General features: G+C 45.1%; 114 protein-coding genes (1 of these 114 cut by a window edge). 37 read left to right on the forward strand and 77 right to left on the reverse strand.

Annotation, left to right across the window (positions count from 1 at the left end; all coding sequences use genetic code 11):
• The 6 genes from VCHENC03_RS28095 to VCHENC03_RS22625 form a co-directional block, all read right to left on the reverse strand.
• Nucleotides 1-103: the 5' end (the start) of an SEL1-like repeat protein gene (locus VCHENC03_RS28095; protein ID WP_032802039.1), read on the reverse strand. The gene continues 2,879 nt to the left of window position 1, outside the view; the window shows 103 of its 2,982 coding nt (coding positions 1-103); the start codon lies at nt 101-103; its stop codon lies beyond the left edge, outside the window.
• Between the two features lie 591 nt (nt 104-694).
• On the reverse strand, nt 695-1,189 hold the full coding sequence (locus VCHENC03_RS22645) for a YcxB family protein (RefSeq protein WP_009704512.1): 495 nt from the start codon (nt 1,187-1,189) through the stop codon (nt 695-697).
• A 224-nt stretch (nt 1,190-1,413) separates the two neighbouring features.
• Nucleotides 1,414-1,674, reverse strand: a complete 261-nt coding sequence (locus VCHENC03_RS22640) for a DUF5062 family protein (RefSeq protein ID WP_005376453.1) — start codon at nt 1,672-1,674, stop codon at nt 1,414-1,416.
• A gap of 82 nt (nt 1,675-1,756) precedes the next feature.
• A complete protein-coding gene (locus VCHENC03_RS22635; RefSeq protein WP_009704513.1) occupies nt 1,757-2,833 on the reverse strand; it encodes a threonine aldolase family protein in 1,077 nt (358 codons plus the stop codon).
• Nucleotides 2,834-2,970: 137 nt separating this feature from the next.
• Entirely contained in the window at nt 2,971-3,831 is an 861-nt protein-coding gene (locus VCHENC03_RS22630) for an immunity 49 family protein (RefSeq protein ID WP_009704514.1), read from the reverse strand.
• A 318-nt stretch (nt 3,832-4,149) separates the two neighbouring features.
• Nucleotides 4,150-5,376, reverse strand: a complete 1,227-nt coding sequence (locus tag VCHENC03_RS22625; RefSeq protein WP_009704516.1) for a DUF819 family protein — start codon at nt 5,374-5,376, stop codon at nt 4,150-4,152.
• Between the two features lie 465 nt (nt 5,377-5,841).
• On the opposite strand from VCHENC03_RS22625, the gene VCHENC03_RS27220 reads away from it, so the two are divergent.
• Complete coding sequence (locus VCHENC03_RS27220; RefSeq protein ID WP_009704518.1) at nt 5,842-6,018, forward strand: DUF6435 family protein; 177 nt, start codon at nt 5,842-5,844, stop codon at nt 6,016-6,018.
• A 290-nt stretch (nt 6,019-6,308) separates the two neighbouring features.
• Nucleotides 6,309-6,947, forward strand: a complete 639-nt coding sequence (locus tag VCHENC03_RS22620) for a hypothetical protein (protein ID WP_009704519.1) — start codon at nt 6,309-6,311, stop codon at nt 6,945-6,947.
• 153 nt (nt 6,948-7,100) lie between these two features.
• Here the strand turns inward: VCHENC03_RS22620 and VCHENC03_RS22615 are convergent, their stop codons facing one another.
• Nucleotides 7,101-7,514 carry a PaaI family thioesterase gene (locus VCHENC03_RS22615; RefSeq protein ID WP_009704520.1) on the reverse strand — a complete coding sequence of 138 codons (414 nt, stop codon included), beginning with the start codon at nt 7,512-7,514 and terminating at the stop codon, nt 7,101-7,103.
• 297 nt (nt 7,515-7,811) lie between these two features.
• Between VCHENC03_RS22615 and VCHENC03_RS22610 the strand changes: the two genes are divergently transcribed.
• On the forward strand, nt 7,812-9,572 hold the full coding sequence (locus tag VCHENC03_RS22610) for an ABC transporter ATP-binding protein/permease (RefSeq protein WP_009704521.1): 1,761 nt from the start codon (nt 7,812-7,814) through the stop codon (nt 9,570-9,572).
• A gap of 64 nt (nt 9,573-9,636) precedes the next feature.
• On the opposite strand, the gene VCHENC03_RS22605 is transcribed toward VCHENC03_RS22610, so the two are convergent.
• The 4 genes from VCHENC03_RS22605 to VCHENC03_RS22590 form a co-directional block, all read right to left on the reverse strand.
• Nucleotides 9,637-10,110, reverse strand: a complete 474-nt coding sequence (locus VCHENC03_RS22605) for an AAA family ATPase (protein ID WP_009704522.1) — start codon at nt 10,108-10,110, stop codon at nt 9,637-9,639.
• Between the two features lie 212 nt (nt 10,111-10,322).
• Nucleotides 10,323-10,781, reverse strand: a complete 459-nt coding sequence (locus tag VCHENC03_RS22600) for a hypothetical protein (RefSeq protein WP_009704523.1) — start codon at nt 10,779-10,781, stop codon at nt 10,323-10,325.
• A 112-nt stretch (nt 10,782-10,893) separates the two neighbouring features.
• A complete protein-coding gene (locus tag VCHENC03_RS22595) occupies nt 10,894-11,085 on the reverse strand; it encodes a hypothetical protein (protein WP_009704524.1) in 192 nt (63 codons plus the stop codon).
• A 198-nt stretch (nt 11,086-11,283) separates the two neighbouring features.
• On the reverse strand, nt 11,284-11,970 hold the full coding sequence (locus tag VCHENC03_RS22590) for a glutathione S-transferase (protein WP_009704525.1): 687 nt from the start codon (nt 11,968-11,970) through the stop codon (nt 11,284-11,286).
• 252 nt (nt 11,971-12,222) lie between these two features.
• Between VCHENC03_RS22590 and VCHENC03_RS22585 the strand changes: the two genes are divergently transcribed.
• The gene (locus tag VCHENC03_RS22585) at nt 12,223-12,615 is read left to right on the forward strand and encodes a hypothetical protein (protein WP_009704526.1); all 393 of its coding nucleotides are present in this window, start codon (nt 12,223-12,225) and stop codon (nt 12,613-12,615) included.
• A 17-nt stretch (nt 12,616-12,632) separates the two neighbouring features.
• On the opposite strand, the gene VCHENC03_RS22580 is transcribed toward VCHENC03_RS22585, so the two are convergent.
• Complete coding sequence (locus VCHENC03_RS22580) at nt 12,633-13,637, reverse strand: metal-dependent hydrolase (RefSeq protein WP_009704527.1); 1,005 nt, start codon at nt 13,635-13,637, stop codon at nt 12,633-12,635.
• 284 nt (nt 13,638-13,921) lie between these two features.
• Between VCHENC03_RS22580 and VCHENC03_RS22575 the strand changes: the two genes are divergently transcribed.
• A complete protein-coding gene (locus VCHENC03_RS22575; RefSeq protein ID WP_009704528.1) occupies nt 13,922-14,713 on the forward strand; it encodes a CLCA_X family protein in 792 nt (263 codons plus the stop codon).
• Nucleotides 14,714-14,827: 114 nt separating this feature from the next.
• Complete coding sequence (locus VCHENC03_RS22570) at nt 14,828-16,159, forward strand: MFS transporter (RefSeq protein ID WP_009704529.1); 1,332 nt, start codon at nt 14,828-14,830, stop codon at nt 16,157-16,159.
• Nucleotides 16,160-16,235: 76 nt separating this feature from the next.
• Here VCHENC03_RS22570 and VCHENC03_RS22565 read toward each other — a convergent pair whose 3' ends face one another.
• Nucleotides 16,236-17,540, reverse strand: a complete 1,305-nt coding sequence (locus VCHENC03_RS22565; protein WP_232310308.1) for a ferredoxin reductase family protein — start codon at nt 17,538-17,540, stop codon at nt 16,236-16,238.
• Nucleotides 17,541-17,801: 261 nt separating this feature from the next.
• Here VCHENC03_RS22565 and VCHENC03_RS22560 point away from each other — a divergent pair, with 261 nt between their 5' ends.
• Entirely contained in the window at nt 17,802-18,134 is a 333-nt protein-coding gene (locus tag VCHENC03_RS22560) for a PepSY domain-containing protein (protein WP_009704531.1), read from the forward strand.
• A gap of 104 nt (nt 18,135-18,238) precedes the next feature.
• On the opposite strand, the gene VCHENC03_RS22555 is transcribed toward VCHENC03_RS22560, so the two are convergent.
• The 4 genes from VCHENC03_RS22555 to VCHENC03_RS22545 form a co-directional block, all read right to left on the reverse strand.
• Complete coding sequence (locus VCHENC03_RS22555) at nt 18,239-18,616, reverse strand: VOC family protein (protein WP_009704532.1); 378 nt, start codon at nt 18,614-18,616, stop codon at nt 18,239-18,241.
• A gap of 185 nt (nt 18,617-18,801) precedes the next feature.
• Nucleotides 18,802-19,551: an acid phosphatase gene (locus VCHENC03_RS22550; protein ID WP_009704533.1), complete on the reverse strand. Its 750-nt coding sequence runs from the start codon at nt 19,549-19,551 to the stop codon at nt 18,802-18,804.
• Nucleotides 19,552-19,683: 132 nt separating this feature from the next.
• The gene (locus VCHENC03_RS0125335) at nt 19,684-20,013 is read right to left on the reverse strand and encodes a YceK/YidQ family lipoprotein (RefSeq protein ID WP_032802221.1); all 330 of its coding nucleotides are present in this window, start codon (nt 20,011-20,013) and stop codon (nt 19,684-19,686) included.
• A gap of 246 nt (nt 20,014-20,259) precedes the next feature.
• On the reverse strand, nt 20,260-20,736 hold the full coding sequence (locus VCHENC03_RS22545; RefSeq protein WP_009704534.1) for a YHS domain-containing (seleno)protein: 477 nt from the start codon (nt 20,734-20,736) through the stop codon (nt 20,260-20,262).
• 110 nt (nt 20,737-20,846) lie between these two features.
• On the opposite strand from VCHENC03_RS22545, the gene VCHENC03_RS22540 reads away from it, so the two are divergent.
• Nucleotides 20,847-21,686: an AraC family transcriptional regulator gene (locus VCHENC03_RS22540; protein WP_009704535.1), complete on the forward strand. Its 840-nt coding sequence runs from the start codon at nt 20,847-20,849 to the stop codon at nt 21,684-21,686.
• Here VCHENC03_RS22540 and VCHENC03_RS22535 read toward each other — a convergent pair.
• From VCHENC03_RS22535 to VCHENC03_RS22525, 3 genes are all read right to left on the reverse strand, one after another.
• The gene (locus VCHENC03_RS22535) at nt 21,673-22,023 is read right to left on the reverse strand and encodes a DUF3147 family protein (RefSeq protein WP_009704536.1); all 351 of its coding nucleotides are present in this window, start codon (nt 22,021-22,023) and stop codon (nt 21,673-21,675) included. The genes VCHENC03_RS22540 and VCHENC03_RS22535 overlap by 14 nt on opposite strands.
• 695 nt (nt 22,024-22,718) lie before the next feature.
• Nucleotides 22,719-23,348, reverse strand: coding sequence for an SGNH/GDSL hydrolase family protein (locus VCHENC03_RS22530; RefSeq protein ID WP_009704538.1), 630 nt, complete (start codon nt 23,346-23,348; stop codon nt 22,719-22,721).
• A 205-nt stretch (nt 23,349-23,553) separates the two neighbouring features.
• The gene (locus VCHENC03_RS22525) at nt 23,554-24,399 is read right to left on the reverse strand and encodes an enoyl-CoA hydratase/isomerase family protein (protein WP_009704539.1); all 846 of its coding nucleotides are present in this window, start codon (nt 24,397-24,399) and stop codon (nt 23,554-23,556) included.
• 326 nt (nt 24,400-24,725) lie between these two features.
• Between VCHENC03_RS22525 and VCHENC03_RS22520 the strand changes: the two genes are divergently transcribed.
• Entirely contained in the window at nt 24,726-25,712 is a 987-nt protein-coding gene (locus tag VCHENC03_RS22520; protein ID WP_009704540.1) for a zinc-dependent alcohol dehydrogenase family protein, read from the forward strand.
• A 114-nt stretch (nt 25,713-25,826) separates the two neighbouring features.
• On the opposite strand, the gene VCHENC03_RS22515 is transcribed toward VCHENC03_RS22520, so the two are convergent.
• Nucleotides 25,827-26,792, reverse strand: a complete 966-nt coding sequence (locus VCHENC03_RS22515) for a phytanoyl-CoA dioxygenase family protein (protein WP_009704541.1) — start codon at nt 26,790-26,792, stop codon at nt 25,827-25,829.
• Between the two features lie 166 nt (nt 26,793-26,958).
• Between VCHENC03_RS22515 and VCHENC03_RS22510 the strand changes: the two genes are divergently transcribed.
• Nucleotides 26,959-27,849, forward strand: coding sequence for a helix-turn-helix domain-containing protein (locus tag VCHENC03_RS22510; RefSeq protein ID WP_009704542.1), 891 nt, complete (start codon nt 26,959-26,961; stop codon nt 27,847-27,849).
• 90 nt (nt 27,850-27,939) lie between these two features.
• Here VCHENC03_RS22510 and VCHENC03_RS22505 read toward each other — a convergent pair whose 3' ends face one another.
• The 4 genes from VCHENC03_RS22505 to VCHENC03_RS22490 form a co-directional block, all read right to left on the reverse strand.
• Nucleotides 27,940-28,380, reverse strand: coding sequence for a YtoQ family protein (locus VCHENC03_RS22505; RefSeq protein WP_020196348.1), 441 nt, complete (start codon nt 28,378-28,380; stop codon nt 27,940-27,942).
• A 33-nt stretch (nt 28,381-28,413) separates the two neighbouring features.
• Nucleotides 28,414-29,043 (reverse strand): DUF1349 domain-containing protein, encoded by a 630-nt coding sequence (locus VCHENC03_RS22500; protein ID WP_009704544.1) that lies wholly within the window; start codon nt 29,041-29,043, stop codon nt 28,414-28,416.
• A 199-nt stretch (nt 29,044-29,242) separates the two neighbouring features.
• A complete protein-coding gene (locus tag VCHENC03_RS22495; RefSeq protein WP_009704545.1) occupies nt 29,243-29,845 on the reverse strand; it encodes an NAD(P)H-dependent oxidoreductase in 603 nt (200 codons plus the stop codon).
• A 25-nt stretch (nt 29,846-29,870) separates the two neighbouring features.
• Nucleotides 29,871-30,764 (reverse strand): haloalkane dehalogenase, encoded by an 894-nt coding sequence (locus VCHENC03_RS22490; protein WP_009704546.1) that lies wholly within the window; start codon nt 30,762-30,764, stop codon nt 29,871-29,873.
• 133 nt (nt 30,765-30,897) lie between these two features.
• Between VCHENC03_RS22490 and VCHENC03_RS22485 the strand changes: the two genes are divergently transcribed.
• From VCHENC03_RS22485 to VCHENC03_RS22475, 3 genes are all read left to right on the forward strand, one after another.
• A complete protein-coding gene (locus VCHENC03_RS22485) occupies nt 30,898-31,464 on the forward strand; it encodes a TetR/AcrR family transcriptional regulator (RefSeq protein WP_009704547.1) in 567 nt (188 codons plus the stop codon).
• Nucleotides 31,465-31,718: 254 nt separating this feature from the next.
• Entirely contained in the window at nt 31,719-32,648 is a 930-nt protein-coding gene (locus VCHENC03_RS22480) for an alpha/beta hydrolase (RefSeq protein ID WP_009704548.1), read from the forward strand.
• 85 nt (nt 32,649-32,733) lie between these two features.
• Entirely contained in the window at nt 32,734-33,651 is a 918-nt protein-coding gene (locus tag VCHENC03_RS22475) for a helix-turn-helix domain-containing protein (protein WP_032802225.1), read from the forward strand.
• A gap of 89 nt (nt 33,652-33,740) precedes the next feature.
• On the opposite strand, the gene VCHENC03_RS22470 is transcribed toward VCHENC03_RS22475, so the two are convergent.
• The gene (locus VCHENC03_RS22470; RefSeq protein WP_009704550.1) at nt 33,741-34,898 is read right to left on the reverse strand and encodes an AI-2E family transporter; all 1,158 of its coding nucleotides are present in this window, start codon (nt 34,896-34,898) and stop codon (nt 33,741-33,743) included.
• A 235-nt stretch (nt 34,899-35,133) separates the two neighbouring features.
• On the reverse strand, nt 35,134-35,763 hold the full coding sequence (locus VCHENC03_RS22465; RefSeq protein ID WP_009704551.1) for a DJ-1/PfpI family protein: 630 nt from the start codon (nt 35,761-35,763) through the stop codon (nt 35,134-35,136).
• Nucleotides 35,764-36,071: 308 nt separating this feature from the next.
• Between VCHENC03_RS22465 and VCHENC03_RS22460 the strand changes: the two genes are divergently transcribed.
• Nucleotides 36,072-36,644, forward strand: a complete 573-nt coding sequence (locus tag VCHENC03_RS22460) for a YceI family protein (protein WP_009704552.1) — start codon at nt 36,072-36,074, stop codon at nt 36,642-36,644.
• Between the two features lie 118 nt (nt 36,645-36,762).
• On the opposite strand, the gene VCHENC03_RS22455 is transcribed toward VCHENC03_RS22460, so the two are convergent.
• The 7 genes from VCHENC03_RS22455 to VCHENC03_RS22425 all read right to left on the reverse strand — a co-directional run bounded on the left by VCHENC03_RS22455 (nt 36,763) and on the right by VCHENC03_RS22425 (nt 46,414).
• Nucleotides 36,763-37,395, reverse strand: coding sequence for a cytochrome b (locus VCHENC03_RS22455; protein WP_009704553.1), 633 nt, complete (start codon nt 37,393-37,395; stop codon nt 36,763-36,765).
• Nucleotides 37,396-37,533: 138 nt separating this feature from the next.
• The gene (locus VCHENC03_RS22450; RefSeq protein ID WP_009704554.1) at nt 37,534-40,422 is read right to left on the reverse strand and encodes an Ig-like domain-containing protein; all 2,889 of its coding nucleotides are present in this window, start codon (nt 40,420-40,422) and stop codon (nt 37,534-37,536) included.
• Between the two features lie 830 nt (nt 40,423-41,252).
• A complete protein-coding gene (locus VCHENC03_RS22445) occupies nt 41,253-42,113 on the reverse strand; it encodes a nuclear transport factor 2 family protein (protein ID WP_009704555.1) in 861 nt (286 codons plus the stop codon).
• 123 nt (nt 42,114-42,236) lie between these two features.
• Nucleotides 42,237-43,115, reverse strand: coding sequence for an AraC family transcriptional regulator (locus VCHENC03_RS22440; RefSeq protein WP_009704556.1), 879 nt, complete (start codon nt 43,113-43,115; stop codon nt 42,237-42,239).
• Nucleotides 43,116-43,340: 225 nt separating this feature from the next.
• Complete coding sequence (locus VCHENC03_RS22435; RefSeq protein ID WP_009704557.1) at nt 43,341-44,660, reverse strand: peptidoglycan DD-metalloendopeptidase family protein; 1,320 nt, start codon at nt 44,658-44,660, stop codon at nt 43,341-43,343.
• Between the two features lie 226 nt (nt 44,661-44,886).
• A complete protein-coding gene (locus VCHENC03_RS22430) occupies nt 44,887-45,435 on the reverse strand; it encodes an AAA family ATPase (protein WP_009704558.1) in 549 nt (182 codons plus the stop codon).
• Between the two features lie 43 nt (nt 45,436-45,478).
• Nucleotides 45,479-46,414, reverse strand: coding sequence for a LysR family transcriptional regulator (locus VCHENC03_RS22425; RefSeq protein ID WP_009704559.1), 936 nt, complete (start codon nt 46,412-46,414; stop codon nt 45,479-45,481).
• A gap of 135 nt (nt 46,415-46,549) precedes the next feature.
• On the opposite strand from VCHENC03_RS22425, the gene VCHENC03_RS22420 reads away from it, so the two are divergent.
• From VCHENC03_RS22420 to VCHENC03_RS22410, 3 genes are all read left to right on the forward strand, one after another.
• Nucleotides 46,550-47,638: a DUF1254 domain-containing protein gene (locus VCHENC03_RS22420; protein ID WP_009704560.1), complete on the forward strand. Its 1,089-nt coding sequence runs from the start codon at nt 46,550-46,552 to the stop codon at nt 47,636-47,638.
• A gap of 710 nt (nt 47,639-48,348) precedes the next feature.
• The gene (locus VCHENC03_RS22415) at nt 48,349-49,680 is read left to right on the forward strand and encodes a cytochrome ubiquinol oxidase subunit I (RefSeq protein ID WP_009704561.1); all 1,332 of its coding nucleotides are present in this window, start codon (nt 48,349-48,351) and stop codon (nt 49,678-49,680) included.
• A 2-nt stretch (nt 49,681-49,682) separates the two neighbouring features.
• On the forward strand, nt 49,683-50,675 hold the full coding sequence (locus tag VCHENC03_RS22410; protein ID WP_009704562.1) for a cytochrome d ubiquinol oxidase subunit II: 993 nt from the start codon (nt 49,683-49,685) through the stop codon (nt 50,673-50,675).
• A gap of 74 nt (nt 50,676-50,749) precedes the next feature.
• On the opposite strand, the gene mnhG is transcribed toward VCHENC03_RS22410, so the two are convergent.
• The 8 genes from mnhG to VCHENC03_RS22380 all read right to left on the reverse strand — a co-directional run bounded on the left by mnhG (nt 50,750) and on the right by VCHENC03_RS22380 (nt 57,830).
• Complete coding sequence (mnhG, locus tag VCHENC03_RS0125345; RefSeq protein WP_032802047.1) at nt 50,750-51,049, reverse strand: monovalent cation/H(+) antiporter subunit G; 300 nt, start codon at nt 51,047-51,049, stop codon at nt 50,750-50,752.
• Nucleotides 51,049-51,309, reverse strand: coding sequence for a cation:proton antiporter (locus VCHENC03_RS22405; RefSeq protein ID WP_009699163.1), 261 nt, complete (start codon nt 51,307-51,309; stop codon nt 51,049-51,051). The genes mnhG and VCHENC03_RS22405 overlap by 1 nt, the downstream gene beginning before the upstream one ends.
• A gap of 28 nt (nt 51,310-51,337) precedes the next feature.
• Complete coding sequence (locus VCHENC03_RS22400) at nt 51,338-51,814, reverse strand: Na+/H+ antiporter subunit E (RefSeq protein ID WP_009704564.1); 477 nt, start codon at nt 51,812-51,814, stop codon at nt 51,338-51,340.
• Nucleotides 51,811-53,364, reverse strand: coding sequence for a proton-conducting transporter transmembrane domain-containing protein (locus VCHENC03_RS22395; RefSeq protein ID WP_009704565.1), 1,554 nt, complete (start codon nt 53,362-53,364; stop codon nt 51,811-51,813). Before VCHENC03_RS22395 ends, VCHENC03_RS22400 begins: the two co-directional genes overlap by 4 nt.
• The gene (locus tag VCHENC03_RS22390) at nt 53,361-53,714 is read right to left on the reverse strand and encodes a Na+/H+ antiporter subunit C (RefSeq protein ID WP_009704566.1); all 354 of its coding nucleotides are present in this window, start codon (nt 53,712-53,714) and stop codon (nt 53,361-53,363) included. Before VCHENC03_RS22390 ends, VCHENC03_RS22395 begins: the two co-directional genes overlap by 4 nt.
• Nucleotides 53,714-56,320 (reverse strand): hydrogen gas-evolving membrane-bound hydrogenase subunit E, encoded by a 2,607-nt coding sequence (gene mbhE / locus VCHENC03_RS0125350; RefSeq protein ID WP_050554364.1) that lies wholly within the window; start codon nt 56,318-56,320, stop codon nt 53,714-53,716. Before mbhE ends, VCHENC03_RS22390 begins: the two co-directional genes overlap by 1 nt.
• Nucleotides 56,321-56,619: 299 nt before the next feature.
• On the reverse strand, nt 56,620-56,811 hold the full coding sequence (locus VCHENC03_RS22385; protein WP_009699168.1) for a hypothetical protein: 192 nt from the start codon (nt 56,809-56,811) through the stop codon (nt 56,620-56,622).
• 83 nt (nt 56,812-56,894) lie between these two features.
• Nucleotides 56,895-57,830, reverse strand: coding sequence for a universal stress protein (locus tag VCHENC03_RS22380; RefSeq protein ID WP_005443034.1), 936 nt, complete (start codon nt 57,828-57,830; stop codon nt 56,895-56,897).
• A 498-nt stretch (nt 57,831-58,328) separates the two neighbouring features.
• Between VCHENC03_RS22380 and VCHENC03_RS22375 the strand changes: the two genes are divergently transcribed.
• From VCHENC03_RS22375 to VCHENC03_RS22365, 3 genes are all read left to right on the forward strand, one after another.
• On the forward strand, nt 58,329-58,892 hold the full coding sequence (locus VCHENC03_RS22375) for a carboxymuconolactone decarboxylase family protein (RefSeq protein WP_009704569.1): 564 nt from the start codon (nt 58,329-58,331) through the stop codon (nt 58,890-58,892).
• 127 nt (nt 58,893-59,019) lie between these two features.
• A complete protein-coding gene (locus tag VCHENC03_RS22370; protein WP_009704570.1) occupies nt 59,020-59,718 on the forward strand; it encodes an IclR family transcriptional regulator in 699 nt (232 codons plus the stop codon).
• 147 nt (nt 59,719-59,865) lie between these two features.
• Nucleotides 59,866-60,558, forward strand: coding sequence for an SDR family oxidoreductase (locus tag VCHENC03_RS22365; RefSeq protein WP_009704571.1), 693 nt, complete (start codon nt 59,866-59,868; stop codon nt 60,556-60,558).
• 211 nt (nt 60,559-60,769) lie between these two features.
• Here VCHENC03_RS22365 and VCHENC03_RS22360 read toward each other — a convergent pair whose 3' ends face one another.
• From VCHENC03_RS22360 to VCHENC03_RS22350, 3 genes are all read right to left on the reverse strand, one after another.
• Nucleotides 60,770-61,921, reverse strand: a complete 1,152-nt coding sequence (locus tag VCHENC03_RS22360; RefSeq protein ID WP_050554358.1) for a carbohydrate porin — start codon at nt 61,919-61,921, stop codon at nt 60,770-60,772.
• Between the two features lie 228 nt (nt 61,922-62,149).
• On the reverse strand, nt 62,150-63,400 hold the full coding sequence (locus VCHENC03_RS22355; protein WP_009704573.1) for an aromatic amino acid transporter: 1,251 nt from the start codon (nt 63,398-63,400) through the stop codon (nt 62,150-62,152).
• Nucleotides 63,401-63,709: 309 nt separating this feature from the next.
• Nucleotides 63,710-64,345 (reverse strand): LysE family translocator, encoded by a 636-nt coding sequence (locus VCHENC03_RS22350; RefSeq protein ID WP_020197331.1) that lies wholly within the window; start codon nt 64,343-64,345, stop codon nt 63,710-63,712.
• A 569-nt stretch (nt 64,346-64,914) separates the two neighbouring features.
• Between VCHENC03_RS22350 and VCHENC03_RS22345 the strand changes: the two genes are divergently transcribed.
• On the forward strand, nt 64,915-65,583 hold the full coding sequence (locus VCHENC03_RS22345; RefSeq protein ID WP_009704576.1) for a winged helix-turn-helix domain-containing protein: 669 nt from the start codon (nt 64,915-64,917) through the stop codon (nt 65,581-65,583).
• Nucleotides 65,576-66,034 (forward strand): hypothetical protein, encoded by a 459-nt coding sequence (locus VCHENC03_RS0125355; RefSeq protein ID WP_032802051.1) that lies wholly within the window; start codon nt 65,576-65,578, stop codon nt 66,032-66,034. Before VCHENC03_RS22345 ends, VCHENC03_RS0125355 begins: the two co-directional genes overlap by 8 nt.
• A 28-nt stretch (nt 66,035-66,062) precedes the next feature.
• Here VCHENC03_RS0125355 and VCHENC03_RS22340 read toward each other — a convergent pair whose 3' ends face one another.
• Both VCHENC03_RS22340 and VCHENC03_RS22335 read right to left on the reverse strand, forming a co-directional pair.
• Nucleotides 66,063-66,674, reverse strand: coding sequence for an IbrB-like domain-containing protein (locus VCHENC03_RS22340; RefSeq protein ID WP_009704578.1), 612 nt, complete (start codon nt 66,672-66,674; stop codon nt 66,063-66,065).
• 127 nt (nt 66,675-66,801) lie between these two features.
• Nucleotides 66,802-67,269 (reverse strand): hypothetical protein, encoded by a 468-nt coding sequence (locus tag VCHENC03_RS22335; protein WP_157621014.1) that lies wholly within the window; start codon nt 67,267-67,269, stop codon nt 66,802-66,804.
• 244 nt (nt 67,270-67,513) lie between these two features.
• Here VCHENC03_RS22335 and VCHENC03_RS22330 point away from each other — a divergent pair, with 244 nt between their 5' ends.
• Nucleotides 67,514-68,515, forward strand: a complete 1,002-nt coding sequence (locus tag VCHENC03_RS22330; RefSeq protein ID WP_009704580.1) for an NADH:flavin oxidoreductase — start codon at nt 67,514-67,516, stop codon at nt 68,513-68,515.
• A 133-nt stretch (nt 68,516-68,648) separates the two neighbouring features.
• Here VCHENC03_RS22330 and VCHENC03_RS22325 read toward each other — a convergent pair whose 3' ends face one another.
• Both VCHENC03_RS22325 and VCHENC03_RS22320 read right to left on the reverse strand, forming a co-directional pair.
• Nucleotides 68,649-69,209, reverse strand: coding sequence for a hypothetical protein (locus VCHENC03_RS22325; RefSeq protein WP_009704581.1), 561 nt, complete (start codon nt 69,207-69,209; stop codon nt 68,649-68,651).
• A 71-nt stretch (nt 69,210-69,280) separates the two neighbouring features.
• Complete coding sequence (locus VCHENC03_RS22320) at nt 69,281-69,625, reverse strand: hypothetical protein (RefSeq protein WP_032802054.1); 345 nt, start codon at nt 69,623-69,625, stop codon at nt 69,281-69,283.
• A 166-nt stretch (nt 69,626-69,791) separates the two neighbouring features.
• On the opposite strand from VCHENC03_RS22320, the gene VCHENC03_RS22315 reads away from it, so the two are divergent.
• Nucleotides 69,792-70,469: a response regulator transcription factor gene (locus VCHENC03_RS22315; protein ID WP_009704583.1), complete on the forward strand. Its 678-nt coding sequence runs from the start codon at nt 69,792-69,794 to the stop codon at nt 70,467-70,469.
• 14 nt (nt 70,470-70,483) lie between these two features.
• On the opposite strand, the gene VCHENC03_RS22310 is transcribed toward VCHENC03_RS22315, so the two are convergent.
• From VCHENC03_RS22310 to VCHENC03_RS22270, 9 genes are all read right to left on the reverse strand, one after another.
• Nucleotides 70,484-71,014 carry a type II secretion system protein gene (locus tag VCHENC03_RS22310; RefSeq protein ID WP_009704584.1) on the reverse strand — a complete coding sequence of 177 codons (531 nt, stop codon included), beginning with the start codon at nt 71,012-71,014 and terminating at the stop codon, nt 70,484-70,486.
• Between the two features lie 15 nt (nt 71,015-71,029).
• Nucleotides 71,030-72,301: a sensor histidine kinase gene (locus tag VCHENC03_RS22305; RefSeq protein ID WP_009704585.1), complete on the reverse strand. Its 1,272-nt coding sequence runs from the start codon at nt 72,299-72,301 to the stop codon at nt 71,030-71,032.
• A 10-nt stretch (nt 72,302-72,311) separates the two neighbouring features.
• Entirely contained in the window at nt 72,312-73,004 is a 693-nt protein-coding gene (locus VCHENC03_RS22300) for a response regulator transcription factor (RefSeq protein ID WP_009704586.1), read from the reverse strand.
• 17 nt (nt 73,005-73,021) lie between these two features.
• Nucleotides 73,022-73,564 (reverse strand): prepilin-type N-terminal cleavage/methylation domain-containing protein, encoded by a 543-nt coding sequence (locus tag VCHENC03_RS22295; RefSeq protein WP_009704587.1) that lies wholly within the window; start codon nt 73,562-73,564, stop codon nt 73,022-73,024.
• A 40-nt stretch (nt 73,565-73,604) separates the two neighbouring features.
• Nucleotides 73,605-75,302 carry a GGDEF domain-containing protein gene (locus VCHENC03_RS22290; protein WP_232310309.1) on the reverse strand — a complete coding sequence of 566 codons (1,698 nt, stop codon included), beginning with the start codon at nt 75,300-75,302 and terminating at the stop codon, nt 73,605-73,607.
• 330 nt (nt 75,303-75,632) lie between these two features.
• Entirely contained in the window at nt 75,633-76,106 is a 474-nt protein-coding gene (locus VCHENC03_RS22285; RefSeq protein WP_009704589.1) for a type II secretion system protein, read from the reverse strand.
• Between the two features lie 212 nt (nt 76,107-76,318).
• A complete protein-coding gene (locus VCHENC03_RS22280) occupies nt 76,319-77,980 on the reverse strand; it encodes a SpoIIE family protein phosphatase (RefSeq protein ID WP_009704590.1) in 1,662 nt (553 codons plus the stop codon).
• A 21-nt stretch (nt 77,981-78,001) separates the two neighbouring features.
• On the reverse strand, nt 78,002-78,262 hold the full coding sequence (locus tag VCHENC03_RS22275) for a hypothetical protein (protein WP_005443088.1): 261 nt from the start codon (nt 78,260-78,262) through the stop codon (nt 78,002-78,004).
• Nucleotides 78,263-78,516: 254 nt separating this feature from the next.
• Nucleotides 78,517-79,131: a glutathione S-transferase gene (locus VCHENC03_RS22270; RefSeq protein ID WP_009704591.1), complete on the reverse strand. Its 615-nt coding sequence runs from the start codon at nt 79,129-79,131 to the stop codon at nt 78,517-78,519.
• Nucleotides 79,132-79,415: 284 nt separating this feature from the next.
• On the opposite strand from VCHENC03_RS22270, the gene VCHENC03_RS22265 reads away from it, so the two are divergent.
• Entirely contained in the window at nt 79,416-79,991 is a 576-nt protein-coding gene (locus tag VCHENC03_RS22265) for a TetR/AcrR family transcriptional regulator (protein ID WP_005375904.1), read from the forward strand.
• 1 nt (nt 79,992) lies between these two features.
• Nucleotides 79,993-80,397: a PPC domain-containing DNA-binding protein gene (locus VCHENC03_RS22260; RefSeq protein ID WP_009704592.1), complete on the forward strand. Its 405-nt coding sequence runs from the start codon at nt 79,993-79,995 to the stop codon at nt 80,395-80,397.
• A gap of 97 nt (nt 80,398-80,494) precedes the next feature.
• On the opposite strand, the gene nirD is transcribed toward VCHENC03_RS22260, so the two are convergent.
• The 11 genes from nirD to VCHENC03_RS22205 form a co-directional block, all read right to left on the reverse strand.
• Nucleotides 80,495-80,830: a nitrite reductase small subunit NirD gene (gene nirD, locus VCHENC03_RS22255; RefSeq protein ID WP_009704593.1), complete on the reverse strand. Its 336-nt coding sequence runs from the start codon at nt 80,828-80,830 to the stop codon at nt 80,495-80,497.
• A complete protein-coding gene (nirB, locus tag VCHENC03_RS22250) occupies nt 80,831-83,350 on the reverse strand; it encodes a nitrite reductase large subunit NirB (protein WP_050554359.1) in 2,520 nt (839 codons plus the stop codon). It lies immediately after the preceding gene.
• Nucleotides 83,351-83,360: 10 nt separating this feature from the next.
• On the reverse strand, nt 83,361-84,197 hold the full coding sequence (locus tag VCHENC03_RS22245) for an ABC transporter ATP-binding protein (RefSeq protein ID WP_009704595.1): 837 nt from the start codon (nt 84,195-84,197) through the stop codon (nt 83,361-83,363).
• Between the two features lie 11 nt (nt 84,198-84,208).
• Nucleotides 84,209-85,174, reverse strand: a complete 966-nt coding sequence (locus tag VCHENC03_RS22240) for an ABC transporter permease (protein WP_009704596.1) — start codon at nt 85,172-85,174, stop codon at nt 84,209-84,211.
• A 72-nt stretch (nt 85,175-85,246) separates the two neighbouring features.
• Nucleotides 85,247-86,611, reverse strand: a complete 1,365-nt coding sequence (locus tag VCHENC03_RS22235; RefSeq protein WP_032802058.1) for a CmpA/NrtA family ABC transporter substrate-binding protein — start codon at nt 86,609-86,611, stop codon at nt 85,247-85,249.
• Nucleotides 86,612-86,876: 265 nt separating this feature from the next.
• On the reverse strand, nt 86,877-87,458 hold the full coding sequence (locus tag VCHENC03_RS22230; protein ID WP_009704598.1) for an ANTAR domain-containing response regulator: 582 nt from the start codon (nt 87,456-87,458) through the stop codon (nt 86,877-86,879).
• 73 nt (nt 87,459-87,531) lie between these two features.
• A complete protein-coding gene (locus VCHENC03_RS22225) occupies nt 87,532-88,449 on the reverse strand; it encodes a dienelactone hydrolase family protein (protein WP_009704599.1) in 918 nt (305 codons plus the stop codon).
• A gap of 229 nt (nt 88,450-88,678) precedes the next feature.
• Complete coding sequence (locus VCHENC03_RS22220) at nt 88,679-89,632, reverse strand: glycosyl transferase family protein (RefSeq protein ID WP_009704600.1); 954 nt, start codon at nt 89,630-89,632, stop codon at nt 88,679-88,681.
• Entirely contained in the window at nt 89,629-90,534 is a 906-nt protein-coding gene (gene cobA, locus VCHENC03_RS22215; RefSeq protein WP_009704601.1) for a uroporphyrinogen-III C-methyltransferase, read from the reverse strand. The genes VCHENC03_RS22220 and cobA overlap by 4 nt, the downstream gene beginning before the upstream one ends.
• A 20-nt stretch (nt 90,535-90,554) precedes the next feature.
• Nucleotides 90,555-93,218, reverse strand: coding sequence for a nitrate reductase (locus VCHENC03_RS22210; protein WP_032802060.1), 2,664 nt, complete (start codon nt 93,216-93,218; stop codon nt 90,555-90,557).
• Nucleotides 93,219-93,508: 290 nt separating this feature from the next.
• The gene (locus VCHENC03_RS22205) at nt 93,509-93,943 is read right to left on the reverse strand and encodes a GNAT family N-acetyltransferase (RefSeq protein ID WP_009704603.1); all 435 of its coding nucleotides are present in this window, start codon (nt 93,941-93,943) and stop codon (nt 93,509-93,511) included.
• Between the two features lie 362 nt (nt 93,944-94,305).
• On the opposite strand from VCHENC03_RS22205, the gene VCHENC03_RS22200 reads away from it, so the two are divergent.
• The 6 genes from VCHENC03_RS22200 (at nt 94,306) to VCHENC03_RS22175 (ending at nt 103,392) form a co-directional block, all read left to right on the forward strand.
• The gene (locus VCHENC03_RS22200; protein WP_032802061.1) at nt 94,306-96,522 is read left to right on the forward strand and encodes an EAL domain-containing protein; all 2,217 of its coding nucleotides are present in this window, start codon (nt 94,306-94,308) and stop codon (nt 96,520-96,522) included.
• Between the two features lie 220 nt (nt 96,523-96,742).
• Entirely contained in the window at nt 96,743-97,999 is a 1,257-nt protein-coding gene (locus VCHENC03_RS22195; RefSeq protein WP_005439281.1) for an aromatic amino acid transport family protein, read from the forward strand.
• Between the two features lie 639 nt (nt 98,000-98,638).
• Nucleotides 98,639-100,555, forward strand: a complete 1,917-nt coding sequence (locus tag VCHENC03_RS22190; protein WP_009704605.1) for a tetratricopeptide repeat-containing diguanylate cyclase — start codon at nt 98,639-98,641, stop codon at nt 100,553-100,555.
• A gap of 8 nt (nt 100,556-100,563) precedes the next feature.
• Nucleotides 100,564-100,899, forward strand: coding sequence for a hypothetical protein (locus VCHENC03_RS22185; protein ID WP_009704606.1), 336 nt, complete (start codon nt 100,564-100,566; stop codon nt 100,897-100,899).
• A 255-nt stretch (nt 100,900-101,154) separates the two neighbouring features.
• Nucleotides 101,155-102,933, forward strand: coding sequence for a S8 family peptidase (locus VCHENC03_RS22180; RefSeq protein ID WP_009704607.1), 1,779 nt, complete (start codon nt 101,155-101,157; stop codon nt 102,931-102,933).
• Nucleotides 102,934-102,945: 12 nt separating this feature from the next.
• Nucleotides 102,946-103,392 carry a hypothetical protein gene (locus VCHENC03_RS22175; protein WP_009704608.1) on the forward strand — a complete coding sequence of 149 codons (447 nt, stop codon included), beginning with the start codon at nt 102,946-102,948 and terminating at the stop codon, nt 103,390-103,392.
• 134 nt (nt 103,393-103,526) lie between these two features.
• Here the strand turns inward: VCHENC03_RS22175 and VCHENC03_RS22170 are convergent, their stop codons facing one another.
• The 5 genes from VCHENC03_RS22170 to VCHENC03_RS22150 all read right to left on the reverse strand — a co-directional run bounded on the left by VCHENC03_RS22170 (nt 103,527) and on the right by VCHENC03_RS22150 (nt 108,253).
• Nucleotides 103,527-103,763 carry a hypothetical protein gene (locus VCHENC03_RS22170; RefSeq protein WP_009704609.1) on the reverse strand — a complete coding sequence of 79 codons (237 nt, stop codon included), beginning with the start codon at nt 103,761-103,763 and terminating at the stop codon, nt 103,527-103,529.
• Nucleotides 103,764-103,888: 125 nt separating this feature from the next.
• Complete coding sequence (locus VCHENC03_RS22165) at nt 103,889-105,181, reverse strand: alkaline phosphatase (protein ID WP_032802064.1); 1,293 nt, start codon at nt 105,179-105,181, stop codon at nt 103,889-103,891.
• 132 nt (nt 105,182-105,313) lie between these two features.
• A complete protein-coding gene (locus VCHENC03_RS22160; RefSeq protein ID WP_009704611.1) occupies nt 105,314-106,243 on the reverse strand; it encodes an SRPBCC family protein in 930 nt (309 codons plus the stop codon).
• 128 nt (nt 106,244-106,371) lie between these two features.
• Nucleotides 106,372-107,613: a sensor histidine kinase gene (locus VCHENC03_RS22155; protein WP_009704612.1), complete on the reverse strand. Its 1,242-nt coding sequence runs from the start codon at nt 107,611-107,613 to the stop codon at nt 106,372-106,374.
• Complete coding sequence (locus VCHENC03_RS22150; protein WP_009704613.1) at nt 107,585-108,253, reverse strand: response regulator transcription factor; 669 nt, start codon at nt 108,251-108,253, stop codon at nt 107,585-107,587. Before VCHENC03_RS22150 ends, VCHENC03_RS22155 begins: the two co-directional genes overlap by 29 nt.
• 89 nt (nt 108,254-108,342) lie before the next feature.
• Here VCHENC03_RS22150 and VCHENC03_RS22145 point away from each other — a divergent pair, with 89 nt between their 5' ends.
• The 3 genes from VCHENC03_RS22145 to VCHENC03_RS22135 all read left to right on the forward strand — a co-directional run bounded on the left by VCHENC03_RS22145 (nt 108,343) and on the right by VCHENC03_RS22135 (nt 110,407).
• Complete coding sequence (locus tag VCHENC03_RS22145; RefSeq protein ID WP_009704614.1) at nt 108,343-109,533, forward strand: DUF5666 domain-containing protein; 1,191 nt, start codon at nt 108,343-108,345, stop codon at nt 109,531-109,533.
• A 124-nt stretch (nt 109,534-109,657) separates the two neighbouring features.
• Nucleotides 109,658-109,993: a hypothetical protein gene (locus VCHENC03_RS22140; RefSeq protein WP_009704615.1), complete on the forward strand. Its 336-nt coding sequence runs from the start codon at nt 109,658-109,660 to the stop codon at nt 109,991-109,993.
• Between the two features lie 117 nt (nt 109,994-110,110).
• The gene (locus VCHENC03_RS22135; protein WP_005439304.1) at nt 110,111-110,407 is read left to right on the forward strand and encodes a hypothetical protein; all 297 of its coding nucleotides are present in this window, start codon (nt 110,111-110,113) and stop codon (nt 110,405-110,407) included.
• Between the two features lie 115 nt (nt 110,408-110,522).
• On the opposite strand, the gene VCHENC03_RS22130 is transcribed toward VCHENC03_RS22135, so the two are convergent.
• Nucleotides 110,523-111,563 (reverse strand): hypothetical protein, encoded by a 1,041-nt coding sequence (locus VCHENC03_RS22130; protein ID WP_009704616.1) that lies wholly within the window; start codon nt 111,561-111,563, stop codon nt 110,523-110,525.
• A gap of 407 nt (nt 111,564-111,970) precedes the next feature.
• Between VCHENC03_RS22130 and VCHENC03_RS22125 the strand changes: the two genes are divergently transcribed.
• Together VCHENC03_RS22125 and VCHENC03_RS22120 are read left to right on the forward strand one after the other, a co-directional pair.
• Nucleotides 111,971-112,432, forward strand: coding sequence for a hypothetical protein (locus tag VCHENC03_RS22125; protein WP_032802065.1), 462 nt, complete (start codon nt 111,971-111,973; stop codon nt 112,430-112,432).
• A 92-nt stretch (nt 112,433-112,524) separates the two neighbouring features.
• Nucleotides 112,525-113,001, forward strand: coding sequence for a copper chaperone PCu(A)C (locus VCHENC03_RS22120; protein ID WP_009704618.1), 477 nt, complete (start codon nt 112,525-112,527; stop codon nt 112,999-113,001).
• 261 nt (nt 113,002-113,262) lie between these two features.
• On the opposite strand, the gene yegD is transcribed toward VCHENC03_RS22120, so the two are convergent.
• Nucleotides 113,263-114,615, reverse strand: a complete 1,353-nt coding sequence (gene yegD / locus VCHENC03_RS22115; protein ID WP_005450128.1) for a molecular chaperone — start codon at nt 114,613-114,615, stop codon at nt 113,263-113,265.
• Nucleotides 114,616-114,702: 87 nt separating this feature from the next.
• Nucleotides 114,703-115,329 carry a hypothetical protein gene (locus tag VCHENC03_RS22110; RefSeq protein WP_009696323.1) on the reverse strand — a complete coding sequence of 209 codons (627 nt, stop codon included), beginning with the start codon at nt 115,327-115,329 and terminating at the stop codon, nt 114,703-114,705.
• Nucleotides 115,330-115,343 lie beyond the last annotated feature (14 nt).

The following is a 115,343-nucleotide window of genomic DNA, read 5'->3' on the forward strand; positions in this document are numbered from 1 at the left end:
TTTGAAAATATTCACTTTTTTTTAATTCAAAGTCCGGTTCATTCAGCCCTTGAGTACATCCAGCCAAGGCAATAGAAGCTGTTAATAAGATTAAAGTCCGCATCTCTATCTCTTAATATCGTTAGTAATTATTAGTTATGAGTGGTTCGCAATTTTCAAGTAATGGATAACAAGCTGCAGTCGTCGTGATAGCAAGCAACGGGTCGGCTGTATTGCTTAGTTCGCAACCCCAATTTAAATTCAACTCGATTTGCAAACAGCTCGCTATTCTCTAACTCTCAGTAGCACTTAAAATATGAGCGCGTTAACTTTGCCAAAAGCCTCAGCTTTATACACAACAGATAAAACCACCGTAAAATTCGCCCGAAATCAAATGGGGGGAAATATAGGTCCGTCATATTCCGTCTGTACTGCACTTTATGATTTATAAAATATCACTACGAGGTGTTTTAAAACATATAAAAGGAATTATTTCAATGCTTTGAGATGTTCAACGTGACGCCCTGATAGATTTTTACACTGAGATAACCTTGGGGTTAGAAAGCTCGTATCGAGACCATATCGGCAACAAGATTATTGAACGTAATTTTTTATTTTTGAGCTAGGGGTAAAGCCAAGCTTGTCTCTCTAACATTTTCATCATGATCAAAAAAGGCGAACCATTTGGCTCGCCTCTTTTGTTAGTTGTTTTTTGTTAGCTCGCTTTTGATGCCGCGTGCTGCGCTACCATAAACGCGATGACTTCTTCGTTTAAGCAAGATTTGCTGATGTATTGGCGTTGTTTGCCAAGATGAAGGATAAAGCCCAAATCGGTTTGTTCGAGTTGGTCGATTTCATTCCAAGCGAGGCTGCGATCAACTTTGCCGCTTTTGTAGCGCACGCCCTCTGCATTCACATCAAAAACCACTTTGCTGCCACGGCTTGAGCTGATGGTTTGACGCCACAACCACCAAGTTCTTTTGAAGTAAACGCTGCACGCTTCAATCACACTCAATACGATAAAGAACCAACCGACATAACCGTTAGGTAGCAGTTCAAACTCCAATAAAACCACACCAAAGACAAGAAACAGTATCCCTTTTAGATACGCTTTTGGGAACTTCGTTGGCTGGCTAGTTTGATCATAACACTCAGCAAAGAAAGGTTTGTCGAGTATGTATTCTGTAGTGAATTCGAAATCTTTAGACATGTATGGTTACTTCAAGGCTTCTGTAAATGAGTAATCTTGGTTGCACTCTCGCAACGCATGCATTGTAGCGCTTCTCAGGATTTATCTTTAGTCCTTTTAATTCTGTTTTGTAAATCAATGATACCGCCACGCAAAAAGACCTCGGTGCACTTGCCAAGATCAAACAAGGCGAACCATTTGGCTCGCCTTGTTAATTAGTGACCTATGTGACTTCTTGAGGTTTTCTACTTTAGAGGGTCGTTGTCTGGCAATGCACTGTGTATCCATACTGCCAGTCGGTGTTTGATGCTTGCGCCGTCTAGCTTGCTTTCCGGTAGTGGCGTGATCTGTTTTGCATCAACCAAGAATAGGTAAATCGCTTTTACTCTTAGAGGTTGTGGTGACTGTGGAAGGTCAAAACCTTGTAGCTTCGCCATCTTCCCACCAATCTCTAGTGCCTTCTTAACCAGTTTGTCTTCATTGTGAAGCTTGGAGCTTTTTGACATTGATAAATCCTCTTCTTCGCTTCAATTAAGAATACATGAAGTGTCACGTATGGCGTGTTAGTAAGCTCGCATATTGATAAGTTTATGCGTTATTATTGAGTAACTGATTGAAAAATGACCTTATTTCGTCATCACCAAGATTGAGCAGGTAGTCGCCAACATACCATTCAACAATAGATTGATTTGGATGTGCCGTGACTTGTGGGTTACCAAACCAAATGCCCTTTTCCGTGGCAAACGTGTGTTGGAGTTCTTTCAACTCTTCACAGCTAAATGGCAGGATAAGGTGCAACATGTTTGCTTGAGGCTGGGTTGGTCTTACCGCCAAAGATGGGAACTCTTCAATGATCTTGTAGATCTGCTTTGTTCGTTCAAATAGAGCTGGCATTTGTGCCAACCTTTCATCAAACTGCATCGCCGCAGACACCACATAAGGTGTTCTGTGATACAGGTTGCCACCTTGGCGCTTCATCCACATTGAAGCCAGTTCAATGAACGACTTTGAGCCAAGCAGCATAGAGCCGCCCATACCGTTGATGCCTTTGTAGAGTGAAACATAGGTCGTATCAAAACCAGCGGCGATCTCGCGGTATTCTTTCTGATAGTAAGCTGCGGTTTCCCAAAGTCTTGCGCCATCCATGTGGAGATGAATGTCATTTTCGGCGCAGTACGCTTTGATTTCTTCCAGTTCTGACCATGAAGGTAGCTGACCACCAATTTCACGCATCGGGAGTTCATAAAGAACGGCTGCGATTTCATCCGGCCACGCAGTGAGATCCTCAAGCTTCCATGTTTGGTAAGGGTTCCCTACTGGCAAAATACTAAAGCGATGTTGAAGCTGATAGCCTTGTTTTTCATGCACCGGAATATGGCTAGATGCGTGCATGGCGACAATAGGATTACGCTTTTGTCTTGTGACAATTTCAAGCACTGTTGGCTGCGTCATCGTCCCTGTTACAACAAAAAGCCCCGCCTCGTAACCCAGCATATCGGCAACCTTTTGCTCGAACGCCTGAATCGTTTCTCCCTCGCCGTAGACATCATGATTCACGTTGTTTTCTTCGCACCACTTTGCCATTTTCGCAAAGTGTTCGGCCGGAGAGTCTTCTCTATTACCAGGGAGATGGGTATGACAAAGCTGTTTTAGGTGGGCACTCATTGTTCTGTCCTTTGGATCAAAGCTTCAACAATGTAACTTGTTAATACGGAGGCGTAAACTGCATTTTCGCGGTGTATTTTCTGCGTATGCCTCCGTGCTGAACCTCCGATTGGACATAGATTTAACTTAAGAGTGATTTACGCAGAACAAAGATCATGCTCACCGTAAACAAGCCATTTCGGTAAATATGCGGCTTCTGGAATCGTCCAGCCATACTTATCGTATGCTAATGCAGCAAGACCAGTCAGTTTCAAAGAAACATTTCCTTTTGGCGAATAGCGAACATCTTCATTCATGTAGAACTGGTAATGCGCCTCTAACGCATCTCTCAGTGCTTCTTGATAATGTGACTCATCGCCATCGATAATGGCAACAAACACATTCACAAAAGGAATAAACAAAGAATGTACATATGGCACCCTGGTTGATTCTAAATATTGCGGGGAGGATTTCTCCATCACAGTTTGCAATAACTCAGGTAGCGCTGATGAATTACTAAATACACCTTTAACGAACTCGACCAGCGCAACATCAAAAGGATCTTTTAAACGCACTAATGACTCATCCATGATGGTCATCAGCTCTACACAGCGCCAATCTCTCGCGGCCATTGCTAAACAGATTTCATCCAACCATGCATCCATGGTTCCTTCTGCAACAGCACGGTTACCCACTTCCGAGAAGTGTCGGTGCCCAACGGAGAATTCAACCACTTGGTCTGAATGATTGGCCAGCAAGTACACGTTATTCAGTAACTCAAGCGCCCTTTTTATGTAAGCTGGCGAAGCCTGATGTTGTCCGAATTCGGAAGCAGTGAAGAATGCATCAAGCGAATACCAAGCGTCGCTACTCATTCTTTTGAGAGGTTGCTGATAAAAAGATTGTTTATCATCCAACATTTTTTCCCAAAAGCTGTAGAAACGTTCGTCATCTTCACGAAAAATACGCAATTTTCTTTCTTCAGGTATATCTAAATAGTGATTTCTTATTGTTTCCATCAATTCCTAGCCTGTTGTGAAGCGTTATATTTTTGTACTGCAACAATGAAAACCTTCAAAGTTCAGGCTGAGAATGATGCCGATATCAATTTATAATATCAATGGTTTATCATGCAGTTATATAGAAAACGAGCCAACGCTGTTGATTCTTTCTGCGCTCAGCCTCCTTCAACTTCATTGAACTGGAAACAGACTTGAGGCACTTTCGGTGTTTGAATAGCTTTACTGCCTCATAAGGAACAATACAAAAAGTCCGGCATAGTTGCTTCTATGCCGGACTTTTCTTTAAGTATCGTTAGATTGAATCGCGAGGTTAAATTATTGACCCGCAGCCAACTGCATTAGTAGACCACTGATGTAGGCGCCGTATGTACCTAAAGCGTAACCAAGAACGGCCATTAGAATACCAACTGGTGCTAGTGCTGGGTGGAATGCTGCCGCAACAACAGGGGCAGATGCCGCACCACCAACGTTCGCTTGGCTACCTACCGCCATAAAGAACAGTGGCGCACGAATCAATTTCGCAACAGCAATCATTAATACAGCATGGATGGTTAACCAAACGATGCCGATAAAGAAGTAACCTGGGTTATCGAAGATTGCCGTGACGTCCATCTGCATACCAATTGTTGCAACAAGGATGTAGATGAAGGTTGAACCTACTTTGGATGCCCCACCGTGCTCAAGACTGCGTGTTGATTTAAAGCAAGAAGCAACAAGCGCAAATGTTGTTACCAATACGATTAGCCAGAAGAATCCCGAAGTCAGGCTGTATTTCGCCAGTTCTGGAGCGTTAGTCGAAATCCACGGCGCAATCATATCGGCAAAGTAATGTGCAAGACCGGTTAGACCAAACGCAATTGAAGCGATTTTAACGAGGTCGGTTGTTGTGGTTGGACGATCGTTTTCTTCTTGGTACTTAGAAACGGTTTCTTTTAGCTCTTCGATAGACGATGTATCCGCTTTAAGCCATGCGTCTACCTTCTTCTGACGGCCAACCATAATCAATAAGATTGCCATCCAAACGTTGGCACAAATAACGTCAACCGTAATCATTGCCGAGAACAGTTCGTCGTTCACCTCGAAGACTTCTTTCATTGCGGCTTGGTTTGCACCGCCACCGATCCAAGAACCAGCAACCGTGGTTAGGCCGCGCCATACATCACCAGAAACGAGATCCGGAGAAACTTGGTCGATAATCAGAATCGCCAGAGGACCACCGATGATAATCCCTGCCGTACCGGTCAAGAACATGATGACCGCTTTCGGGCCAAGACCAATGATTTTGCGCAGATCAGCAGAAATGATCAAAAGCACCAACGCTGCTGGCAGTAGGTAGCGGCTTGCTACGAAGTACAGTTTAGAGTTCGACGCATCAATGATACCGAAACTGTTTAGCAATGAAGGAACGAAGTAACAGAGTAAAAGACCCGGAATGATCGAATAGAATCTTTTTAGTGCGCTGTTTTGGCTGCTTTCCGTGATAAAGATAGCGCCGAGTATGACAGCGAGCATGCCCATGATTACCGCATCATTAGAAATCATTATAGTTCTTCCTTTAAGTTGAGCGTAAAAGTCTATTTTTTGAGGGGACGAACCATACCGACAACGCACCAATGTTACAAGGTGTAACAACGGAAACATTTTGAAATACTCTTACAACATCACATCCTTCATCTTTGAAGCCTTTATTTTCATGACCTGACCGTTATTTATTGTTGACTCAAAAAAGATCGCTCCTCATTTCGCCAATAATGCCCTGTAGTTCATATGTGAAATGGCGATATAAATAACAAGCAATTAGCCACATGAATTCAGATAAGTTTTTGTATGGCAAAGTGAGTCAAAATTGTCCCAAGCGCCCTCTCATCAATGAGTCGAAAACCGTCATCTTTGACGGCAGATTGAACAACAGAAAGACGTGACAAAACAATAATGCGGTGCTGATGGTTTGAACCAAAAGCAGACAAAACGCGTAATAAAGGGAGGTTCTAAGTAAAGGATTTATTTATGTTTTCTTTCTTCAAAAACAATTCAGTCAAGAAACTCAAAAAACGCCACTCAATGCTGCTTGAACAAGCGATGCAAGCCCAAAGACGAGGCGATATACGTACCTACTCTCTATTAACTGCGGAGGCGGAAGAGCTTTTCGAACAGATAAAAACGGCCCACAAACCCCAAAGTTGAGGTACTAACTGAGTTTGATGCTCGATTTAGGTCAAAGCGCTAAGCAATGAAACGATGAAGGTGAACGGTTCGGTTCACCTTTCTGTTATTGAATGGCGAAGCGACAATCTCTTTTTGCTAACGGGCGACTTCATCAACATAACCAGTGCTTACTTCCGAGCAATATCATGTTCTCGTGATGAAAGAAGAAGAAATTTCATTGGATTCGATATGTTCATATATGCTTATGCCTGTGAACTATAATCAATAAGATTCCAAACATTCTATAAATAACAACAAAGGACTGTGTTATGCCACAAACGTTAGATCAGGCTGTTCAGGTTTTAGACCGAGATTTAGAGGAGTTTTTACTTCGCTTCCCACTATCCATTACCAGCGCGGGCCAATCGAAAGGTGCTATGAGGTTTTACTTGTATAGCCATGGCGATACCGCTTTCGGGATAAATCAGGGGGTAAAGATGAAGGAGATGCGTTTCCGCCTTGGTCCAAAATCGTTAGTTAAAAACGCGAAAGCACTTCAATGTATTCATATCCCCGTTTCTCCTTTTGAACAACTTAAACCCGACTCCATTTCTAAAGTCACCCATTATGATGCTGCTGACTACTTGGTAACCACTCAATTGACCGGTTGTACCTTTGCAATCCGTAAAGCAAAAGGAGGCGGGCTTGAGTTTTTGCATGTTCAACCAAAGGGGGACTTTAACGGCATGGAAGTACAACGTGCTGTCCAGAAGGAGTTCCAAGTCTCTTTTGGTAGAGGGCCTGGCACGGACAATTCAACTTATGGTGAAAATACTCGGGTTACGGTAATGGGCGCGCGAACCAATGGCCTATGGGTCGTCTATGCTCAATATCAAGACTCGAGTGGCAGTGTGACAAAAGTAGACTGTATTTATAAAGAACCAAGCTCCGTGGCGTATGTGGATTAACTGCATCGCTGTTTAGGTTCTTTACTCACTACGCCAATAGCAAAGAATGTGAGTTGACCAAATAGGTTAACTCACTTCCCTTTCCCTTCCGTAACAACCTTTCCTTTTAAACTCTTCTCGTTGCTCACTGCTGTACTCAAAAAGTAAGCAATATTAGACCTCAACAGCCTGCTGCATAAACTTGGCTTCAGCCTTTGAGTAGCACTGCTCACCAACATAGATTTCGCTTTCTAGCAAATACATGCCTCGCTTACTCTTGATGCAATGCGCTTCCACTCGGATTGAACTATTGAGAGGGATAGGTTTGATAAAGCGCACCTCCAGCTTAGCCGTCATTGCGCAGATATCTTGGGCGAAAAGACAGTGTGTCATAGCAGTATCGTGCAGCGCACTGATGGCACCGCCTTGCATCACGCCTTGATAGCCTTGAACCTTTTCTGTCGGCACGATTTGCCCTTGCACGCCACCACTCGGCATTACCGTAAATTGAATCGTATCGTGCGCATTGAAAAATGGCTGGCAGCAGACTGCGCAATGTTGGTGGTTTTTTGGTGCGTGAATAGACATAAATACCTCTGAGTTTGAGATTGTCTGTGGAACGAAACAGAATGCGTAAAGAGAACAAAGAAAAGAAGCTTTAGACTTGGCGAGCGACTGACATGGTGAACTCCTTTATCTATTTGAGGCATTCACTTTATGCCCTGTAATTAGCATATGCCAATAACAAAAAGTGAGAAATTAGGTTCCATCGAGCTGAATGCATTGCCAGAAGGATCACTCTGTTATCGAAACTGACTCACCACTGGTTTCACGTACCAAAGTCGCTTACTATGCCAAGTACCTATAACGCTTTGTGAGCCACTCATGAGCAGTAAAAATAATAAAAATCTCGGCATTCTTCTTAAACTCAACACCTTCGTTTCACCTTATAAATGGCGCGTTGCTGCTGCCTTAGTTGCCCTTATCGCAACGGCTAGCCTAACGCTATCTGTCGGTTACGGCGTACGCATTCTTATAGACCAAGGCTTTGCTCAGCAATCGCTGCAAGAACTCACCAATGCGATTCAATTTATCGTCGGTGTGACGCTGTGTATCGCGGTGGGGACGTTCTTCCGTTTCTATCTGGTTTCTTCTGTGGGCGAACGCGTCAGCGCAGACATTCGTCTTGCAGTGTTTAACCATGTGATTACGCTGCATCCTAGTTATTTTGAGACCAATAGTAGCGGCGATATTATGTCTCGCCTCACCACAGACACGACGTTGCTGCAAAGCATTATCGGTTCGTCGTTTTCTATGGCGATGCGCAGTGCGCTTATGTGTATTGGTGCGATCATCATGTTATTCGCAACAAACTTTAAGCTCACTTTGATTGTGCTGGCTTCTGTGCCGTTCGTACTCGTTCCTATTTTGGTTTATGGAAGACGAGTACGTGCCCTATCACGCCAAAGCCAAGACACCATGGCCGACGTCGGCAGCTACGCAGGTGAAGCGATTGAGCACATCAAAACGGTTCAAAGCTTTAGCTCAGAGCAGCATGAACGCGCGGCGTTTGCTGTCGAGGTAGAAAAAGCTTATGAAGTTGGCAGACAGCGAGTAAAACAGCGCGCGATTCTGATTTCTGGCGTTATCGTAATCGTGTTCAGCGCCATTGCTGGCATGCTTTGGGTTGGCGGCAGTGATGTGATTCACGGCAAGATGTCTGCTGGCGATCTAGCGGCATTTGTGTTCTACGCCATCATGGTTGCGTCTTCTATGGCAACGATTTCCGAAGTCATGGGGGAACTACAAAGAGCCGCCGGTGCAACAGAAAGGCTGATTGAGATCCTTCAAGTGGAAAGCGACATCAGCGCACCAAGCAATCACCTTCCGATCACTGAGAACATGCCAGCGGAAGTGACGTTTGATTCAGTGAACTTCAACTACCCTTCTCGCCCCGATCAACCCGCTATCAAAGGGTTAAACCTGACCGCCGAGAAAGGTAAGGTGTTGGCTTTAGTTGGCCCTTCTGGCGCAGGTAAAACGACCTTATTCGAGCTGCTGCAACGCTTCTACGATCCACAACAAGGCCAAGTATTGTTTGGTGGAGAAGACATTCGACAGTTCGATCCGAATGATCTTCGTCGTCAAATGGCATTGGTTCCGCAGCAACCCGCTCTGTTTAGCCACGATGTATTCCACAACATTCGCTACGGCAACCCAGACGCGACTGACGAGCAAGTGATTGAAGCAGCGAAGAAAGCACACGCGCATGAGTTTATTGAGAAACTACCAGACGGTTACCATAGCTTTTTGGGTGAGCGTGGCGTGAGATTGTCTGGCGGTCAAAAACAGCGCATCGCGATTGCTCGTGCAATTCTGAAAGATCCAAAAATCCTTTTGCTTGATGAGGCCACCAGCGCGCTGGACAGTGAGAGTGAGCACCATGTTCAACAAGCACTTGAAGCATTGATGAAAGACCGCACGACTCTGATCATTGCTCACCGACTTTCAACAATCCAGTACGCCGATAAAATTGCAGTGTTAGACGGCGGCGAGTTGATTGACCTTGGCAACCACCAGTCGCTAATGCAAAGCTGCGAACTCTATCAGCGCCTTGTCGCGTTGCAATTTAAGCACCTAGAGTAACCTTCAATAAAGCCCGCTGAAACTAGCGGGCTTTGCAATTTTCTTGCAAGCGCAAAGGTTCATTTTATTGCTGAATCCAAACTACGTTTTCGCATCTAGTAGGTACCTCAAACCAAGACCAAAACAAATCCAACATTTCTGGCGACATGTGATACGAATTTCCATCTAATTTCGCGTTACGTGACAATGCTCTTTGTTGGCAAGTTTCGAAAGGTACATCGAGATAATGCACTTCACTGTCCACTTCAAGGCTCGACGCCCAATCGACAAAGGCTTCTCTATCTGTTTTGCGCCAAAAACCGAAATCAAATATGACTGGAACATCAAGAGAGAACAGCTGCAGTGCTGAGTCTTTAAATAGCGCCTGAAGCGTCGCTAAACGGCTATCGAAAACGTCACGTTCCATGTGCTCTCCATACAAAGGGAGCATCCATTCATCGATGGAGAAACGAAACGCTCTTTGCTTTTCTGCAAGCGCTTTTGAATACGTCGTCTTACCCGAACCGATAAAACCACATACAAAATAGATTTTGGCCATATTCCTCTCGTTCTCGCTCCTATGGTTCGTTTTTCATGGTGACGGCTTTCCTTATCGAGCACAACGTTAATGCATTGCATTAGTTCACAACTTGGGGGGGTCTATTGCCGTCACTTTGAGCTAAAAACACGTAACAATCATCTCGGATAAAAACGAAAAAGGCGAACCAATTGGCTCGCCTTTCATGCTGTACTTTTGATCCCGCGTAGGACTTAGCCTTCTGGGTTTTCCTTCGCGTTGATTTCCGCGTACGTGTGTAGAAGCTCTGTTAGCGTCTTCACCCATGCAAATACGTCTGTCGGTGTGTTTTGAAGCAGTTTCTCTACTTGTTCACAGTGTGTTTCAAGTGTGATGGCTTCTTCTAGACGGAATGAAATTGCGTAGAAGTGCCAAAGCACAAGACGCGTCATACGTTCGCTGTTTTGCTTCGCGTTGTCCGAATCATCAAACGCTTGCTGAATTTCACTTAGTGCGATTGCGGTCATACGTAACATCGCATCTAGGCGCGCTGACAACATGCGGTCTTCACTGTCTACTTCTTCTTGGTCGAAGGTAAACAGTTCGTTCATCACATCTTCTGGCACCATTTTACTGATCATGCGAGCACTAAACTCTTCCAGTTCATGGCGTGGCATAGTCACAAGACAATCGAATGTGTAATCACGAAGCATAAAATCACTCTACATCAGTTATTAACTTTTAGTTTGCGCATTCTAAGGGCTGTGATTTCAATTACCACTTTTTATTTGTTTGGATGTGCAGATAAGTTCTAGTAACAGCGCGTTACTCTGAGGATTTGCTTTTCTGAAAGTACTGAACCACTTTCCAGATCAGGAAGCCTGCAACACCGACAAGCAACACAGAACGAAGAAGAATGGGCGCATCGTGTTCAAGTTGGCTTGCGTGAGGGACAATACTTGCAAACAACCGACTGGTAAAAAGCAGCCCCATCACCAACATAACAATCTTGTTCATACGCGCTACCTTTTAAGTTCAAGCACTGCGCACTAAACGCAGCTTTCGAGTTGTTTGCGAAATAAGAGCCTTGGCCCTGAGTGAACGTAAAAGGATGCGCGTCGTAGGTGTGATCGTCAATGGATGAGGCAGTAAGCTAATATTGCAAAAGTGAAGATGCGCTCGATGATTCCGCCCAAATAGCCTTAAGAGCAGCGCTTAATTGCCAAAGTATTGCTCCTCCCGAGCGTCTAACCACAAGTCATAGTTTTTCATCACTTTGGAGAACTGAGGACTTTGAATATAACCATTCAGCCACGCTTTTAAGTTTGGGTAAGGGCTTTGTCTAAACCACTGTTTATCGATGCGGGCATACTTACGGATGAAAGGCAGAATAGCAATATCGACCAGGCTTTCTCGTTCTGAGAACAAAAAGGAGTGCTGCGTTAAAAGAAACTCCAGCTTGATGAGGTCTCTTTCACACTCTTTACGCAGTTCATCTGCATTATCTTCATGGTAACGCTTCGCACAGCCAAAAGCGTTCATCGCGGGTACAAAGTGCGATTCAAACTCTCCAATCACTTCGAGCATTTTAGGCAATGCTTCTGGATGACTGCTATTCAAAAGATCATCCGGGTCACACTCAGAAAGCGCCCAAACCATAATGTCCAAGCTTTCTTCAAGTATCTGTTTTTGCTGCGTAGTATCTATTGGAGAGCGGTTGGGAATCACTAATACAGGCACACTGCCCTTCGGCGATACCTCTAGCATTTCTGATGGCTTGTTATCGAGCTTGATAGAACGAATAAGCACGCATTGCTGGGCTTTGAGCAACGCAAATCTTGCACGAATCGCGTAGGGGCAATTGTGCAAAGAATAAAGAATGGGTGCCGTACCTTTCGTCATATTTAGTTCCATCAATCCGTGGCCTTTGCCTCTATCTATTACTGTCTCTCCTTACTATTTCACTGTCTAGCTATTTCAATTTCAGAGTAGCAAATTCGGTTTGCTCTATTCCATATAAAAACCATGAATCTTCATTTGAAATAGAATTGCTTTCAAAAAGAGGAAATCAATCTGGGAAAAGTTCACCGCATTTTGTGGTGCGGGCTGTGGTTAAAATTACTGTGAAATCCAGTAATACAAAGCAACAACATTATGAACAACGAAGCAAAACAACTCTTTCATTACCTCTGTAACCAATACGATGAGTTATCTAAGGACTTCGAATCTCGCCCTTTCCCTGAGTTTTCAGAAACCATTACTCACCCGTTGGGTTACTGCTTTGTCCGTTGTCCTGTGGGGAGTCAGCGCTTTTCCATTGTGTCGATCAACTTTGATCCTTCGGTACGTGGCCAAGGGGTTTTAACCGCGTTTATCAACTACGTGAGAAACAACCCGTATCACTATCAAGGTGTTGAAGTTGCCATCATTGAAAACAAGAACCTAGCGAAAAGCCTGCTGTCTCTTGGCTGGGAATACAAATCCTTGTTTAGCAAACTTTTCTTCTCCAAAAAGCCAACATTGATTAAAGACTTTCAGTGCGCTTAACTACTCTTGAGTCACACTCAGTCGCTGCCTTTCAGCATATCGATAAATGCTTGTCTTGATTCTTGCGAAGTGCCTCGATGTGTTGTGTATACCGCGTGGGTGTTTTCATCAGCAGATAGAGAAAGCTCAATGCCCCACAAGGCTTTTATCTGGTTTGGAACCATTGAGTAACGCACGTCTATAATGCGCCTTTCATCGTCCGGATCACGCGCGACAAAGCCATCGGAGAACCAACGAAATCGCTCAATATCTAAGGCCTGCTGCGATGTTGAGCTTAACCAAGGGAAGTCTTTACCGATGTCCAGTTTGGCAACTGATTCTCCAGTGTAGATTTTGGTCGCAGCTCCTACTCTTATGGCGTCTACATAGTACCGACCTTCAGTTTCGTAGATGACTTTCCAAACCAAACTATTCGCGAACGTAGGTTTGGCCTCCAAGCGCAATGGAGCATGTTGCCTTGCTTGTGCAAGCTCCCATCCTACTTCTTCTGCCCTGTCTCTTTGAATCATGCCGAACGTAATATAAGCAAAAGCCCAAACTATTGCGATTCGTGCATACCAAGGGTTACGTTTCAACAGAACAAACACAAAGCCTAATAAAACAGGAAGCGTGAAGGCAGGATCAATAACAGAAACGGTATTCCACGCATACCGCTCGTTGGTAAACGGCCACAAAAGTTGAGTGCCGTAACTGGTACACGCATCCAATAAACCGTGTGTGGCGTAGCCGAGCGCACAATACCACCAGGTTTGTGTGAACGATAAACCAAGCCTTTTAGCAAAAAGTAAATACAAAACCAAAGCGCAGAGTAAGCTGCCAATAGGAATAAACAGCAATGAATGGGTGAACTGTCGGTGATATTCCAAAAACAGCAGCGGATCACTAGAAGAGCGAATCAATATGTCCAAATCTGGTGCCATACCAGCAAGCATTCCAAGGACACCTGCCGCCACCAAGTGTTGTTTTTTGCTTACTGATAGAGACAATGACGCCCCAACCAACCCTTGCGTTAACGGGTCCACGGCGAAATCTCCCAATCATGCTTAAAAACCAGAAATGTTTGCCACATAAAATATCCGTATTTCGATGACTCGAATCCATTTGGTGGAATCACATCAAAGCTATTGAAAATCATAGCGAATAAAACGAGTGTTAGTTTTAGTGTAGATGGATTGGACAAGTTCGCGAGCCTGCGTAAAACGAGATATGACGAAATCTCCGACTCAGCCTTCTATTGCGGTATAATCTGACGTCTTATGTTTTAAGTATAAGTTTCCACTCCTTCAGCACCACTTCGAGGCATGACTTGCAGTTAACCAGTTTTAAATACAAAACGCGTAAAGGCCCTGATTATCGCCATGGCGACCAAGTGTCGTTTGTCGACATCAAAGAGACATTTGGCATCGGCGGAATTCGTATTGGTAAGTGGGTGAACAAAGAAGAAAAAGATCTCGCGGCAAACTTAATATTCGATTCTCTCGCAGACTTAGCGTACATCCTTGCGCTACCGCCTTCGGCGATTGGACTTCGTGGTAATTTGAGCCTTGCTTTTGGTACTGGTGGCCGCAAAGGGGTTCAAGCACATTACGCACCAAATCAACGTGAATTAGCCTTGGCAAAGAATGCCGGTGCAGGTGCGCTTGCTCATGAGTTTTGGCATGCGTTCGATCATTACATTGCCGAGAAAGCTTTCGACATTGGGGATCGTTCGGGGCCGCAGCGCCAAATCTTATTTGCGAGTGATTGCTGGCTGAAAAATGCCGATCATTTCCCGCACCCACTTAACGAGCGATTACTGAAGATTTTTGACGCCACATTGCTCACGCCAGACGGCCAAGATCGACATGACTATGTATCCCGAAGTGTAAAAGCAGACCAAGCGATGGGTTCAAGCTATTTTTCACAACCCACCGAGATGATGGCACGAGCATTTGAAGCCGTTGTGGAGTCTTGTTCTGGTATAGAAAACGCATACCTAGTTTCTGGCACCACAAAGGCGGATACCCTTCCTCTCTACCCAGATATCGCACACAGAAACGCGATATATGAAGCGCTTCAAGCGTACTTTCGTCCACTGGGTGACGCGTTGAGTCGTTAACTAAGGAATAGCGACTATTCAGAAAAATCTCGCGATTTCAAAGCACAAACCTTTCCCATCAATCTAAAAAAGGTTTATACATAACGTTATGTTATTCATATTGCTGAATGTTTCATGACGCTGAAAGAAATCCTCAAAATCCGTAACGTTCGCTGCTTCCTCATGTTCCGAAGCAGTTACTTTGCGCGCTTCTATTACCCCGTATTTACCCTGCTCTATTTGGATTACGGATTAACGCTGTCTCAATTCGCCATGCTCAATGTTGTTTGGGCAGCGACTATTGTACTTGCGGAAGTCCCTTCCGGCGCTTTTGCCGACACCTTGGGGCGAAAACGACTGGTGGTGCTGTCGTCCATCGTCATGTTCATCGAAATCGCAATGATCGCCTTTGTCCCTACTGGAAATCCCACTTTTGTTTTCGTTGTATTTTTGATTAACCGAGTGCTGAGCGGCTTAGCGATGGCGTTAGCAAGTGGCGCTGATGAGGCATTGGCTTACGACACATTGAAAGAACAAGGGAAGGAAGAACTGTGGCCGAGAGTGTTGCAGATTCAACTTCGTATTGCCTCTAGCGTGGGTATTGTGGTCACACTCGTAGGCGCTGCCATGTACGACGTGAACTTTATGGCCAACGTGTATCAGTTCCTTGGATTCGACAAGCCAGAAACCACACAAGACATCATGCGCATCCCTGTTTACGCGACTTTGTTTGTTGCGTTGATCGCCATCTACGCCGCATTCAGCATGAGAGAAGAGAAAAAGGTCATACCAAGTAGTGAAAGCAAGTTAGCTTCTACCATGGCCAGCATGAAGCTCACACTCAACACCGCCAAGTGGGTATTGTCTACGCCTTATGTGCTGTTCATTCTGCTCTACTACAGTTTGTTCGAGCACACTTCACGAATGTTTTTGACCATGAACAGTCAGTACTACCGTGCGATTGATATTCCAATTATCTACTTTGGTTTAATCGGCGCTGGCATTAGCCTTTTGCAGATTGTCTTAGCTGGCCAAAGCCGCCGTTTGGCAGAGAGTATGGCACCGAAGACGTTCATTTTAGTCATGGGCATCGCAACGATGGCGACCTACTATTGGATAAGCTTAGGCTGGTCAATATACGGGGTGATTCCTGCGCTGATTCTGATCTTTATTATCATGACGATGAACATTTTCATCAGCTACCACTTGAACAAGAAAACAGAATCTCATAACCGAGCGACAGTATTAAGCTTCAAAGGTTTGATGTTCAACTTGGGCTACGGCTTAATCGGTATACTCTATGCTTACTACTACAAACTGCTCTCACAAAACTATACCGAAGCGCAGATAGAACAACACATCGACTTTATCGCATCGCTGTCTTCGTTCTTCTACTATTTCACGTTCTTGTTCATCGCTATCAGCGTCTATTTCTATATCAAAGATAAAAAACAGGCGATCTTCTAAACCCTTCTGTCAGAAACGAAATAAGGCGAGCCATTTGGTTCGCCTTATTGGTTATTAGCGCGGATTTCCGTTGTATCTATCTAAACTCAAACAACTCTCGATGGAATGACTTGGCTGGTAGACCGATATTGGTGAATGCTTTCTCAAGCTTCTTACCCAGTTCGGAAGGACCACAGAACCACACACTGCTGTGCTCCACATTTGTTATGCGGCCAATGATCTCCGTGTTGGTGAAACGCCCTTCTTCACTTGTGTTTCTCATGTATAGCTTAACGCCCGATCCCTGTGCTCTGCGCTGTAATTCATCCAGAAGCACCTTGTCCTCTTCTCGATAGCTGTAGAAAAGCGTTACCGACTTTGCAGTCCCTACCGCCTCAATTGCGGTTAAAAATGGTGCGATGCCGATACCTGCTGCAAACCAAATTTGTTGCTCTGTATCATCTTGGAAATTGAAACAACCGTATGGGCCTTCTATCTGAGCCGATTGTCCAACTTTAAGCGTTTCCATTAATGAACGCGTGTAATCACCATTAGCTTTGATTAGTAATCGCACTTGGCCGTTTTCGTTATGAGCTGACGCCAAACTGAATGGATGAGGTCGTTCTTTATCGTCAAATCCGATAAATGCAAACTGACCCGGCTGATACGTAAATTGATGAGCTTCCACTTTCAGGACTACTTCAATTCCGTCTTTGATTGATTTAATACTACTAACCTTGGCGGGATAACGTTTCTTCTTACCATTCAAATCTAAAATGGTAATCAAACACCCTACCGTTGCTAACCCGCTGACCAAGAGAAGGATAGCTCCGGTAACGATTAACCATAAGCTTGCATCAAAGAACATTACCATGTGCAGCACTAAAAGCAGGTAAAGATATGGAAAGACTTTATGAGTGAGCTGAAAGACGTTGTGTTTGAACTTCTTAATCCACGCAATCAAAACAAAAGCCGCGGACAGATAGAAACCATATTCGCCAATCAACTGCGCCTGATCACCCAATGCATCAATCAACTTCCAAAACGGAAAGGTTTCATTCTTTGGCTCGATGTAGCCAAAATCCATCGCGAAATCATCGCTTAGAAATGCCCCCCAGTGAAACAGAGCTGAAAAGACTGCCGAGATCCCTAAGTATTTGTGCAGACGGTATTGCTTATCTAATCCGCCTAACCAGCGTTCCAATGGCCAATGCTTCACAGACAGAATCACGCACAACGACATCAAGATCATTGATACGATGCCACTGTAATTGACCAAATAAGTGCGTACCTGCCAAAACATTGGCCACTCTAGTGTTGGCGTGCCTATTTGCAGCACCGAGTAAGGGATTAGTAAAGCAACGAATACAATGCCAAAGTTGAGCATCAAATTTCTGTTCATACGACGACTTCAGTCCATCATGGTTTTAACTGTCGCCAAACTACCAATAGAAATGTGAAAAACTTGTAGAGCTCAAGCGTCCCGTACTTCCTGAATCGATCCCCCTTTTTTACGCCAGTCCCCGACGCGACAAAAATGTGTGCTTTTAGAACGAATGCCTTTCAAAGGGCACATTCACATTTCTTTTACGTCACCGCCTACACTATGGAGACGCCAACGAAAGAATTCTCTCTGGTGAAATGAGAGCTTAAGGAGAAACCAATGAAAAAGTTAATCTTATGTTCGGCCTTGACAGTATTTGGTGTATTGAGCCTTCCAAGTTATGCTGCGTCCGACGCGAAAATCATTAGCCAAGAAGAAGCCATTAAATCCGCACTCGGCGCTTTAGATATTGAAGTGCTTGGCATTCGCCATGACGAACCAGATACGCAATGGGATGTCTTCGTTAAGAAAGGTGACAAAGCTTATGAAGTTGAGATTGATGCTCTAACAGGAAAAGTCGTCGCGGCTGAAGAAGAAAGCCTTACAGAGATCCAAGCAGAGTTATCTGGCGACCTGTCTCATGAAGGCGTTATCGGTGATGTAGATAAGTAGTTGTCGAGCAGACATGTGAATTGGTAAGAGCCAATCAACAACATTAGCCCTATTTAAGGTGAGCATGCTCTGCTCGCTCACCTCTGCTACTTTGCTTAGAGAGCTTAATTGTTAGCAACTCGCCAAGGCGGATTCTTTCGGTTCTCTCCAGCCCAATACAGCTTTAGCTCATTACCTGATGGGTCGTTAAGCATTGCTTCCCTCCACAGATAGTCTTTGTCTGTAGGTTCTTGAACAAACTCGATGCCTTTCCTCTTTAAAGTATCGACTAACGCATCAAGATCTTCGTGTTCAAAATAGATCACGCTGTTGCTTTTTGATTCTGAATCACCGAGATAAAGTGAAAAAGTGGCATCTCCGTCAAGGCACTCAAAGCGCGCATAATTTTCTGTTTCAACAATCAAATTGAACCCTAGCTGTTGATAAAACTCGATAGATGACTTGATGTCTTTAACGGTTAACAGTACTTGATTTAGATTCATAGAAGTTCCTTTTCCGATTGGTTTCTTACCGATTTTGGTGGGTTGTTGTTTGAGGTTACGAGGATAAAACCTCAAGCTAGCTTAAGGTCAAGGAGTGATTTCAGCCGTGATTAGAAGTCTATATAGCAAGAGCTAAAAATGAAAAAGGCGGCACTGTGGCCGCCTGTATCTGTATCGATTTGTCGTTATTGGGTTAGCGCGATGTACTCTTGTTGCGCAGCTTGTAAGTCCTCAGCAAATTGTGTATCTGCCTTGAGCTTATCAAACACGATGTGCGCCACTTTTTGCCCTGCTTCTACATCACTCATCCAGTGTGCGTTACAAACGACGCGGCTGTAACCATAATCCGCCCCCCGCTCTGTCAGCGCTTTTGCATTGTTCGGCGCAATTGCTGCGGCAACGAGTGAAACCCCGTAGCCTGATGCAGTATGACCAGAAGGGTACGATCCGTCTTTAGATAGGTAGTCTTCGGCATAAGGTGTACAAGAAGGTAAGCCGTTTACCGCAAATGGACGCGCTTTGTTGTAGTGCTTTTTAGAGTCAGATGTCGCAAGACCAAAAGAAGCAATGCTGCGTCCTAAGACGGTATACATTGCTGGAGTGTCTTCCTTAGTAATCTTCACGCCCAATACATCACCATAAATCTTGGCAAAGTATTCTGGAGTAATACGCGCGTCTTGTGTCGCTTGAGCCATTCTCGCTGGGTCATCAACTGAAAAGTCGATAGCACCCACGCGCTTATCTTCGATATCTTGTTTGCTGCCTTCTGTTGGTGGCGGTGCAATCAAATCTACCGTGTGTACCGTTTCAATGTATGGTTGATAAAACTGATAGTTTCCATAGTCGATACGTTCAAGCGAATTGATGTCTGTTGGCGCAGAGAACACGTGAAATGCAGGTAAAGTTAGCGCTACGCAAATTAGAGCTTTCTTCATTTGCTTTCCCTCCAGAATTAAAGGTTTGTAGGAATATTCTTAACAACTGAATCCAATATTATCCGCACCCCTTTAGTGCTGGAAGTTATAACGATTATTCCTAAAAGTTAATAATGGAATGAAGCAAAGCAACTAAATCATACTTCCACTTGGGCAACCTTGTGACAAAACACTCCCGTAACTGGTAGTTGGAGTAAATAACATGATTAAATCAGCAGGCAGGAATACAACATCAGTAACCAATGACAAAGGCATATCAACAAAAGAAATAGGATATAAAGCGTAAGACACAGCTGAACCATCCAAGAAGCATGGCTGACGCGCAACGGACAACGCTGTACCGGAAAATGGTTTACCGTAACCCCCTCTCGCATGTGCATCCATAGATGAACATCCCACCATCAAAGAAGCCATTGCAATAACGGTGAGTACTTGAAGTTTTTTGAAAAGATTGTTTTTCATGTCTGATAGGTTCCAACTGATTGTCATTGACATAAATTATTATTCGACAACAATAATCCTACCTGCATTTATAAAACAACCTATCTAACTAATTCGATTGGGAATAAATCAATTTTCGTGACAAATGTATCGCTTCTACCTTGGGTAAATAACAACTTATAAACGTCCGCTCCCTCGAGCCAATACACAAAGGCGAACCAATTGGCTCGCCTTGAATATGTGAGGAAAGGAAAAAAACTACGTCCGTTACAGCTTATCTGCATCAACAACTTTAATCGTTGTCCAGTTGGTGTTGGCATCTTGAATAAAGCCTTGCGTATCTTCTAGCCAGCGCTTCTGTACCGATTTATCCAAGTTTAAGTACAGTTTGCCACCTTCAATCTTCCAAGCCTCTGGGTCAGTTTCAAACTTCTTGCCCATAGCAACACCAAATGCACAGTAACCACCGTATTGCGGCGCATACGCTTGAGGATCAGCTTTAAACTGGTCTCGGTTTGCAGTATTCACAAAGTGATAAATCGCATTGTTGTACGTCGCTGAATATTCGGCCTTTCCTTGAGTCGGGCCATTATCCGTGAAGTAAGCCACCGGGTCGTAACCCTTGATAGCGAGATCATTTGCATCAACGCTCATGCCTACATCCGCAGCCATCAGTGAAAAACTGGTTCCGAGTAAAGCGGTCATTAAAGTGAGTTTTCGACCAGTTGATTTAATGCGTGACATAGTAAGCTCCTTGTCTGTGTTTGTTTGCCTTGTGTGAATAAATTAGCCAACTCTTCCGGTCTATAAAGGGACAAAAGACCAAAAAAGTACGCGAATCGTTCGGAGGTAACATGGATTTGTTGTCACAGCTGATGAAGCACTTCTCAATACGCACAGGCGTTTTCTATTCTGGACACTTGTGTGGCATCTCCTCGTTCCAAGCAGAGCACCATAACCGAGGCCATTTGCATGTTTTGAATGCTGGCGAATTGATACTGACAAGCGCAAATGAGAAGGCTCAAAAGCTTACAGAGCCTTGCATCATTTATCTACCAAACAATACGCCGCATAGAATTGAAGGAAACGAAGAAACAGAATTGGTTTGCGCCAATGTGGATTATCGAGGTGGGCAGATCAACCCTCTATTGTCTGTCTTGCCGGATGTCATCGTTATCCCTTTTAACGCCGCGCCGAACCTAACACCGGTCTTGGATATGCTGTCTTCGGAAGCAAGAGGAAATGGCATCGGACAAGAGTTTTTATTGGATAAGCTGAGCGATACCTTAATGGCGTTGATCTTTCGTTATCTTATTGAGGAAAAGCAAATTGAACACGGCTTGTTTGCTGCGCTCGCCCACCCTCGTTTAGCTCCCGTTATGACGGCTATTCATCAGCTCCCTGCCCGTCATTTTCATCTAAATGAATTGGCATCATTGGCGGCCATGTCTCGCACTCAGTTTATTGAGACGTTCAAACAAATCGTTGGGGAGACTCCTGGAGATTATGTACAAAAATGGCGTGTATCCGTCGCCCAGTCTTTATTACTGCAAAATAAACCGCTCAACTGGGTGTCTGACGAAGTGGGATACAACAGCTACTCGGGCTTTTCTCGTGCTTTCCAAAATGTATCTGGTATGTCACCTCGCCAATGGATACAGAGCCAAAAGGAAGACGAGCTTAAAGCAAGTTGATACCAAATTGTTTCGCGATCAAATTCGTTATCGCAAAACAAATTACGGATACAACACAACTAATCAGCAAGGTAATCCAAAAGGAATACTTGCTCAGTAGATAAGGGAAAAGAAGAAACATTGGCAGTGTTGGTACAACAAACCAAAAGGTATAAAACGCGTGGTTAGACAACTTCTCTGTGCCTTGCCCTTCGACATACATCCATACCAACGCCAATATGGTCACGGTTGGCAATGCAGCCACGAGCGCACCTAACCTATCACTTCGCTTCGCGACTTCAGAAATGAGAACCACAATCGCGGCGGTGGTTAAGTACTTTGTCACAATCCATAGCATTTTCGCTTCCTTGCTTACTTCGGACACTAACTAATCGATAATCTAGAAACCTACTCCAGTTGATTCTAGATGTTTTCTAAAGACTTACGGTACACCTTGGTCACATAACCAGACGGATCGTAAGCGTCTTCTATTCTATCCCAACCAAATTTTTCATAAAGGCCATCGTGGTCGGTCGTCAGATAAAGGCTTTGTAAAACGTTGTTCCAGAACTGAAAGAGTAAACTGCTAAGATACAGCAAAGGTCTGACTATTGATAAAAATAATAAGTGGTTACAAAACGACCATTGCTTTGTTTATAAAATTGGAGAAAGATGACAATACAGCGATTTATAGGAGGTGGTGTTATGACTTTAGTTCTTACCGTTCTTATTTTTCTAAGTTGTATTGCGATGCTCGCAATTGGTGTGATGTTTTCACGTAGGCCGATCAAAGGCGGAGGTTGTTGCAAAGCGTCCGATGTTGCGGATGTGGGCGCACGTAAAAGGCAGTCCCGCAAGGATACATAGAATCCCAGCACACGAGAGCCCAGACAGCGGTTTTGCCTCGGAGTAAGCACTTTAAGCATTGCGAACGCTCCAACCAGATACGTAATCGCCTCAAGGGCACAGCGCATACTCGCCCTGCTTCTCAACCCTTTCAATACAGGCTTTTCCTTAGACGAAAAGCCTGTTTGTTCTGTAATCTCTTAACGTCTATGATTTTTGAAAAGCCGCTAACACCATAGGTTGCAGTGCTTTCGCCAATTTCTCATGCTGGTCTTGCTGCCAATGAATTCCTTCGTTCGGACAAGATTCCACTACGGTTCCGGCATCAAAAAATGCACATCCCAGCTCTTCCGCTCGGTTTCGATAATGAAAGCCAAACTCTTTGGACTTTTCCGCCCCGCCGATAAACATACTGCCGAAGAAACCAATCTCATGCACGGGTGGCGGCGCGACTAATAGAACTTGCGGCGCTTCTCGCTTTGCCCAGTTATCAAAGTTAAGAACCTCTTGTGCTAAGCGAGCTGCTCCACGCGAGATATCGAAAGCTGACAAACCCAAGCAGTTTTTCATGTCATTCGTGCCAAGCATAATGATGACCAAGTCAGGCAGATGAGATTCCAAGCAAGGGCGTAAATAGCGAAGCCCGTTTTTCTCACCTTCAAAAGGATCATCATGCACAGTGGTTCGCCCCGGTTGCCCTTCCTCTATGACCTCATAACCATCCGGTAGAGACATTCGTAGCAAGGATGGCCATCGCTCGTTTGGACCGTAACGGCGGTCTTCATTCGGTACTGCGCCCCAGGTATTTGAATCGCCAAAACAAAGTATGGTCGGCATTAAACGTATTCCTCACTAAAACTATTGCTTTGCAGTCTATCAAAAACGTTGATCGAGTCTGTGATTTAATTCGAAAGATCATGCCCATAAACAAGCTCAATTGGCTTGCGAATTTAAGAACGATAAACGCACCAGCAGCTGAACACAAAAAGGCGAACCACTTGGCTCGCCTTTCTAGTACTTAATAAGAAACTAACGCAGCAGCTTAGTTGATGTCTTGTACCTTCATCACCAAGTCTTCCCAATTGCGTTGGTTCTCGATGTCATGCTCTAAGCCTTGATCATCGGCAATTTGGAAACGCTTAACTGCAGGCGTTTTGCTCGTTGCTTGGTATAGCCAGTATGCTTCGGCTTTCAATGCTTCATCAATTGGCTTATCGATTGACTCGTACACCATCTGTTTACATGCATTGATAGATTCAGCCGGGAACTTAGAAATTCGCTGTGCTAATGCATCAACATAAGGGCCAACTTCATCGGGTTCTAACGCTTTGTTGATGGTGCCGTACGCTTCTGCTTCATCCGCATCGAAGTCACGGGCGCTCAAGATGATCTCTAGGGCACGACCTAATCCCACCTGACGCGCCATACGAGATGCACCACCGCCACAAGGCAAGATGCCCATACCCACTTCCATCTGCATGAACTTGTATTTTCCGCGAGCGGCAAAACGCATATCACAGGCCAATGCAAATTCATGACCGCCACCACGGGCAAAGCCTTCTAGCTTCGCAATTGTGGCTTGCGGTAGCTTGCTGATTCTTTCGAGAACCGCTTGAAGATCGAGTAACTTCGCTTCTTCGCGAGAAACGGCCTCTGTCGACATCTCTTTAAGCAATTCGGTATCGTAATGACAAACCCAAATCTCCGGGTTGGCTGATTGGAATACAACCACTTTTACACTACGATCACGTTCTAATCGCAGTGCTAACCCATTCAAATCCGCCAACATTTCCTGCCCTTGCACGTTTACCGTACCAAAATCAAACGTGACATAAAGAATTGCGTCTTCTTGCTTTGCAGTAAACGTTTTGTAGCCTTCGTAAGCCATATCCATTTCCTTTTTCCAATTAAATCATTAGGTTGCTATTTTTCAAAGCAACGCAATTAACGTTACGCCTCTAAAAAACATCAAACAATGACGCATAAAATGAAACAGTATCTACGAAAACTAAAAGGTGATTTCCTCAATAACGGCTAGCAACAAATCACGCAAATCTGATCTTTACTCTCAATTGGTGAGTAAGTAACCCTGCGGTTTACTACTCGCATTATTATCAACAAAAACTTAAAACTGATTTCTTTTTCAGCCCAATTATCAATTTTGAAATCGCACCTATACTGAATCCATACAAACGCACAACCGAGGAAATCATAATGAAAGCAGCCGTAATTCGTCAGTTTGGTAGTTCAGAAGTATTCGAAACAGCAGACGTGCAAAAGCCGGAAGTTAAAGCGGGCCACGTCCTAGTTAAAGTCGCAGCATCAAGCGTTAATACTGTTGACATGATGCTGCGTGAAATGGGCGAAGGTTTACCCTTCCACCCACAACTTCCGGGCATTCTGGGTATGGACTTCGCAGGTACGGTTGAAGCCGTTGGTGAAGGTGTTACCGAGTACGCGGTTGGTGATGAGGTTTATGGTTGTGCGGGTGGCCTTGGTGATCTTCAAGGCTCGCTAGCGGAATACATGGTGGCAGACGCAGACCTTATCGCTCACAAGCCAAGCAACCTTTCTATGCGTGAAGCGGCGGCAATTCCATTGGTTGGCATTACGGCTTACGAAGGTTTAATTCGTGCTGGCGTTCGCCAAGGTCAAAAAGTACTGGTTCATGGTGGCGCAGGTGGTGTTGGCCACATTGCACTGCAGCTTGCTCGTCACATGGGGGCTGAAGTATTCGCAACTGGTTCTACAGGTGTGAAGAACGACCTGATTACGGAGCTTGGTGCAACCGCAATTGATTACCGTACTGAGTCAGTAGCCGATTACGTTGCGAAACACACCTCTGGCGCTGGTTTTGATGTAGTCTTCGATTCAGTTGGTGGTGCAAACCTAACTAACTCGTTTGATGCAGCAAAACTCAACGGCCAAGTTGCAACAACCGTGTCTTTGCATGAGCAAGATTTAAGTACCGTTCACATGAAAGGCTTGTCATTGCACGTGGTATTTATGCTTATTCCGATGATCCATAATGTTGGTCGACGTGAACATGCCATCATCCTAAAAGAGTTAGCTAAGATTGCAGAATCTGGCGCACTAAAACCGGTTCTCGATGAACACGAGTTTACCCTTGAGCAAGCCGGCGCTGCGCATGATCGTCTAGCCAGTGGTCAAGCGATTGGTAAAGTCGTCGTGAATATCTAAGTTTTGTCTTAGTGACATTAAGAGCACAATTCAAAAAGACCTCCGTGATGGAGGTCTTTTGTTTTTAGCTAACTTTATTTTCAGCTTACCTTGGTTTTAGCCAAAGCTATCTGTTTAGGCAGACTCAGGTTCTTTCCAACTCACCAGACCTAGCAACTTCTCACCTAGTGGTGTGAGCTTAGCTTGGGGATACTTCACCTGTTCCCAATTGCGTGGATCCCCCGGGAAAGCAAAACCTTCTGGTGGAAGACGTTCTTGCCAAGAGCGAACACGCCAATCTCGAATTGGTTGGTTACCTTCTTCTGCCGGAACCATAGAGATATATTGCGCCATACGTACTTTATCGGACTGGTTCGGGCGAATGCCATGAGGAAGCAGGCTATTAAAGATCAACAAGTCCCCTGCTTTCATCGAAATAAACTCCACCTCAAAACCAGTGAGATCTGGCACATAAGGGTCGCGGTCAGCAGGCTGGTTTTTGCGCCACTCTTCCAGTTGACGATAAAGCTCCGGCACACATTGGAAACCACCAGTTTCTTCGTCCGTATCAGACAGTGCCAACACACCTTGCACGTTTACTGGCAATGGTTCGAGTGAGGAATCCGCATCCCAATGAACAAAGCCACTGAATTCACGACCCGATTTGTTCGGTGGGTTAAGGTTAGCGCGGTCAATAGTGACCCATAAGTTTTCCTGATCCCAAATATCAACAAATGCGTTGTACACCTCTGGGTTCTGACGGTTATCCCACAACACTTGGTTGTTATAACACTCCACCATGCCAGAGTTGTTGAGCTCAACCATGGCATGGTCACGGCGCTGCGCTTGATACCAAGTGCTCGCATCGTTTGGGTCCATTTCTTGGAACTCCCATAGGAAATCCTGAGAACGCTTTACCGCTTCCGGTGAGATGATTTGACGAAGCACCAAATAACCATTGTGTTGCCAAAAGTCGAACTGTTCTTGGGTTAACTTTTTCAACGGCAGTGTTTTTTTGATGTCTTTTAGTTGCGCTGAATTGATGTTGGAAACACTGTTATTTCCGGGTGCGTTGTCGCCGAATCCGTATTTGTTTTTCATAGTGACTGATTCCTGTAGGGCTTATTGTTATTGGTTTAACAAGCGTTGAGCGCGCTTGGTTAGTCACATTCTGACAACAATTAATCCAACAAAGTGATACAAAAAACGCAGATACTGGTACTTTACCGTCATAGAAATATGCGTGTTAGATAGGTTTGTATTACTCATGAAAGCTCAATACGAAAAGGTTCAATACAGCCAAGACAATTCATGGCAACTGCTGATTCGGCGCTTAGAGGCTATTCCTTTCGAATGGCATTTTCACCCTGAGTACGAGCTGACACTCACTCTGAACAGCAAGGGCGAACGCTACATTGGCGATACGATCTCTGAGTATGAGGATTTCGACTTAGTGCTATTAGGGCCCAACATCCCTCACACATGGCAATCAAGAACAAGCCTAGAAGCAGATAAGGAGCAGAAGGTTTATGTCTTGTGGTTTGACACACAATGGATAGAGGAACTCTCCCGTTTATTTCCTGAATGCCAAGCCTTTTCTCCCCTGCTACTCGAAGCTCATAGAGGGCTGCACTTCTCTCAAGCTATCGCGAAGCAATTGCTGCCTCTTTTTGAAGAGTTAGACACTGCGACGCCAATGCAAAAGCTCACCATCATGCTGAGTATTCTTGATGAGCTAAGCAGCACTGTTGATTACCAACCCATATCAGTGAATCAAACCTTTAACCGACAAGACTCCGACAAACGCCAGCAAAGATTACTCAGTCAATTACTTGAAGTAATACACGCAAACTACACCGAACCGCTATCAGTCACAGAGTTGGCCTCTTTGGTTGGAATGAGTGAAAGTACCTTAGGGCGATTTTTTAAAAAGATGATGGGACAGAGTGTCAGTCACTACATCACTCAAGTAAGACTGGGTAAAGGCTGTTCGCTATTGGTACAAACCGACAAGCCCGTTTCCCTCGTTGCGGAGTTATCTGGATTCAATAACTTGTCGAACTTCAATCGATTGTTCTTAAAATACAAGCAGCTTACGCCCAAAGCATTCCGTGCGAAGTTCACACAATCCCATTGCGAAACAGAAAAAAACGCATAGCCAAATGACTATGCGTTTAAGTATCTAAGTGCATTTAAAACCCTAAAGGTCAGCTTAACTCCATGACAAGATAGAGTTAGCTTCGAGTGATTAAGGGTTTACCGTGTACGCGATTAATTCGACGATCTGTTCTGGAGTCGTTGCCCATGCCTGAGCAGAAGCATCAACTTCTTTAAGTGCATGGACAATGTTTTCATCATGCAAAGTGATGTAAGGCTTACCTAAAGCGGCACAGAAACCGGCATCAAACGCCGCATTCCACTGCTTGTATTTGTCACCAAATCGAATCACGGCAAGGTCACAAGACTTAATGGCGGTCTGAATTCGAATCGCATTTACTTTCGCTGATTTATGATCGCGCCAAAAAGGATTGTCTTCCGGGCCCAAGCCATCGCCCGCTGCATCACTGGATTCATGATGCGTGTTGGCAGAAATAAACGACACATTCAGGTCTTTTGCCTCACAGCCTTTGATGATTTGCTCACGCCAGTCGGTATGGATCTCACCCGACAGGTACACAGTTAACTTCATAATCCCTCACTTTGCTTTGTTGTGTAGTTGGATTTAAACCGCATGCGCTAGCCATTTACAAGGCTCTAAACGCATATCTGTGAATGTGGCGGTAAATGAAGATTTAAGCGGACTACAAGCATAGACACCAAAACTCACAACATTGTTTGCCGGCAATGGCGGGTTGCACTTGCCCATTTCTGGGGTAGTTTCACCCAGCTTATGTAGGTGGAAGATTCGCATTTGTTTAAATGCCACGCCATCAAAAGAAGACTCAATCAGAAAATCTGGGCCACGGCGACTCAAGCGATACCAGATTGCCTCAGGCAACGGGATGTCAGAGGTTGCCCAATCAGAGTAACCCAAGTTCGTCACGACACTGCCTAAACGTGAGAAAGCTTCGTTCTCATATTCGATAGAGGCTTTAAACCAGTTTTCGCTGTCGAGGTAAATAATCAAACCACACTGATCAAATTGCGCCTGATAATCAAAACTCACTTTTGTGGTAAAAGTAAAATTCTCTTCCGATTCGATTTGCAGTGCTGGCGCATTATCATTTCTAAATCCGTAGTATGAACGCTGCCAAAAATCGGTTTCTGGCTCCGTCGTGATGGAAACAAAGTCCTGTGTCACTTCGCTCACTTTAGGTTCAAAAATCCACTTACCGACAGTAAAATCTACCATTGTTTCATTCCTTGTTTATTCTTGTTCTTCACAACTCACGCCGATGTACTTTATCAATCAGCCGCTTTGTATTATTCCATATTCCGTACTGCTGACAACGTATCCAGCTCAACAAACAAACACAATTTTTCGATAAATAAAAAGAGCGAACTGATTGATTCGCTCTCGTTCAGATTAGAATGCTATCTAGCTTGGCTGTTTATGCTAAACCTAAATCTTCATAAACATCTTCAAGCTCTTGCGTCATGCTGTCGTAGAGATACTGTCTGGGGTTTGAACGCTTAGGATCATCAATTTTCTCTACCAGTTGAACGCCAAAAGCCTCAATCTCCTCCGGTTTGGCCGCATCAGCATTAAACATATATTCAGGCTGAAGATAGTTCATTTGAATTAAGTTTGCCGTGAGCTGAAATGGTCGCAGCAAATCAGGTACCGTGGTGAAAATATCAAAGCCTGAGTAGAACTTTTCACGACCACCAACCGATACGACAAGCTGCATGTCTTTCCCTTTCAACTTGTCACCTTGTGCGCCATATGCGAAATCGTGGGTTAGAACATCATCTAACCATTTTTTCAACAGTGGTGGCATTGAATACCAGTAGAAAGGAAATTGCAGAACAACGCGGTCATGCTCTAACAATAACGCTTGTTCCTTCTCTACGTTGATTTGGAAATCCGGATACTCCGCATAGAGATCGCGACTTGTGGTGATCTTGCCAGATTCCTCAAGCTGAGTTTTCCATGTTTGGTTGTTGCGGGAGCTTTCCAAATTTGGATGGAACACGAGATTTAGAATTTTCATGGGTGATTTCTCTTAAAAACGATGCTTAAAGCTTGAAATGTTCAACAGCCGCTTGAGCGACTTCTTTGCCGAACTCTTGAACAAAATGCCCCGCTTCAGGCACTTCCATAGGAGCAGGACAACCTTTTATAACCGTTTGCATGTACCCCATTACGGCAGGACCTAGCATTTTGTCTTTCATACCAACAGCCATAAAGGTTTCCCCTTCCCATTCCTTACCCCAGAAAGGAACCGCTGCTGTAGAAATATCAATGCACGCTTGGTCTGGATTAGCGACCATCTTCGGCATCTTACGAACAGCTGCTTTGAAAGATTCATCAGGGAATGGGGCAGCGTAAGCACGAGCCTCTTCATCATCTAACGTTGGTGCGTACTTCTTCATGAAGAGGTCCAGCGCCAACTCTTCTGGTTCGACGATGTCTTTCTTCCATTCCAAGAAGGCTTCTTGAGTGGTTGGCCCCATCAACAAACCCGTGTTCATGATCAGTAATCGCTTAAAACGTGCTTTCATCGCTTGTGGCAAAGTTAGGCCAAGCAAACCGCCCCAATCTTGAACCACCAACGTAATGTTATTTAGATCTAGGTGCTCAATCAGTCCAAGCAAATAGTTACGGTGGAACTCGAAGTTGTGGGTATCTTCCGATACTGGTTTGTCAGACTTACCAAAACCCAGCAAATCCGGTGCGATAACGCGTGCTCCCGTATCAACAAATACTGGAATCATTTTGCGATATAGATAGCTCCACGTTGGCTCACCATGAAGCAGAAGGAAAACTTCATCGGAGTTCGGGTTTCCCTCATCCAAGTAGTGACCTCGAATACCCTCATAGCCTTTTAAACCTTCTACATAGTGAGGTTTGAATGGGTAATCTTTTAAATTTTCGAATTGAGCATCTGGTGTACGTTGGACTTGAATCATGGGTATCTCCTTTTGAAATTAGGTCGCCCGACCTACTGGTTGAAAAATTAGGTCAACAGACCTAATATGTCAATACTCTTTTTCAAATTAAGATCAAACGTGATCCTTAATCTAACGCTCTGAGATGTTGTAAATGCCTAAAAAGTCAGCAAAAGTAGAAAGAATTCTTGATATAGCAATCGAGCTATTAAAAACAGAAGGTGACTTCGGTGTAACGATGCGCAAGGTCGCAAGCGTCGCAGACATGTCTTTAAGCAACGTTCAGTATTACTTCAAAACGAAAGATGACTTACTCAAAGCCGTGGCCGATCGTTATTTCCAACAATGTTTAGACGATTTAAGAGCGTTACCGGTGATGGAAGAAGAAAAGGCATTGAGACCAATTGTCTCTATGCTGCTTTCACACGGTCATGAGCTTTCTGACATGTGTCGAATCTTCAGAGAGTATTGGGCAATCTCTACGCGTAATAAGAGTATTGAGTCTTACCTGAGCGATTACTATCAAACGATGGTCGTGGTAATGAAGGAGAAAATCGCGCCGCTAGCAAAAGATCAAACCTCGCAATCACGAGCAGTATCGATTCTTATCCCATTCGTGGAAGGATATTCTGTGACGGCGAAAGCGATGCCAGTTTCACTCGATGAAATGGTCGACACGATTGAAGCGATGCTACTCGTTAATTTACGCGGGGATTACTAGAAACATACAGCGCTACGCCATTTCAACAGGTATGAATATCAAAGGCGGCTTCCCCGCTGCCTTTTGCAAACCATTCAACTCTCGCTAACAGCTCGGATTTTCAACTTCAAACGCTTTAACACGCATTCACAACACGCCACTTTTGTTTGGTTGTCCCTCGGGGTTTTGTATACACATTGCGGTGTTTTGTGCACTGACTAAAAATCACCACTGAGTACGATAGTCACATCAACAAACAGAAGAGAGATAACGTGATGACAGTACAAAAGGTTGAATTTAAGAGCTTGGGGCTAACTTTGGTTGGCGACATGTACCTACCCCAAGATTTTGATGAATCGAAACAATACAAAACCATCGTAGTTACCCCACCAGCGCACCAAATCAAAGAACAAACCGCCGCGGTATACGGACCTATCTTTGCAAAACTGGGCTTCGTTTATCTTGCCTTTGATTACAACAGCAAGGGTGAATCGGACACTTACAGCGAAGGTTTCCGTAACGATGAGAACAGCTTCCGTAAACACGAAGATCTACGCAACGCAATTTCTTTCCTTTGTTCTTTACCTTATGTAGATAAAGACAAGTTGTATGGCATTGGTATCTGTGGCGGCGGCAACATTATGAGTAGCGTGCTTATCACAGACTTGCGAGTAAAAGCTTTTGCTTCTATCAGCGCAATGTTAGCAACCGATGCCATGTTCTTTAGCGATAAAGCGGCTTACCGAGGCATGATCGGCGCCGCGAATGACGCTCGCCAACGCATGTACAATGAGCAAAGTTCGGAAACATTCGACTTGTTTGGATACGACGATCCCGATTACAAATGGAACAACCCTCAAGCTTCAGAAGCAGCACTTGAAGGTTATGAGTTCTACGGTACCGCTCGCGCTGGCACTGAGACCTACCCTAGATTCTCTAACCAAGTGTTATCGAACATTTATGAGTCGGCAGTACTGAATATCGGTGAACGCTACGCTGAACACATGGCTCAACCATTCTTGGGTGTTGTGGGCGAACTAGCAGATACCGCAATCGCAACTGAGCTATTCTATGAGAAGGTCACATCGCCAAAAGAACTCTTTACCGTGCCTGGCGCGAGTCATGTAGACTTATACGATGTTGAAGAGTATGTAACGGTTGCTGCGAATAAGATTGCTGAGTTCTTCAATAGCCAAAGCTCATAAGGCTGTATCGCGAAATAAACCAACAAGTTAATTCATGGCAACAGTGGCAGCTTGGTTATCTGCCACTGTCATTTTAGGTAATCGTATGAAGAAGTATCATTTTCAGTCCATCGCAGAGCAAAACGAGTGGTTTGGAATCCGGCCTCCTGAGCATCCGTTAATTGATGTCATCAAAATGGATTCTAAAGACCACGATGATGATCTGCGATGCGACAACGGTTTTGCTATCTCAAGCGATTTTTACTCTATCTCGCTGAAACACATCACTTCTGGCGAGTTGCTTTACGGTCGAACCAAATACGATTGCTCCAATGGCACCATGATCTTTATTGCACCCGAGCAAGAGATTGCTGGCATTGGTATTAAAGTCGACTCTGTGGCTCGAAGCATCTGTTTCCATGAGGATTATATTCGCGGCCACGAACTGCAAGAACAGCTTAAGAAGTACCATTTCTTTAAGTATTCTGTGAACGAAGCGTTGCACCTTTCGCCAAAAGAAGAAAAACAAATGGCGGCGATTTTTGACGCTATTGAAGCGGAATATCGCAATAACTTGGACGCCTTTACCAAAGAGCTGATTTTGTCGCAACTCGGCACATTACTGATGTACGCCAATCGCTACTATCATCGTCAGTTCTTAATGCGTAAAGAGTCTGAAAGCTCAGTATACGAACGCTTCTCACAACTGTTGGACTACAGAATGCAAGCGATTCTTGATGAGTCTTCTAATATCCCAGAAGTGGAAGAATTGGCTTCAAGCATGAATATGACCAGCCGATACTTGAGCGATGCACTTAAAGCAGAAACGGGCAAAACGACCAAAGATTGGATTCACAAAACCTTGATCGATAAGTCGAAAGATCTGCTTCTCTCTACCGAGGATTCTGTTGCGACCATTGCCTACACGCTTGGCTTTGAGTATCCACAGTACTTCTCTCGCCTATTCAAAAATAAAGTCGGTTTAACCCCTTCCGAATACCGCACAGAGAATCGATTGCATTAAAAGCATGTTGATAGCGGATTAACGAACACAAAAAAGACGGCCATGTGAGCCGTCTTTTTGTTTATCTGCAGTAATAACTGAATAAAACGTTAGTCGTTCGAGTCCTTTCCTTTTTGCTCGGTTTCTAGAATAGCTTCTTGTGCCTGTCCAGGCTCGATGATATCAGCAACGTCTTGGGTTTCTGTGTCTACCCACTTCATAAACACTTGGTAACCCGCCGCTAAGAACGCAGCACCAATGAACATGCCAAGAATACCGCCCGACATCATGCCGCCGACCGCACCAATCAAGACAATAGGCATAGGAACTTCTAACCCGCGTCCGAGAATCAGTGGTTTCAAGAAGTTGTCGATCAGACTCGCTGCAATCAATAACACAGTAAAGATGACGTTATGAACCGTGCCGCTATCTCCTGCCCATAGAATACCGACAGCAACCAACGCAATAATGGTCACGGGCAATTGCACAATCGCAAAGATCAACGCAATGAGTGTAAACAAAGCGGCAGCAGGTACACCGGATAATGCAACAACTCCGCCGAATGCCATTGCCGTTAAGAACGCAATACCGATGATTCCCACGGCGACTTGTCTGATGGTGGCCGTGGTGAGTTGATGTAAATCTGGCCCCCTCACCTCATCGGTGAAGCTAATGAAGATCTTACGTATCGACTTTGCAGCAGGTTGAGCCCAAGCGAGCATGATACCGGCGATAATGATCGCGCCTATCAGCATAAACACGCTCTTCGCCGCTCCCGTTGCACTGTCAACGAACCAACTAAAGAAGCCTTTGATTTGAGGCTGACGCTTTTCGACAAACGTTGGCAGATCGTCTGCGGCCTCAAACCAAACTGCATGAACTTTTTCACCGACTAGAGGCCACGTTTTGACGCTATCTGCAGGCTTGGCGATGACCAAAGTGCCATCTCGATACGATTCAAATGCACCGAGTGTTTTCGAAGCAAAGGAATTTCCCACCATGGCCGTTGGCGTGCCAAGAATCAAGACACCAATGATTGCAATTAATGTGGCAGCACGAGCCGAGCTTAACCCAAGCTTTCTTTCAATGACGAGTTTGACTGGATAGAGCGCAATGGCAAGCACCAACGCCCAAAGTAAGATAGGAAGAAATGGTAAAAACGCCCACCAACAGACAATAACGATAAGCGTCGTGACTGAGAATCGAATCAAAGACGTGGTAAACGCCTTAGCCAACACTTTCTCTAAGTTTTCATTTGGATTACTCAACTGTTTTTCCCTTTGGTTTCGCGCCATATTCTTATTCATCGGTAATCCGATAATCGATGACGCGTGAATAGACCCAACACAGTATTTATCCGTACTTAATCAAAGACCGATGGCTTAAATAGCTGCGGTTTCATAAAACAAGCACTCATATAAAACCTAGTACACTTCCCCGTACATTCAACGGTTTAGTGAACAAGTTTGTGTTCAGTCACAAAGGGAAAATCAAAGCGATTGCTTATTCCGCTGAGCAAGTCACCTGGTTAAGCGCTTCGGCGTCCATGATTGTGTTGGCGATAAGAGACTCGAATATCTCCAACTGCCCTGCTGGTATCAACTGGTTTTGAATTTCGCGTCGCTTATCAGAATCAAACAGGCGCTCCGCTAACCAACCAATGAGGTACATCAATGATAAACAACCTCCCGCCGTTGCAATATTTCCCTCAACAACCAGAGGAACATCTTGAACGTCTCCTCCCATGCTCTTTAATACCGCTTTAGCATCTGGGTTGGTTGTGAGCTTTTTACCGTCAAGCAAGCCCAGTTCATGCAAGATAAAAGAACCCGCGCAGATAGAGCCAATTAACTGCCTTTCTGGATTGAGCTTCATCGCGGACATGAAGTCACTATTTTGAAGCGCTGCTGGTATGCCTTTCTTGCCACTCGCGATAAGCACAACGTCTTGCGTTGCAACTTCAGAGATATGACCGTCCGTCTTTACCGTCATACCGAGATGAGAAACATGCTCTGGCTTGGTCCCTAGCACTTTGACTGTCCAACTGTCTTGCGTCCTTCCTAACAGGTCATACATCAAGAAAAAGTCTACGTCTGTGAAATCATCAAACAACACAATCCCAACGGTATACATAAGCCAACCAACCTAACGAATTATAAAATGTGCAAACAGTGTAACGACAACTTAAGCAAGTCGCGAATCATCCATTAGAAATAGGTTCACACATTCGCACCTGCTTAATAAGTCATTGCTAATTAGCACATTTTTGACATAAAAAGTGTAAATGGCATCAGTTACATTGATATCAAATCATCATTAATGAGCGCCCAATCACATCGAAAAAATCATCGAAATCAATCGATTTAATTCCTTATTAACTTTTATAAATCCGAACTACTATCAAGTAGAACCGTTGTTCAACGTATATAAGGTTAATAATAATGAGAAAGACTTTATCCACCCTAAGCATCGCGCTTGCGCTATTTTCAGGTGCATCGTTCGCTGCTGATAACTACACGCTAGATTCAAAATTCTCCTCAGTCAGCTTTGCTACCATCAAAAATCAGTTTGTTGTTGAACCTGCGACCATCGATGCCCTCAAAGGCACGCTTAACAGCGAAGGACAATTTGATGTATCTGTAGACCTAAACAGCATTGAAACAGGCATTCCAATCCGTAATACGCGACTCAACGAAATCTTCTTCGAATCGGCAAAACATGCTCCTGTGAAAGTTGTCGGTAAGGTCGATTGGTCGGCGCTAGGTGAAGGCTCTCACAAGCTTAAAGTACCTGCTGAAGTGACACTGTTTGGTAAGACCAAGTCGGTAGAATTCCCTGTTGTGGTACTCAATGCTGGCGATACTGTGATGGTTAGCTCAAGTGCGCCTGTCATTATTGGCGCTTCGGATTTTGGTATCCCAACTGAAAACTTAACGAACCTAGCAGCAACGGTTGGTGGTATTAAGATTTCAGATCGAGTTCCACTCACTCTGAATCTCACCTTTAAAAAGTAGTTATTTAGCCCAAAACGGCTTGATAACGCGAAACAAAGGCTTGGAGGCTCACCAAGCCTTTTTTCTTTTGGTTTACGCGCTTTGTTCAATGTGCTTCAAAGCGCCCGTTTCCCTGTTATCAATTTTGCTTCGACGTAGTCAGCGCCATGCTTCTTAACACATCATTCTTACTCACGAAGTGGTGTTTCAATGCCGCCGCAACGTGCAACGCCACCAGCGTCGCTAATGTGGCACAACCAACTCGATGAACCATAAAGAAAAACTCATTCACTTCGGCATTAGAAATTGGGTTTGGAATGGTAAACAGCCAAAAGAATGGGTACTCGTGCTTAAGCATCAAAAAGCCACTGACAAAGACAACAAACATCACAAGATAGATGGTGCCATGAGCCAATTTAGCGATGCTTTTCTGCGTGCTGGGGATTGTGCTTGGTAACTCCGGTGTCTTTCGAAAAAATGACCAACCCCAACGTACGATTAACAACACGGATGCAATGGTCGCGAATGACATGTTGAGCGTCGACAACACATGAAACAGTTGCGGCATATCCATCACAAACAACATGCCATAACCCGCAATGGTGGCGTAGATGATGATCACCGCCATTATCCAATGTAACCATTTACTGAACGCGTCATAGTGTTGTGACGTATTGCTTTGGTGTTGGGGTGAGTCATTTTTAGGTTTGAATGCCTTATTTTGGGCGTGCGGAATCGCTTTCTGGTGCTGACCAGAATCTAGTTTTGACATATTGTCACCACTGAATTTCAATTGGAATTTGCATGGGAATACGGCGAGCGAGAGGCGTTCCCATGATGAAGATTGAAGAAATAACGGAAGGCATGAGAGCCTTCCGTCGTTCAAGTAGATTACAAGATGAGGTGAGTACTACTTGCTTACACTGATCATGTCATTAAAGTAGTCAACTTGCTCTGCCATGCTCAAACCTTGGTTGTTTGAACCTAGCGTCCACATGAAGAAACCACCGTAACCGTTATCTTTCTGCCACTTAGCACGGTCTAGGTTGTTTTGACGCGTTTCAACAAAGTTGCCACCTGGCGCCCATTGGCTGTTGATCGTGTTACCTAAAACAATCTTCGACTTGTCTCCAATATATTCAGCATAGTTCGCCATCGCGACGTCGTAGAGGAAGTTTCGACCTGCGTCATACGTCATTACGTTGAAGAAATCGAAGTCGTTCTTGGTTGCTTTCAGCAAATCGATCACTTCACCGTGGTGAGATGAACGGCCTGATGGTTCAATGTAAGAACAATTTTCGAACACACTCGCATCCATACACTCAACTGGGTCTGCACCTACGTGGTAAGTCGTCAGAGACAGCACTTTCGTATTGCCTACTTTCTCACGGATCAGTTTGATCAGAGCAGTCAGATCTTGGTTCTCTTTATCCGTGATACGAGCGGCTTTCTCGAAGTCAAAATCTAGACCGTCAATGTGCACGTAGCCTGCTAGCTGGTACTTACTGTAATCACAGCTGCCATCAGGTTTTGATGCAAGACATTCACCTTCCATCTCTTCTGGTGTCAGATTCTTTTTGTACACAGGGAATGGCGTATGTACCAAATCAACCAATCCAGTTGCGACCGCTTCACGGCTTTGTGGCGTGCTGATCGCTGACCAAATGCTTTCGTACGTTTGACCACCGAACGCCACCATCATAGTTACGTTTTCATTGTCATGCTTAAGTGTTGACCAAGCTAGGTACTGCGTTGGCATCCAATCCGGATTGTAATCTGGTGGCGTTAGCATGCCATCAGAGATAGTAATGTTACCGCTCGCGTCCCACTTACCAAATGACAATAGGTAACCGTCACCCTCTGAATTGAACAACTGCTCGTAGTCATTCAAGCCCCATGATGTTAGGTAACTGATAGAGCGATCTGGGTTATCGACTAAACCACCGCCGCCAGTGCTTTCTTTCACCGTAATGTTAGACGTTGCCGAAGTTTGTTCTTGGTTTGCGGTGTTTACTGCTTTAGCTGTGATCGCGTAAGCGCCCTTCTGTGCACCTAGCCATTCGTATTCGTATGGTGCTTCAGTGTCTTTGAATAGCTCATTACCATTTGCAATAAAGCTTACTGAAGTAATATCACCTTCGTAGCTCTTCGCGTCTGCTTTGATTGAAATTGCACGACCTTCAAAGTAGCTCGAACCATCAACAGGAGAAGACAGCGAAACCACCAAGTCTTTATCGGTGATCGCCAGAGAAATTGGTGCGGCTTCTGCACTTGCCCCTTGGTCATCGTAAGCAACGACGGTTAGCGTGTATTGGCCTTCGTCTTGCGCAGGAACTGTAATGGTGTAGGTATCGCCTTGTGATGGAGTGCTTGATGTTGCCACCACTTGACCATTCAACTGAACGTCAACGCGAGCAACTTCAGTATCGTCAGTCGCATCGACAATCACATCGAACGCTTGGTTTGGTGCAATTTTTTGTCCATCTTGAGGAGATTGAACATCCACTACTGGAACTGGGTTAGGATCACATTGCCCAACTTCGTCCCACGCGTCTTTCCACGCATCCGGATAATCTGGGTGACCTGTCCCTGGCGTCCAAACCGGGTTTCCACACCAACCGGCTACGGTACATGAATAGATGTTGCCGATATTGGTAACTTCATCACCCACCTTGTATGGCACGCCATCTTCGTATTGAGGAACATCGCCACAACTGGTGCCCGTGTCTGTCACAGTAATGGTTAGGCTCTTGCGAGTAACATGTTGTTCGTCATCTTGAGCTTCTGCGCGAAGCGTTGCTGAACCCGCTGTTTGTGCAGTCCAATCACAAGAGAAATCTTGTGTCGTTTTCGCGTCTAACTGACATACTTCAGCATCGTTAGCAAAGAACTTAACCGTCGCTAAGTCATCATCCGCATCGGTGACATTGGCTGAGATCGAAATCGTGTCACCTTTTTGGTGAGAAGAGCCTGCATCTGGTGAGATAAACTCAATCACAGGAGGATTCGGCGCGGTAGATTCAGATTCAACCGTGACTTGTACCGATTGTTCAGTCAGCTTTTCGCCACTCTCGTTGAACGCCATGACAGCAATTGAAGCGGCGCCAATTTCCGCTGGTAGCCAAGCTTGTTGATACTCGGTTGTTCCGTCGACTACAGGTTGCTCTGCCAGCTTGGTATTGTTGACCCAGAACTCTAGCTTGCTTGCACCTTCATCCTCTACGCTCGTGATGATGTCTACATTCGAGCCAGTGTAAACCACAGAGTTTTGTGCCGGCGCTAAGATATCCAATGAGAACTCTGGTGGAGGAACAACTTCACCATCGACTTTCACCACCACGGAATCTTCAAACGCATTGAGATCCTTCAGTTCGCCGCCAAATGAGATGGTTAACGCCGCCGACTCACCAGATGCCAACTCACTGTCTACCCAAGATCCTGCTGGGAATTTGAGTGTTACAGCGTTCAACACGCCGTCAGCTTGTGTTGTATGAGCGATCTCCCATGATGGGTATGAAAGGTGATTTGATGCCCAACCAATGTCGTTAATTGCGACAGGCAGTACGAACTCAATCACGGCCTCACGCATGTCTGCGCTGTCTGAGCCAGTGTTTTTGATGTCTAACTTATAGGTGCTCCAGTATTCGCTTTCTGATTGTGCAACCGCATCCGTGCTGAATTCCGCCGCCATGGCTTGGGAGATCGGATTCAACAATAAACCAGAACAAAGCATTGTTAACCCTAACGTGCGATAACCAATGGAGTTTGTCTGCGTAGCACTGCTCTTTCTTAGATACATAATTAAGTCCTTAGTCTTATATTAATTATTTAGGTACTGCACAAAGACCTGCAATTAACGGTTCAATTATTTTTTGCAAGCACACTTAATTTATAAATAAAAATAACCAAGGCAAAAATTCCTTCTTACTTCTGGGATAAATATCAAACTTTATCTTTCACAGCGAATAACCACCTCATTTTATAAAGCTAATTATTATATCAATCAGGTTTAAATTCATGTTAAAGAATAAACTTAATTAGCTTATTTTAATTTAATTCATAGTAGCTTTGTCACAATCAAAAGAAAGGCGTTATTTTGAGAAAATAGACAGCAACTTTTAGAATTCTAACAGCAAGTTAGCAACAAAAGCCTCGTTTCACATTCAACAAAAAGAACTAACTCTGAGTTAAATAAAACCGTAAAAACATTAACTTAACTGACTTTGTTGTAGTATTTTTCTTACAACAAATAAGTAAGAGGTATAATTCACCCAATTTAATATCCAGCACAAATAGAAAGATAACAAAGGCGAAGAAAATCAAATAAATCGATTTTCAAAATATTATTTGGAATTAACGTCACACATTTTTCATGCGCCACAAACAAAAATACGAAAGAGAAAAATTAGAGCCTTAATTCTATTCATATTTCATAAAGGCCTTAATAATCCAGTTATCACTTAATGTCGTTAATTTCTGTACAAATAAAAACCAAAGTTAAGCTGTTTTTATTTTACATCTGTATCACATTGATTTATTTTCGAACTATTATTGGGTATATAACTCGCTTAAACGAAAAAAGAGAGCCCACAATGTGACTCTCTTTTTCGTGCATGTTGTCTTTAGATACTATTTAAAGCCGAACTTACCATTGCCGTTCTTCCACTCTGACTTCGGTGGAATCGCTTCAATCGTGTCCCAATGTTCTACAATTTTGCCATTGTCGACACGGAATAAGTCATAGAACGCGACGTGTTGACTCATGAACTGACCTTCACTTACTGATAACACGAAGTTCCCTTCACCGATAATCAAATGATTCTTGCTGTATACCATCGGCATACCCGCTTCCGCTAATTGCTTAAGTGCAACACCCAAACCGCTCAAGCCGTCGGCCACCGCAACATTGTGTTGGATGTAGTCACTGTCTTTATCACCGATAAACTTACTGATCTGAGACATGTCCCCTTTCATCAGAATGGTTTGTACAAAATCAGAGACGATCGCTTTGTTCTCATCCGTTTTGTTTACATCTGTGATTTCTGTTGCACCGTCAAATTGAGTGCGACCACTTGGATTAGGTTTCGCCACGTCTTGTAAGTTATCCCAGTGCTCGACGATCAAACCATCTTCAAAACGGAAAATATCAAAGCCAGCTTTCGGTCCGAAAAAGTCGTATTCCGTGTGCAATGCCACGTATTCGCCATCTTGAATGGTACGAATCACTTTCGCTTTAGCACTGCCTTCTGGCAGCATCTTCATTACTTCGCCAAAGCCCGCTAAACCATCTGCAACCGCAAGATTATGCTGAATGTACTTGTTTGGATTAATGTATGAAATCGCGTTTTGGTCGCCAGTTTCAATGCTTGAGATAACCGCGACGGCTTTATCACGATTCGACAATTCATCGGCATTTACAGCGAAAGAAGCACTAGCAAAAACGGTGGATGCGATAACAGAGCTAGCGAAAAAGCGAGTCAATTTGTTCATATTATTTTCCTCTTGTTGGCTTGAGAACAATAATAGGAATGAATCAAAGACTCGTCTGTGTGGATGTGCGTCGGAAAATGGTCAATATCGAACATGAACACAAAAAGGCTTTCATACTCAACATCATAACTGTGGTTCGGCGTACTGCTTCTGGAATTGGCTTGGTGTCATATCAGTTTGATTTTTAAAGTATCGAACAAAATTACTCGCATCTTCAAAACCGAAGTCAAAAGCTAACTGTTGCGTCGTAACATTACTCACCACCAAGCGGCGCTTAATCTCTATTGTGACAAACGCGTCGATCATCTGTTTCGCGGTTAAGTTCGTTGCCAGCTTGCAGATAACATTTAACGTTTTATACGTTGACCCCATCTGCCCCGCATACCAGTTCGCATCACGGATATGTTCATAATTCGCCTGGAGCAAATCAAAGAAACGTGCAAGCTTGTAGCTCTGCTCTTTGGTTAACTTATCGTGCCTTTCTTCAGGTCGAAGACGATGCAGCATTAGAGCGAAAGAAGAGAAAAGATACATGACGATCAATGGGTCGGAATGCTGACTTTCAATTTCCTTGATAACCTCACCAATAAGCAGTTTGGCACTCTGGCAGGTAGCTTCATCTAAGTTCAATAATGGTGAACGAGCTTGGTTTAAATGCGTTGGAGTGTAGTTAGGTAAACGCATGTTGGCATGCACTTGGTCTAAAAACGCTTGGGTGAAAATGATCACTTTGCCGGAGGGTTTGTTGGACAAATCGAAAGCTTGCACCTGCTCACGACGAACAAAGAGGATGCTGCCAGATTCAAACGGATACTGCTTAAAATCCACCATGTGCACACCACTGCCTTTTTCGATATAAACCATCATAAAGAAGGTAATGCGGTGCGGCTTTTGAGGTGAATGGCTTTTGTACTCTTGGCCATGCAAGCTTTCTAGATCGAAGATTTCAATCTCTGCTTGATTCGATTTTTTATGGTCAAAGCCTACGGTTGGTATTTGCATTCACCCTCCACTCGTTACTACTTGTATTTTGGTCAATTTCAGCAGGAATGCGAATCGAACTGTATCACATAGCGCAACCAAGGTAGCGTTTGAGGTGGTGAATGTCTGTCTATTCTCTCTAAACCAACATGCTGCTTAAAATAAGCCAGTTCATAAAACAACATGCCTCTTAAAACACAAAGGCAAGCCGAAGCCTGCCTTTGTTCATTTAACTATGCAAAGAGTCTAAGACGTCTTTTTACCCTCGTTCGCTTTTGCGTTGCTTGCATTTTGCTCGGTAGCAACCATATCATCAAACTCAGAAACTCGTGCTAAGAACGCAGGTTTGTCTTTGTTTGGAATCGAACTCGCCAACGGCAAATCGGCGGTCATCGAATCCACAGCACGGTTGCGCACCAGTACTTCGAAGTGTAAGTGTGGGCCAGTTAAACGACCTGTCGCACCCGAAAGCGCAATCTTTTGTCCACGCTTAACATGGTCGCCTTTCTTGACTAAGAAACGGCTCAAGTGCAAATAACGAGTTTTGTACACACTGTTGTGCTCAATCACCAAGTATTTGCCTGCGTAAGGGTGGTTACGAACAGCAATCACTTTGCCATCACCCGTTGAGTAAACTGGCGAACCCACTGGCGTCGCGAAATCGGTACCATTATGCGGTTGAATGCGGCCTGTTACTGGGTGTCTTCGGTTCGGGTTAAACGGAGACGTAATACGTCGGAATTGTTTGTCGATTGGATAGCGGTTAAAGGCTTGCTCTAGGCTGTTTCCATCACGGTCATAGAAGCGACCATCTTCAGCCAAAAATGCTTCTACGTCTTTACCACGCATCTTGATAGCAATGCCCTGCACTTCTGTATTGCCGGTTAAGTGGTCATCAACGTACTGACGACGCACCAACACATGAAAGCTATCACCAGCTCGCAGCTCGCGGGCAAAATTCACTTTGTCACGAAGTACGCGCGTAATGTTGGCAATCTGGGTAGTAGTTAATCCTTGTCGGTGCGCAGAAGATGAGAAACTGCCGTTGATTTCACCGGAATACATTTCTTCGCGCCATTCACCCGGCTCTTCAACAAAGTCATAAGCGAATGTGCCATCGTCGTTCTGCGTGTAAATCGAACGTTCGACAAGGCTTTCGTGGAAGATTACTTGTTGCAGCGTCTTGGTGTCTCTATCTACCACAAACTCAAGGTGGTCACCTGGTTTGATGGTATCTAGTTTCAAGGAGGTTAAATCGGCTTCAAGAAGCTTTTGCGTGGTTTCGTATGGGACACCCCACGAGGAGAAAATCGTGCTAAGTGTGTCACCTACTTTAACGAAGTAGTGAATACGTGCAATGTTGTCGTGATCTTGTGTTGCCTCTTCGGCGTTTGGTGTCGTGTCGTCGGCCTGAGTCTCATGTACGTGAGCGCTCTCTAGCTCGGAATAAGGCGTGACCTTAATGGTGATTTCTTCTGGTTTCGTTTCTGCTTGATAGGTGAGATAGGCTGCAAGAGAGAATGCGGTAGCAGCGACAGCAATGAGTGAATAACGAACAAACTTCATAGTACTTGGGATATTCGGAAACAGTAATTGCTATGTTATAACATCTGAGTCTCAAAATTTAAACATTGCGTATTTGAGAACTTTGTTTCTAAGCTTTTCTAGTCTCGCTAAGCGCCTATTTTGCTTAAATAAACCTTACTGTAAAAAAGGGTAAATCCCTCTTACCCTCTCTATGATTGCATGATCCCGGTTTAGTTCACTCTACTACTCGCAACTTCTATAAATTCTATATCAACTGCCGATCTTTTAAGCGTTCGAGAATAAAATTCACACGTTGTTCGACACTCATCTTCGGCACTTCTATCAGTTCATAACCATATTGATGATATGCCTCTACCATGGCTTGATAAGTCCTTACGGCTTCAGCAAAGTCTTGTTTTCTTTCTTCATCATTAGCAAAAATGGCTTCCCAAGGTGGAAAGATAAAGACAGGGCTGGCGTAATGGATACGCTGACACGCATCCATTAATGCTTGTGGAATGGGTAAGTTTTCTAATTGGCTATAACCGTATGAATCCACAATACAGCGGTCAAAGAAGACAAGCTCATTGAGTTCTTCGAAGGCTTGATGGTGTTCTTTCTCTTCACATACCATCTCATCACGAAAGGCTATTTTGTCTTTCCACGGCAAAGCATCACCATCTAGAGCAACTTGCTGTTTGATCACTTTGCGCCCCACTTCTGGCGCGCAAGCGTAACCAAGCTCAATCAGTTTTTCTATTACAGAAGTTTTGCCCGCACCTGGGCCACCTGTAAATACGATTAGGTTGTTCATATAGACCTCGATTGTTGAAGCGTAATGTTCGCCTTCCGCCCTTTTATGTCGGTCGTTGGTTATTCTCGAATCGGTGTTGTAGAAGAATTTTGATCTCTGAAAGAAGCCAGTTAATCAAAGGGGTATCTTGAGTTTGATAGAGGTAATAGGCGTACACATCCATATTTTGCTTGGGTAAGCCTGTGCTGGAAGTAACGTTAGGATGAATAGCGACGATATCGTCTGGAAGTGTCGTCATGACACTGGCGACTGGGAAGAAGGCATCAGAATGTCGGATGGCATTAAAGTTAACCTCCGGCGAATCCGATTTCAACAAAATATCCGGAACATGACCAGCTTTTAACATGGTCTGCTCTGCTGTTTCGTGTCTTGTTTGCCAATCCGGAGTACGAATCAACACCATTGGATACTTAGCTAAATCATGAATGGTAACAACATCAAGTTGAGTGAGCGGATGCCCTTGCCTGACACAAAACATGAAGTGGTTCTTGGGCATCAACTCTTGTTTGATCTGTTTGGAATACCCTTCTGGGCCGTAATCCAAAGCAACGTGGATTTTTCGAGACAACAAAGCCGATTCTACTTGTGAACGCCAATCCATAATCTCAAATCTCGCGTTTGGAGCCTTCTCTCGCAAGGTGGAGAACAGATCCACACCAATTGCGTTTGTCAGTGCATTGGTCAAACTGATGGAAACTTTTCCTTGATATTTAGAAGGATCAAATGCTGCTTCAAAGGCTAACAGTCCATCAATCTGCTCGACCAATTCAGGAAGACGGCGCTCTAATTCGTAACAACGCTCTGTCGGTACTAATCCGTAACGCTCGCGCACGAACAATGCGTCATCAAAAGTTTCCCTTAATCGGCTGAGCGCATGGCTTACCGCCGATTGACTAAGGTTCAAACGTTCTGCCGCTTGCTTAGTATTTCTGGTTTCAAGCAGCACTCGTAATACTTTGAGTAGGTTGTAATCAAACATGCGCCGTCTCTTTCATCACTCTTTGCATTAGATATTAATACAGTTAATTTCTAACATTCAACAGCTTCACTTCTGAACATATCTTGTTCTGCCTAATATGGGGTCAACGCTTCCTTAACCCTGAAAGGTCCTATTATGAAAAAGACGTCATTAGCACTAACCATGGCTCTGATTTCTTCGGCTACTTTTGCTGCTGATTTGCCAACGACACAACAAGTGATCGACAGCATCGATTCCTCTAACTGGGCAGTAAATCCACTTGATTACGGCATGACAGCAATGGAGTACCAGCGCAAAGAAGCCGATTTGTTCGCACAAAAGATGCTAAGCCGTGGTGAGTTGAACCAGTTCATCCACTTCCCTGGCCTATCTCAAGCGGGTGATACTTGGGTAGTAACGCCGAATGTCGACAACGTCTATTCCCTTGCGGTTATTGATGCGCGTAAAGGCTTCAAGATTGAAATCCCAGACATGGGTGATCGTTTTGTTTCGCTTCACATCCAAGACCAAAACCATACTTTTGTTCAGTACACTTGGACACCGGGTGTGTATGAATACAAAGCGGGTGATATTGAGACCGACTATGTGTTTATTGGCGTTCGTGTAGGGACAGACGCAACAGCCGATGACTTGGCGTACATCAAGAACGAAATTCAACCCAAGATGAAGATTGAGTCAAACTCAGCCGTTCCATACGCCACTGACACCAAAGAGGAAGACATCGCTGAGCTGCGTTCTGCCCTACTTAAAGAATGGGGCAAGTTACCTGACATGTACGACACGGTGCAATTCGATATTCATGATGTTTCTAATTGGGAGAAATGGACCTACACCATTGCTGGTTCTTGGGGTTTGAGCCCAGAATCGACGGCAATGTATGCTTCTTGGGCTCCTGAAAACACCAAGGCGAATGAATGTTACACCGCAACGTTTGCCCATGTTCCGGCGAAAGCCTTCAGCTCGCTAACCATGTACAACTCAGATAACTACTTGATGACAAACGACCACAATATTGTGAGCACGAACCGTAAAGACTTTAAGAGTAATGAAGACGGCAGCTTTACGATCATTTTTGGTGGGGAACAGTGTCATGCCATCGCTGACGAAAAAGGTGTGAACTACGCGAAAACACCAGTAGATGGATGGCGTGCTCAGCTTCGAGCTTACGTGCCAGATGTGGAGAAGATGAAACACTACCAGTTACCAAAACTCGAAAAGCTGTAGTGAAAACGCTCTAGACAATTTCAATTAATAGTTTTTAAGGACAAGTTAACGCTTGTCCTTTTTTGTTGTTTGTCTTCTCTTGTTGCTTGTCCCTTCTTGTTGGGGCAAGACAAATAATGGGTCAATGGCTGAGCACTTTCACGTTGGAACTCAAATATGCACTTAAGTGCATTATTTAACCATTAATTAATGGAGAATTAAACGTAGTCACAAAAGAATGGAATGGTTGGCGAAAACGCCAACGTTCTACTCGATTGTTGTGTTTTTCAAGATCTCCGAGTGATTAGCCAAGCACTCTTATGTATCTAGCAGTCATTGACTCGCGCGGATGACTCCAAGTCCGCGCCGTTTTTTTCTGATAAACCAAAATCGGACATCCAAAGCAACAAACGCAAATATCCTTACTAAAAACACTGTTTCTGTAATTTTATTTCAGAATTATCGAAACCATCATAAGGATAATTCGAACTAACCTCAATTCATGTGGCTTCAGTTACATTTGCTTTCTTTTACTCACTTCTCGCGACTATTAGCGGCATTTTGAGACAATTTCCCACACTCCTTTCTTTGTCTTAGTTGATATAAATCATGGTTAGAAGAAAACAGAATCACCTGTATTTCTCGATACATGAATCCAAACTGCCCGATTTTTCGTAACTAAATTACAGATAAACACGATTTCTAGTACGGCACGTTTTTGAGGAACCAAGATGTTAGATACCCTCATGCTGTCGCGGATCCAGTTCGCGGCCAATATCAGCTTTCATATTCTCTTCCCGACCATCACCATCGCGTTGGCGTGGATGTTGGTGTTTTTCAAGTGGCGATATAACCGCACACAAGCTCCCGTATGGCTCGATGTTTATTACTTCTGGGTCAAGATATTCGCTCTCACTTTTGCCTTGGGTGTAGTATCCGGCATTACGATGAGTTTCCAGTTTGGTACCAACTGGCCAGGCTTTATGGAACGAGTCGGAAACGTAGCAGGACCATTGCTCGGATACGAAGTGATGACCGCCTTCTTTATGGAAGCCACCTTCCTTGGTGTGATGCTTTTTGGACGAGGACGAGTGCCAGAATGGGTTCATACTCTCGCCACCGTTCTGGTTGCTGTTGGGACAAGTATGTCCGCATTTTGGATTCTGGTGCTTAACAGCTGGATGCACACACCAAGCGGATATGAAGTGATTGACGGAATTGTACATGTAACCAGTTGGAAGGAAGTTATTTTCAATCCTTCTTTACCTTACCGTCTTCTGCACACGCTATTAGCATCGGCGCTGACTGCCAGCTTCTTGATTGCGGGTATTTCGGCTTATCAAATAGTGAAAAAGCCTGATCATCGCTCAGCCAAACTTGGCCTAAAAGTCGCGCTGTTCGCGGCAGCTGGATTCATCCCAATTCAAATCTTTGTCGGTGACCTTCACGGTTTAAACACGCTTGAACATCAACCTGCAAAAATTGCAGCAATGGAAGGCGTGTGGGAGACCGAGCAAGGCGCGCCTCTTCTTCTGTTTGCGATGCCAAATGAAGAAACTCGCAGCAATGATTTTGAAGTTGGCATCCCGAAGTTAGCGAGTTTGATTCTTACTCATGACTTAGACGGAGAAATCCAAGGACTTAACGAGTTTGCACCTGATCACCCGCCAGTGAAGCCCTTGTTCTTTGGTTTTCGCGTGATGGTCGGTGTGGGTGTTCTTATGCTGCTGGTTAGCTGGTACGGCGCGGTGAAGCTAGCACGCAAAAAAGCGTTACCTAAACCTTACCTGTACACGGTATTAGCCATGACGTTCTCTGGTTGGATAGCCACGCTGGCGGGTTGGTATGTTACTGAGATTGGTCGACAACCTTGGTTGGTCAGCGGTGTATTGCGTACATCAGAAGCCGTCACCACGGTTGCTAGCAGTAGTGTGATGACTTCGCTCATTATGTACTTAGCCATTTACGCGGCATTGCTGGTTGCGTACATCCATACCCTGTTCTATTTGGCGCGCAAAGACGTTGCAGCCCATGAAGTCCCACTGACACAACAAGAGGCCTAATCATGCTCGACTATCTACCAGAAATTTATCTTCTGCTGCTTGGCTTCTCGGTCTTTATGTATGCCGTGCTCGACGGCTACGACCTTGGCGTCGGTATCCTGTTGCCAAGTGATAATGAAGCGCAACGTGACCGAATGATAGCGTCTATCGGCCCTTTCTGGGACGCGAATGAAACGTGGTTGGTGTTAGCCGTCGGTATTCTGCTGATTGCCTTTCCTACCGCTCATAGCTTGATTTTGACGGAGCTTTACATGCCTACTGCCATCATGCTTATCGCACTGATCATGCGTGGTGTGGCGTTCGACTTCCGCGCCAAAGCGAACTCGGATCATAAACCTCATTGGGATTGGTGCTTCAGAATTGGCTCGCTAATCACCGCACTAACCCAGGGTTACATGGTGGGTCGTTACATCATGGGGTTTGAGCAATCAACCGAAGCATTTGGCTTTGCATGGTTAAGCGCACTTTGTGTAACGGCGGCGTATGTTTACATCGGTGGCGCATGGTTGGTACTGAAAACGGAAGGTGATTTACAAATACGCTCGGCGCGTTGGTCTCGCCGTGCTGGTTGGTTAGCGGCGTTGGGTATCTTGGTAGTGAGCGTTGTAAACCCGATTGTAAATCAACAAGTGGCCCTGCGTTGGTTCAGTTTCCCAGAAGTCTTGTTGCTTGCCCCAGTTCCGTTAATTGTGTTGGCGACCATCTTCCTCGTTGATCGCTATTTGCGTCAGGTTCCCATGGTGAATGATCTGGGTGTGCGCTGGCCTTTCTTTGGTGTCACCGTCATTTTCGCGTTGAGCTTTCTAGGGCTTGCGTACAGCTTCTTCCCAGAAGTTGTGCCGGGGTTAATGACCGCACAAGAGGCCGCTTCATCGCCTGCAACGTTAATGATTGTGGGCTACGGTGTGATGATTGTTATGCCAATGATTTTGCTTTACACCTTCATGGTGTATCGAATCTTCAAAGGCAAAGCGACAGAGCTTAGCTACAAGTAGACAAGGCAATTACCTACATAGAAACGCCGCTGGTTTAGCGGCGTTTTTGTTTCTACCCACAAGTCACATAAGTCCTATTTCTTGTTGTTTCGCCAGATTTTATAACCACTTTCCTGCGTCGCCTTACCCAGCAAGTGTGCCGCTACCGGGGCGGTGATAAAGATAAACAACATAGTGCCAATCACTCGAGAAATTACCGTGATATCCGGTATCGCAATCGCCACCGCTAATAACAACGAAGCTAAGCCCACCGTGCCTGCTTTGGTTGCAGCGTGCATTCGCGTGTAAAGGTCGGGCATTCGCAAGATCCCAAGGCTCGCGATGAGCGTAAACAAGGTTCCAAGACAGAGTAAAACTCCTACAATAATGTCCATTACACCTCTCCTTTTCTTTTGAAGATCAACCTTGCAAACGCAATCGTCCCGAGGAAGGCCACTAGGCCGAGCGTGATAGCAATATCCAATAAGGATTGTTGCCCACTATCTAAGGTATAAACGGCAATAAAACCCACTGTTACAAATGAAATCAGATCAAGCGCTATCACTCTATCGGCCAAGGTTGGGCCAAGAACCAAACGAATGAATGCCATCACGACACTGAGCAACAAGCCAATATAAGCGAATGTAATGCTCATCTGTAACCAACTACCCACTTGTAATCCATCAGCCACGCGTCACCTCCAAAATCCGTTTTTCTAAGCCGTCTTTGATTTCTCGAATTACCTTTTCATGCTCGGGTGCAAACATCGCGTGCACAACCATGTGCTTCTTATCTGGCGTGACATCTAAGCTCAAGCTTCCCGGTGTAAGTGAAACCATGTTGGCGAGCAACGAGATCTCTAAATCTGATTCGACATCTAGCGGCACATAAACAATATCAGGGTCACTCAAATGGGTTGGCGTGACCACATCCCAAACAACTCTGGCCACGGATATCACCATCTCATAACAGAAGAAAATGAACAGGCCGACCAAAGCACTGAAACGTCGAAAGTAACTGGTTTTCAACCCAAACGGTTGGCTAAGTCGCAATGCCAAAAAGCCGACCACAAAACCAAGAATGAAGTTCGTGCCTGTATAATTGCCGTTCAGCAACATCCAAGCCAGAGCGAGAAACAAATTCAAAAACAGATAAATCATTGGTTCCCTCCCGATGTATTCAATGCCACAGTTTCAGCTATTGCACTGTCAGCCAACGCACTCTCTCCAAGAACCGCTTTTACATAAGCTTGGGGCTCAATCAACTGTTCTGCGGCGAGTTCTGCAAATTGGTAAAAAGGCTCGGCCGCCAAACCAATAATCAGACTTAAGGTGGTCAATGTGGCTATTGGCACGCAATACAATCCTTTTGTGTACTTGTTCATTGGCTGAGCTTTGAGTGTTTGCTGAGGCTTTTTCCAAAACACCTCGTTCCAGATCTTGGTCATCGAGAACACCGTTAACAGACCCACTAACAGCGCGGCCCCTGCAAGCCAATACAACTCGGTTTGCAAGCTAGATTTGATGACAAGGAACTTGCCCCAGAAGCCCGACAAAGGTGGAAACCCCGCTAAAGAGAATGCAGGAATGAGAAACAAGAAAGCGAGCCAAGGCATGGCTTTGTATACGCCGCCCAATTGCCCCAGGTTGCCCGAGCCATATTTACGCTCGATAAAGCCGCCAATCAGGAATAAATTTGCTTTCACTATGATGTGGTGCACGATATAGAAAATCGCGCCTGCAATGGCAAGCGGCGTGTAGATCGCCAATCCCATGATCATGTAACCAATCTGGCTGATGATATGGAAAGAGAGAATCTTTTTAATGTCGTACTGGCTCGCTGCCCCCAATACGCCAGTTAACATCGTAAGCCCTGCCACCCACATCAAAGTCGGCTGCCAACCGCTTTCTGATAGCGGGAAAATCAAGGTGAACACACGGATTAATGCGTACACCCCAACCTTGGTGAGCAACGCAGCGAATAGTGCGACAACCGCGCTCGGCAACGTATGGTAAGAAGCAGGCAGCCAAGCAAAAACGGGGAACAACGCAGCTTTAATGGCAAACGCGAATAGGAACAGTACCGCGAGCAAGGTTTTGGTGTCTGACGGAATCAGTGCGGCTTTGGCGTGTAAATCCGCGAGGTTCAAAGTCCCCGTCGCGCCATAGAGCAAGCCAATCGCGAGCAAGAAGACCAAGGTCGATATTAGATTGAGCATCACGTACTTCACTGCCCCATCCACTTGTTGCTTTGATCCATCTAAGATCATCAAACCAAACGATGCTATCAACATCACCTCGAACCACACGTAGAGGTTGAAAATGTCGCCAGTAAGAAACGCTCCATACACGCCGGCCAACAAGACATGCATTAGCGCATGAAACGTGCCGTAAGACGCCTTTTCTTGCAGATCGCCCATGGCGTAGAACACGCTCACTACACCAATAATGGCCGTCACCATCACCATGGCAACGGCAAGATAATCCGCCACAAAAACAATGCCAAATGGCGCAGCCCATTGACCGAATGCCACTGCTTGTGGACCGCCGTTGATGACATCGTGCGTCAACAATGCTGCAATCACCAAGGTTGCCAATGCACTTGTGCCGCTTATTGCATCCACCAGCGCTTTGTTGCGCTTCGCGCAGAAGATGGCGACAGCGGTAAGAAGTGAAACAACTACGGGTAACGTCAACCAAATCGTCGTCATTCGTCCTCCTCAGAACGTCGCATCGCATCCACATCTGCCGAGCCCGCTTCTGAATATGCGCGGTAAAACAGCATCAATGCGAACACCAACAAGCCAAAGCCAATCACAATCGCTGTCAGAATTAAGGCTTGAGGAAGCGGGTTTGCCGCACCTTCTGGTGGCAACACTGAATTCGCCTCGATCAATGGCGGTAGTCCGGGAGTTAAACGTCCGGCAGTGAAAATCGCGATGTTCACCGCACTGCTCAGCAAGATCAAACCGAATAGTAAGCGTAAGATGTGTCGTTCAAGCATGAGATAGACACCAGCCGCGACAAACACACCGACCACGAGACTCCATAGTATTTCCATCAGTCCAACTCCTCATTTACGCGCAGTAACATCCCCATCACACCACCAATAATGGCGAGGTAGATGCCGACATCGAATATTAGCGGTGTGCCAAGTGGCAGAATGTCTTTCCACCACAAACCCGTTAAGAAAGGCAAATTGAAGGCAAAGCTCATTAGGCCAGCCACAAAGCTTAAGAAAATGCCAAACAGAGCAATGCTAAATGGCGCGTAATACAAGCGGTCACGAACATACTTTGGCGATTCTGCAAACATCAGTAGCGCAAAACCAATTACAGCGATCAGCGCTCCAATGAAGCCACCACCCGGTTCGTTGTGACCTCGTAATAAAAGGTAAAGTGAGAACACCAACATCAGCGCTGCAACAATGTGTGCGGTAGTCGCAAAGATAAGGGAACGGATACGGTTGCGTTTGTGATAGTGCGTTTTCAACAAACTCACCGCAGCGATACCCGCCATCACGACCACAATCACCTCGCCTAACGTATCGAAGGCTCGGAAATCGACCAAAATCACATTGACGATGTTGCGCCCATGCCCGCCGGGAACGCTGTTCTCTGCGAAGAAATCAGCCAGAGTGGAATCTAAAGGTTGTGCGGTGATGTTTATCAATAACGCCGTTACCGACATACCAATCACACCCGCTATCGCCCCATGCAGTAATCTTCGACGTACAGTATGTTGCGCTACCGTCAATAGACCTGGGATGTGGCGTATCAAGAGCACCACAAATACAACCATCAAGGTTTCTACCAACAATAAGGTTTTCGCTACATCTGGTGCGCTGTAAAGCATAAAGACTAAGGTGGTCATAAAGCCCACCACGCCAAGGGCAGAGACAGCCAGCAAACGAGACGTGGTAAAAGTGCAAACTAAGGCAGCCCCAATGAGCAGTAGCGCAATGCTGATTTCGTAGAAACTAATGTCTGCTAGTGCAGCAAAGCGAGCTTGTGGGATCACTAACGGGCTGCTTAACAGCAATCCAGCCAGCACGATAAAAAACAACAACACATAATGGCTTAAGCGCTTTTGCTGCAATAACTGCGTTTGCCATTTCGCCAAACGCATCATACCTGCCATGATGTTGTCGAAAACGGATTCTGCTGTTGGCAATACGGGTACATTACGCTGCCAACCAACCAACAGCCTTGGGTAGACTCGATACAAAACAAAGCCGAGTAACAAAGTTAATGCGCTGAGCGCCAACGGCAGATTCACGCCCTGCCACAGTTTGGCAGCCTCTGGTGCGGAGTCAGGCAAGCTCGACAAAACACCCGGAATAACCACGTTGTTGTTGATCCAACCTAAGCCAAATAACGGAGCAAGCACACTGACTACTGCAAGCAGCATTGCTGGTATCCATAGCCCTTTACTGGCTTCCACTTCCTTGGCTGGCGTTGGATTACCTTCATACGTCGCGAAGAAAGGTTTAACGATCAACGCCAACGCTAATGCCACCATGGTGACGTTAACCAGAAGGAATATCGTAGTTGGGATGACACTCACTTCCAGACCGGATTTGTACATGTACTCTTTGCTTAAGAAGCCGAGTAGCGGTGGTACACCTGATTTAGACAAGGCAGCAAGGATTGCGGCTGTGACACTGATTACCAGTGCTGCTTTCAAACCATGAAGCATGCGAATATCACGCGTCCCTGTCGCTTTATCGATATTACCTACCACCATAAACAGCGCTGCTTTGTAGAACGAGTGCGCCAAGATAAACAGCAGCGCGGCCATCATTGCTAACTCAGTACCCATGCCAATCAATAGCACCAATTTACCTAAGGCGACGTTCGTGCTGTATGCCAGCATTAGCTTCAGATCGGTTTGTTTAAGTGCTAGCAGCGCGCACCATATCGCGGTAAAACCGCCAAAAATACCGAGCGTGTAAAACCAAATCTCGCTGTGTGAATAGATAGGTGACACACGGGCAAGCAAGTACACCCCAGCCTTCACCATAGTGGCAGAATGAAGATAGGCACTCACTGGCGTTGGCGCTGCCATGGCATTGGGTAACCAGAAGTGGAATGGAAACTGCGCCGATTTAGTAAACGCACCGAGTAAGATCAGAATCAACGAAGGCAAAAACCATTCATGTTGTGCAATCAGCGCACTTTGCGCGACGATGGAACTTATCTCATAACTGCCAGCCATTTCACCCAGCAGTATCAAACCAGCTAATAACGCTAAGCCACCAGCGCCAGTGACAATGAGAGATTGCAATGCGTTCTTGCGGGATTTGTCTTTCTCATGATTAAAGCCAATCAAAAGATACGATGTGATGGTGGTGAGTTCCCAAAACACAAAAAGGAGCAGGATATTGTCGCTCGTGACAACTCCGAGCATGGCTAACATGAACAGTGTTAAATACAGGTGGAAAGAGAATCGAGACGAATGCCCCTTCAGGTAAGCCAGTGCGTAAATCTGGATAAGCGCACCGATGCCGCTGATCAAACATGCAAATAGGAAAGACAAGCCATCCAACTTGAAGCTCAGGTTTACATCTAAACCCGGAACCCAAGCCGCTTGCCAACTTACGCCTCCCGGCTCATACCAACTAATGAGCGAGACGAAAATGACCATTGGCAGCAAAGGAAAGATCATAAGAATCAACGAACGATCTTTTGAGCCTTGTGTGTTTTTATTCCCTATTACGCTATTCAATATCGCCATCCATTTCGTTAGGTTCACACTTGGATGGTGACTCATAGAATCAACGGAAAGACCGCCCTCTCCTGATACTTCAGGCTTCAACCACAATTGTCGATTTGGGTGTTAGAAAGGCAATCCGAGCAAGACAGGTGAACGGATTATCTAGAATGCGAAGGCTTTGAAGCAGACCGCTGAAAACTTAAGTCACGATCATCCATTTCAATATAGACTTATATTTTCAATGGTTCGAGCTACTTGCTGTCGGGGACGACGTAGGAACGCAAGTCGCTAAAGGTGTTGGCTTGGTTTAGTACGTAAGCCGACTCTTCATGCACAAAGTTAAGTGCATCGTAAGAACAGTCGCCGATTTCGTTTCTCGGACACACATGAATGTTCGAGCGTTCAACCATTTCAGTTTGGCAAATAGGACACAGTTTTTTCATACCATCCTCCATTGAGAAGTCATCAGTCTGTCGTAATCGTGCTTACCTCAGTGTCTCTCCTTTCAATATTCGCGAATGACTGGTTATTTAATTGGGGATACAAAACCCTCTGGCTTCATCGCCACCAAAGAGCAATTGATAGATTGCAGAATGTTCTCGGCAGTATTACCAATCACAAACCCTGAAATACCGGTTCGAGCTAAGGTGCCCATGACCAAAACATCGATTTCGGTTTCATCGACACACTCTGGAATTTGGTCATCTGGTTTACCATGCAGATGATGAATCACCATCTCACCAGAGATACCTGAGTCCTCGATTAAGCGTTGTAGTGCTTGTTCATGATTTGCTTTCGCCCGAGACACTTCATTGGCCAACTGCGCCTCTTCTACTTGGATCCAGACATGGTTATCTAGATAGTTCTCCAAGTAGTGTTCCCAGCAAGAGATAATGTGTAATCGGCTGTCGCACGTGTCTGCAATCGAACGAGACAGCTCCAGCAATCGACGCGAAAGCGCTTGTTGCTCGTCGCTGACCGTCATGGGATCCACGGCAACCGCAATACGTCGTTTGTCTCTGGGTTTAGAAATTGGTCGGTGAAGCCATACCGGGCAAGGACACTTGCGCAATAGCGTCATGTCTATCGCTTTAAAACCCTCCGCTCCTTCACTAAGCGGCTCAGCCTCTTTAATGATCAGGTCGTTATGATTGGTAATGGCTTGTTGGATGATGCAAACCGCTGGTTGCTCACTGCTTTGAACTCGCAGCGGAAACGGCACTTGCTCTTCAGTAATGTCGTGTTGTTCACGTAATTTTTTCACGCTCTGCTGAAGCGAATCGTGCAAAGATTGCTCGTAGCTTTGTTGATACTGAGCGAGATCGGTAGGAAAGTCTGGACAGGCAATTAAACCTGATACCGGAACGCGATTGTTGGCCGCAATTCTGATCGCTTGACCCAGTGCGTCACTGTGCCCTGGCAGTCCTTGCGTAGCAAAAAGTATGTTCTCGAATCGTCTCATACACACCTCCTTGATTGACTAAATATTAACCAAGTCAAACCGCCTTTTTCTAGCACGTAATTGTAACCACTCATTAGGTGAATGATATTTGTTCTCACTCAGTTATTTACGTGACAAATCACCGCAAATACGTGCAAAAATCCCCCATCTCCGGCCGTGATATGTAACAAATTACGTCAATATTGGTTAGAAGTTTCCGTCCATACTTCCAACATCCCTACTCATGTTTGCATCTTACACTATGCTTATTCTGGCTAATTTAAAGCCCGCCTTAGATAAAAGGAAAATCCAAAATTCGAAAATTTAATTATGTTAATTAATAACTTAACGACTAAACCCAAGCTTCAAAGCAAGCTCAATACTAGGTTACTAAAAGTTAACTAATTGATATTAAGGTCTAGGTCACCATAATAAACCACATAACGCAGTTCGATTTGGCGAACGCGCTTACATTCAATGTCAGGCACACAGTGCAAAAATCTCACGGAGAGAAAACTCATGACTGAATTCACTTACTACACAGCTGAAACGGCACCCGAAGAATCAAAAGCATTAGTTGAACAATCGCTAAAAGGTTTTGGTATGTTGCCTAACCTTCATGCGGTTCTCGCAGAAGCACCTGCTACGTACGAGGCTTACAACAAAACGTTTCAACTCTTCATGAAAAACACCACACTCAGTCCGCTTGAACAACAAGTGGTGTTTATGACCTCTAACTTCGAAAACAAGTGTCATTACTGCATTCCTGGCCACACATGGATGATGAAAGCCGGCAAAATGCCAGATGAAGTGATTGAAGCGTTACATGAAGGCACACCAATTCCAGACGCAAAATTACAAGCCTTGCATGATTTCACTAAAGAGTTACTTGATAACCGCGGTCATATCGGTGACGACAGACTACAAGCGTTCTTGGATGCTGGTTTCACGCAGCGCCAAGCGTTAGAGGTATTAACCGGATTGGCAGCGAAACTGATTTCTAACTTCACCAATGCGCTAGCGCATACTCAACCAGACAAGCCATTCGAGAAATTCGCTTGGACACACCCTAGCGAACGTTAATCACCGAAGTTTCTAATACTTACAAGCCCAACGATGGACAGATCGTTGGGCTTTTCTAATTTAACAAGAGAAGCTATTCTCAGGCTTTGTTCCTTCACATTTCTCACACCGTTACCCGAGTAAAAACGTGTCCAAAGAACCCAAAAGAATTCAATCCGTTGAGCGAAGCTTTACCATTCTAGAAGCGCTTTCTTTACATAATGCGCCTATGTCATTACAGCAAGTCAGTGAAGCTGTCGCGCTTAATAAAACCACGGTGCACGGTTTACTCGCGACCATGAGTGAGTTGGGATACGTTTCTCGAGTAAAACAGGGCTACACATTGGGACTGCGATTTCGTGATCTCTCCAAGCCACTTGAACAAAAGGACGAATCGATTCGTCGGCACTTTGCTTCTCTCTTAAAGAAGATGGCTCACTTGACAGATAACACCGCCTATCTTGCCGTTCAAAGTGGCGCACAGGAATACCTTTATCTGGATGCCATCGAACGAGATAACCCACTAACGATCCGCAGCCCACGCGGCAAACGTGAGGGGCTAACCACCTCTGCAATCGGCAAGGTCTTTTTGGCCTTTGATGAGGAACTCCGACGACGCTTGCGCTTGCAAGACCAACTTTCCCCGTCGTTAGAGAAAGAACTGAACGTGGTTGCCGACAATGGTTATGCGTTGGACTTAGAAGAAGCGGAACCGAACTTAAACTGCCTTGCCATCCCGCTCTATCTTGAAGGAGAGCTCGTTGCCGTCGCGGGTGTCAGCGGTCATGCAAAAGAACTAAACCAGCAGCGTTTAATTCATTTTGCGTCCGTCTTTTTGAAACGCTAACACGCCTCCTATCCTCGGGAAAATAACCACTTAGCTTATTGAATTCGACATTGTCGAATCTTGCTAAGTTTATTCCCTTTCTAGCGCCTTTTGTTCCGGTTCACTCTTAAACTCACCACATACTCAATGAATGTTTAGGAGTTCCCTATGCCTACTGTTTTAATCACTGGTGCAAATCGTGGTCTTGGTTTGGAGTTTGTTCGTCAATACGCAAACAAAGGTTGGCATGTGCTAGCCGCCTGTCGCGCGCCCGAATCAGCAAATGCACTGAATGAACTAGCAAAAAGTAACGACAACATTGAGCCATTAACGCTCGATGTAACCAAAGAATCCGACATCAATGCCCTAGCAGATAGTCTGAATGGCCGCCCTATCGACCACTTGATCCTAAATGCAGGCGTGCTTGGTGACGATTGCGCGAAACTCGGTGAAATGACACAATCTAAATGGCTAGAAGTGCTAACCATCAATACCGTTGCTCCTGCTCTACTTATCCAAGCGTTACAAGACAACGTTGCAGCTAGTGAACTCAAAACCATCGTCGGTATCTCAACTCGCGTCGCAAGCCTTGGTGATAACAGCTCAGGCAACATGTACAGCTACCGTACGTCTAAAGCGGCACTGAACCAAATTCTAGTATCAGCAGCGCAAAACCTACGCGAGAAAGAAGTGAAAACGTTGGCGATTCATCCGGGCTGGGTACAAACCGACATGGGTGGCAAAGACGCGACCTTTACCGCCGAGCAAAGTGTGTCTGGCATTATTAATGTTGCGTCAAACTTAACGCTAGAAGAATCTGGCAGCTTCCGAGTATTCGATGGCTCAAGCATTGAGTGGTAATCGATACAAAGAAGCCAACCAGTTTCTTTTGTCATGGCACATTAATTAGCCATTATTTAGTTGAGACTTTAAGACCACACGAGAGAATGAAGGCGCTAACAACACGTTAGTTCTCCAATCCAATTAGCTACACACTCCTTTGTATCTTGTGGTCTTTGACACGCGCGGCCGTCGCCGCGCTTTTTTTTACCAAAGATTCTACGATTCGGAATTAAAACGTTAGTCTTGCTCGCAGGCCAAAGATCAACGCATTTTCCTCGCTTGGATTCCACGCTAAATCACTGACGTACTGAAGATTAGGAGTCAAGGACAGTGCGCCAAATTGCATTCGGTAGTAGACTTCCGCATTGACTATCTCGTCGATCTCCATCGGTAAGTTCGGCTTAGCCCATCCCACGGCCATGCCCAAAGTATTACCATCAAAGCCTAAGTATCCGGTTCCGAAAGTGAACGATGATTCGTACAGTGATTCGTCGCCGTGTGAGACACCCGCTCTGACAAATGGCATCCAATCCCCCATAAGGTAGGTTGCAGAAACATTCACACCATAGTTTTCCGTTTCTTGTTCCTGTTTTCCATCACTGTGCCATAAGGTCATGTGGATGTTCTGAACATAGAAAGCATCTTTCGCCCCTATCCAACCAATTTCCAAAGACTTAAAGTACTGGTTATCACGCACGATCTGGCTCACCCCGTCAAACGGCTCCGTTGAATCGGCGAGCGCATCCGAAAAGCTCACTAAGCCATAAAAATTATCCGAAGTAATATGCCTTAGAGTGAAACCTAAAGTGGACTCATCTGGGATGGGGATCGTACCTACGCCGGTGCTGAATTGGAGGTTTGAAAAGCCAGCGTAAGGATTGCCAAGCGCGTAAGTATCGACATAATCTGTACTGTCGAGGAAACCGACCATCAGTTCGGTATTTTGTTGGTTGAACTCTTGTCGCCAGTACAAATTGGTTAATCGAAGACCAATGTCGCTGAACGCAGGTTGAATGATGCCGTAACCACCTAAATTATCGAATATGTACATCAACGGTACATCATTAGTTAAACGATGTTTGTGATCGACTCGAAGCTGGACTTGCCCAACATTGCCACTCTGATCCTCAAACGCCGTCCAGTTTGCGGTAACACGACCGATACCAGAAACCGCATAGTCGTCTTTGTCTTCCATCGCGGCACCCGAGCCAAGACCGAAAAGAAAGTAATCTCCGTTGATTTTCAAATTGCCGTCGACATACGCTGCACTCACAGGCACCGAACTTAACAAAACACCTAATAATCCAGTGTATTGTAAAGCGCTTGTTTGTTTTTTTGATTTTCTGTTCGAGTGATTATTCTTCTTGTATTTAATTGTCATTTTTAACGTCCTTTAATTGTTTCTATCGTTATTGCTTGACGAAATACTTAAATAAAAAATCCTTCTTCGATGAGAAACTCTCCGACTATTCATTTAAATGGGACATCGAAATTTAAATAGAGATATCCGCACCTTAATGAAAACATCAGGTGTCATTTCAATCCGTAAAACGAATTCAGGTCATATTAGTTGGCTTTTATATTCGAGTATTCGTCATGAATATTGGATTTATCCCGTGAACATGGGGATAACATCAAGTAATGTCAGCAGGTGGATGACCATGACCGCGATACCAAAAAGCAAAGAAGCCCACAGCACAGCACTTCCGCCCTTTACCGTAAAAGTAGGCTCTGCACTCTTATCGTTAGAGTCTTCGCTGTTGTCGTCTGCTTTTCGCTGAGCTCTCAGTTTGACAACCAGAGCCGCTGGAATAATACAGGCCCAGATTGCCGCAGCGAACGCTGCATAGCCGATGGCAATAAGAAACCCAAACGGGAATAGCAAAGAGAGAACCAGTGGAGGGATAAAGGTTACGCACCAAGTTTTGGTTCTACCTTCTTTGGTGTCATCAAATTTGAATAGGTCGGCAAGGAAATCAAATACGCCAAGCCCTACTCCAATAAAGCTTGATAAAATAGCAGCGACAGAGAAGGCACTGATGACTTGTGAGATAAACGTCACTTCAATCACTTTGCTCAGTTGATTCAAAAGCGCATCTGCATTGCCACCCGCTTCAATGACATGGCTGAATTCACCACGAGGTAAATTTCCGTATATTGAGAGCAGCCAAGCGCTATAAACCACAAACGCAATCACCGTTCCGCCAATCAACGCCTTACCCGCTTTACGTTCGCTTTGGTAGTAGTCTCGCAAGGAAGACACCGAGTGATGATAACCAAACGAAGCAAGCGCAATTGGCAACATAGGCGCCACGTAAAGCACGTAGTTCGCGCCCTCGTCACCGGAATTCAACAACACGGACAGGTCGATTTGGCTTGCTAATCCTGAGATCCCAAACACAAACGAGATAACCATGAAAAGGATCAACAATACTGAAATTCGGTCCACCCAACGCGTTGAATGCCAAACGAAAAAAGAAAACACCATCACATACAATAATGAGGTCACTTTGGCATTGACTGAAAACATATCCGCCAATACCAACCCAGCAGAGGTAATGTAGGCGTACAACAGGATACCGCCAACAAAATACACCGCTAAGTTATTGATGATACTGATAGGTTTACCTAACACGGTTTCAGTTACCGTGCTGAACGATGCTTTGTAAGGAAAGGAAGAGTACGCTTCAAGCAGAAGCCAACCGGAGAACGTCATGATGATCATAGTGCCGAATAGAATCAGCAACGCCCACCATGTCCATGCGCCTGATGCTGCGGTAGGCAAGCCAAGCATACCAGCACCAACACAAACACACGCAATAATACAAGCACCACCATAAACAGAGGGAGACTTATTCATACTGATGCTCCTTAATATGGTCAACACACATCTGACCCAGCGGATCAATTCGTGCTTCTGCACAATAACTCCATTTCTTCCAATATAGTGTTTTATCTTTTGGTGTTAATAATTCAACATTGTTTATATTTATCATTACTTTTCCCTTTTTATTTTGCACTATTATATTTAAACGAAAAAATCAAATAGCCCTCCTATTATTGATGAAATTATCTTTAATTTTTTATACCAAGATTAAAGCCAAGTTTTGAAACCCAAAAATCCTTATCGTGAAGATAATTTTCACGACCTCACTTAGAAAACTTATATCTAGTTAATTACCGCCAAGAGCCCTAATAAAATGAATATCGATCCTGCCCACTTCGACAAATAAATCCATGCATTGTGTTTTAAAAGCAGTGCAGCACGTAATCGTGATGCAAGTAGGACACTCAATAAGTCAGCACAGCTAAATACAATGTTGGTGATGATGCCGAGTAGTAACAGCTGAGGCCAAATATCTGACCCAATATCGCGACTTACAAACTGAGGCAAAAAAGCTAAGTAAAATAACGCGGCTTTGGGGTTTAGAACATCTACAATGATGCCATCAACAAAGACCCTCTGGTCAGAATCATGCTGACAACCAGATTGTTGTTTCTCACACCAGACTTGTGTCTGAGCTTTGTAGATTCTGGTAATGCCAAGCCATATCAAGTAGACAGCACCAAGATGTTTCATTGCCTCAAATACCATTGGTGATAGTACGAAAGCGGATGACAAACACACCGCAGATAAGACAACGTGGAAGTACCCTCCCAAATGCAACCCAATAACAGAAAGGATACCCGCTCGCTTACCACAACTTAAGGTTTGCCCCACGCTATAGAGCATTGCTGGCCCAGGCATAAAGGCATAAAGAAATATCAACAAAAGAAAAGCCGTCATTTCTGGCGTTTGGATCATCCGAGACTCCCTTTGGATGCAGAACAAAGATGTACAAATAACTCGTTCAATTCGCTCCGTGATATGCATTCCACAATCATGTTTATTAAGCGCAAAAACCTATGTTAGAAATGCAAGCATCCTCTACCTCGCTCAATAAAGGTAATTAATCATCGTTAAATAAGAATTAATAATTGAAACGTTAGAATGCATGGAACGATAAGTAATCCCCTCAACGACCATGATCTGATTGCGATTACCTAAAATATCTTCACTTTTCAGATTCATTCCTAAACATTAAATAACCATATCTAATTTTTTCATCTTGTTGACTGCAACCAATTGACTGAAATTGTGCGAAGAAATTCTTCATATATATGCCTGAGATCGGTTGGATAATAAAGGGTGACGACATTTAACAAATATGAATAAATAGTCCATTTTTTTGTGGGCAAGATCCCTATAAACAACAATCGAACATGTAAATTAATGATTAATTACTTATATATTTAACATTAAACCAACACCATAAGGGTGAACTTTCATACCATTTATCAGCGTTCAAAACTAAATAATAAAGGTGGAGCCGTATGAGACCTCAACAAATAGACAGCATTGAAGTGCCAATAGGAAACTGCACGCTGAAGCGAACCGAATCCGGCGCTGAGCTCATTCTGGGAAATGGCAAGTCGTTCTCGATTACCATACCTGAGAGTTGCATCTTAGATCGTTTGTGCAAAAGCCCTGGTGACGTTGTCGTGAAGGATGAATTGATTCTTGAAGCTTGGGGAAGTGCGGAGATCATCGGTCCAAATTCGCTGCCAGTCGCGATAACCAACTTAAGGAAGGTGCTAGAAATCGACAATATAAAAATCCTTAATGTGCCCAAGAAAGGCTATCGGATCCAAATACCCAAACAAAATACAGACGTAAAGAATAAAGACAAAGATTCTTTGATTGATGAACCCTCTAATGTTCAAGTCGATGCGTTAGTGACCCATACCGTAGAAAGTTGTCGTTGCGAAAAGCGAAAGTTCTTTCTTTCGATATTCATGATTTTTGTTTGTGTTTATATATTGTTCTTTTGGTGGCTTTCATGGGTGAATTTAGAATGTAAAGAACTTAAAACAGGTCAAATTTGCCATATTGAAGGAGATAATCCACCTTCACTCTTAACTAAAAATAAAACAGGGAATTACTTTTACTCTACTCGTTCTGGCTTAATTGAATTAAACAATGAGGAAAAAGCAAATGATTAATAGAACCGTTATGACACTCGCTCTGCTTTTAACTGTAAGCATTATTCTAACGATTCTTTACTCGTTTATTAATGGAGCAACATGTCGCTATTCCATCAATTTTAAAACCGATGAGAGAGATACTTTTATGACGTGCTATCGAGGCAAGGTTGTTGCCATGCATTCAAAGCAGAGTGAGCATGGAGATTTGTTATCTAAATGGAAGGTGGAGGCAAGGCAATTTAAGCTAGGCGATCAAGTCATTCATTTCATCTACAGTCGAAATCCGATAGTCGATGATCGGTTGGAAGACTCTAATGACCACTTTAACCATGTGACATCAGGGTATCGTGTGCTTTTTTATAACTCTAAACGTCATGGTGACAAAGTGTATTTGTTTAAGAACTTTCCGCGATACAACGTACACGTCGGCACAATCAACGGAAAACTCGATTATTGGGACCAGCAGTAATCTACCCTGCTCTGTTGTGCTAGCGAGATTACTCCAAGTAAGCAGAGAGGCTAGTTTGTCGTGAATACTCCCCTAGGTCGCCAACCTGAAGCATCTTTGATATTTCGCCGTCGAGCATTCCTATTTCTTGGTTGATACGCTCGTTACTCCAACCTAGTTGAACGAGGTTGATGACAAGATCCGCAAAGGCCTCAGAGTCCGTGGTTCCTCGGGCGCCGTTATGTCGGATAGACGAGGACATGCAATTCGGTAGGCAGGTATCAAATACCACGCAGGGCGCATAACCAGGGATAGGTTGTAAAACAGGATGTGACTGTATTAGCTCAAATCGATGAACACCATCAATAATGGTAAACGCTTTTCCTTTGTCGATTTTGTTGACAATGATCGGGGATGTGATGCCATCTATGAGCAAAGAACGTTTCAGCAAATCGCGCTCCGCCGGCTCCATCGTATTGGCTTTATAGCCATTTGCTTTGATTTTGGCGATGGGAAGCAATTTCACGTTACAGACTGGCGGTAGATTCGATGACATTTCATAGACGAGTTGTGTAAACGTATTGTAGAGCGATACCTTCTCCTCGTTGGATAGGCCGCTCTGTTCTTGCTCTGATGAGCTTAACTGTGTTGTTTTCACCATATGGTGCTCCTTTGACAGTGGTGATTGAGAGAGTTTGTGATTGAACGATGGAAGAGATGAATTCGGGACGTGGTACTGCCGCGATATAACGGCTTAAGCTATCTTGCGTTTTCCCAAATTCTTTATGTTATTGCTTTTGAACATTTAAGATTTGCGCACGCCATTGTTCGAAGTGTTCAAACAGCTTTTTTCCGAGTTCTGGATGGTTATCTCGGCGCGAGAGGTAAAAACGCTCTACACAAAAGTAGAGGTTAGAAACCATCACTCCTGAAGCATAAACTTGCTTGCCATCAGGTTTGCACATCCGAACGCAGAGATAACCCGCTGGCCGATTACGCGCATTTTCGATAAGGCAGAACAACACACCTTGGTCGAGAATTTGTGCACAAAACGACTCTGGCGTGTAATAGAGGTTGGTTATCCGAGATTGGCTAAAATCGAGCATCCGACGTGAATTTTCGTCGTCCTTTCCGCTTTCAAGTTTTGAGCTAGATATTGAACTCGATTGAAACATACAATGCCCAGTTAACTGCTCGAAGTTAAGCCGGTTAATAGCTTCAAAATCTGTCGGACTGACTTCACGAACCTTCCACATACACACCTCTTCTTTTATCGGGTTCCGGTGTTCTTTCTTCTGTCATCGTGCTTTTTGTCGACGCACAAAAACGTGATGCTTCAGTTCAGCGAAGATCGGTAATGAGTAAAATTAAATTAGCGTAATTTATGAAAATGTAAGATAGAAATTCGAAGTATTCGGATTGAAACAGAAGATTCGCACTCATATTCTTGGCAAAGTGACATAGAATATTTGCTCTTATTTCGATATCACGAGGGATCGTATGACTCGCTTTACTCCATTGAACGTCGCGAAACACCAACTCAACAATCGTTTGGTTGTGCCACCGATGGCCTCTCAAACCGCGACAACCGATGGCATTGCCACCCAAACCACCATTCAACACTATGACAAACTGGCGCAATCGGGTGCAGGTCTTGTGATGGTGGAATACAGCTTTGTGGATTTTACCGGCCGAAGTGAACCGAACCAGTTAGGTGCACACAGCGATGACTGCATTGAGGGAATGCAAGCGATTGCAAAAGTCATTCATGCACGCGGTGCAAAAGCAGGCTTTCAGATCACCCATTGCGGCGGTAAAGCGCAGTTAGAGGTATGTCCTGATTTAATGGGACCTTCTGGCATAACCGTTCCCGCTTACGATCGCGTGTTGCCACAACCAAAAGCAATGACGTTGGAAAACATGCTTGTTTGGCGTCAGAACTTTATCGACGCTGCGCTTCGTGCGGACAAGGCCGGTTTTGATTTTGTCGAACTGCACTGTGCCCACGGGTATGGCTTGAACCAAGTTCTTTCTCCAGTAACAAACCAACGTGATGATCAATACGGTGGCTCATTAGAAAACCGTACTCGTTTGGTGGTCGAGATCATCGAAGCAATCAAAGCCAATAGCAACATTGGGGTGATGGTGCGCATCCCCGGTCAAGACCTTTACCCAGAAGGATTAACCCAAGAAGACATGGTAGAAGTGTGCCAGTTGCTAATCAAAGCAGGCATAGACATCATTGACGTGTCATCTGGCATTGGTGGTTGGAATCGTCCTAAAGATCGCCGCGGCGAAGGCTATCTGGTATCAGAGTCCACCTTCCTCAAGCAAGCGGACTTGGGTGTTCCTATCATCGGTGTTGGTGGAATTGAAAGCGCTGAGTACATCGACCAAGCCGTAAACAACGGTTGGCTCGATTTGGCAGCTGTTGGGCGTGCCATCTTGAAAGACCCTCTCGCCTTCAATCAACAAATCATGCAGCAAGAAGTCAGCGCATAACCTCCCTATTCAAAAAAACAAATGCCGAAGTGAACTGCATCACCTCGGCATTTTTGTTTTCGTGGTTGTTTCTGTTTTTTGGTTATCTTTACTTTCGTGGTTATATTTACTCACGGTTAAGGCAGAAGACGAATTACCACTTAACGATACCCAACGTCACTTTAACGCCGCCAACGAGCGTTGACCCGCCATAATCTTTTGCAAGACGCAGCAAAGTGTCATGAAAGCCCAAGTTTGGAAATGCCGCTTCCACTTCTGCAATGACTTCTTTACTCAACCCCTTACGAACGCTGCCTTTGGTTGCATCAATCCAGTCTGCTTTTCGGCATGCTTCGATGACTTTCTGGTGCGGCCCTTTATACGGCGAAATCTTATGGTGCCAATGAATCGCACCGCGCAAAGCATCAGGATCTAACCCCCACTCAAAGTGTTCATTATCTGCCAAAGCAACCGCTTCAGAAGGCTCGAGATAAGCCAATTCATGGTCAGTCCACAAACCAATGTCGTGATAAACAAATGCCGTTTCAACTAACTGCTCGTACTGCTCATCATTGCCGAGGAAATGCATCGCATAAGTGATGGTTCGATAAACATGATTACGATAGCCCGGAAAGTCATCTCCGATTTGATCTTTATATTTGGCAAACAGCAATTCGACGCGTGGACGCTCCAATTTGATTTCGATTTGCGACATGTTTAATGGCCCCTTACCTTTCTTATGTCATCGTTAAAGCATAGCACCAGACTTTGTTTGATTATGGTCACTTAGCGCTCTTGTTTCTCACCCTGTGCCAATCTCATCGCTTTGTTCACCGCCACAAGCAATGCTTCATATTCTTCCCCATAAATATTGGCGATAGGCACAACGCTCCCAGTTTGATTCATACGCTCGATATCATTGGTAATGCACGTAATGGGTTTCACACAGTTACGAACCAACCAATAGATTGTTGTCCACGTAAAGACACCAGCAATAAAAAGCAGTGAGATAAGAACTTCTATCGAAATGTTCGGCCTTGATAGCGCAACCGTAGACACAGCAATCGACGTCCAGAAAAGCATATTGCACGTTGCCAACAATGTTACCTTAAAGTTAGTAGAGCGCCTCATTGCAAACTCCATTCATTCAATTGGTTGCTAAATTAGCATTTCGTGGGTTATCAACGGGTTAAAGCGACCGTTATCGTGACCTAAAATTTCTATTTAAGTATTTGTTTTTCTGCGGTTCTGGCTTAATAATCTATACTTCGCTTACCGCATTCTGCTGGAGAAAAATGTGACGCGCTCAAATACACTTCAATTGCTTTTGGTTGAGGACAACTTGGAACTGGCAGAAACCACTGTCGAACACTTTGAGCTTGAAGACATTAGCTGTGATCATGTCTCGAACGGCGTAGCCGCTTTAGAGTTAATAGCCAAAACGCACCACGATGTCGTGATATTGGATTTGAATTTGCCACGCATGTCCGGCATAGAGGTGTGTAAGAAATTACGAGAACAAGGCAGTGATGTCCCTATTATTATGCTGACTGCGCGGGACACATTAGACGACAAAATCGTTGGCTTTGAAGCAGGTGCTGATGACTATCTCACCAAGCCTTTTGCCTTTGAAGAGCTGTTAATGCGCGTCAAAGTGCTCTCTCGACGACGCAGTGGCGAAGTGAACCTTCTGCAGTTGAAAGACTTAAAAATGAACGTGAAAGAGCGCCATGTCATGCGTGGTAGCGATGAACTCAAACTCTCTCCTACTGGCTATCGCATTCTAGAAGTCTTGCTGCGCGCCACTCCAAACCCCATCAGCCGTGAAGACTTAATCCAGAAGGTATGGGGAGATGAACAACCGGACACCAACAGCTTAAAAGTGCACATGTTCAAATTAAGGCACGCACTTGATGATAATTACGAAGAGAAGCTACTCCAAACCATCAAAAACTTTGGGTTTGTCTTGAAGTAACCCCTCAACGGTATTTAGCAAGCGTCAGTCAGTAATCTTACTTCCGGAGTGGTGATGTTTTGGTACATCACTTGGCATTGGAAATTGACGCTTTTCTTATCCAAATCAGAAGTGAAGAAAATATAGATTTGGTTGTTTGGCGTGCTTTTGTCAGTAAACAGATCAGCAGCATTGGGATCTTTTTGAGCCGTAGTTAAAGACACCGCATCAATATTGAGCCAAGCTAAGACTTGCTTGTTCATATCATCGAATGAATCATTACCGTCTACGCGTGGGTAACCATCTCTGAGCGGAACCACAACGCCATTGATGACGATCTCTTGCTCACCTTGATCCAAGCCTTCGACAATGGCACGCGTATGCACCATTTCTAGACCTGCTCGCATTGCCGCCTCAACCGTCTCCATAACCGCAACCTTTGAATCCTTTTGCAGGTTCAGGAATCTCGGTGCAGCAACCACGGCGAGAATACCCAAAATCACGATAGCGATAACGAGTTCAATCAATGTAAAGCCTTTGTTTTTCATGCCTACACTTGTTTTCATGCTAAGAATTGCCCTTTAAACGAACGTCACTTTCACTGCGCGACCATCTTCCAACACTTGTTCTTCATACTGCCAGTAATACTTGTCGCAGATTTTCTTTATGATCAACAAACCCAAACCAAACCCCGTCGTTTCGTGAGTCAGGTCTTTTTGTTTATCTCGATTGATCACTTGTACTTCTAACCCTTGCTGCTTGATGATGACCTCACCTTCATTGGTGTGCTGAAAGGCATTGCGCACAAGATTGGTAATCACGATTTTGCACATTCCTTCTAAGTGCAAACATTCAAAGCTATCGACCGAGGTTTCAACCTCTACCTTCTTTCCAGATAACAAGTATCGTTGCTCGTTCACGACCTGCTCGGTTAATACACCCAAACTGGTCATTGTCTCTCTGAGTTCTGTCGACTTTTCGTGGTTGAGCCATAACAAACTGTCACATAAATCGGACATGGCTAAGCTGTTGTTTTCGATTCGCTGTAGATTCTTCAGTAAACGCTCTTTAGGCATATCACTGGCGATCATCTTTTTCATCAGTTCCGAATTAGAGCGAATAACCGCAATTGGCGTTCTTAGCTCATGGCTGGCATAACGAATGAAATCTTGCTCTTTACGGACACTTTTTCGGACCGCCGACACCGAGGAGTTGATAACTCGCGCCATCATGTTGAGCTCAGAAAACTTAAAGTCGGGAACCTTGGATAAATCGTCTTTCTCTCGAATATTGATTGCCCAGTTTTTCAGCTCTTCAACCGGTTTGGTGATTCTCTTGATGATGGTAAATACCCCAACCAAAAAGAAGATCAGCAGTACAGTGACAAACACAACGATGTAATCTAACTGAGGTAATAAGTTGATATTTAGCGTGTCGGCGAAATCATCAAAGGCGTTTTTGTTGATTTTGACTGCGACAAATTTGGTTTGAGCATCCACTTCACTTTTGATCAACAGATAGATAAAGCGGTTGGCGTTTCTCCCTGCGCGATACTCAGTCTCTGTCGCTTTAAATAACTTCCCTACCGCGAGTTCTTTCTCAACAAACTTGAGTTGAAATGCCAAGGGTAAATCATCCCAGTTGGCCGTGATGATAAAAGGCGGATTGATGATGGGTTTGCCTGCTTGCGGATCTTCCGTTTCTGCTTTCACCAACATGACACCTTTGGTCACAAGATCGATACCAGTATAGAGGTTATAGGTGCTGTAAGAGCCCGCAACAACGGCAAGGATTAACCCTAACACCGCAGAGACGGTGATGACGTACACTCTAAGACTGTCTTTGATCTTCACTGATGATTTCCTATTGATGCCGCGACTCGGACTTTAGCACATAGCCAAAGTTAGGAAGCGTATGAATAAGCTTGGTGTTTTGCCCCTTATCCACCGCCTGACGCAGCTTAAACATGTGAACTTTCAAGCTGTTACTCTCTGGTGACGCATCGCCCCAGACCAATCGCATTATCTTACTTCGACTTACTGGTGAAGGACTAGCGCTCATCATCACTTTTAAAATATTGTAGCAAGTCGGTGATAACGTAAGAGCGATTCCCGCCCGATAAACTTGCCTCTGGGTGGTATCTAACACTAAATCGTCCACCACTAAGCGCTCTGGCGTACTGCTACTTCGCTTCAACAGTGCAAGAACACGGGCCATTAACTCTTCTAGCGCGAAGGGCTTTACCATGTAGTCATCCGCGCCAGCACTGAACCCTTTAAGCTTGTCGCTGAGTTCACTTCTTGCGGTGAGCATCAGCACGGGTAAATCGATGCCATCAGCTCGAAGGATTTCACAGACTTTGATGCCGGATAAATGAGGCAAATTCACATCCAATATCACCAGATCGTATTCATCCGATCGTGCCAACTGTAATGCCATTACCCCATTGGCTGCATGGTCGCTGTGAATACCATGCATCTCCAGATATTCCATAATGGTTTTTGCTAGTTCAACATTGTCGTCCACCAGCAGAACATGTTTGTGCGTGACTTCCATTTACGTTTCGCTCGTTATTAACAATCTTCAGTTTCCAGTGTTGTAATACTGTGCCCTGTTCTACTTGCCGTTGCTGGCGTGTAGTGGATTCGGCAACGCAGTGTATCGAGTTCACTCCAATCGCCATAAAACTGTGGGAAGATCCAAAAGCCGCCGTCGTAATCCGTTTCAAAGTTGAGTTTGTCTTCACCGTGCAAATCATCGTTAAGTGGAGAAACGTCAACATTCACCAAAGCTTTGAACTGTGACAGCGCTTGATTCGGAAAGACATCAAACCATGGATAATTATCAGCATTGGTTAAACGAATTTGCTGACCATCAATGACCATACAGCGCATTTGCTTGTGGTAATCACAAGGTTGAATCTCAGTAGACGGTATTTCTGACTTGGCAGAAAACATAGCAAACGAGGACTCAATAGCACCTTTGGTCGCTTGCAGTGTTGCGATTCTCGCGTCGGATTGTAATCCCATAAACTTAGGAGCCGCTGTCACCGCTAACACACCTAAAATCACAATCACCACGATCATTTCAATGAGAGTAAAACCTTTGTTTTTCATTTAAAACTCCTAACATTTACAACATCCCTGTTAGAAAGTTTTAGATAACGTAATCCACACTTAATTGGCGCTTAAAGCGTCGTTTTGCCGAGTACATGTTCTTGTCAGCTAACTCAATCGCAGCATCAATATCGTGATTCACGACTTTTGATAAGCCGTACGCGAATGACAAATCAAAACCTTTTTCTGCAAAGTAACGCGCCATTTTCGCGTTTAGTGCGTTCAATCGATTTTCAATGTCTTCGTATGCTGAAGAGTCAAAGACAATCACAAATTCATCGCCACCGTAGCGAATCACCACGTCTTTTTCGCGCAGCGATGAACGTAATAAACACGCGAAATCCACCAAACAATTATCACCAATACGATGGCCGTAGTTGTCGTTTATCGCTTTAAAGCCATTCATATCAAGAAAAGCCACGATGCGATTATCGTAAGACGCTAGGTGGTACTTTAAGAACGAACGGGTATAACACTTGGTCAACTCATCCTTGGTTACATCCATTAGTCCAGTATTCGACGGACAAACGGTCGCAATGATGAATTTCTTGCCGTTGTAGACCATCTTTTCGCGAATCGTGTCGTACTCAATGCCCTCGAAAAACTCTTTGTCTTTGTGGAACATAAGATGCTCGTCTTGCAGCAAGTTCTTATCTTTCTCTAAGCACAAACGGTAGCTTTCGTTTTCGTGGATGATCTCTTGCGGTTTCACACCAACAATACTGGTTCCGACCAACTCTCGGTGTGCCGCGTTATCAAAAATCACCACACCTTGCTCGTTTCTCATGATGACCAGCTTTTCAGCTGAATCGAGCATCGACACAACGCCATTCGCAATAATCGATGTATTATTGAAATAGATGTCTCTTAGGTTGCTTAGAGTCGTTTTCACATCTTCGTTGTGCACGACGCCCAAGATGTCATGGTCTTCAATAAAGCGATTCACTTCTTCGCTCTGTACATCTTCAATATTGTTTTCAATCAGAAAGTTATAAAGCTTGTAATCTAAATCCAAGCTCATTCGTAGCAGTGCTTCTACGGGGGCATCTTGTTCAAGGTTGGAAAAGCAATCTAGCTCAACAATCTCCTCTAGCGGCATTGCTGGATAGAAGTAGAAGCCTTGAATCGTTGGCTTTTCAGCAAACAATTCGATCAGTTCTTTTTGACGCTTGTTCTCAACACCTTCAAAAACAACTTTGTGTGTACATAGCGTTTTGATCTTTGAGTACAAAAACGACAGGTGCTTAAATTTGCTGTAGTTTTTCTCAATGTCATGAACCAACGAACGGTCAAATTTGACTTCATCCGCGCCGATAGTAAGCGCCAAATCCGCTCTTGCGAAATCTTTACCGAAATCATCAATAGACAGCTTGATGCCGTTGTCTTTTAGCAGCGCAACATGACTAAGAAATTCGTCACTCAGCTCAACACCTTGATGCTCAACCAACTCTAAAGAAACGTTCTTTCCTTTTAGCTGCTTGATCGCACTGAAGACAAAGTAGTCATTCAAAACACTGGTTGGGTAGATATTGATAGACACCGGAATTTGAATGTCAAACTTCGCAATGTCTTCCAAACAACGCTTCATCACAGCTAGATCAAGCGCCATGTTGTCTTCCACTTCGGCGAAAAATTCAGGCAGTGTTTTTTCAACATCGACTGGTCGTAACAAAGCTTCAAGACCAACGATTACGCCATCTTTTAGTTTTGGTTGGTACAACAAGTTGAAATCTGACATTAAGAGACCTTTATAAGTGTTTTTATTGAGTTGGTATTCACGTAGTTCGCTGATCAACACGTTTAATGACACTCGCCTCTACTTCCTGTTAATCATTAACAAGGTTAAATTCCATCTCAAAGCCAATGCTTTAAGAGGCACAGTGTGTGATATGAGTCATATCTTAAATTTCTCATGGTTAACGCTAAGTTAACGCCAGCCCCCGTTTTAATGATTAATTTTTATCGTCACCATAACGGTATGTTTTAAGAGACTTTTAGGGGAGCTTTTTGAGGGAATACGCACAACTTTTGAGCACAAAAAAGCCACTTTAAAAAGTGGCTCTAAGAATCATTTTGTTAACCCACTGCACTCTGCCGGATCTTTGATAACCACGGCTGTTGCTGCACTAATCGCACCAGCTTGTGTGTACTTGATGCAAGTTTTGTCATAACCCGCAATGCCGAAGTGAATTGAAGCGCTGCCAGGGATTTCTTTGTGTGCCCAGTCTTCTCTCAGCCCTTGCACCACAATAGATAGGTCATTCAAGGTCGCTTTTGGGTATCCGTAGGCGATAGCCAAATCAAGCGTACCTGTGCCATCAGTATCTAGATTAGCCTCTTTTGCGCGTTCTACACCCATCAACGCCGCTTTGCCGTAAACAATGCCCATCGCACCATTCATCGCCCCTCTTAACCCAGCAATTGCCGCGTTTCTCGCATCATCTTGCAAATTCAAGAATCGAGGCGCTGCCGTCACAGATAAAATACCTAAGATGACAATGACCACGACCAACTCAATTAAGGTAAAACCTTTCGCCTTCATTTTTTATTTCCCAACTACAAACGAGAGAAAAATCACGATGACAAGAGGCAGAAGCCCTGACTCTCCACCGGTTGACGGCGAATATACGACGAGGAAAGTTAACGCAGGGTTAACTCAAAACGGGCAGAAAAAATAAAGTTTAGGCAATCGATTAGCGCGCACAAAAATAATGTGATTAAGAGGAAGATTTAAGCAGTATCACAAGCAAAAAGTTACGATTTCGAAGCCATTACTACCGTAAAGCAATTGCGCTCCCCTTGATGTGATACAGAAAACCCATTTGTCATTTGAGCTATGAGCATCAAACCTCGTCCTGAAGGCATCCAACTCTCTTCATCGAATAGATTTGGCGTCTCAATTTGCTTTGAGGTGTAACTTTGGAAGGTTTCATCAGAAATGCGGTTGCCATAATCAAATACACGCACTTCTATGTTGTGCTGCTCACCTTGTGTTAGTTCGCATTCTAACTCAACCGTTTTTCCTGTTTGCCCTTGATAGGCATGAATGAAAGCATTGTTCATCAACTCAACCACGCACAACTCTAGAGTTTGCGCGACATGAGAAGAAACCGAATGTTGTTGAAGGAACTCAACCACTTCGAGACTCGCTTGGCGTGAAACTTCTAAAGACGCTTGGTAGGATTTCTGGAATAGCGAACTTGTCGACTTAACGGTTTGCGATTGTGCACAGCCCAACCATTGCACTTTCAACAAGCTCACATCATCGTCGATTTCTGGTTTTCCTTGCCAGTTTTGCACTTGCTCCAAAACGGCATTGGTTTGTGCCTTTTCTGGCATCACTTTACTCTCCTCGATGTTGGATAGCAGTCGGTCAATACCGTAAAGCTCCTCGCCTTGCTTGGCTTCCAATAAGCCATCGGAGAAGAACCAGAGCGCGTCATTGGGCTTGAGTTGGATACTTCCACCTTGGTACATCATCGGCTCCAATGCCCCGACGATGAAGTTGTTGTCACCAACAAGTTCCAAGCAGTTGTGTTCCGTCTGTTGCCAAACGAATTTAGGGTGGCCTGCAGTGCAATAATTCAGTTCACCAGTTTCGGTGTTCAACACGGCATATTCGATAGTGAAATAGAGTTTGCTGTTTTGCGTTTGCTGGTAGCGTCGATTAAGCCTTTCAATCACAGCAGCAGGCTCACTGATGCGGTACTCGTTGTCGCTCCAGTCTAACGTTATCGACTCCGATTTGTTACGTTGTGACAAAGTTTGTTGAATCGAGAATGCCATTAACGCCGAAGAAATACCGTGCCCGGAAACATCGAAGACATAAAACGCAACGTGGGACTCATCGAGCTCGACATAGCCCAACATATCCCCACCGATCTTGGTACAAGGAACATAAGTGAAGCTAAATTGTGCCGTGTGAATCTGTTCTTCAACGGGCAACAGTTGTTCCATTAACTCTCCGGCAGAATCCAAATCCTGCTGAATGGTCTGATACGCTAAATCGAGCTCTTGGTTTTTTGTCGTGAGCGTGTTGTGCAGTTCTAAGGTACGAAAGCCCGCACGGATACGCGCTTGTAGTTCCTCTACAGACGTCTTCTTGTCGACAAAGTCATCGGCGCCTGCATCCATGCCTTTGATGATGGATTCTTGATCGTTACGGGAAGAGAGAAGCACAAAGAAGATATAACGAGAAAACGCCGACGATTTAAGCTCACGGCAAAGCTCAATGCCACTGATGCCCGGCATCATCAAATCACTGAGGACAAACTGAATGTCAGTTCGGTGAGTCAGCACTTCTAACGCAGACTCACCATCTTCAACGGCAATGACCTCGTACCCTTGCTTTTGCAATGCACTGGTCATGTAGAGCAGGACCGTTTTGCTGTCGTCGACCAACAATATGGACTTCATACCTCTCCTTGCCTGTTTGTTCTATTGCAGTACGCTACTCATGGATTGGGCATCTCTGAAACGGCTGTAATCTTCCGCTAAAAGTTGATGTTGATAACGAGTGTAAGACAACGCCTCATTCGAGATGACGATTTGGTTTTCTTTTTCCATCAATTGCCCACGCAGCAACTCGATTTGTTGATGCTGCTGACTGTGGTTTTGATACATGGCAACGAGTCCGCACACAGACGCTACGAGCAACGTACACAACACGCCATTGATGGTTTTACTTCGAACACGCATAACCTCTCCTTGTCGCTTGGTGTCCTTCATTACTTGGTGAAGTCCAATAATGATTGGGACGTCTACAAACTAAGAACTCAAGGTTCCAAAACGCCGTGAGAGCCAATTGATGTTGTTTCATTAACAGAGTTAATTATAGGAGAAAGGCAGAAAAAGAAGAGAAAACCTGAACAAATTGAAGATCTTTGCGCTTAAAACGACAAAAAGCAGCAAGTCTACAAAAGCCTTGCTGCTTAGAAAAATCACGCTAGAAGTTAGCCTTGAAACGCTTCACGCACCGATACTTGTTCAAACCAACGTGCAATATTTGGGTAGGTTTCGCACACTTCAATACTCAAACCATTTACGGCAAAACCAACAAAAATGTAGCCGGTAATGTCTACGATGGTGAAGTTGTCCGTGGCGATGTGCTCGCTTTCTGATAGGCGCTTGTCAAGAATTGGTAGGAATTCTAATACGCGAGATTTCGACTCGTCACCCCACGCAGCTACGCAGTTTTCACGGTCTTTGTAAATTGCTGTGATATTGCGAAACGCCTGAAAAGCCGTGTACAAACCTTGGAATTCGACAACGCGATGCCACATTTCCACCTGAGCACGTTCGAGCTGGTTAGCACCAAACAGCGCCAGATCATTTTCAAACGCTTCATCTAGGTAGCGACAAATCGCCACGCTTTCACAAATCGTCGTGCCGTCATCCAGTTCCAGTAGAGGCACTTTGCCGTTCACGCTTTTCGATTTAAACGGTTCAGATAGGTTATCGCCCTCACGAACGTTCAGCGCAATTCGCTCAACCTCGCCACCGATTTCCTTTAGAAAAATGCTAACTCGCTTACAACTTGGAGTCATTGCGGTTTCATACAGCTTCATTTCACATCCTTTTATCTTTTTCTAACCGATTGGTTAGGATATACTGTAGCCAGTTTATAAACGATCAGTCAAGAACTTCACTATCAAAAATTTTCAAACAGTTGTGGGTCTGTTTGCTGAGCGAGATTTTTGATGCCGTTTGTGAGTTCACATGAATTTGGAGGCTGATACCCAAGAATAGATGGGTATTCATCATATTGGTTCAGTTCGAACGCTAGAGGTTCTCTGTGCCATCCCTCCAAAGCAATTTAATTACCCGATAAGCAGACCCAGGCAGGTAATTTATGGCAAGAAAAGCCAACTTCGACCGAGATGAAAAGCTTCTCGTGGCTATGGATGTGTTTTGGCGCAAGGGCTTTGCGAATACGTCTATCTCGGATCTCACCGACGAACTGAACATCAACCGCTTCAGTCTTTATAACACCTATGGTGACAAGCAACAGCTCTACTACGAAGCGCTCGATACTTACTTAAAAAAGGTCTCGCTACCGTCACTCAATGATTTGGAAAAAGACGATGCGTCTTTACCGGAGTTGGAATCGTTCCTCAAATCCTTTGCTGAGCTGCAGCGCAAACGCAACTGTGGATGTTTTATTCAAAATGCGTTGATTGAGCATGCAGGTGAAGACGATGACGTACTGCGTAAAGGGCATTTCTTATTTGACCATCTTATCGACATCATTGCGGATGCGCTGACCAATGCGCAAAAAGAAACCTTAGTGCCGAAAACGTTGAAACCAGAAGAGCTCGCTCGTTTTGTTCTCAACAACATGCAAGGTATGCGCGTACTTGGCAAAGCCAAACGCTATGCCGACTTGGATACCGCGCTTTCCTGCTTGCTGGTTTTGATTAGGAAATAACATGTCGATTGAAGTGATAGCAGTACGTCTTACCAAAGGCATGGACTTAAAGCTGAGCCTAGCGAAATTGGTCGAGCAGCATGGTATCAAAGCAGGCTCGATTGCCTCATGCGTTGGTTGTATCTCTGACCTCAACCTTCGTTTGGCAGGTGCAGAGAGTACGTTAACCAAACAAGAGCCATTTGAAATCGTCTCTGTGATGGGAACGCTAACGCCTGAACATCAACACGTTCATATCTCGGTGTCTGATCGTGAAGGACGAGTTTGGGGTGGGCATTTGTTGGAAGGCACAGTGATTGATACTACCGCAGAATTGATCATCCATTCTTACTCAGAACTTGAGTTCACTAGAGCGATGGACGACTCGACTGGCTATACCGAACTACAAGTGAATCCTTCCAAATAGTAAAAAGCTCCAGAGCCATACTGGCTGTCTCTGGAGCTTTATTCGCTCATCTCTTACGCTAAGAATTTACTCATATCGAGCAAGCTAGTTTCGAGGGTCATTCTTCGACTAAGTAACAAACCTGATTATCGTCGACTATTACTTGCCACGTTTTTAGACAGTGCGCATCGTCTTCCAAACATTGCCCACTCTTTAAACTGAAGTGCTGTTTATACAGTGGTGATGCAACACACATCTCACCATCGATATCACCGACAATCCCTCGACTCATCACATAAGCCTTACCAATTGGGTCCCAATCTTGAACGGCATAAACACCACTATCAGGAATGTAGAATAACGCGACATGCTCACCTTCAATCAATACAGTGGCACCGATAAACGGCATCAAGTCATCAAGCTGACACACTTTCACTTTGGTTAACGCTGCCATTTACACCTCCTGTTTCACTGGAATACGCTGACCGCGCACACGTTGGTACGGCAAGACTTTGCTGCCCGACGTGCTGTTCAAGAAAGGACGGAAGCGTTGCAATTTTTGAGGATTATCCAACGTACTCTTCCACTCACATTGATAGGTATCTACGACTCGTGCCATTTGTTCATCCAAAGAATCACATAGATTCAGAGAGTCATCCAAAATCACTTGTTTAAGGTAATCTAGGCCCCCTTCCATGTTCTCCATCCACACAGACGTGCGCTGCAAGCGATCTGCGGTGCTGACGTAGAACATCAATACTCGGTCGATCATGGTGATCAACTCTGATTTGGATAAGTCGGATGCAAACAAATCTGCGTGTCTTGGTCTCATGCCGCCATTACCACAAACGTATAGATTCCAGCCGTTTTCAGTAGCGATCACCCCAATATCTTTACTTTGCGCTTCTGCACACTCGCGAGTACAGCCCGATACGGCAAACTTAAGCTTATGGGGCGCTCGCAATCCTTTGTAGCGGTTCTCTAACTCAATGGCTAATCCAACCGAATCATCAACACCATAACGACACCAAGTAGAACCCACGCAAGATTTCACGGTGCGCACCGATTTGCCGTAGGCGTGCCCTGTTTCAAAACCAGCATCAATTAAGGTTTGCCAGATTTCTGGGAGTTGCTCTAACTGCGCACCAAATAAATCCACGCGCTGACCGCCAGTGATTTTGGTGTACAGATCGTATTGCTGAGCAACTTCGCCTAGCACGATGAGTTTATCTGGTGTGATTTCACCGCCCGGAACACGAGGCACTATCGAGTAAGAGCCATCTTTTTGCAGGTTAGCCATAAAGGCATCATTAGAATCTTGCAGAGATTGATGCTGCGGCTCCATGATGTGTTCATTCCACAAAGAAGCAAACACAGATGCCGCTGTAGGCTTACAAATATCACACCCATGCCCTTTGCCATGCAGTGCAATTAAGGTGTCGAAGTCTTTGATTTGTTCCACTTGGCAAACATGGAACATCTCTTGGCGACTGAGCTCAAAGTGCTCACAAAGGTGGTTGTTAACCTCTACCCCCATGGCTGCCAATTGAGTATCCAATACCGACTTCACCATATTGCTACACCCACCACAGCCAGTACCGGCTTTGGTGTTGGCTTTAAGGTCCGTCAGGTTGGTGGTGCCAGCTTGTATCTCGGCAACTAAGTCACCTTTTGTGACGTTGTGACAAGAACAGATAATGGCGCTGTCTGGCATATCTCCATCAAGCATTCCGGTATCAAACAGCAGGTTCGCCGCGTGATCTGGCAGGACCGTTTTGTTCAAATAACACTGCAAAAGCGCATCGTAGTCACTGTTGTCACCGACGAGAATCGCACCAAGTAATTGGGTACCACTCGCATCAACCACCAACTTTTTGTATATGCCTGCAACCGCATCTTGCAAGACCATTTCTTGTGCGCCTTCGGTTTGCATTTGTGCATCGCCGATAGACGCCACATCCACCCCAAGCAGCTTGAGTTTGGTGCTCATGTCTGCACCTTTAAAACCTTCGCTTGGCATTCCAGTCAGGACATCGGCAGTGGTTCTCGCCATGGTGTAACCGGGTGCGACTAAACCAAATATCTTCTGCTCCCAAAGGGCACATTCGCCAATCGCATAAATGTTCTCATCGCTGGTTTGGCATTGGTTGTTAATCACAATGCCGCCTCGCTCGCCTATTTCTAGCTCAGCCAGCCTTGCCAACTCATCTTGAGGACGAATGCCTGCGGAGAAGACAATCACATCCACTTCGAGAGGATCTTTGTCTTTAAACACCATACGATGCTTAGCCGTTTCACCATCGCAGATTCGCTCCGTACCCGTTGAGGTGTGAACGGTTAGCCCTAGCGCTTCAATCTTCTCTTTTAACACTAAACCAGCACCATCATCTAACTGTACGGGCATCAGGCGGGGTGCAAACTCAATGACGTGAGTTTCTAGCCCCAATAGTTTGAGTGCGTTTGCGGCTTCTAAACCCAACAAGCCACCGCCAATCACTGCGCCTGTTCTTGCGCCTTCACATGCCTTTTTGATTTGTGAAAGGTCATCAAGCGTGCGGTAGACAAACACGTTGTCTCGGTCTTTACCTTCAATTGGCGGCACAAACGGGTAAGAACCGGTCGCGAGCACAAGTTGGTCGTAACCCAGCACATCTTCACCATCAAGCAGAATGCGCTTTTGCTCTCTGTCGATGCCTGTTACTTGGCTGCCAAGTACGAGTTGGATGCCATGCATGTCGTACCATTCTTGGGTACTCAGCATCAAATCATCATGAGAGTTACCCGCAAATAAAGAAGAAAGTTGTACACGGTCATATGCGATAAAACGCTCTGCACCAATCACGGTAATTCGGTGCTCCAAATGCGCGTTTTTCTGCACTAATTGCTCGACAAGGTGTTGCCCGACCATACCGTTACCTACCACAACGATGTGGCTCAATGCGTTCTTTACTGGGATCGTTAAAGGACTGTTCATCGCTGCCTCCTTATGCCGTTTGCGCTGCGGTTTTGGGTTTGTCTTCTTTCGAAGCAGGAATCTCGACTTTGGATTGCTTCTCGTAAAGGAACTTCAGCACCGCTTGTCGACACTTCTGATACTGCGCATCATCCGCCAGTGCGACACGCTCACGAGGGCGAGGTAGATTCACTTCTAACACTTCACCAATGGTTGCTGCCGGTCCGTTAGTCATCATCACGATTTTGTCAGATAACAACACCGCTTCATCCACGTCATGGGTAATCATGATGACGGTGTTGTTTAGCTCGGCTTGAATCTTCATCAGTGCATCCTGTAAATGCGCGCGTGTTAGCGCATCCAACGCGCCAAATGGTTCATCCATCAGCAGAACCTTTGGTTGAAGTGCCAGTGCTCTCGCGATGCCGACTCGCTGCTTCATACCACCCGAGATTTCATCGGGCTTTTTGTGCGCGGCATGCTGCATTTGAATCAACTCCAAATAGTGGTTCACTTGTTCCTGAACCCACGCTTTGCCCTTTTTGCCGGCAATTTGTTTTACTGCGAGCTCAACGTTTTGATACACGGTTAACCAAGGCAATAATGAATGGTTTTGGAACACTACTGCGCGGTCAGGTCCCGGTCCAGCTACTTCTCGTCCATCGACGATCACGCCGCCGTCTGTTGGCATGTGCAGCCCTGCGACTAAGTTCAATACCGTTGATTTACCGCACCCAGAGTGGCCAATCAGCGATACAAACTCACCTTTATTGATTTGTAAATCAACGTTCTTAAGCGCGATGAACTCGCCATCTGGCGTTGGGAATCGCATCCCTAAACGCGTTAGATCTAATAATGCTTTTTCCATGATCTTTTCCCTTATCTCAACGCTTGTTGTTTATTCCAAGACAACCACTTTTGAAGTTGCAGCATGCCTCTATCGAGCATCAAACCGATAAAGCCGATTGTGATGACGGCGACCATGATGCGACCCAATGATGCCGAGCTGCCGTTTTGGAATTCGTCCCAAACGAACTTGCCTAACCCCGGGTTCTGAGCGAGCATTTCTGCCGCAATCAACACCATCCAAGCGATACCTAAAGAGAGACGTAAACCTGTGAAGATCATTGGAATGGCAGAAGGTAAAACGATAGTGCGAATGTGCTGCCACCACGAAAGTTGGAGCACTTTGCTCACGTTGATTAAGTCTTTATCAACGCTCGTTACGCCCACTGCGGTGTTAATCAGCGTCGGCCATAAGCTACACAGCGCCACAGTGATCAGTGAGTTGATGAACGACTTAGCAAACATCGGATCATCACTCACATAAGTAGCACTCACCACCATAGTGACGATAGGCAGCCAAGCCAAAGGTGATACGGGCTTGAGCAATTGAATGATTGGGTTGAACGCTTGATACAGTCCTTGATTCAGACCAAGCACGATGCCAAGTGGAATCGCAATGACAGTCGCCAATAGAAAGCCGGCAGTTACAGTCACTAAGCTTGTCACGATTTGGTCGAAGAACGTCGGTTTACCTGTGTAAGGACGAATCTTCACTTCCGCATCCGGATTCTTGACTAACTTCGCAGCATTGCGTTTTTCCTGACGTTCGATAAACGCTTGTTCCTTTTCTCGCTCTTGCCAATGGTCATCGACAAGGTTGCTGAACTGCTGAAAAGTTTGCACAGGCCCCGGTAGCGTACCTAATGAGGTTTGCACTTCTCTCGCTGCTAAGTGCCACATTGCCAAAAAGATCAGCAAACCAATGACGGGCAAAAGTACCAACCGACTTCGGTTCACTACCTGCTTAGCAGGAAAAAGGGAAATGACATTACTAGACATACTCACTCCTAAGAAATTTACATCCTTGTTGCCACAAGCGAATCCCCTCGCCTGTGGCGTTTATCGTTATGGTTAAACCTTGTCTTTTCCTTTAAGCCCGATAGAGAACTTCTCTAGATATTTATTTGGCTCGCGACCGTCATAAACGATGTTGTCAATAAAGTGTGTTTGCGGTGCACGGAAACCATCTTCAGCACTGAAATCTGGGAAGTCTTTTTTGCTCAACACACCATCTTCAATTAGCGCTTGAGCTGCTTGTTGGTAGATATCTGGACGGTAAACCTCTTTTGCCACATCCATGTACCAATCATCGGATTTCTCGCTTGAGATCTGTCCCCAGCGACGCATTTGGGTCAGGTACCAAATCGCATCGCTGTAATACGGATACGTGGCGTTATGACGGAAGAACACGTTGAAGTCTGGCACGTCTCGTTTGTCACCTTTCTCGTATTCAAATGTGCCCGTCATTGAGTTAGCGATAACTTCGGCATCAGCTCCAACATATTCGCTTTTTGATAGCATCTTCACAGCTTCTTGGCGGTTGGCATTATCGTTTTCATCCAACCAATGTGCCGCTCGAATCAAGGCTTTCACTACGCGAATGTGTGTGTTTGGATACTTCTCAGCCCAAGCTTTGGAAACACCAAACACTTTCTCTGGGTTGTTCTTCCAGATCTCGTAATCGGTCACGACTGGCGTACCAATACCTTTGAATACGGCTTGTTGGTTCCATGGTTCGCCTACGCAGTACCCTTTGATCGTGCCCGCTTCCATTGTGGCTGGCATTTGTGGTGGCGGTGTAACACTCAAAAGAACGTCAGCATCCAACTGGCCACTGTTATCGCCTGAGTCTGGTGCATAAAAGCCTGGATGAATCCCACCTGCCGCTAACCAGTATCGCAACTCATAGTTGTGTGTCGATACAGGGAACACCATGCCCATGTTGAACGGTTTGCCTTTATCCAGATAGCTGTCGACCACAGGCTTCAGCGCATCCGCTTTGATTGGGTGAACTGGTTTGCCATCTGGTTGTTTTGAAATGTACTGCTTCATCTGCTCCCAAGTATCATTGGAAACCGTAATTGCGTTGCCGTTCAAATCCATACTGAACGCGGTAATCACTTCTGCTTTTGTGCCGACACCAATCGTTGCGCCCAATGGCTGACCAGCAAGCATGTGCGCGCCAGCAAGCTCACCGTCGATGACTCGGTCTAATAGCACCTTCCAGTTTGCTTGTGCTTCTAAAGTGACGTACAAGCCTTCGTCTTCAAAAAAGCCTTTCTCATAAGCAACCGCCAGCGGTGCCATATCGGTTAACTTAATAAAACCAAACTTCAGGTCTTCAATTTCTGGCTCACCCAACTCTGCCTTTACGCTGACCGTGGTGAATACCGATAACGAAATTGCTGACACTTTCAGCATCGAACTCCATTTCATTGGTTTGCTCCCATAAAAAAAGCGCCACTACTCCGAAGAGCAGTAGCGCCGTTGCTAAGTCTACAATTACCGCCGTTGATAATTGAGATAAGCGATTCAACAATAAACCCAATTCTTCTAATCCAATTACTGTGCCAACTTATTTTTCACAGTAAATACAATAAATTAGTATATCTTGCCGTTTGTTATTTCCTGTTATTGCTTGCTGATAGTGCAACACGCACCACGTTAGAAAATGCACCCTAACCCCAAAGTGGTAGAGCAACTAATCCAACACTTCCAAAGTAGTTATCAAATTCTTGGCAACTTGTGCGAGCGTTTGGCTGGATTGCATAGCTGAATTTCTAAGCGCTTTGTAAGCCTGTTCTTCATCAACGCTGTGCATCTTCATCAGCAGACCTTTGGCTTTTTCCACCAGCTTGCGCTCTTCAATCTTGTGGGTCAGCGATTCAATTTCCGATTGCATACTTTCGAATTTCGTTCTCACTAATGTCGCATGTTCAATCCAAGGTTGAAGTGCAAACTCACTATCATGCGGCATGAGCACATAGTCCATTTTTTCTGATAACCGATTGATATCATGGGATGATAATTGCTTTAAGACGATAAGAAGTGGTGCCGATTTTCTGCGGCAGAAATCGACGATCAAACGCAGTTCCGCGGTTGGTTGCTGCCATCCAACCACAACGCTTGCTGACGGTTCTCGCTGCATAAGCGTTTCTAGTTGTGCCAATTGGCAACCCATGATGTTGTCGTAATCTTTGCTCAATAAGCCGGACAATCGAGCCTGCTCTTGGAGGCTATCGCAGCATACTATGATGGGTGTTTTTGACGTTGATTGAGTCATGCACATTCCTTGTTTATATCTCACTCACTAAGAGAGACATAACAAGGAATGTGCCAACTAAGGTTGAAGCGTTTTAACTAGAGGCGAGATGTTCTTTAAAGAAGCCGAGTGTACGTTCCCAAGCGAGCGCTGCCTCTTCCGGTGCGTAGCGTGCCGTTGAGTCGTTATGGAAACCGTGGTTGACGTTTTCATACATCAACGCTTGATACTGCGCGTCGGTCGCGATCAATTGCTGCTCATAAGCAGGCCATGTGTCGTTAACACGCTTATCGAGCCCTGCAAAGTGAATCATCAACGGTCCTTTGACTTGCTTTTGGATCTCTTGCGCCGCTGGCGTTCCATAGAAAGGCACACCTGCATCGAGCTCTTCTGGCATTACCGCTGCAAGCATGTTGACAATGTATCCACCGAAGCAGAATCCAACCGCGCCCAATTTACCGTTGCCACCCTCGTATTGTTTGAGGAAGTTAGCCGCTGCAATAAAGTCTTGTTCGATCTTGGCTCTGTCCATCTCTTTCTGCATCGCGCGCCCCTCATCGTCGTTCCCCGGATAGCCGCCGAGTGGATAAAGTGCGTCTGGAGCGAAAGCAATAAAGCCGTCTTTTGCAAGTCGTCTTGCGACATCTTTGATATAAGGGTTCAGACCTCGATTTTCATGAATCACCAACACGGTCGGCGATTTTAAGGTCTTCTTCTGTGGCATCACCAAATAACCACGCCCTTCTCCATGCCCATTTGGAGATGGAAAGGTTTCGTAAGTTGCTTTGATGTCAGGATCGTTAAATGAAACTTGCTCTGCGAGTGCGTAATTCGGGGTTAGCGCGTCGACCAGTGCTGTCATGCTAAAGCCAAGCACCGCAAGGCCACCCAGCCTATTTAGAAACTCACGGCGCGAGATTTTTCCGTGGGCGTATTCGTCGTACCAATCGAAGGCTTCTTGCGGGATCGGATGAGAAGCCTTTTCACTAGGAGTGGTATGCTTTAGAACCATTATCCATGTCCTCTGTGTCTTACCATATGGGATTTTCTCATTCTCAAACGCGAAGCTAAAAACGAACGCGATTGAGGCTAAAACTGCGGTTTCACCACTCTGATACGGAGCAAGGTGGTGAAACACATCATTGGCGAGCTAGGATCTTTTACCTTCTTCAAACAATAGATAATGGATTCAGATTCAACAACTTTGCGTCGTTGGTTTTACATTAATTGACAATAGTGCGTTATTGTTGGCCGCAATAGGCTTGCCAGTAAGAGAAAGCTCGTTCGAATGCTTTTTCCCTGTCGTGCATTTGTGCAAATAGCACCACTGTCATGGTGGCAAGAACCGTATTTGCCATTTGGTTCATGTCATCTTCTGATGTCCCAAATGGGCAGTTCGCAGGCATTGGCACCTCAGATAGCATTTGCTCCGTCCAGTAGTGCGATGTCACGCCGCTTGTTTGGCTTAACCATACCGTTTGGCTTACTTTCGGGTTGTATTCTGACTCGCCAGATTGCCCTTTAAATGACACAACGGCATGAGCGGTTTGACCAATCTCGTATTCGACTTCAGCATGAAGTTGTTGGAACCCAGGATGGAAGCTACCACGAATACCAACCGTCGCCTGCCCCGGATTCAATGCACGAACCACGGTATTAATCGGCGTTCTAAGCCCATAACGATTCTTCCAACCGATCATGGTTTCTGCTTGACGAGCAAACGCACTCAGCGGTAGATACACAATGTTTTGTGTTTCTAACACACGCTTTGCGTCTTCTGCTGATTCCGCTTTCGTAATAGCAAATTTGTCGAGGTAGTCTTCAGCGTGTAAACGACCAGATTGACGATCGTGATAGCCGTGCATCAACACTTTATGACCATTATCGGCGAGGATCTTTGCTGCCAACAGGTGCCAAGGTTGACCTGCCGCTTCACGTTTGCCTGCATAACATGGCCAGTCAATGTCTGCACCAATAGCTGGCATGCGGGATTGGAATGCTTTCACAAAGCCAGCGATTTCTTGTTGAGTCTCGTTCTGTACGCGGATCAGCATCAACAGCATTGCCATCTGATCGTCGTCGCACTCACCGTTTAGGTATTCATCCATAACTCGAAACGCTTGGTCAAAGTTCAGTGGTTTTCTACCACGTTCGCCACGACCGACTGTTCTAATACATTCCAAAATGCTGCTCATATTCCCTCGTATTCCGTCACTGACTGTACGGTTTCTATTAGTTGTTCCCGCAGTTTGACAACTTCTCCCATCACAATCAATGCTGGGCTCACGCCTTTAAGTGTAATCGATAAATCATTGAGCTGATTGAGTTGTGTAACGTGCACTTGTTGTTGAGGGCTGCAACCATGAGTGATGATCGCGACAGGGAAATCTTCTCTCAAACCGGAGTTGATTAAACCCGTTTGTATTTGCGATGATTTTTCTAACCCCATATAGAAGACTAACGTTTGTCCGCTTTGCATCAGTTGGCTCCACGCTTCAAATGCGCCTGTTACCACTTGCCCCGTCACAAAGGTAACGCTGCGAGCAACGCCACGATGAGTCAGCGGAATCAAGCTGTTTGCTGAACATCCAATCGCAGCAGTAATACCGGGGATGACTTCGTAAGCGATTGAGTGTTTTACGAGTGCTAATGCCTCTTCACCTCCACGGCCAAATACGAAAGGATCTCCCCCTTTTAAGCGCACAACTCGCTTTCCTTGTTGAGCGAGCGATACCATCAAGTCACAAATTTCTTCCTGACCAATACTAGGTTGTCCGCATCGTTTGCCCACGTAAATCCAATCGGCTTGTGGCGAAGCCAACTCCAAAATATCTTTGTTAACCAAACGGTCGTACAGCAGAACCTCTGCCGACATAATAGCTTTCACAGCCTTCACGGTTAACAAGTCAGGATCGTGCGGCCCTGCTCCAACAATCGAGACAAAACCTTTGTGGTTCGCGTCTAGGTCTACTGAATGGTCTTCTAAAAGTCGGTTCAGTTTGCTTGCTTGATCATGCTTAGAAAAGCGAGACGAGCGTTCTTGATTCTGACTCGCTTGTCCTTTCTTAAACCAAGACTTTTGATAAGGCGCTTCCATGTGCTTATCCTCTTTATGACTTACTTTATTTGAATAGCCAGACTTTGCTGGTTCGCTTGCTGTTTGCCCTTTTGATGCTGATGGCTGTCGACCATTTGTTTGATTTGAGAAACGCACGAACCACAGTTAGTGCCGCATTTGAGTTTGTTTTGAAGTTGAGTCAGTGACGTGCAGTCTTGTTTCTCCATCGCGTCATGTATTTGTTTATCGGTGACGCGGAAACAACTACAAACCAGTTTGGCGCTGCTTTGCGATTGAGTGATGGTAAGCAGTTGCGATAGCTCCATCGGTTTGCCAATCAAGCCGGTAAAGTTGGTGTAGTCGGTTTGAATCGGTTCACTAGACACCACTAAAACAGAACGAATGATACGCACGTCTCCAGCAAGGTCGTAATCCACTGCTAGCCAACCTTGGGCAATATCTATCGTAATTCTGCGGCTCTTTTCCGTTCGACAAAAACTCTGCTTCTTTGGTCGTTTGTCGTGTGCAAAGCGCCAGATGCCTAAATTACTTTCTGCTTGAAATGCGCTGTAGAGAAACTTGCCGGAATCAAACTGTGTACCAATGAACATACCGTAAGTTTTTACCGCCGCCTCTTGCACTTCAACATAAGATGACTTAAACGCAGGCTGCCCAGAAATAGGGTCTTTTGCGCTGTTTACTATCGCGTTAACACTGCTTTCACCGCCATATCGACCCGCCCAGTGCATTGACATAAACAGCTCTTGAAAACCCAAACCTTCATCAATGGCAACTTTGGCATAAATACCGGTGTTTGAAGTCGGCTGAAACAGCTTGGTGAGCTGTCCTGCTTTTAAGCGATTTTGAGTGGCGGAGAGTGTGTTCATGTACACGGTTGGCTCTAACTCAGAGGCGGCAAGGTGTGCGATATGACCTGTGCGCGTCATGGTATGCCATTGGTCGCGTTGCCTGCCCGTATTGAGCCACCAGCCTTTTGTTCTTTCTAAACGCGTTGGAGATTCACTGGTCACGACAAAGCGCGCTTTTCCATCTTGGTGCGAATAGATTCCATCAGCAAAAGGGCGCTCTCCTCCCCATTGTGTCGGCACCCACTCTTCGTATTCTTGCTCGGTTAAGTTGGCGTATTGAGAAAGATCTAGCTTCAATGGCGAATCTGCATTCATGCTTGTCATCGCGGCATATTCTCTGAATACCGCCCGCTCAGAAGTAAACGCAAAGCCATTTTGTGTCTTTTCCAATGCACACAAAGCTTGCCCGACTTGGCTTATCGCCCACCAATCCGATTTTGCTTCACCCGGAGGCGTTTGAAACTGACGCTGCCTAGAAAGTCGACGCTCAGAGTTAGTCACCATACCTTGTTTCTCCCCCCAACCAGCGGCGGGCAGCAACAGGTCTGCGTAATGCGCTACATCCGAATCCGCTGTGATATCGGAAACAATCACAAACGGACAAATCTCTAGTGCACGTTTCACCAATTGGTTATCTGGTAAAGAGACAACGGGATTGGTTGCCATGATCCACAGAACTTTAATCTCACCACGTTCTACCGCCTCAAACAGCTCAACGGCTTTTAAACCGGGCTGAGTGGCAATCTCTGGTGAATCCCAAAACGCCTGCACTTGTTTGATAGACTTTGCGTCAAAAGCGCGATGAATCGCTAACTGGTTTGCCAAACCACCGACTTCTCGTCCGCCCATCGCATTCGGCTGACCTGTAATAGAAAACGGCCCGCAACCTGACTTAGCAATTTTGCCTGACGCCAAATGTGCATTAATAATGGCATTGCCTTTATCAACACCATTTTCGGCTTGGTTAACCCCTTGGCAAAACAGCGTGATTGCGGTTGGGCTTTGCGCAAACCATTGGAAGAATGTCGTGAGTTTTTCTTCTGAAATGCCAATGGAAGACATCAAATTAGTGACATCGTAACGCAAATCAGAAACTTCTTCTGTAAGTGCATTAAATCCGTCGGTATAGGAGTTTATGTATTGAGAATCAATGCATTGCTGCTCAATAAGAAACTTAAGCAGCCCATTAAACAGTGATACATCTCCATCGTTCTTAATCGGTAGATGCAAATCAGCTTGCTGCGCGGTGACCGTTTCACGCGGGTCAATAACCACCAACTTGAGATTAGGATTGTTCTCTCTCGCTTGTTGAATGCGTCGAAATAAAACAGGGTGCGTCCAAGCGGTATTAGCACCGCAAATTATCAATAGCTCAGTCTTATCAATGTCGTCGTAATTGACGGGAACGACATCTTCACCAAATGCTCGTACATGAGCCGCAACCGCCGAAGACATACACAAACGGGAGTTTGTATCGATGTTTGCGCTGCCAACATAGCCTTTAATGAGTTTGTTGGCGACGTAATAGTCTTCCGTCAACAACTGGCCTGACACGTACATCGCGACGGAATCCGATCCAAACTCTGCTTTCGCTTGATGAATCTTCTCTGCAATCAGATCCGTGGCTTGTTGCCATTGTACTTCTTGCCCTTGAGGTCGCTGCTTGGTGACAAGCTTTGGATACAGCAAGCGCGAAGGCATATTCAAGCTCTCTGCCAGCGCGACGCCCTTTACGCACAGTGATCCCGCATTTGCAGGATGACACGCATCCCCAACGATTCCTTTCGCATTGACCTCGACACCACATCCAACACCACAATAGGGACAAGTGGTTTTTTTGCATCCTTGCGACATTCCGCCCCCTGATTCTTTCCTTAGAATGACGAGCTACAAGCGAAAAAAAACCTCTCCCGAAACGAGAGAGGCTGCATTGCCTATAAAAGCTCAAAAAAGTAATACCCTATCCGCTTAACCGCCTGCTAAGGGAAAGCGGCGCATCGAGTTAACGATGAACGTAACTTAAATTGCAAACCCGATGCCAATTTTATATTGCATTACATTTCAACAGCTTAACAAAATCCACTTTCACTTTATCATTGGCAATGCACTGATTAGGTGCGAGTTTGAATCACAGAAGTGCAAGATTAACGGGCTAGTGCCATGACCAGTCTAGGCTCTCCATCACCGAAATAATCTTCTTCTTTTTCTAGAACCTTAAAGCCTAACGAAGTGTACAACTTGTAAGCCGGCGCATTGTTTGGATCGACAGTTAACTTAACGATAGAACCGGAACTTGCTTTTGTGATTACATTCTCCACAAGCGAACGTGCAATCCCCTTTCCTCGATGCTGACTATCTACCGCAAGTGACAAGATCCAATGGGTGTTTTGTTCATCACTTTGTGCCATCAAAACATAGCCTGTGACTTGCTCGCCGTGTTTGGAAACCACCAATCCCTGTTGCCAGCAATCAAATGCTTGTCTGAAGAAGAATCTTGGATATGCATGATGCCCAAACAGCTTGTGTTCGAGCTCGTATAGTGCAACTAAATCTTGTTTTTCTGCTGAGGTGATCTTCATTGTGGTCTCTTCTTTTTACGGCATGACGAGCGAAATATAGTGGCGAAATGAGACGGAACCTAACGATTTCATGAACTTCTTGCGATTTTATTGATAGTCGTACCTCTAAATTGAAGTATTCTGCGCGACTTTCCATGAGAGCTCTTTCATATAAACGGAACGTCGTACCAGTTTTTATTTGATTGATAGCGCTTTTTTGTTGAATAATCGCCGCTCTTATATACAAAAATAATAAAAACAATACGGACGAACACCGTCCAACATGAGCAACAACGCTCATTTTGCTAGGCGAATCATCATGGAAATGAAGAACTCGCGTTTACGTCAGCGCTTCGATTTAGTTGTCAGAATTAGAGTGGATAATGTCGGTGTCTGGATTCGAGCAAATCAGCCCTTTGCTCGATTATAAAAATAAAAAGTGGTGGCAGTTTTTAGGCATTCAAATCCTAATTTTTTGCGCAATACAAGTTAGCTATAGCCTCTCCAATTTCTATGTGATTGCGCAAGATCGCGTTCACGTACTCTCTTTTACGGCTGCTTTCGTTGTTACCGTAACGCTGCGATACAGTTGGCGAGTCCTCCCGACTATCGTGGCAGGACTGCTGTTTTACTATGGATTCTTTTCCAAGCGTCCATGGGAAATGACGGTGCTGTTTTCTGTGTTGCTCCCCGCACTGCCTTTGTTGTTTTGCCAATTGTATCGTGCAGCCTTAAAACGCGTTGCTGCGTACAACTTCACGGTTAAACTTGGCTACTACGCCGCGTTTATCGGAATACTCTATCCAATTGCAAACACCGCATTGCTCATGTTGATCAGTGTAATGCTAGGTGGATCCTCTGACTTTTCTTTCGAGTTTGTCGCTTACTCAGTGTTAAGCGCAATCCTGACTCAGATGGTACTTACCCCACTGCTAAGCCTTGGTCTTAGCTATGTACTTGATGGGGAAAACGCGCCTTACATAAAACTTGATCGTGCCATGATGGCAGCCTACTCCAACCCTTTGCATTATCGGCTGTGGCTGATGGTGTGTGCGCTGTTTTTAGTGGCCGGAATCTCGGCACAAAACCCGTTGACTCTGAATACGCTTAGCTTAATGCTGCTGTGTTTGGTCGGCATGGGGCTCGGAAAGTTTGGCTTGCTTCGTCCAATGCTGATTGGAGCTGCAACATTGCTCGTTTGTGTCGAGAACATCATCAGCCGCTACAACCTAGGTTTCATATCACGTGAACAAGTTTATGCGATGTTGCTGGTTTTGTTTGTACTGACCATGCTCACTTTTATGCTTGGTGCTCATACAATAAAGAACTATGTCACGACACGTAATGCGATTCGAAAAGAACGCATCGATAGCTTCACGGGGTTATACAATCTCGCCCAACTAAAAGAAGATGTCGCAACGCAAACTCATGCGACATTGATCTACATTGACCTTGAACCCACCCTTTCTAAGCTCAACGGCCTCGGGCACCAAGGCCGCGCGCAACTTATGAAACAGTTAAGCCAATATTTGGCTGCCAATACCGAGCATTTAAAACGCGCTTATCTGCCACCTTTTGCCAGTGGTTTACTCTGTTTTGCCCCAAAACTACCTAAGATGGAAAGCGAGTTATCCAAACTGATTGGGCTTTTAGATCGATTCTATTTTTACTTCGACGACAGCGCGGTAAGCCTTGTAAAACGTACCATCCAGTGTGCTTCCATCTACGGAAACCACAACCTTGATCCTTTGATCTCCAAACTGTGCGAGCAACAAGGTCGCGACACCGCATGCGTGAACTGGGTAACACACAATCAAGAAGAAAATAAGACACTTAACCAATTGAGCTTCATCCAGCAGTGCTTTCGCGAAAACGAATTTGAGCTCTATTGTCAGCCTTATCGAGCGCTATCGGATAACGCTCAAAATTCCCACTTTGAGATTTTGCTGCGCCTTAAACCCAAACAGGGAGAGCTTATGTCTCCGGCTGAGTTTTTCCCTTTAATCAATGAGTTCGGTTTAGAAAGAGAGCTAGATAAATGGGTAATCGAACACACTTTCAAAGCGCTAAAAAACCATATTGACGATTGGGACTCGATCGGGCGATGTGCCATCAATCTGACCGCCAAAGCGCTGAATTCACAGGGTTTAGCGGAAGACATTCAAACCGAAGCTGAGCTACACCAGATCCCGATGAATAAACTGTGTTTTGAAATCACCGAATCGGACGCCCTTCGTAATGAACCGATCGCAATTCAAAACTTAAACAGACTTCGAGAAGCAGGTTCCACCATCGCACTCGATGATTTTGGCACCGGTTATGCGAGCTTCGATTATTTGCGTCGCCTTCCCCTTGACGTGTTGAAAGTGGACGGTTCATTCGTGAAAAATATTGTCGACAGTGAAAATGACCGAATCATCGTCCAAGCCATCAGCCAAGTCGCCTGCAGCATGCAGTTGGTTACGGTTGCCGAGTTTGTCGAATCAGAAGATCATATCGATACACTGAAAGCGCTAAATATCCAGTTTGCTCAAGGGTTTGGGGTTGCAAGACCGCTGCCGCTTTCGGAACACCTTACAATGTTATCGAACAAAGCTTAACCACAACATCTAAAACCATAAAAACAGAAAATTTCGCGATATAGTTTCAATCCACACATATCATACTGGAACTATATATCGCTTTTTTCAAATTTTCATGGTTCGATAGTTTACTGCCCTGCCTTTTCACTAGCACGATTCACCACTTGGCCAATGTGATAACAATCACTAAAACATATAACATCCGCGCGATTATTATTTTTATAAAGGCGAGTTTTAAGTGAAAGAATCTCGAGATACGTTAAATTTTAGTGAATTAAACACAACAAATACTTGGACAAAACACGATACTCATTGGGTATTAAGCTTGTTTGGTACTGCCGTAGGAGCTGGCATTCTGTTCTTACCAATAAACCTTGGTATTGGTGGTTTCTGGCCGCTGGTTGTCATGGCGATTCTTGCATACCCAATGACTTACCTAGCGCACCGTGGCCTCGCTCGTTTCGTACTGTCATCAAAGATCAAAAACGCAGACTTTACCGATGTTGTAGAAGAACACTTTGGCGCGAAAGCGGGCCGTTCCATTTCGCTGCTGTATTTTCTTTCTATCTTCCCGATTCTTCTTATCTATGGTGTAGGTATTACAAACACCGTTGACAGCTTCATGGTCAACCAAGCGGGTATGGAGCCATTACCGCGTGCCCTACTGTCTGGCGTATTGGTGTTTAGCTTAATTGCTATCATGATGGCGGGTGAAAAGGTGATGCTACGTGCGTTTGCCATCATGGTTTACCCATTGGTGGCGATTCTGGCGTTTCTTTCATTTTATCTAATGCCAAACTGGAGCATGCCAGTGATGGATGCACCAGAAATGTCGTCTTTTGCAAGCACAATGTGGTTAGCGATTCCCGTGGTGATCTTCTCGTTCAGCCACGCGGCCGCAATCTCTAGCTTTGCAAATGTGCAGCGTCGCCATTATGGAGAAGGTGCGGACGTAAAATCAGAGCTTATCTTGCGCCGTACTAGCGTCATGCTGATCGCATTTGTTCTTCTGTTTGTGTTTTCTTGTGTATTAGCGCTTTCTCCAGAACAACTGGCAGAAGCAAAGTCACAGAACGTCTCTGTGCTTTCTTACTTAGCTAACGCTACGGACAATCCATTTATCGCAACACTTGGTCCACTGGTGGCATTTGTCGCGATCACCTCTTCTTTCCTTGGCCATTTCTTAGGTGCACGCGAAAGCCTAAATGGTTTGATCACTAAGCATTCAGATATGCCGAAACGCCGTGTTGATCACATCAGTGTTGTGGTGCTTTTCGTGTCTATTTGGATTGCGGCAATCATGAACCCAAGCATTTTGGGTATGATGGAGGCACTATCTGGCCCGGTTATCGCGATGATCTTGTTCATTATGCCGATGTTGTCGGTATACAAAGTGAAAGCACTGCACAAATATCGTGGAAAAGTATCGACATACTTTGTACTGATGACGGGTATTGTTGCAGTAAGTGCGTTGGTTTTTAGCTTGTTGAGCTAAGAAAAGAGACTTAGGTGGGATTTTCAGGGGAATACCTTATTTTTTATTAAGGTAATTCCCTGAATTTTGCTATGGTTTTCTAATCAGTAATGAAAAATTACTGTCTCATTACATGAGAGTGAAAACGCCTGCGATCATTAGTACTGACGCGATGCAAGTACGGCCGATAATACCGAAGCGGGAAGGTTGAATCATTTCGTTGTACATAGGCAATCTCCTTTTTTGTTAGAACAGCCAATTTTTCATGGCTTAATAACACTATGTCTAAAAACACCTTTTTTCACAAGACATACCAATATTAAATATTTATGACAGTCTAATGAAATTTTAGAGATCGAACGATTTTTTAAGACTCATTTCCCTCTTATCGCGACTCCTTTTCAGTTTTTTCTATCCTTTATAGTTGTGATTTCAAACACCCAGCCCTAAATAAAAGGCATAAAACACCTTATCTAACTGCTACACTCAAATGTACGTCGTTTTTAAAACGTTTTATCTCTGAAATGCCTATTATTATTGGCTTGGTCAATAATAATTTCCTAAGAGAAAACTATTAAATCTATGGGTAATCGCCGTTAAGAAATGATAAACTTATCAAGTGTTTCAATCATAAGAGTCAGCTTTTCTATCAACAGTCTGATGCTTTTACCGTTAAAAACGCTGCGATATTTATTTCCTGTCGTGCTGAGTGTGATGTTGTGTTCACCACATAGCTTCGCTTCTGACGCTCCAAAAAAGGAAAGCTATCTAAAGCGACAAATTGCTGCTGCAGATTATCCGATGTTGAAGTTTTACTTTGACTCCATCGGCAAACCCCGCTCAATCAAGTCTGGTGAATTATCGCTGCCTGCAAACGCCTCGCCAGAAGCGCAAGCTTTATATTACTTCGCGCGCATCTACCTAGAGCGTTACGAAGGTGTTCCCCTACCTAAGCTCCCAGACCTTGTGGAATTTGGACATGACCACGACTTACCTTGGGTGGTTGCTGAAGCCAAATTAAATAAAGCGGTTGATTTAGTCGAAGCGGATGACGTTTGGCAAGGTGAATTGCTATTGCACGATGTGATTAATATCTCCCGTGAAATTGGCTACGACTCACTCCAAGGTCGAGCATATCGATGGTTAGGTAACGCAGAGGTGCAACGAGCTCAGGTTCAAACCGGATTAAGCCACTACCGTACCGCCTACGACCTTCTCGAAAATTCTGAGTTTGAAATTCAGACTGCGATGACACTCAACAACATCGCCTCTCTGTATATGGAGCTTTCGGACTGGAAACGAGCAAAAACCTATCTTGATCAAGCGATTGATACCTACCTAAGCAGTAAGTACAAATATGACAACAGCTTGTTCCTTGCCATTATGTATGCGAACCAAAGTGTGGTTTATTTTGGTATGGAACAATACCAAGAGTCGGAACGCTACTTTCAAAGAGCGGCAAAGCTCTCTATGGAGACAGGGTCGGTTCGAATCAAACACAACTCGGTGTCTAACCTCTCTCAGTTACTAAGTACCTTAGGTAAAATGGATGAGTCGCTTCAGTTAGCTCAAGCATGTCTCGATTTACCAAACCCGCAGAAGCGCAAAGGCATTAAGGCTTCTTGTTATGAAGCGTTTGCTGAAGCTTATTTGATTGATGAACAATACGAGAAAGCGATCGATAACGCTAAGCTAGCACTAGACAATTTGAGTCAGACATCCAGCGTTGAAACAAAGCAGAAAATGGATTTGTTGCTTGTGCTAGTCCGGGCCCATCAAGAGCTAAAAAGATTTGAAGCTGCCTTTGATTACCTTGGGCAACTGCGTAGTTTGGAGCGCAACTTCTCTAGTCATGTTCATGGCGAAGAGATGATCAACATTAAGCTCGACTTAGAAGCAAAACTGGCACAGAAAGAACTGACATTGCTTGAAGCCAAAAACGCCTTACAAGCATCGGAATTAGAATCTCAACGCTATCGAGAGATATTCTACTTCTGTGTGGTCGCTGCAATTGGTTTTTGGCTCTTCCGCTACATTCGTCAAATGAACAAGATCAATGAAGAGTTAACACAACAAAACACAACAGACCCATTGACGAAGATCCACAACCGACGCTATCTGCCGAATTGGTTAGATAACATGGCGAAACACAGCCCGGGCCGTAAGTTTGCTCTGGCAGTGATTGATATTGACCACTTTAAAACGTTCAACGACCAATACGGGCATGACTTGGGTGACAAGATGCTGACTCATGTCGCGCGTATCCTTGATGAAGCCACTCGCTCTGGAGACTTATTGGTGCGTTGGGGTGGTGAAGAGTTCGTCTTATTATTTGAAATCCGCCACAGCGACGACTGCGCAAAAACCTTAGACCGTTTGAGACTTGCAGTTGAAAACAACAACCTAGAGGTTGACTCAGACTCTCTAGGCGCGACAATCTCTCTCGGCGCGGTTAACGAGTTAAGCGCGCAATCCATCAAACAAGAGTGGGATCAATGGTTTTTCGCTGCTGACCAAGCTCTGTATGATGCCAAACAAGCTGGACGAAACCAGTTCAAAATTCACTCGACGTCATAGAAAGCACAATGAAAAAAACATGGATTATTGCTGCCCTATCGCCATTCATTTTGGCCGCATGCAGCAATCAACAAGCCGCACAATTGGGAATGAGAAGCAGCAGTGTGAATGTATACGCTCAGCAGATGAGCAACATACAACTATGTGAAACCCTGTATTACAATCGAGCATCTAGCCAAACTCGTGTTGCCATTGGCGCTGAGTTTAATCGCAGAGGCTTAAACAAACGTTGGTGCGATCAAGAATATAAGAAGTTCTATGTAGAAAAAGTGGTTGACGGGTTGCTGTCTCGTAAAGAACAAGCCCCTACAGAACCTGAGCCAACCATACAACCTGCCATATAAATCACCCCATTCCATAAAAAGCAGGAAATTACTCTAATTTTCCTGCTTTTTAAACACGCAATCTTTCCTCCAAATATCTAGAATCTCACGTGACTTCAAGCAGTTAACGTCAAGATAATGTCGTGCGTCGAAAAACAAAAGTAAATGAGATGTAAACAGTTTTCGTCTCCATTCTTACCCGCTAGCTTTGTTTAGACCTGTTTAAAGGAGTATCGAACAGGGACAAAAATTCCAAACAAAGACATGAGGTCACAAATGGAAACACGCATTAATCGCCTATTCGCTGCGATGCTAGCAGTAGGCATTTCACCTGCCGTCTCGGCTTACGATCCGCTCTACTCAGAGCAATGGCACCTAGATAACACAGGTCAAACTGCATTTGCAGCTAACCCTGCTGTTGCGGGTAACGACTTAAACACCAAACTGACACAAGCAATGGGTATTGCTGGTGTAGGCGTAAAAGTTGCGGTCATTGACTCTGGTGTACAGATCGACCACCCAGACCTTGCGGGTAACGTAGTCACAGGTAGCAGAAACTTCGTTGAAGACTCTCCATTCCCAACCGATTACCCAGTAGACGCAAATGGCCACGGAACTGCTGTTGCTGGCCTAATCAGTGCGGTTGGTAACAACGGTGAAGGCGTTCGCGGCGTTGCTTCTCGCTCGTCTCTAATGGGCTTTAACTGGCTCGCTAACCAAACTCTTGAAGGTTGGTTGATTTCACACGGTGCAGACGCGTCCACTAGCGATGTCCGCGTATTCAACCAAAGCTATGGCTTTAGCCCGATCACACCGATTCCTTTCGATGAGAACGACCCACAGTTCAAACTCGAAATGGATGTGATGAAGGACGTCAGCGAAAGCAATGCTTGGGGCCGAGGTGCGGTCTTCGTGAAGTCGGCAGGTAATGGATACCGCTACTTCAACACTGGTCGTTTCTTTGTGCTTCCGAGCGATTTCTTCGCGGGTGGCGGTAACCAAGGGCTGCCAATGCACAACTCGGCACAATCTTACGATAACTCAAGCTATTACAACCTAGTCACTAGTGCGCTTCGTGCCGACGGTACGCGTGCGAGTTACTCTTCCGTTGGTGCTAACGTTTGGGTTGCTGCACCAGCCGGTGAATATGGTCAAGATTTCCCAGCCATGGTCACAACCGACTTGATGGGCTGTGAAGCAGGTCAAAACACCAGTGCTGATCTTGGTATTAACGGTCTACACGGTGGTACAGAGCAAGATCCGAGCTGTAACTACACCAGTACGATGAATGGTACCTCTTCTGCTGCGCCAAACACTTCAGGTGCAATTGCGGCAATTATGTCGACAAACCATGCGCTAACCGCTCGTGACGTGCGTGCGCTGCTCGCGGAAACCGCAAGCGTGACTGACAAAGAGCACCCTGGCGTTCAGCTTGAGTTCGTAAACAACCAAGGTGAACTGGTGAGCTACGAAGCAATCTCACCATGGCAGAAAAACGCAGCGGGTGTCGACTTCCACACCTTCTATGGCTTTGGTGCGGTTAACCTTGATGAAGCAATGAAACGTGCCCGCATGACAAACAATGTTCTACCGGCACAGATCATTACTCCATGGGCAAGCAATGCGACAGAAGTCAGCGTGCCAGATGCAAGCTTGGTTGGCGGCTCTTCAGCTATCGCAGTGACCGATGACATTACGGTTGAATCGGTACAGGTGAAACTAACACTTGAGCACTCACGTCTACCTGATTTGGCAATCGAACTGATTTCTCCATCAGGCACGCGTTCTGTTCTACAAACGCCGCGTAACGGCCTTGTTGGTCAATCGCTCGATCCAAACGTGACAGGCTATGAGAATCAACTTCTGCTTTCTAACCAGTTCTACGGTGAGGACGCAAAAGGCGAATGGACGCTACGCGCTATCGATACAAACGGTGATGAAGTGTTCTCATTCATTGCATATTTCAACTCTTCAGCTATCTATGATGTACCGATGGCAAACAACGCAAAACCTGGTGTTATTAAAAACTGGTCTATGCGTATCTTCGGTCACTAAGGAGTCATTCACATGAAATTTATGACATTTTCTATTCTGGCTCTTTCGACTATGGCAACCGCTGTCCATGCAGAGCAACAACTAGCAGAACAACCAGCGCCTGAGCTGTTTGTAGCATCAGATGCCGTCGAGATTAACGGCCAAGATTACCGCAAACTTTCTGTCGATAACCTTTCAGAAGCGGCAGAACTGCATGCAGGCGATGAAGTGTTTAAGAACGCGTTTAGCAACGTATCGAAAGCCACCGGCCTGATTTTCGTTACCGTGAAAAATCCAGCGGATGCGAAAGCCGTGGCTAAAGAACTCAAGCTTGACGTTGTATTTGCACAAGGTGAGTCTGCAGTATTCAAAGCATCTGAGGGCCAAGACCTGCTTGGTATCAGCGATTACTTGAATGCTGACAGTCGCGTAAAAGCGTCTAAAATTGAACTAAACAGCGGTAAATTCCGTGCACAATAATTCTCTAGCAAAGAGAAGTTGGCTCTGAGCACTATGGCGTAACACTTGAGTTAACGTTATAGAGCGATAAAAATAATGCCTCAGCAATTGCTGAGGCATTTTTATTTGGTTCATTTTCACTTTGAAGTGTCACATCAAGCGTAAGTATCAACGTGGTTCATTTTATTAATGATCTTTTGACCATCAATGCGACGCACAACCGCCCCATCCTCATTCTTGATTACCATAGTTGGCTTTCCAGTTTGGGTACTCAATTCTGCACTCACATCAATTCGATTCGCTTTAAACGCCAGATTCATATAACGACTGGCGTTTTTCAAATCGAGCTGACTGCTGGTTACATAAGGGTTTGCTTTATTCTCTATACGCATCACATCAAAGATTCCGCACTCCATGTTGCACAAAAACTAAGCTATGCTAATTCGCTCTATTTGTCATGCAAAATTCCCCATAAAACGGTGATCTGGGTGGCAAGTTCACGTGACAATCTATCCTGTTAATCTTGGATGAACGAAATCAACTTCTTGGCAATGTCAGTGTTGTTTTGTGAACCGACAAACTGCTCAGAACCTTTGCCATAAGCGAACACTTGAACGTCAACCGCGGTATGCCCCTTTGTTGTCCAACCGGTGTAGCTCTTATCGTTGATAATGGCTTTCACTTCTTTGTAGAGCGTTTTTGCCGGCTCCTCACTCAATTTCGCATACGCCAGTTTTCTACCTTGCTCTTTAGACAAAGGCCAATCGACAGACTCATTCCATGTCGCGATCATGTCATTCGACTGCGCAAGAGACATCGCCAAAGGCCATGCGGTTTTATGAACGCCTTTGATCACTTCAGTATCCCACTGATACTGTCCATTCGCGCCAAGCGTTAAACCGCCAGTAGAGTGATCTGCCGTGACCACCAATAAAGTATCGGGATGACCATCCACATAGGCTTTCGCTAACTCTACGGACTTGGCAAAGTCGCTCATCTCTGCCATTGCGCATGCTATATCATTCGCATGGCCACACCAGTCGATCTGGCTCCCCTCAATCATGACAAAGAAACCATTGTCCTGACGCTGCAGTAGAGACAAGGCTTTATTGGTCATCTGTTCTAATCGTGTTGGATTTTCATCAAGTGCAAACGGAAAGGCCTTGTCTGCAAACAAACCTAATGCAGGTAAGGTTTGCAGCGCAGGCAGTTGTTTGAAGTCCGTGATGTACTGATAACCTTGCTGCTTGAACTCATCAACAAGGTTGCGATCATCACGCTCGAAATAGCGCACACCGCCACCCAGCAGTAAGTCCACTGGCAGTTGGTCATCCACTTTGTTGTCGATGTAGTCATTGGCGATGGCATCGTAGTTTCGGCGGGATTCATTGTGCGCGGCAAAACTTGCTGGGGTCGCATGGTTAATTTGTGACGTTGCCACTAAGCCTGTCGTCATCCCTTCTTCTTTTGCCATCTCTAACATGGTTTTGATTGGCTGCTTATCGGTATCCACCGCAATCGCACCATTGTAACTTTTCACACCGGTACTTAGAGCCGTTGCGCTCGCCGCACTATCGGTAACATAGGTGACATCATCAGGGTATGTTTTCGCCATACCAACCAAAATGGAATCGAAGATGGTCGGTTCAATCTCTTCGGTTTTTGGATCATCGTGGTAATAACGATAAGCGGTAGTAAACGCAGGGCCCATGCCATCACCGATCATAAATATAATGTTCTTTGGTGCATCATCTGCAAAGGTAGGCGTGGCAAAAAGGCAGGCAGTAATTAGGGGGTATTTAAGCTTCATATCTCATCCATGACATAATACGATGGTGCCACAAGGGCACGCATCAACTTGTGTATCGTTCTAATTTATAAACGAATACTATCATGCAGTTGAGATGAAACATGGCGTTGCTTCATAGTTTTACAACGCACATCATTTCTTGAAGACAATCACTTCCGTCAACAAATCTGCTTTATCGGTTTCATTTGGATTGTTCAGGTAACGCTCGATACCCAATGGCTTGGTTTTGACTTTGATGCCGTTTTGTCGAGTAAGATTCATGACAAACGACCAAGCATTCCCTAAGAACCAGTACTCACCTTTGTGTTCAACCACATAAGTTTCACACTCAGGGATCGTCCCAGCCACAAAATCGCCAGTAGCTGCGACGCCTGCTATCACCGGCAAGCAAGTGATGAATTCGAAGTAACCTTGCTTCATGTCCATAGAAAGGTAGTAACAGAATAACTCCCCTGTCACTGGCAAGCTTTCTTGCTCTGCCAGCTCGTACAGTCGTACCACATGATCTTGCATGACGGGACCTAATTCTGGAATGGTTCCGGACCCCATCAAACCAATGTAGTTAATTTCATTTTGTTTGCGGGAACCGACGTCGGTAAGTTGAGACAGCACTTGGCCCGTTTCCATCTGACTCTTCAGCATGCGAAGTCCGCGGTCATAATCCATACCAATCATTGACTTAAACATGTTTTTCAAGAAGAACAAAAACCAAGGAACTCGCGATTGCATCATCCATTCAACCGTGCAGCCATTCTGTGACGGCGTCACTAAAAACGTCACTTTTGCGTGGCTTTTGAATGGTCGGAAGAAGTGAAGCTCCATATCTAGGCGGTGTTCTTGTGTGCTCTCAAGTACCATCGCCCCTGTCCCAATACGATGACCATTCCACTGATACCCAGAACCAACCACACCTTGTTCATCACTGTAGGTGAGTTCGCATTCCGGCTCCATAATGATCCACGGCGACCACTCTGGCCAATGAGTAAAGTCTTTCAAGTACTCGATGATGTCACTTTGTGTCTTTTCAATTTCGATACTTCGATTGACCTGATACGAGAGCATAGCCACTCCTTGCAATTCACTTTGACTCTTTTGAGTCTAATCGATATCGAATTTTTTTCTTGTTTCACTGGCAGTTAGATACAAAAAAGCCAGAGTACGTTCTCTGGCTTTAAATTATTTGCGCACGTTTAGGAGCGAAAATCGATTTTTGCAGTAAACCTGACGCCATCATCATCCAGTTCAAATGGCCAACTCATTCGCTCACAGATGCGCTCAACAATCACCAAGCCACATCCATAGCCAGCGTTGTAGGTTTCGTTGCCATCATGGCGATTCACAATAACAAGTTGCGTCCCATTGAGAGCAATTTCTATATCACCCACACTGTAGCTGAAAGCGTTTTTTATCAGGTTATTGATGACAATCGTTACGAAGCTTTCCGGTGCATGCACCATACCACTGTTGGTCTCTTCCAACTTGTACTCCGCCCCTTGCTTGGCAAATAAAGGTGCGAGTTCGTCCAGTTGCTGATTCAAACAACGCAATAGCGCATGGTCGGCGTAATGTTGTGGTTCTACCTTCTCTTTACCCAATAGCAAAAAGGCCCCCGTTAACACTCGCATCTCTTCACATGCCGACTGCATACGGGTAATTGCCTTTTGTGCGATAGGCAGTTGCTCTGGCACACGGCTCAGAATATCGGTAGATCCTTTGATCACCATGATTGGCGTGCGTAGCTCGTGTGACGCAAAGCGGCTGAACTCTTGTTCCCGTTTGAAGTAGCCCGCGATCTCGTTCTTGCTGTCTAACAGCGTCTGTTCGATATGGCGTGTTTCACTGAACTTGGTATCAACCTCAAACGTTGGTTGATCCGGCGGCATTCTGCCAATCTTGTCTTCGATCTTCGCTAACGGTCGAGACAGAATACGCACCATGTAAACGCCATAGCCCACCATGATGATGGAGAACAAGCCACCCAAGAAGAAAGTAAATTGATGTAGCGAGCTTTCGTATTCGTCCAAGTAGTCATCGGAATCATCTTGGAAGACGATGTACATTAGCCCTTTTCCAGACGGGTGCTCGAACACCACGAAGTGCTTATCTTCTTCACCCAATAAGTATTCGTAGAAACCAGGAAACTTAAACGACAACAACCAATCTGGCGTTGGCGCTTCACTCCAATACGAGTCAAACTCCATCACATTTGGCAATGGCGCATCCCACCCCATCTGTTGGTAGTTTTCTTTATAGAGTGCCACTTCGGTATCAAGCCAGTGGTGCAAGCTCAATACTTCGAGTTTATTCTCAGCAACGTAGATCAACGACCAAAATAAGGTGAACATCGCAAAGGTCATCAAGCCAAAACCCCAGCGAATCTTGCGATAGATACTCGGGTATTCTTTATGCTTTGAGTCGGTAGCCTTGTCCATGAATCGTCTCTAATCTGGAATCATCAAAACCCTTGTCGAGTGCCGTTCTTAAACCATAAATGTGGCTTCTTAATGCATCACTGCCCGGCGGTTCATCGCCCCACACATTCTCAATAACTTCAGTACGAGAAACTGCAGACGGTGCACGCTTCAATAACAACTTGAGAATTTTGGTTTGAATACGACTTAGCTTGATGTGTTTGCCCATGCGCGTCACTTCATCAGTGCGAGCATCCAAACTAATGTCGGCAAACTTCAATGTACCAATGTCTTGTCTTGGGCCTCGATTGGCTAGAGCATGAACTCTCAAGCTCAGCTCCTGCATGGCAAAAGGCTTCATCAGATAATCATCGCCCCCCGCGTTAAAGGCAGCCACTTTGTCATCTAAGGTATCTTTGGCGGTTAAGAACAAAATTGGGGTACCACAAAGAAGTTCTTGGCGTAGTTTCTCAACCGTACTGATGCCATCGAGCTTTGGCATCATGATGTCCATGATGATGACATCGTAATGATTTTCTTGAATTAAATTTAGCGCAGCCTCTCCGTGGTAAGCGCAATCAATGGTCATTCCTTCGAGTTCTAGATAATCGGCAATGGTTTCTGAAACATTGTGATTATCGTCGACAATTAATATTTTCATAGGCTCACGTTTCTTCACGATCACTTCACGATACGCGTCATAAGATACAGCCAAATTCATAAATAAGCTTTCAAAAATAGGTCGATATCATGAAAAAATTAGCGCTTGTAGCGGCAGTGGGTTTGGCATTATCTGGTTGTGGCGGGTCTGGTGACGGCGGTAGTTCAACACCACAACCTGTTGTGAAGCCAAGCGCTGCAATCGGTACGGTTGAATCAGTAAACGATGAAGCAAGTACCATCACGGTGAATGGTTACACTTACCGAGTGTCTGAAGTCATGTATGGCACTCAAAAAATGAACCTTGGTGCGGTACATCCAAACATGATGGTGCAAGTTGGCTCAACAGTAAAAGCAGCGTCGAACACGACAGATGAACCCGTCGTCGTTACGCTAGAGCCAACCATGACTGGTACAGTAACCGCGATTGATCATGCAAGCAAAACGTTCACAGTTAACGGTGTAGAACTTCAGTTTGACGGTTTGAGCCGCGAGATCGAGCTAAACGATTGGGTCATGGTGTCATCACTACCAACTGCTGATGCTGGTTACAAAGTGCTATCCGTTGTGAAATTTGATTTTGATATCAATGGCCCTGACGAAATCGAAGGCCGTATCTCAAGCATTGATGCAAACAACAGCACGTTCAAACTTGGCGCAAACACAACAGTATCTTACAACCGCGTTGACGGTCTAGAGGTCGGTCAATGGGTTGAAGCTGAAGGCTCAATGCAAGGCGACGTGTTTGTTGCGACAGAAGTGGAAGTAGAAAACTACGACAGCCTTGTTGGCGACAATGATGTAGAAGGTATCGTGACATGGGTTGCGAACGATTACAGCCAATTCTCACTAAACTACCGTGGCAACTTTGCGGTCGACAACGCAACACGTTTTGAAGATGGTGCTAAAGCGGATCTTAAACAAGGTCAAGAAGTGGAAGTAACATCGGTAATGAAGAACGGCGTTCGCACAGCGACAAACATTGAAATCGATGGTCCTGATTTTGATGGTGACCACGACAGCAACTGGCAAGGTAAAGAGTTCGAATGTGAAGGTATCGTTTCTAACTACGATGTGAATGCTGAAACCTTCCAAGTAGCTCGCTGCGAAAACGACGCAGACCAAATTATGACAAACAATACTGTTGTGATTGACGCACAAACTCGCTTTGAAGGCTTAAATAAACACAACCTAAACGGTACGCGGGTAGAAGTTGAAGGTATCATCATCAACAACCAAAACATCGCACGTGAAGTGGAAGCAGAAGGCCACGACGACTAAGTTGAAATAAGTACAACAAACACAACTAAGAAGCACCGTCTTTGTGGTGCTTCTTCCCTCTCTCGTATCGTCTTTTCTTTCCAATTTTTACAACAGATACGTATGACCAAATGAGGGATTAATAATGCGTAAAATGACACTGCCTCTAATTATGCTTTTCGGTGCTTGTGCTTCAGCAAGCAGTTTCGCGGCGACAAATAGCGACAACACACCAGAGCGATTGGAGTCTTTTGAGTGCACAGGCTTAGTAAACAGTTACGACGCAAACTCCCGAACTTTTGTGCTGGCTTGTCAAAACGATCATGGGCCAGAATTCCAAACCAAAACGGTGGTGATTGATACCAATACCCAGCTCGATGGCGTGCAAGAAGCACAATTAGATGGTGCGACGATCGAAGTCGATGGCGTAGTAATTAACGATCAAAATATCGCAAGAGAAATTGAACTCGCGAACGACTAAAGTTCCGAAATTACAACAGAAACTCGCAAGTGTCGCTTCGGCGGCACTTTTCTTTTCCTGCAAACTCACATCACTCAGTTACACTTAATTCATGTTTACACGAAGACGGTAACTGTAATGAACAAACGTAACCTTGCCCTACTTCTTCTCCTATTCGGCGCAACCTCTGCGCACGCAGGTGTGTTGGATCCAGACTGTGATGCAGAAAAAGCAGCTAAAGCAACAGCCACTAAAGCGGTTGTGGGTGTCGGTGGTCGATGCACACCAAAAGAAGCCTTAAAAGACACGACGGTAGAAGCTGGTAAAGAAGCACTACCAGACGAAGGGCTTGCTGGAAAAGCCGTTGATGCGGCCATGCCAGAGAAAGAAAAGAAACCAATTAAAAACACGACTAAGAAGATCATCACAGATTAATTTCAGCCTGATGTGAATCGATTTGTGTCTATTGGTTTGAAGTGAATATAGGTATAAAGTAATCGAATAAAAAGAGCGTCCATCTAGACGCTCTTTTGTTTTTCGTTCGCTATGCTTAAGCCGCTTCGGCCTGACCAATCCAGTGGTAATGGTGGTTGGCTTTCTTACCGACTAAACCAAGTTCGGCCAGTTCTTCAAACACTTTGTCGACTTCTTCTGCCGAGAGCCTGAACTGCTTCGCCACCGCTTTTTTGGTGCAAGTAATTTGGTGACCTTTTAACGCATCACTCACCTGCTCTAATAACGTTTTTGGCTCTTTTGGTTCAAGCTCTTGTTGCGCTTCAGGCTCAGCTTCCTCTTTGATGTGAGGCAGGTACCCCGCAGGCTCTGGCTCAATATCTCGGACGTTTGCGAGCGTTATACCATCGTTACGACGGAAGAAATGACGGAAGCGATTCTCTTCACCAATCAAACCTACAAAGAAAGCAGCAAAGAAATCTAACAAGATAGATAAGAACACCACCAAGCCCAACTGCGCTTGAGAAGAGGTTGTTCCAAATGCTTTCGCTAAGCTGTCGATCAGACCAATTACAGAACCTTGTGCCACTGGCGGTAAGCTATCTCGCTCTGTTGCCAAACGTTGCTGCTCTTCACGTAGCTTTTTGTTCTGCTCTTGAATGCGCGTTACGCCAGTCGCGATACGCTCCATCTCGATGTACTTTTGCGCCGCCATGTTGTTCAGTTCAATCTGCTTATCGATTGACGCAATCTGACGGTTGTACGCTTCCACTTTCGCTTGCTCTACAGAGATATGACTTTGGGCGCTGTTGGTCGCACTGTTGATGCCACCGATACTGCCGCCGATAGAAATAGCGGCAAGCACCAAATAGAACACTAACGCCGTGAGGGCTCCAGTGTAGTTTCTGTGCGCGCGACGCTCACCGTATTCATACCAAGCGTAAAACTTGCCCGCTTCAAAGATGATGGCCAGACCGCCAAATAGCGCCTGCATCATTGGGTTTTCGTCTATCGACAAAAACAGTAAAAGAGAAAAAATAGTCGATGCTAAAATCGCAGCGCCAGTAAACGCGTACACGCTCACCATAGCAAATCGACCTTTAGGATATCGATATCCGATCTGTTGTTCGTATTTCATTGGAGAAATTTCTTAAGATTCCGCAGCCCTTATGTGACGGGCGCTTCAAGCAACTACAAAGGTGCGGAGAATACCGTATCCTTTATTAAATTACTGTCATAATTCCGTTAATGGAAAACAAGTGAGGAATAGATAATCAGTTTGAATTGAATCAGTGCGATTCTAGCACGCAAAATCACCAGCTCAATTTGCGACATTCAGCGCACCCATAGGTTTGAAAGCTTCCGGAACGATAAATCTTTGCGATATGTGTTCTCAGAATAAAAAACCGCAAAACAAATAAAACACACTCACATCACCTTTTTATAAACTCGCGATTACAATTTGATGTTCGTTTGTTACTATCCTGCGCCGAAACATAGTCTTACAGCCAATTAGCGTATCTCCGCTTCATAATAAAAAGTCGTATGGACACACTCAGTACACAGCATGGAAAGAAAGCGATAAGCGCAGTCATGATCATCATCGCTGTGCTGTTTCAGCTGTACCTAACGTCGACTGCGGCACTGAACCCTACGCAAATCCACAGCGAAAACTGGCTAAACCAAGTTCAAGATGAGAAGGTGTTACTGTGTACCGCTGATGGCTTTAAATGGGTGGATATTAACGAACTGATTGAAGCCAACGCACTGCCCAATTCTGAATTTGTTCAAGATCTTAACCTGCACGATGGGTTTCAGTTTGAATGTCCATTGCTGCAAGCGGCGCAATTCTTTATTGCTATCGCGTTCGGTCTGTATCTAGCCACGCTCTCTTGGTTAAGACGCACCAAGCATGTTTTCACTCCCTATCATTTCGCAGCTTGCGGAAGAAAAGTTTACAAATACTTAGCGCCCAAGCAATCTCCGCCTTGTGTTTTCCACACCTAAATACTCAACGAAGTAGTCGGTAAATAAACATAACGTATTAATCCTATCGAAGAACCGATAGAGAACAGCCAGATTTAAAAAGGAAAACACAAATGATCAAACTGATGAAAACCACAGCCATCGCTCTTATCGCTTTATTGGCAAGCCCACTCAGCCTTGCTCACGAATACGAAGCAGGCAAGATTCACATCGATCATCCTTGGAGCCGCGAAGCGCCACCAAATGCTCCAGTGATTGGCGGTTTCTTTCAGTTAAGCAACCTAGGTGACGCTGATGACGCGCTGATTGCGGCTTCAACACCGATTGCTGACCGTGTGGAGATTCATACTCACACAAAAGAAGACGGCATGATGAAGATGATTAAGATTGATGAAGTCGTGGTAGAGCCTCAGCAAAAAGTGGAATTCAAGCCAGGCAGCTTCCATCTCATGATCTTCAGCCCAACCCAAACGCTAAAAGAAGGCGACCGTTTCCCTGTGACTCTGACGTTCAAAAAAGCAGGTAAAGTGGAAGTCGAAATGGCGGTTGAGAAGAAAGACCACATGGAAAAGCACACGCACCACCATTAATCGCTTAAACGAAAAGAGCCCGCTACTTCAGCGGGCTCTTTTGCTTTTGGTACCTATGATTCTAGTCGTGTGCACCTTTGGTTGTACTGATGTGCACTTTAGAGATTCCCTACTCGCTCGTTCCTCGCTCTATGGAATGACCCTATTTAGTCTTCTGTCAAAGTTTGAGTGGCTTAGTGCTCAACACATCAGCCAAGCTCCAGCCTCGTCATTCCGACGAGCCTAGGCGAGATCAGGAATCTAATAACAGCTAACTCAGTCTTACTTAAAGCAAACCTCTGCCCAGCGCGCTAAGCCAGCAGTGACCGAACCAAAGTAGTTGCCACTCACCACAGGAATGTTTGGCAATACTGTCTGCACTGCATCACGCAAAATAGGTGAACGTGCTGAACCGCCTGTCATAAAGATCGCATCCGGTTTCACGCCCGCTTGCTCTACCGCTTCGGTAACCAAAGCCGTCATCTTATTCTTCGGTGATTCAATCGCTTCGATCATCTCATCACGTTGAACATCGACTTCAATCAACTCAGACAACAAGTTAATGCCCGCACGATAAGACGCTTGATCAGACAACGCGACTTTGGCTTCTTCTGCGCGACGCACGATGTTGTAGCCCAGTGACTCGTGGTAAACCTCTAACAAACGAGCCAGCTTCTCAGGCTCTTGCGCTTGCTTGTGCAGCAGTTTCAACGCCGATAAGTTTTCACGTGAGTAAAAATCGCTCTGCGCTTCCACATTGTTGATCGCAATTGGATTCCAGAACTGCGTGGTTGGCATCATGATGCCCGATTCCATCTTGCTCTCCATACCGAATGGGAACATCAGTTGTTTGAACGCCAAGGCGATATCCAAATCGTTACCACCAATACGTTGACCACTGTGCGCTAACAGACTTGCGGTACGGTCGGCTTTACCTCGCCAAGATGGCCCCATCTGAATCAAAGAACAGTCTGTCGTACCACCACCGATATCGACCACTAGTATGGTTTTATCTTCGGTTAACGTTGCTTCGTATTCCAGACCTGCCGCTACCGGTTCAAATTGGAATTCGATGTTCTGAAAACCAGCACGTTTTGCTGCTCTTAAAAGAATGCCTTCCGCTTGAATGTTCGCCGTCTCACCGCCACGACCGTGGAAGTTGATCGGACGACCAATCACCGCATCAGTAATGATTTGCTGTGCGCTGTTCTCTGCTTGCGATTTGATGTTGTCCATCATGGCGCAAACCAGATCTTCAAAGAAACTCAGCTGAACATCACGCAGACCAGAAGCACCGAGGAAAGACTTTGGAGACTTCACGTAATAGATATCGCGAGGATCTTCCAAGTAGCGATTCAATGCCGCTTGACCAAACGCCATGTCTTCTGGCTCAAGTTCAATACTTTCCTCACGATTAAGGTTAATCGCGCGACGCAAAACCTGCTCACCAACCTGATCGAACGGTTTGATGCTGCGATGGCGGAACAAGTGTTCAGACACCGATTCACGCGTTGGTGCAGCAAGGGTGGAAGGAATGTAAGGGCTATTCCCTTCAAGGTTTAATAGTTGCGGTTCACCTTGTTCCATTTTCGCCACCGAACAGTTCGCGGTGCCGTAGTCAAAGCCGATATACATAAGTCCTCCCACTGACGAAAAAAAGGTCGGCAATCCTACCTCAACCTCAGTGGAATTACTACCGCAACTCAATGAAATAAGTGGCGCTTACTCTTTCTCGGCAGGTTCTTTCTTCATTGATGGCAACACAACCGCAAGCAACAAAGCCAACAGCAGAAATACCGGAGTGAGCGTAAGCCCATGCCAAATAGAGTATCCATCGTGGAACAACCAGAAAATGCCGACAGTCAGCAGGTAGGCAAAGTAACTGCAGAACACCAAACTAATCGCAACGAAGCGCGTACGATTGATGATTAAGATTCGCACCAAATACTGGCTCATGATCCCCGCGCAGTGTACCGCCATTTGCCAATTAATGATGAAACACGCCAGTGCGACGAACCCAGATATTACCAAGGCATCGTGCGTGTTGAGAATGAAATAGCTGCCAAAGCGACTGATGATGACGGAGTAATCGCCCTCGTACACTATCGACCATGATATGGCGTTTGCCGCAGCGACAAAATTGGCAAAATAAGCGATGGCATAAAAGGTAGTTTGAGAACTGAATGGCTGAAAGACTTCGGAGCAATAGCCCTGCCATTCTTTTTGATTGGACGTGGGTCCGACCCAGTTACGTTTTTTGTTCGGTACTCGCTCTGCAAACGCAGGACCGTTACGAAACAACAACCAGAAAATATACAGCGCAAGTGCTACTAAGAGTATTGTAAGCATACCCTTTCCCCTCC

This window comes from Vibrio sp. HENC-03 (genome assembly GCF_000305755.2).
GTDB lineage: Bacteria > Pseudomonadota > Gammaproteobacteria > Enterobacterales > Vibrionaceae > Vibrio > Vibrio owensii.

Excerpts from the sequence above, each read along its gene's own strand:
- VCHENC03_RS22645 (WP_009704512.1), bottom strand. The coding sequence starts at position 1,189 with ATGTCTAAAGATTTCGAATTCACTACAGAATACATACTCGACAAACCT.
- VCHENC03_RS22640 (WP_005376453.1), bottom strand. The coding sequence starts at position 1,674 with ATGTCAAAAAGCTCCAAGCTTCACAATGAAGACAAACTGGTTAAGAAG.
- VCHENC03_RS22635 (WP_009704513.1), bottom strand. The coding sequence starts at position 2,833 with ATGAGTGCCCACCTAAAACAGCTTTGTCATACCCATCTCCCTGGTAAT.
- VCHENC03_RS22630 (WP_009704514.1), bottom strand. The coding sequence starts at position 3,831 with ATGGAAACAATAAGAAATCACTATTTAGATATACCTGAAGAAAGAAAA.
- VCHENC03_RS22625 (WP_009704516.1), bottom strand. The coding sequence starts at position 5,376 with ATGATTTCTAATGATGCGGTAATCATGGGCATGCTCGCTGTCATACTC.
- VCHENC03_RS27220 (WP_009704518.1), top strand. The coding sequence starts at position 5,842 with ATGTTTTCTTTCTTCAAAAACAATTCAGTCAAGAAACTCAAAAAACGC.
- VCHENC03_RS22620 (WP_009704519.1), top strand. The coding sequence starts at position 6,309 with ATGCCACAAACGTTAGATCAGGCTGTTCAGGTTTTAGACCGAGATTTA.
- VCHENC03_RS22615 (WP_009704520.1), bottom strand. The coding sequence starts at position 7,514 with ATGTCTATTCACGCACCAAAAAACCACCAACATTGCGCAGTCTGCTGC.
- VCHENC03_RS22610 (WP_009704521.1), top strand. The coding sequence starts at position 7,812 with ATGAGCAGTAAAAATAATAAAAATCTCGGCATTCTTCTTAAACTCAAC.
- VCHENC03_RS22605 (WP_009704522.1), bottom strand. The coding sequence starts at position 10,110 with ATGGCCAAAATCTATTTTGTATGTGGTTTTATCGGTTCGGGTAAGACG.
- VCHENC03_RS22600 (WP_009704523.1), bottom strand. The coding sequence starts at position 10,781 with ATGCTTCGTGATTACACATTCGATTGTCTTGTGACTATGCCACGCCAT.
- VCHENC03_RS22595 (WP_009704524.1), bottom strand. The coding sequence starts at position 11,085 with ATGAACAAGATTGTTATGTTGGTGATGGGGCTGCTTTTTACCAGTCGG.
- VCHENC03_RS22590 (WP_009704525.1), bottom strand. The coding sequence starts at position 11,970 with ATGACGAAAGGTACGGCACCCATTCTTTATTCTTTGCACAATTGCCCC.
- VCHENC03_RS22585 (WP_009704526.1), top strand. The coding sequence starts at position 12,223 with ATGAACAACGAAGCAAAACAACTCTTTCATTACCTCTGTAACCAATAC.
- VCHENC03_RS22570 (WP_009704529.1), top strand. The coding sequence starts at position 14,828 with ATGACGCTGAAAGAAATCCTCAAAATCCGTAACGTTCGCTGCTTCCTC.
- VCHENC03_RS22565 (WP_232310308.1), bottom strand. The coding sequence starts at position 17,540 with ATGAACAGAAATTTGATGCTCAACTTTGGCATTGTATTCGTTGCTTTA.
- VCHENC03_RS22560 (WP_009704531.1), top strand. The coding sequence starts at position 17,802 with ATGAAAAAGTTAATCTTATGTTCGGCCTTGACAGTATTTGGTGTATTG.
- VCHENC03_RS22555 (WP_009704532.1), bottom strand. The coding sequence starts at position 18,616 with ATGAATCTAAATCAAGTACTGTTAACCGTTAAAGACATCAAGTCATCT.
- VCHENC03_RS22550 (WP_009704533.1), bottom strand. The coding sequence starts at position 19,551 with ATGAAGAAAGCTCTAATTTGCGTAGCGCTAACTTTACCTGCATTTCAC.
- VCHENC03_RS0125335 (WP_032802221.1), bottom strand. The coding sequence starts at position 20,013 with ATGAAAAACAATCTTTTCAAAAAACTTCAAGTACTCACCGTTATTGCA.
- VCHENC03_RS22545 (WP_009704534.1), bottom strand. The coding sequence starts at position 20,736 with ATGTCACGCATTAAATCAACTGGTCGAAAACTCACTTTAATGACCGCT.
- VCHENC03_RS22540 (WP_009704535.1), top strand. The coding sequence starts at position 20,847 with ATGGATTTGTTGTCACAGCTGATGAAGCACTTCTCAATACGCACAGGC.
- VCHENC03_RS22535 (WP_009704536.1), bottom strand. The coding sequence starts at position 22,023 with ATGCTATGGATTGTGACAAAGTACTTAACCACCGCCGCGATTGTGGTT.
- VCHENC03_RS22530 (WP_009704538.1), bottom strand. The coding sequence starts at position 23,348 with ATGCCGACCATACTTTGTTTTGGCGATTCAAATACCTGGGGCGCAGTA.
- VCHENC03_RS22525 (WP_009704539.1), bottom strand. The coding sequence starts at position 24,399 with ATGGCTTACGAAGGCTACAAAACGTTTACTGCAAAGCAAGAAGACGCA.
- VCHENC03_RS22520 (WP_009704540.1), top strand. The coding sequence starts at position 24,726 with ATGAAAGCAGCCGTAATTCGTCAGTTTGGTAGTTCAGAAGTATTCGAA.
- VCHENC03_RS22515 (WP_009704541.1), bottom strand. The coding sequence starts at position 26,792 with ATGAAAAACAAATACGGATTCGGCGACAACGCACCCGGAAATAACAGT.
- VCHENC03_RS22510 (WP_009704542.1), top strand. The coding sequence starts at position 26,959 with ATGAAAGCTCAATACGAAAAGGTTCAATACAGCCAAGACAATTCATGG.
- VCHENC03_RS22505 (WP_020196348.1), bottom strand. The coding sequence starts at position 28,380 with ATGAAGTTAACTGTGTACCTGTCGGGTGAGATCCATACCGACTGGCGT.
- VCHENC03_RS22500 (WP_009704544.1), bottom strand. The coding sequence starts at position 29,043 with ATGGTAGATTTTACTGTCGGTAAGTGGATTTTTGAACCTAAAGTGAGC.
- VCHENC03_RS22495 (WP_009704545.1), bottom strand. The coding sequence starts at position 29,845 with ATGAAAATTCTAAATCTCGTGTTCCATCCAAATTTGGAAAGCTCCCGC.
- VCHENC03_RS22490 (WP_009704546.1), bottom strand. The coding sequence starts at position 30,764 with ATGATTCAAGTCCAACGTACACCAGATGCTCAATTCGAAAATTTAAAA.
- VCHENC03_RS22485 (WP_009704547.1), top strand. The coding sequence starts at position 30,898 with ATGCCTAAAAAGTCAGCAAAAGTAGAAAGAATTCTTGATATAGCAATC.
- VCHENC03_RS22480 (WP_009704548.1), top strand. The coding sequence starts at position 31,719 with ATGACAGTACAAAAGGTTGAATTTAAGAGCTTGGGGCTAACTTTGGTT.
- VCHENC03_RS22475 (WP_032802225.1), top strand. The coding sequence starts at position 32,734 with ATGAAGAAGTATCATTTTCAGTCCATCGCAGAGCAAAACGAGTGGTTT.
- VCHENC03_RS22465 (WP_009704551.1), bottom strand. The coding sequence starts at position 35,763 with ATGTATACCGTTGGGATTGTGTTGTTTGATGATTTCACAGACGTAGAC.
- VCHENC03_RS22460 (WP_009704552.1), top strand. The coding sequence starts at position 36,072 with ATGAGAAAGACTTTATCCACCCTAAGCATCGCGCTTGCGCTATTTTCA.
- VCHENC03_RS22455 (WP_009704553.1), bottom strand. The coding sequence starts at position 37,395 with ATGTCAAAACTAGATTCTGGTCAGCACCAGAAAGCGATTCCGCACGCC.
- VCHENC03_RS22450 (WP_009704554.1), bottom strand. The coding sequence starts at position 40,422 with ATGTATCTAAGAAAGAGCAGTGCTACGCAGACAAACTCCATTGGTTAT.
- VCHENC03_RS22445 (WP_009704555.1), bottom strand. The coding sequence starts at position 42,113 with ATGAACAAATTGACTCGCTTTTTCGCTAGCTCTGTTATCGCATCCACC.
- VCHENC03_RS22440 (WP_009704556.1), bottom strand. The coding sequence starts at position 43,115 with ATGCAAATACCAACCGTAGGCTTTGACCATAAAAAATCGAATCAAGCA.
- VCHENC03_RS22435 (WP_009704557.1), bottom strand. The coding sequence starts at position 44,660 with ATGAAGTTTGTTCGTTATTCACTCATTGCTGTCGCTGCTACCGCATTC.
- VCHENC03_RS22430 (WP_009704558.1), bottom strand. The coding sequence starts at position 45,435 with ATGAACAACCTAATCGTATTTACAGGTGGCCCAGGTGCGGGCAAAACT.
- VCHENC03_RS22425 (WP_009704559.1), bottom strand. The coding sequence starts at position 46,414 with ATGTTTGATTACAACCTACTCAAAGTATTACGAGTGCTGCTTGAAACC.
- VCHENC03_RS22420 (WP_009704560.1), top strand. The coding sequence starts at position 46,550 with ATGAAAAAGACGTCATTAGCACTAACCATGGCTCTGATTTCTTCGGCT.
- VCHENC03_RS22415 (WP_009704561.1), top strand. The coding sequence starts at position 48,349 with ATGTTAGATACCCTCATGCTGTCGCGGATCCAGTTCGCGGCCAATATC.
- VCHENC03_RS22410 (WP_009704562.1), top strand. The coding sequence starts at position 49,683 with ATGCTCGACTATCTACCAGAAATTTATCTTCTGCTGCTTGGCTTCTCG.
- mnhG (WP_032802047.1), bottom strand. The coding sequence starts at position 51,049 with ATGGACATTATTGTAGGAGTTTTACTCTGTCTTGGAACCTTGTTTACG.
- VCHENC03_RS22405 (WP_009699163.1), bottom strand. The coding sequence starts at position 51,309 with ATGAGCATTACATTCGCTTATATTGGCTTGTTGCTCAGTGTCGTGATG.
- VCHENC03_RS22400 (WP_009704564.1), bottom strand. The coding sequence starts at position 51,814 with ATGATTTATCTGTTTTTGAATTTGTTTCTCGCTCTGGCTTGGATGTTG.
- VCHENC03_RS22395 (WP_009704565.1), bottom strand. The coding sequence starts at position 53,364 with ATGACGACGATTTGGTTGACGTTACCCGTAGTTGTTTCACTTCTTACC.
- VCHENC03_RS22390 (WP_009704566.1), bottom strand. The coding sequence starts at position 53,714 with ATGGAAATACTATGGAGTCTCGTGGTCGGTGTGTTTGTCGCGGCTGGT.
- mbhE (WP_050554364.1), bottom strand. The coding sequence starts at position 56,320 with ATGATCTTTCCTTTGCTGCCAATGGTCATTTTCGTCTCGCTCATTAGT.
- VCHENC03_RS22385 (WP_009699168.1), bottom strand. The coding sequence starts at position 56,811 with ATGAAAAAACTGTGTCCTATTTGCCAAACTGAAATGGTTGAACGCTCG.
- VCHENC03_RS22380 (WP_005443034.1), bottom strand. The coding sequence starts at position 57,830 with ATGAGACGATTCGAGAACATACTTTTTGCTACGCAAGGACTGCCAGGG.
- VCHENC03_RS22375 (WP_009704569.1), top strand. The coding sequence starts at position 58,329 with ATGACTGAATTCACTTACTACACAGCTGAAACGGCACCCGAAGAATCA.
- VCHENC03_RS22365 (WP_009704571.1), top strand. The coding sequence starts at position 59,866 with ATGCCTACTGTTTTAATCACTGGTGCAAATCGTGGTCTTGGTTTGGAG.
- VCHENC03_RS22360 (WP_050554358.1), bottom strand. The coding sequence starts at position 61,921 with ATGACAATTAAATACAAGAAGAATAATCACTCGAACAGAAAATCAAAA.
- VCHENC03_RS22355 (WP_009704573.1), bottom strand. The coding sequence starts at position 63,400 with ATGAATAAGTCTCCCTCTGTTTATGGTGGTGCTTGTATTATTGCGTGT.
- VCHENC03_RS22350 (WP_020197331.1), bottom strand. The coding sequence starts at position 64,345 with ATGATCCAAACGCCAGAAATGACGGCTTTTCTTTTGTTGATATTTCTT.
- VCHENC03_RS22345 (WP_009704576.1), top strand. The coding sequence starts at position 64,915 with ATGAGACCTCAACAAATAGACAGCATTGAAGTGCCAATAGGAAACTGC.
- VCHENC03_RS0125355 (WP_032802051.1), top strand. The coding sequence starts at position 65,576 with ATGATTAATAGAACCGTTATGACACTCGCTCTGCTTTTAACTGTAAGC.
- VCHENC03_RS22340 (WP_009704578.1), bottom strand. The coding sequence starts at position 66,674 with ATGGTGAAAACAACACAGTTAAGCTCATCAGAGCAAGAACAGAGCGGC.
- VCHENC03_RS22335 (WP_157621014.1), bottom strand. The coding sequence starts at position 67,269 with ATGTGGAAGGTTCGTGAAGTCAGTCCGACAGATTTTGAAGCTATTAAC.
- VCHENC03_RS22330 (WP_009704580.1), top strand. The coding sequence starts at position 67,514 with ATGACTCGCTTTACTCCATTGAACGTCGCGAAACACCAACTCAACAAT.
- VCHENC03_RS22325 (WP_009704581.1), bottom strand. The coding sequence starts at position 69,209 with ATGTCGCAAATCGAAATCAAATTGGAGCGTCCACGCGTCGAATTGCTG.
- VCHENC03_RS22320 (WP_032802054.1), bottom strand. The coding sequence starts at position 69,625 with ATGAGGCGCTCTACTAACTTTAAGGTAACATTGTTGGCAACGTGCAAT.
- VCHENC03_RS22310 (WP_009704584.1), bottom strand. The coding sequence starts at position 71,014 with ATGAAAACAAGTGTAGGCATGAAAAACAAAGGCTTTACATTGATTGAA.
- VCHENC03_RS22300 (WP_009704586.1), bottom strand. The coding sequence starts at position 73,004 with ATGGAAGTCACGCACAAACATGTTCTGCTGGTGGACGACAATGTTGAA.
- VCHENC03_RS22295 (WP_009704587.1), bottom strand. The coding sequence starts at position 73,564 with ATGAAAAACAAAGGTTTTACTCTCATTGAAATGATCGTGGTGATTGTG.
- VCHENC03_RS22290 (WP_232310309.1), bottom strand. The coding sequence starts at position 75,302 with ATGTCAGATTTCAACTTGTTGTACCAACCAAAACTAAAAGATGGCGTA.
- VCHENC03_RS22285 (WP_009704589.1), bottom strand. The coding sequence starts at position 76,106 with ATGAAGGCGAAAGGTTTTACCTTAATTGAGTTGGTCGTGGTCATTGTC.
- VCHENC03_RS22280 (WP_009704590.1), bottom strand. The coding sequence starts at position 77,980 with ATGAAGTCCATATTGTTGGTCGACGACAGCAAAACGGTCCTGCTCTAC.
- VCHENC03_RS22275 (WP_005443088.1), bottom strand. The coding sequence starts at position 78,262 with ATGCGTGTTCGAAGTAAAACCATCAATGGCGTGTTGTGTACGTTGCTC.
- VCHENC03_RS22270 (WP_009704591.1), bottom strand. The coding sequence starts at position 79,131 with ATGAAGCTGTATGAAACCGCAATGACTCCAAGTTGTAAGCGAGTTAGC.
- VCHENC03_RS22265 (WP_005375904.1), top strand. The coding sequence starts at position 79,416 with ATGGCAAGAAAAGCCAACTTCGACCGAGATGAAAAGCTTCTCGTGGCT.
- VCHENC03_RS22260 (WP_009704592.1), top strand. The coding sequence starts at position 79,993 with ATGTCGATTGAAGTGATAGCAGTACGTCTTACCAAAGGCATGGACTTA.
- nirD (WP_009704593.1), bottom strand. The coding sequence starts at position 80,830 with ATGGCAGCGTTAACCAAAGTGAAAGTGTGTCAGCTTGATGACTTGATG.
- nirB (WP_050554359.1), bottom strand. The coding sequence starts at position 83,350 with ATGAACAGTCCTTTAACGATCCCAGTAAAGAACGCATTGAGCCACATC.
- VCHENC03_RS22245 (WP_009704595.1), bottom strand. The coding sequence starts at position 84,197 with ATGGAAAAAGCATTATTAGATCTAACGCGTTTAGGGATGCGATTCCCA.
- VCHENC03_RS22240 (WP_009704596.1), bottom strand. The coding sequence starts at position 85,174 with ATGTCTAGTAATGTCATTTCCCTTTTTCCTGCTAAGCAGGTAGTGAAC.
- VCHENC03_RS22235 (WP_032802058.1), bottom strand. The coding sequence starts at position 86,611 with ATGAAATGGAGTTCGATGCTGAAAGTGTCAGCAATTTCGTTATCGGTA.
- VCHENC03_RS22230 (WP_009704598.1), bottom strand. The coding sequence starts at position 87,458 with ATGACTCAATCAACGTCAAAAACACCCATCATAGTATGCTGCGATAGC.
- VCHENC03_RS22225 (WP_009704599.1), bottom strand. The coding sequence starts at position 88,449 with ATGGTTCTAAAGCATACCACTCCTAGTGAAAAGGCTTCTCATCCGATC.
- VCHENC03_RS22220 (WP_009704600.1), bottom strand. The coding sequence starts at position 89,632 with ATGAGCAGCATTTTGGAATGTATTAGAACAGTCGGTCGTGGCGAACGT.
- cobA (WP_009704601.1), bottom strand. The coding sequence starts at position 90,534 with ATGGAAGCGCCTTATCAAAAGTCTTGGTTTAAGAAAGGACAAGCGAGT.
- VCHENC03_RS22210 (WP_032802060.1), bottom strand. The coding sequence starts at position 93,218 with ATGTCGCAAGGATGCAAAAAAACCACTTGTCCCTATTGTGGTGTTGGA.
- VCHENC03_RS22205 (WP_009704603.1), bottom strand. The coding sequence starts at position 93,943 with ATGAAGATCACCTCAGCAGAAAAACAAGATTTAGTTGCACTATACGAG.
- VCHENC03_RS22200 (WP_032802061.1), top strand. The coding sequence starts at position 94,306 with ATGTCGGTGTCTGGATTCGAGCAAATCAGCCCTTTGCTCGATTATAAA.
- VCHENC03_RS22190 (WP_009704605.1), top strand. The coding sequence starts at position 98,639 with ATGCTTTTACCGTTAAAAACGCTGCGATATTTATTTCCTGTCGTGCTG.
- VCHENC03_RS22185 (WP_009704606.1), top strand. The coding sequence starts at position 100,564 with ATGAAAAAAACATGGATTATTGCTGCCCTATCGCCATTCATTTTGGCC.
- VCHENC03_RS22180 (WP_009704607.1), top strand. The coding sequence starts at position 101,155 with ATGGAAACACGCATTAATCGCCTATTCGCTGCGATGCTAGCAGTAGGC.
- VCHENC03_RS22175 (WP_009704608.1), top strand. The coding sequence starts at position 102,946 with ATGAAATTTATGACATTTTCTATTCTGGCTCTTTCGACTATGGCAACC.
- VCHENC03_RS22170 (WP_009704609.1), bottom strand. The coding sequence starts at position 103,763 with ATGCGTATAGAGAATAAAGCAAACCCTTATGTAACCAGCAGTCAGCTC.
- VCHENC03_RS22165 (WP_032802064.1), bottom strand. The coding sequence starts at position 105,181 with ATGAAGCTTAAATACCCCCTAATTACTGCCTGCCTTTTTGCCACGCCT.
- VCHENC03_RS22160 (WP_009704611.1), bottom strand. The coding sequence starts at position 106,243 with ATGCTCTCGTATCAGGTCAATCGAAGTATCGAAATTGAAAAGACACAA.
- VCHENC03_RS22155 (WP_009704612.1), bottom strand. The coding sequence starts at position 107,613 with ATGGACAAGGCTACCGACTCAAAGCATAAAGAATACCCGAGTATCTAT.
- VCHENC03_RS22150 (WP_009704613.1), bottom strand. The coding sequence starts at position 108,253 with ATGAAAATATTAATTGTCGACGATAATCACAATGTTTCAGAAACCATT.
- VCHENC03_RS22145 (WP_009704614.1), top strand. The coding sequence starts at position 108,343 with ATGAAAAAATTAGCGCTTGTAGCGGCAGTGGGTTTGGCATTATCTGGT.
- VCHENC03_RS22140 (WP_009704615.1), top strand. The coding sequence starts at position 109,658 with ATGCGTAAAATGACACTGCCTCTAATTATGCTTTTCGGTGCTTGTGCT.
- VCHENC03_RS22135 (WP_005439304.1), top strand. The coding sequence starts at position 110,111 with ATGAACAAACGTAACCTTGCCCTACTTCTTCTCCTATTCGGCGCAACC.
- VCHENC03_RS22130 (WP_009704616.1), bottom strand. The coding sequence starts at position 111,563 with ATGAAATACGAACAACAGATCGGATATCGATATCCTAAAGGTCGATTT.
- VCHENC03_RS22125 (WP_032802065.1), top strand. The coding sequence starts at position 111,971 with ATGGACACACTCAGTACACAGCATGGAAAGAAAGCGATAAGCGCAGTC.
- VCHENC03_RS22120 (WP_009704618.1), top strand. The coding sequence starts at position 112,525 with ATGATCAAACTGATGAAAACCACAGCCATCGCTCTTATCGCTTTATTG.
- yegD (WP_005450128.1), bottom strand. The coding sequence starts at position 114,615 with ATGTATATCGGCTTTGACTACGGCACCGCGAACTGTTCGGTGGCGAAA.
- VCHENC03_RS22110 (WP_009696323.1), bottom strand. The coding sequence starts at position 115,329 with ATGCTTACAATACTCTTAGTAGCACTTGCGCTGTATATTTTCTGGTTG.